Consider the following 115,343-nt stretch of genomic DNA (forward strand, 5'->3'; position numbering starts at 1 on the left):
AAATTAATTGAAGATTAACTTAAAAAACTATCTTGGAGGATTTGAAATGAATATTTTAGGAAAATATGTAACTTTGAGGGCGATTGAAGAAAAAGATTTAGAGTTATTGCACAAATGGGCAAATGATCCCAAAACTCAAGATGCAATGGGGATAATACACTTTCCAAGTTCTATGGACTTTCACAAGAGGTGGTATGATAATCTTAAAAGTGATACACTTAATCAAAGATTAGCAATAGAAGCACCTGAAATTGGACTTATAGGTTTATCAAGTATAATAAACATTGATTGGCGTAATAATCATGCGTGGCATGGAGTTATGCTTGGGGATACAGCTATCAGAGGAAAAGGATATGGTATAGATTCAGTAATGGCTACTATGCGCTATGCTTTTGAGGAAATGCATCTAGAGCGTCTGGATGGTTCGATAATAGAGTATAATGAAAGGTCATATAATTTTTATTGTGGAGAAAAATTAGGATGGAAGAAAGAAGGGTGTAAAAAGAAATATTATTTTAGAAGAGGGAAATATTGGGATCAAATTATTGTTGGAATAACAAGAGAAGATTATTATAATTTAATAGAAAAAACAGGGTATTGGGAAAAGTAATTTATAAAACAGAAAATTTGAGTTGATGGAGATGGCTATGAGTAAAAAACGAGATTACGATAAAGAAATTAAAGATAATTTTGGAAGAAATTATGCATATGATTTTGACATAGATGTTATTCATAAATTTATGATGAAGTCATTTGAATCTTTTTTTGTAGAAGGAAGTTGCCTAGAGTTGGGTTGTTATAAAGGTGATTTTACAAAAAGATTATTAGAAAAGTTTGAAAAAGTTACATGTATAGAAGCATCAAGTGATGCAGTAAAAGAAGCATATTCTAAAGTTGGGGAACGGGTACATATAATAAATTCCAGATTTGAAGAAGTAGAATTAGAACAAAAATTTGATAATATAATATTAACTCATGTTTTAGAACATATAGATAATCCTGTGAATTTACTAAAAAAGGTAAATGATGATTGGCTTTCAGAAAAAGGGAAGTTATTTTTAGTTTGTCCTAATGCGAATGCACCGTCTAGGCAAATTGCTGTTCAAATGGGATTAGTGCCATATAATTCAGCGGTTACTGAAGCTGAAAGACTTCATGGTCATAATATTACTTATACATTTGACACGTTGGAAAAAGATGCAAGAGAAGCAGGGTTAGAAATTAAGTATAGAAATGGAATATTTTTTAAAGCTCTATCTAATTTTCAGTGGGATGAATTGTTAAAGACAGATATAATATCCCCTGAATATTTAGAAGGTTGTTATGAATTAGGACAAAAATATCCTGATTTATGTTCAAGTATTTTTCTATTGTGTCAAAAAAAATAAGATTCTGGTAAACTAATATGAAAAATTAGCTTAATATTTTATAGAATTACTTGTTCTTTGAAAATTATATAAGTTTGTTTAATTTATTGTGTGGCAAACAAGCCTACGGTAAATAGGATTTTTGTAAGCTAATCAAAGATATTAAAAAGTGATAGGCAGCTACAAACCAAGATTTCTTGTCTAAATCATCAATATTCATGCCGGCTACTTCAGCTGGAGTGAAACCATTTAGAATACCGTGAGGTCTAATAAAATTATAGTGAAAGATAAATAACGATATTAAGTTATTGGCTTTTTCAAAAGAATTAAACCCTATCTTAGCTTTATACCAAGCTTTAAAGGTTTTATTGAATGATTCTATTAGATTATTAGTTATTTCGCTAGATATTGGTTTTACAGCAATGTGGTTTGAGCTATTTAATACCTTGGCTGCTTGGTTATATGAAGGTAATCTATCGGTTATAAAATTAGTAGGTGTTACATACTCTTTTGCTTGATTTATTAGTGTAAAAACTGGTTCCTTGCTACGTGATTTAGTTAAATGGAATGCCAAGATAAACCTAGTCTCATAGTCTATTGTAAGCCATAAATAGTAACGTTCACCATTAATGAATACAACTGTTTCGTTGGCATGCCAATCATTTGATTTTAGATCTAAAAGATCTTTAAACTTGTCAGCTTTGCTTTTGAAAAGCGGTGCAAACTTATTGGCCCAATTGGCTATTGTTACGTGAGAAACTTTAATACCTTGCATAACCCAGAGAAATTGAGATATCGCTCTGGTAGATGCGTTGTTGAGAAAGTATAAAGTTAAAGCTGTAAGTATTATATTTAACGAGAATATCATGTCTTTCATGAAAAGTGAGACAGCAATTAACTCGCTAGAGGCTGGATAAATACTAGTATTGTGATATTGAACAATAACATGATTACACTTCTTACATTTATATTTTTGATTAGCATTCTTGTCCAATCCAACCTTATATAATTCATCGGGATGATATTGAGGACATTTTATATTTGTTTTGTTCATTGTTCTTCTCGCCTTTTCTTGGGGGATAACTTAGTATTAGGCAAACTTATTATATTTCCAAGGGGTGAGAAGTACAATGTTCATATAACTTAACAGAACGAATAACAATATAGGGAGGCGCGGTTATGAAAAAGATAATTCAAGTTACACAGTCATCTATGCCAAAGTTTGATGAGTATATAAACGAAATTAAAGATTTATGGGAAAGTAAATGGCTTACTAATATGGGGGTTAAGCATAAAGTTTTGAAATCCCAATTATTGGATTATTTAAAAGTACCAAATATAACCCTATTTACAAATGGCCATCTTGCACTAGAATGTGCTATAGCAGCATTAAATCTCAAAGGGGAAGTTATTACTACTCCATTTACATTTGCATCTACAACTCATGCAATAGTAAGAAATGGATTAAAACCAGTGTTTTGTGATATTAATCCAGATGATTACACTATAGATGTAGATAAGATAGAAAGTTTAATAACAGAAAAAACTACTGCTATTGTTCCTGTGCATGTTTATGGAAATATATGCAATGTTAAAGAAATTGAAAAAATAGCAAAAAAATATAATATAAAGGTGGTTTATGATGCAGCACATGCTTTTGGAATAACAGTAGATGGCATAAGTGCTGCAAATTTTGGGGATGCTTCAACGTTTAGTTTCCATGCTACAAAGGTATTTAATACTATTGAAGGTGGAGCGGTAACTTATAAAGATGAAAATTTAGTTAAAGTGCTTTATGATATAAAGAATTTTGGTATTACAGGACCAGAAAGCGTTGAGTATGTTGGTGGAAATGCTAAAATGAATGAATTTCAAGCAGCTATGGGTATTTGTAATCTTCGTCATGTAGATAAGGAAATAGAAAAGAGAAAAAAAGTAGTAGAAAGATATGTTAAAAGACTAAGCAATATCAAGGGAATTAAACTACCTAAACCTCAAGAAGGAGTAAAGAGTAATTATGCATATTTCCCAGTAGTATTTGATGGATACAAATTAAATCGTGATATGATATTTGAAGAATTAAAAAAGAAAAACATATTTGCACGAAAATATTTCTATCCACTTACTAGTAATTTTCAATGCTATAAGGGAAGAATTTATATTAAAAAAACACCTATTGCTGAGTATATAGCAGATAGGGTTATATGTCTTCCACTTTATGTAGATTTAGATTTAGAAGATGTAGATAGAATTTGTGACATTATTTTGCAGCACTAGTGCGACATGTATATGAAAAATAATGGTAATACTAGGGGGTTAGCCATTTTGCATTATAAGCTAAACACATTATATTTTAGTGCTACAGATACAACTAAGAAAGTAATATCTGGTATAGCAGAAGGACTTTCAGAAGCTATGAACCTAAAGGAAAGCATAAATAGCATTGATTTTACCTTACCAAAGATAAGGGAGAAATCTGTATCTTTTTCAAAGGATGATATTGTTATTGTGGGAGTTCCAGTTTATGCAGGGCGAGTACCTAATGTGCTTTTAAAGTATTTAAATTCTATTAAAGGTAATGGTGCTTTGGCTGTTGCAGTGGGGGTTTATGGAAATAGAAATTATGATGATGCTTTAATAGAGTTAAGGGATATATTAGAACTAGATGGCTTTAGGGTTATTGCAGGGGCTGGATTTATAGGACAACATTCTTTTTCTAAAACCTTGGCTAAGAATAGACCTGATAAAAAGGATATGGACATAGCTAGGGATTTTGCTGATAAAATATATAGTAAAATTGATACTGGAGAAAGTGGACAGGTTCTATTAATCAAAGGACAAAAGCCTTATAGAAATTATTATATGCCCAGGGATGAAAAGGGAGAGCCTATTGATATAAGAAAGGTGAAGCCCAAAACTAAGGATAGTTGTATTGATTGTAAACTTTGTGCTAGTGTTTGTCCCATGGGCTCTGTTAATCTTGAAGATGTGACTAAAGTTAATGGAATTTGTATTAAATGCTGTGCATGCATTAAAAAATGTCCTGTAGAAGCAAAGTATTTTGATGATATTGGATATTTAAAGCACAAAGAAGAATTAGAAATTAAATTCATACATAGAAAAGAACCAGAATTATTTTTGTAAAGGCACAGTGGTCATCTGGGAGATTCAAACCTAGCTATATCAAGGGTTTACTATAGGAAGAACATAAAAAGCATTAATGGCTAATAATAGCTGTTAATGCTTTTTAAATGTCATAAAGTTTATAAAAAACCATAAAGTTATTATAATAAATATCGATAATATTATTAATTTTAATTATATATTGCTAAAATTTTGTGACAGAGGGGATTAAACTTATGAAAAGCTTAAAATGGAAAATAACTACTATTATTCTTACTATTATTATAATAATTTCAATGTCTATGATGTTTATGGGTCTTTTTAAGTCATTTAAGGTTACTAAAAATATTATTAACAAACAATCTGAAGATGCAATAGGTTCAGGTTATAATATGCTTGAAATTTATCTTAAGGAACAGTTTGGTACATTAAGTCTTAATGATGATGGGAAACTTATAGACTCTAATGGTAAGCCAATTGATGGTGACTATGAGTATATTGACGAATTAACAGAAGGTATGGATATTGTCGCTACTGTCTTTGCTAAGTCTGGTGAGGATTATGTGAGAGTTTTGACCACGATTAGAGATGATAAAGGGGAACGGGTTATTGGAACAAAATTGGATGCTGGTGGTAAAGCCTATGAAGAAATCTCAAAGGGTAATGAATACTTTGGAGAAGCTGATATTTTAGGTGAAAAGTATATGACAAAGTATGTACCTATTTTTGGTGATAACAGTGAAGTCATTGGTATTTATTATGTTGGAAAATCTGTAGAATCAATTTTGGATATATATAATAAAGGGGTATTATCTAACATAAAATCAGTAGTTATAATAATTGTTATTGGATTGATTATATCTATTGCAATAAGCTATGGCTTAGGAGCATCAATTACAAAACCTATAGTTGCTTTAACTAATACTATAAAAAAACAGTCAAATTTAGATTTTAAATTTAATGAAAAAGATGAAACATTAAATTATTTGAAAAGGAAAAATGAAATAGGTATAATGGCAAATTCTCTTAAGATTATGGAGGACAATGTAAGAGACTTTGTTATAAAAACTTCAGAAGGTGCTGAAAAGGTAGTGGCAACTTCCCAGGAACTAACAGCAACAGCGGAGCAATCAGCCATAGCTTCTGAAGAGATATCAAGAACTATAGAAAATATAGCTAGTGGAGCAAGTAGCCAAGCTCAAGATACCGGGGAAGCAGCTTTAAGTGTAGAAGAAATGGGTAATTTACTAGAAGAGAATAAAGAATATACAGAGGAATTAAACAACGCTGCAAAGGATATAGAAAAGGAAAAAGAAGAAGGCTTTATTATATTAAAAGATTTGGTATTAAAAACGGGAGAAAGTAATAATGCTTCTAACCAGGTGTATGAAATTATAATAAGTAATAACGAAAGTGCAGAAAAGATTGAAAAGGCAAGTACAATGATTCAATCTATATCAGAACAAACAAATCTACTTGCTTTGAATGCAGCTATTGAAGCAGCAAGGGCAGGTGAGCATGGAAGAGGTTTTGCGGTAGTAGCAGAAGAAATAAGGAAACTTGCTGAAGAATCTAATAATTTTACAGGAGAAATCAAAACTGTAATAGAAGAGTTAAAGTTAAAATCTGAAAATGCAGTAAATAGAATGAAAGAAGTAAAAGGAATAATTGATTCCCAATCTGAAAGTGTAGAAAAAACTGAAGAAAAATTTCATAGAATATCGAATTCTATAGAAATAACTAATAATGTTATAGATAAGCTTAATGAATCATCAGAAAAAATGAATGAAAATAAAGAAAAACTAGTAGAACTAATGCAAAATTTATCGGCAATAGCAGAAGAAAATGCAGCAGGAACTGAGGAAGCTTCAGCAGCTATAGAAGAACAATCAGCAAGTATCGAAGAAATAGCCAATGGTAGTGAAGGATTGGTAAATATTATAGATGAACTACAAGGTATTATCAATAAATTTACAGTATAAATATTCCACGGGGTCAGACTCCGTGGAAATTTTTCAATTAGATTTGGTGACAGACACTTGTGAAAGAATGGAAAAGCATTAATGGCTAAAAATAGCCGTTAATGCTTTTGCTAATTATAAAGTTATTAATAAAAAGTGACGATAAGTAAAATGAATTTAGTTGTCAACATAGTTTAAATAAATGGAACTTTAGTCCACGGGGTCAGACCCCAAGGAAAAAATTTCCTTGGGGTCTGACCCCGTGGTAATTTTTGTAAGGAGTGAGATGATGAGATTAAGTAGAAATATGTCCGCTATGAGGATATTTAATAGTTATTCTAAAAATTTAGCGGCTCAGTCTAAGGCTTATGGTAGTATTAGCTCAGGAACTAAAATACAAACCTATAGAGATGATCCTAATGCTAAGGCTAAGAGTGATAAGCTGAAGTTAGAGATTAGAGGTCTTCAAATGGCCAATAGAAATATTCAAGATAGTGTAAGTCTTATTCAAACCATGGATGGTGGTATGCAAAGTATAAGTGAATCGTTGCAAAGGGCTAGAGAACTAATGGTTCAAGCTGGAGGAGCAACTACGCCAGAAGATAGAGCAGTTATTCAAAAGGAAATAGATCAGAATCTAGAGCATATAACTTATACTGCTAATAATACGGAGATGAATGGTGTAAAGCTGTTAGCTGATAAAAATAATCCAGGTGATACTGTGGACCTACTTATTGGAGCAACAAGTGAGGATGTAATTAAAATGCCAACATACAATTTCACATCTTCAGGATTAGGACTTGTAAGTGCTGACGGTAGTAATAAAATAAGTGTAGAGAGTATAGATGATGGATTAAATCGCTTAGACGTTGCTATTGATAAGCTGAGTTCTGGAAGAGGAAAGTATGGAGCTCTAAGTAATAGAATGGAGTCCACTGGAGATTATACCAGTGAAATAACAGGTAAGGTAGAAGGGGCAGAAGCAGAAATTACTGGAACTGATATTGCACTAGAAATGGTTGAATATGCTAAAAACTCAATTTTAGTGGAGTCAGGTATGGCTATGATGGCTCAAAGCAATGAATTTCCACAGGATATTTTACAAATATTGAGCAATGTATATCCTAATAGGTAGAGAAAAGTAATTTCATGTAGCAAATAAGTAATTTTAAGTAAAAATTAAGTAATTTCATACTAAAAGGTTGAATGGAAGAAAAATATAGTATATAATGCAAATATGTGAAAAAATTAAATAGGCAAAACTGACGAAAGTTAGTGACGCAAAGCTACAGGGGCTAAGCCTAAGGTATGCCAGCCAGTTGCCAAAGAGTAAGTATACTTTTTGTTTTATGCATTGTATAGGTATTATAGAAGTAAAGAATATTTTTGTTTTAACCTTTGTGCAATAAAAAAGCTACTCTTTTTTTGAGTAGCCTTTTTATTTTATAAAATATAAGGAGTTGTAAACAGTTGCTAAGTCTTATGTTTAACAATAGAGTGAATAATATAAAGTTACATAAAATTACATGTAAGCATTATTATTCAATAATTACCATACTATATTTTACTAATAATTAAGATTATGAATTTATTTCTATTTAAAGTAGGGTTAAAGCATAAAAAATAAATAAAAATTCGTATAACTAACAAAAAAAAGAAGGGATTTAAGTATTTATGTCTAATTTATAAACATCAAGTATGTTTTAGTGGAAAATGGAGGTATAAAATGTCACAAAATGAAGTATATGGGTTGTTGAAAAAATCTATGAATGTAACTGTTGAAGCTAATAAGGTTATTGCTAATAATATTGCAAATGTAAATATAAAAAACTATAAGAGATATTATGTTCCTTTTGAACAGGTTATGGAAGAGTCAACAGCTAGTGGTAATTTAAAAACTACAAGTGAAAGACATATAGGCATTGGAAGCAAAGATGTACAAGTTAAAAGAGATGACAGTGCATCGATGCGAGAAGATGGAAACAACGTGGATATTGAAACAGAAATGACAAGTCAAGCTGCTAATACTATGATGTATGAATCTTTAGTTAGATTTGCCAGTGGAAAGCTAAATAGTACAAGTAGAGTTATAAAAGGAGGGAACTAAAAGTGGAGGCATTTAGAGGAATGAGAATTTCAGCTAGTGGTCTTACTGCAGAAAGATTAAGAATGGATACTATCTCTTCTAATATTGTTAATGCAGGAACTACTAGAGGAAAAGATGGGAAACCTTATGTGAGAAAAATTGCTATGTTTCAAGAGAACTTAAAGGAAGCCTACAATAAAAGCAATGGAAAAGTAGAGGACAAGTTAAATGGGGTTAAAGCAGTTGGCATTGTAGATGATGAATCAGAACTTATTAAAGTATATAATCCAAGTCATCCGGATGCGGATGAAGAAGGATTTGTAACTATGCCAAATGTAAATATCTCCAATGAAATGGTGGAATTAATAGCATCAAGTAGAGCTTATGAAGCCAATGTCAATGCAATGAATGCACAAAAAAGTATGTTTTTAAAAACTTTAGAAATAGGTAAATAAAAGATGGGAGTAGTACTTTATGATGAACAATTACATACCAAATGCAACAATTTTTCAAAATGAGCTAAGGGAAATTTATGGGGTAAAAGAAAAGGATACTGAAGAGAATAGCGCTTCAAGTGGCACAGGATTTGCAGCTGTTATAAAGGATGAATTGCGAAAGGTCAACGATCTACAAGTTGAAGCAGATAATAATGTAACAGGATATATTGCAGGCGAAAAAAGTATCCATGAAGTAGTATTAGCTACAGAAGAGGCATCTATGTCCCTAGAGCTTGCTATTCAAATAAGAAATAAGCTAGTTGATGCTTATAAGGAATTTAATAATATGCAAGTATAATGGGGGTAAGGATTAGATGAGTAAGCTATCGGAGCTAATGAAGAAGATAAAAGATAAGTGGAATTCCATGTCGAAAACTAGAAAGATAGCTTTAGTGATAATTTCGGTGGTAACTGTTATAGCAATAGGAACATTACTTTACGTATCACTTAAACCAAAGTATACAGTTTTATTTTCAAATATGGATTCCCAAGATTCAGGAAAGATTATAGCCAATTTAGAGGGCAAAGGAACTAAGTATAAAATAGAAGGAAATTCGATCTTAGTTGAAAAGTCTCAAGTTGATAAACTGAGAATGGAAATGCTATCAGAGGTTCAAATAACAGAAGGAAGCCAAGGCTTTGAACTTTTTGATGAAGGTAGCATAGGAGCTACCGATGAAGAATCAAAAATAATGTATCAAAGAGCACTTTCTGGAGAACTTGAAAGAACTATAAAGGGTTTTGAAGAAGTTGAGGCAGCAAAGGTAAATTTAGTTTTACCAAACAACTCAGCCTTTGTAACTAAGCCAACTCCTGCTAGTGCTTCAGTAACGGTAAAGCTAGTACCAGGAAATGAACTTTCACCAGAGCAAGTTAAAGCTATTGTACACTTAGTAACAGGTAGTGTGGAAAACTTAGATAAGGAAGACGTTACAATAGTATCAGACAATCTAAAGTTATTAACGGAGGGGTTGTTTGATAATGAAAAAGGAACCCAGGCTACTAGTACAGAAAATCAAATTGATTCAACTAAAAAAGTTGAGAAAGAATATGAAAAGAAAATCTTAAATGTATTAGAACCAATATATAAAGATAATGTAAAAGTATCTGTAAATGCACAGCTTAATTTTGACGCTGTAAAGCAGAATAATGTTACATATGATCCAAAGGGATCTGCAGTAGTAAGTGAACATATTATTAAAGACAATAGTAAGAGTACTGAAAATACTTCAGGAAGTACTGTGGATAATAATATGACTAATGAGCAAGATGCAGAAAAAGATACTGAAAAAGCAGGCTATTCGGAAGAAACAAGAAATTATGATAATACTAAGAGTGAAGAAACAGTTGTTAAGGCACCAGGTCAATTGGAGAGAATTACCACATCTGTAGTTGTAAATGGAGATATAGATATTGCAACTAAGAATACTATAAAAAATTTAGTATCTGATGCCATTGGTTTTAATGAGGCACGAGGTGATGGAATTTCAGTTGAAAGTTTAGCCTTTAATGATGATTATAAAACACAAGCTGAAGAAGAAATTAACGCTATGAAGGAAGCAGAAGCAAAATCTAGAAGGATTAAGCTTATTGCTTTAGGAGTAGGAGCAGTTATAGCACTTATACTTATTATTGTATTTGTTCTTATACTTAGAAGTAAGAGAAAAGAAGATGGTGAAGAAGAGGAAGAGGCTATAGAAGGACTAGATGTAGTTATAGGAGATGAAACTTTAGAAACAGTGGCGGATTTATACAAAGATTTAGATTTAGAAGCGGAAACTGAAAGAGAAAAAATCATGAAAGAAGTTAAAAAATATGCAGAAAAGAAACCTGAACAGGTAGCTGATATTATAAAATCATGGATGACTGATGAAGAAGGGAGATAGTAATGGCTAAAACAGAAAAATTTACAGGTATTCAAAAGGCAGCAATATTATTTATCTCTTTGGGACCAGATGCATCTGCAGCAATAATAAAAAGATTAAATGAAAGAGATATACAAAAGATAACCTACGAGATTGCTAATATGTCATCGGTTAAAGCTGAAGATAGACAAGCTATTTTAGATGAATTTATGGAATTAAATAAGGCTAAGGATTATATTCTTGAAGGTGGGGTAGAGTATGCTAGAAGCGTTTTAGCTAAAGCTTTAGGAACTCAAAAGGCCAACGATATTCTAGAGAGAGTTACAGAGTTTTCACAGCAGTTTAGACCTTTTTCTATTGCTAGAAAAGCCGATGCAACTCAGCTTATGAATGTAATTTCAGGAGAACATCCTCAGACTATAGCATTAATACTTTGTCATCTCCAGCCTGATAAAGCGGGGCAGATAATGTCTGCACTTCCATCTGAATTACAGAGTGAAGTTGCTTTTAGAGTTGCTACTATGAGTAATATATATCCGGTGGTAGTGAAGGAAATTGAAGAGGTGTTAAATAGTAAGTTATCTTCAGTGGTTACTAGTGAAAGTACTGTTATAGGAGGAGTTCAATCTTTAGTTAATATACTTAATCAAGTTGATAGGACTACAGAGAAGAACATTACAGAAGGGCTTGAAAGAGAAGATATGGAACTTGCGGATAAAGTTAAGGAATCTATGTTTGTATTTGAGGATATTATTACTATCAATGATGTGGAAATTCAAAGAATTTTACGTGAGGTTGATAATAAGGAACTATGTATGGCTCTAAAGGGTACTTCAGAGCAAGTAATAGAAACTATATCAAGAAACCTTTCAAAACGTGCAGCAGCTACATTGAAGGAAGATATGGAATTCTTAGGACCTGTAAGACTTATGGATGTTGAAAAAGCTCAACAAAAAATTGTTGCTTTAATTAGAAGACTAGATGAAGCTGGAGAAATAACAATTGTAAGAGGTGGAGACGATGCACTCATCTTATAGGGTAATAAAAAGTGTCAATGTATGTGAAAGTGGAACCAAGGCAATAGATACGGACTTTTATATAGAGCCAGCTCCAATAGTAGAGGAGACCATAGAGCTTGAGGATATTAATCCTAAGAGTATGGAGGAGTATCTAAAACTAAAGAAAAAAGGCGAAGAAATAGTTAAAAATGCCCATAAAGAAGCAGAAGTTATTCTTGAAAATGTAAAGGAAAAAGTAGAAGAAATCCTATATGAAGCCAAGGAAGATGGATTTAATAAGGGTTATGAAGAAGGCCATAGTATTGGTTATAAAGAAGGCTATGACAAGGCTTATGATGAAGGTGTAAAAAAAGGTGAAGAAATAATTCAAAATGCAAACTTTATTCTTTATCAATCTAAGGAAGAGTATGATAAATTTCTTAAGTCTAAGGAAATGGGTATTAGAGAAATTATTGTAAATGCCGTGGAAAATATGCTTAAAAAGGAGCTTGAAAGTAAGGAAGCACTAAATGGATTACTTTTCAACATCCTTTCGGAAGAGAAAAATGCCAAGATGATAATTATAAGGGTAGCACCTAACTATTTAGAAGAAATTGAGACAAAAATAGAAGAATTCAAACATAGTATGGGCATCAGAGGAGAAGTAGTGGTTTTACAGGATAATTATTTAGAGTATGGAACCTTAGTTGTTGAAAAGGATGATGGAAAAACCACCTTTACTATTAAGGGTAGCATAGAGAAACTAAAGGAAATTCTCATGGAAGCATAGAGGAAGATGGTATTATGATTAATTTGAATATAGGAGACATTGAAAAAAATATTAGTAAAACAAATTTTAATCATATGGAAGGCGTAGTTAAAAACATAATAGGCCTTACCATTGAAGTAAAAGGAGTTAAGGGTTTTGTAGGGGAAATTTTCAACATATATAATGAGGAAAATAAATCTATAGTCTGTGAAGTGGTAGGTTTTAAAGATGGAAATTTAATTCTTATGCCCCTTGGAAACCTAATAGGTATATCTCCTGGATGTAGAGTAGAGAGGACAGGAAAGCAGTTAAGTATAAAGTGTTCAGATGAACTTTTAGGAAGGGTTTTGGATGGAATTGGAAATCCCTTAGATGAAAAGGAATTAACCCTTTATAAGAATTATCCCTTGGAAGCTATGCCACCAGACCCATTGAAGAGAAGAAGGATTAAAGAAGTCCTTCCTACAGGGGTAAGAGCCATTGATGGATTTCTTACTTGTGGCGAAGGACAAAGGATTGGTATCTTTGCTGGTTCAGGGGTAGGAAAAAGTACTACACTGGGAATGATTGCTAGAGAGGCTAAGGCTGATGTAAATGTAATATCTCTAATAGGAGAAAGGGGCAGAGAGGTTTTAGATTTTATAGAAAAAGATCTAGGACCAGAAGGTTTAAAGAAATCTGTAGTAGTATGTGCTACTTCTGATCAACCAGCCCTTGTTAGGCTAAAGGGCGCATTTACTGCAACAGCTATTGCTGAATACTTTAGAGATAAAGGATTAAAGGTTATTCTTATGATGGACTCTGTGACACGTTTTGCTATGGCGCAAAGGGAAATTGGTCTTGCTATAGGGGAGCCTCCAGCTACTAAAGGATATACTCCTTCAGTTTTTGCAATGTTACCTAAACTTCTTGAGCGTAGCGGCATGTCTGACAAAGGATCTATTACAGCTTTTTACACAGTTCTTGTTGATGGAGATGACTTTAATGAGCCCATTGCAGATGCAGTAAGAGGTATTTTAGATGGACATATTGTATTAAGCCGTGAGTTAGCTACTAAAAATCATTATCCAGCTATTGATGTACTTAAAAGTGTATCTAGACTTATGCCAGAAATTGCAGAGGAAATCCATATAAAGGCTGCCTCACTTGCTAGAGATTTAATGGCCTCTTATAAAGAAGCAGAAGATTTAATAAATCTAGGAGCTTATGTAAAGGGAAGTAATTCTAAAATAGATATGGCCATTGAGTATATAGATAGTATAAATGGATTTTTAACTCAAGAAATAAAAGAAGGTTGCGAAATTGAAGCTAGTAAAGACATGCTTATTAATATGTTTAAATAAAGGTGGTGTAAATTTTGGGACAAACTTATAAATTTAAATTGCAAAGGTTATTGGACTTAAGAGAAAAAGAAGAAGATGGTAAAAAAATAGTTTTTATGGAGGCCCTAAGGGAAAAGAACAGGGTAGAAGAAGAACTTAAAAGTCTAGAGGATAGCTTCCAAAGATACTCTACTGTGAATAATAACATGAGTGTAACTGAAAGAAAAATTCAACATCATTATTTAAATCTATTAAATAGTACTATTGATATTACACAAGAAAAGCTTAAAACTGATGAAGAAAGAGTGAAGCTCACTAGGAAAGAATTAGTTACTGCTCAAGTAAATAAAAAGATTGTAGGCATATTAAAAGATAAGGATCAGGCAGCATTTATAAAAGAAGAAAATCGAATAGAACAAATTCAAAATGATGAATTTGCACTTTATGGATTTATACGTGAGTGTGGGAGGCGATAAATTTGATGGAAATGGCACAATTTAGTGTTGGAAATGACCTGTATAAAGGTAGTAGTACTAGTGATAAAGTTAAAAAATCTGAAGGAAATAAAGGATATTCCAATAAGGAATTTTCAAAGGAACTTAAAAACTACAGTACAGATAATGAAAGCTCTAAAACTAAATCAGTAAATTCTATTAATCAAGAAAAAGTTAAAGAGCCTTCGAAGGATTACATAGTGAGCTCTGAGGAAGTTCATGAAGATGAAAAGCTAAGTACCTCAGAAGATATGCAGTCACTAATAAATCTAATAATAGCTCTTTTGAATAAGGAGGATACTCCTAAGGTTGAAACGGTTTCTTCTGATCTTATCAGTGGAAATGAAGGTAAAGTGGAACTACAACCTTTATTAGACCTTTTAGGAAGTGAAAAAAAGGCAAATGGCCTATTAGAATTATTAAGTCAAGCATCAATTAATAGTGACATGAAAAATAAACTTACAGAGTTATTAACTTTAATTAATGAAGATATTACTGAACTAGACAATAGTAGTGAAAGTCTTATGAAACTATTAACATCAGAGGAAGGTATAGATAATGATGATCTAATAAGTCAACTACAAAAAATAGTTTCAATGAAAGATGCTAATAAAGAAGAGAAGCCTTTAAATATACCTAGAAGAATAGAACTGGAAGCTAATATTATAGAAAAAAGTAGTGTAGTAGCTGGAGTAGAAGATAATGAAGAAAGTAGTAGTAAAGATAGTAAGTTTTCAAAGGAAACAGCTATTTTGAATAAAGTAATTAATGGTGAAGAGAAAGATTCAAAGGTTACAAGAGCTGTTGATTTTATGTCATACTTTGAAAATAGTGTACAAAAATCAGGAGAAGTATCTAGTGAAAAGCCTATAGCTATTACAAAGAGTGATCTTAATAATGATGTGATAAAAGCTCTATCATACATGGATAAAAATGGAGTTAAGGATCTAACTGTAAAGATTTATCCTAAAGAGTTAGGTGAAATATCCATATCCGTAAGTATGGAACAAGGTGTTTTAAAAGCAATGATTAAGGCTACATCAAAGGAAACTGTAGAGATGTTAGCTTTGGGACTTAAGGACATAAATGAAAAGTTAAATGGAAATAACATAAAAATACAATCAGTAGATATAGGACTTTATGAAGAGGATACTACCTATTACGCTCATGGAAATAACCAAGGTAAAGCATTTGAAAATGGTGGACAAGGAAGCAGTGAAAAGGGTAGACATGGGTCAGATGGGAATATGGTCGAAGAGGATGCTATACTTGAAGCTAATGGCAAAACCTCTAATGAGATAGATTTACTAGTTTAGGAGATGAGAAAATGGCAATATCAACTCACAATACAGCCACAACACCAACTAATAATACAGCAACAACATCTTGGATTGAAGGAAATAAAACTAAAAATGGTACACCTATTGTAAAACCAGGGTCAGAACTTGATAAAAATTCCTTCTTTAAAATATTAGCTGCTGAGCTTTCTAATCAGGATCCGACTCAATCACAAGATACTACTGCTTACATCTCACAGTTAGCTCAATTTACAACCCTTGAACAGATGAGTTCATTAAATTCTACAATGACTCTTTCTTCTGCACAAGGATTAACTGGAAAATTTGTAGCTTTAGATGCCTTAGATGCTAATGGAGTACCTCAGTGTGGCGTAGTTAGAGCTGTGTATAAACATAGGGGAGACGTATATGTTACTGTGGAAGGTGTAGATGGAAAATATACAGATTATGAATATAGTCAAGTTACAGATGTTATTGATTCAGGAGATCCAAACATGGACAATTTAACCTTCTCTAATGCAGTAACTTTAATGGGTAAGATTGTTGAAATAGCATTACCACTGGAGCCACCGGTAGAAAAGCCTGATGGAGATGGTAAGGAAGAAGAAAAGCCAGTTGAACCTAAGAGTATTACAGGGAAAGTTCTAGAAGTATATAGGGATGCAGAAGGCATCAAGCTTAAGGTTGAAGTTGAAGTGGATGGAAAAGTGGAAGTTAGAGATTACTTATTTGACTCTGTAATTGGAGTAAAAGGCTAATAAAATATATTAAAAAATAGATAATCGGAGGGATAGTATAATATGTTAAATTCAATGTATTCAGGGATATCAGGGTTAGGAGCTAATCAAAAAAAGTTAGATGTAATAGGAAATAACGTGGCAAACTCAGGAACTACTTCCTTTAAATCATCTTCAGTTACTTTTCAAGATAGTATGTATCAAAGTTATAAAGGAGCTTCAGGCCCAGGATTAAACCTAGGAGGAGTTAACCCTTCTAGAGTCGGTATGGGAGTTTCTATACAAAGTATAGTTACAAACATGGCTCAAGGAAGTTTACAACCAACAGGAAGACCTTATGATGTAGCTGTAGATGGAACAGGATATTTCATAGTAGCTAAAGGGCCAGAAGGTGGGCAAATAAAAGTTAATGCAGATCAAAGTATGACATCTACAACTTTAGAAAGTTTTTATACAAGAGATGGATCTTTTAAAGTAGACACTAAGGGTAATCTTTTAAATTCTAATGGTTATAGGATTATGGGATATGCAATAAGTGATGGGAAAGGTACTTCTCCTGTAGGTGGAGCAGTTAATTATGTAGATGGAGAATCAGCAAGTTTAGATGCAAAGCAAAATGAATTAGTACCTCTTAAAATCCCAGAAGTAGTAAAGAAAGATGGGAAAGAGGTTAGAATTCAAGGTTTTTCTATAGAAAATGATGGGCTTATTAAGGCTGTACTTGCTGATGGTAGTACTACTGTTCTTGGACAAGTTGCCATGGCATCATTTACCAACAATGAAGGCCTTGAACAAAAGGGAAATAATATGTATTCTCCTTCAGCAAACTCAGGGAATCCATTAGCTAGAGTTGGTAAATATTCTAGTGAAGTTAAGCTAGATAGTTATGATGGAGATAGAACTGATAATGGTAAAGCTTATGGACAAATTTTGAATGGATTCTTAGAGATGTCAAATGTTGATTTATCTGCACAATTTACAGATATGATAGTTGCAACTCGTTCTTTCCAGGCTTGCGGTAAAATTATCACCACAGCAGATGAAATATTACAAGAGCTTGTAAATTTAAAAAGATAATTTATTTAAATATGTAAATGTGATTTTCCTTAGGCTAAGACAGTACTTATATTGGTCTTAGCTTAAGTAAATTTACTATATCATAGGAGGTATAGGAGAATATGATAGAGGTTAATCCCTTAAATGGAAATAAATTTATTCTTAATAGTAATCACATTGAAAAAATTGAAGAAATCCCAGAGACAGTAATTACCTTAATCAATGGGAAAAAGTATTTAGTTAAAGAGAGTTCTAAAGAAATAGTTGATAAGGTTATAGAGTTTAGACGAAAATACTGGGCAAATGTACGGTTGGAGGAAAGCAATGAAGAAGAATGATATGTTAACGGTTATAGGTTTTGTGATTGCAATTGCTCTTGTATTTTATGGAATGCTAAGTGGAGGAACATTGAAATTATTCTTTGATATACCATCCTTAGCGATAACAGTAGGAGGGTCCTTTGGTGCACTTTTAATGGCTTACCCAATGAATGAAATAAAAAGATTCATCAAGGTTGCAGCACAAGCTTTCAAAGAAGATGGAACATCTAAAGTAGATAATATTGCATTATTTGTTAATTTATCTAAAAAAGCTAGAAGAGATGGACTACTTTCTTTAGAAGAAGATATACAAGAGATTAATAACGATTTTGTTAAAAAAGGCTTGAATATGATAGTTGATGGTATTGAACCTGAATCTATTAGAGAAATAATGACTTTAGAAATTAGAGAATTAGAAAAAAGACATGAGGATGCAGCATCTATGTTCACAACTTGGGGTGCATATGCTCCAGCAATGGGTATGATTGGAACATTGATTGGACTTATACAAATGCTTGCTAATTTATCGGATGCGGACAACTTAGCATCAGGTATGGGTAAGGCTCTTATTACAACTTTTTATGGCTCTATGCTTGCTAATTTAGTCGTACTTCCTATAGCAGGAAAACTGAATTATAAAACAGCTAATGAAGTAAACCAAATGGAAATGATGATTGAAGGGGTGCTTTCTATACAATCAGGAGTAAACCCAAGGGTAATTGAAGATAAAATGATAGTATATTTATCACCAGAGGATAGAGTAAAGTATTTAAGTAGTGTTAATCAAGGAGAGTAGGTGAATAATTATGGCCAAGAAAGAGATAAAAACTGATGGGTGGTTAGCTACTTATGCAGATACTGTTACTTTGCTATTAACCTTCTTTGTTTTACTTTATTCACTATCAACTATAGACTCACAAAAATTTCAGCAGATAGCTGTAGCCATGCAAAGTGCTTTTAGTGGTAAGGCTGATAGGTCCATACTTGAATTTAATTCAAGTAGTGGGGATGTACCTATAGTTGGAAAGCCACAGCTTACAGTGGAGGACATTCAAGAAAATGAAAACTTGGAAATTTTAGAGGATGTATTAACTTACATTAAGGAAAATGATTTAGAGAATGATGTTCAAATATATGAAGATGAAAAAGGTCTTAATATCCAGATGAAGGATTCCGTGCTTTTTGATACTGGAAAGGCAGAACTAAGGTCAGATAGTAAAAATGTATTAGATAAGGTTAGTGACTTAATTGGAAAGGTAGATAACAAGATTATAATTGAAGGTCATACAGATAATGTACCAATTAACACACCAGCTATGCCAAATAACTGGCATCTATCTTCTGCTAGAGCATTAAGCGTACTGGATTATTTTCTTGGTAGTAAAAAGATTTTAAATCCTCAAAGGTTTTCAGCTCAGGGATGTGGAGAGTATAGACCTATAGCTAAAAATGATACTGATGAAGGTCGAGCTAAAAATAGAAGAGTTAATATTATAGTTGTAACTAATGTAAAGGAGCAGTAAAATGAACAAAAAAAATAGCAAAGGTAATGAGTTAGATAAAGAAAAGGGCGGAAGTTCTAAATTGGTTCTAGTTATAGTAACCGCTATAGTAATATTTGCACTTATAAGTGGAGCTGTATTTGTTGGATATACCGTTGCAACAAAGAATGTAGGTAAAAATAGCAATGGCACTAGTGAAAGTAATGTAGTAGAAAAAGAAGCTGCCTTAAATTTAGACGAGTTCTTAGTAAATTTGAGTGATGAGGGAAAGTCTAAATTTGTAAAAGTGAAAATTTCCTTAGGTTCAGATTTAGAGAATAAGGATTTGCAAGAAGAACTTACAGCAAAGATTCCACAAATAAGAGACTGTATAAATAAGGTATTAAGAGCTAAGAAATCAACGGATTTCAAAACTGAGGGAGATGCTTTATTAAAAGAAGAGATAATCGTAAAGGCAAATGAGCTTTTAAATAGTGGTAAGATAACCAATGTTTACTTCACAGATATAATTGTTCAATAGGTGACCTATGGATAGTCAATTGATTTTAACCTTATTAAAACTTGTAATATTTTTTCCCTTAGTTATAGGATTAATTCTTTGGCTAGGGAAGACAGTTGAGAAATATAGTCACATAAACAGGAAATCTACAATGAGAGTAGTAGAGAGACTAACCATTAGTAAGGATAACTCTCTGCTCATTGTAAAGATAAGAGATAGATTTTATTTAGTAACTTCAGCTCAAGGAAAAATAGAAATTGTAGAAGAAGTTGCAGGGGAAGATTACAAAGAAATTGAAATGATTAAATTGAAGAATAGTAGTGAGTTAAAACAAATTTTTAAAGACAAGTATCTAAAATGGAGAAAGTAAAATATTATTTTAGGAATAAAGGGATAATACATATGAAAAAATTTGATCTAAAAAAGTTTATAAAACCCATAACGCTAATACTACTGGTGTTTTGTGTTATTTCAATTAGTAGTAAAGTAGCTTATGCTACTGGAGATACCATGCCAATTCCAGATATAAATATATCATTTGGTGATGGGGATGCAAAAACTCCTACTGAATATGTGGACAATATAAAATTATTATTAGTACTAACAGTACTTACAATACTTCCATCAATCCTTATAATGACTACAGGATTTATAAGAATTGTAACAGTACTTTCTTTCTTTAAGAGTGCTATAGGAGCTACATCACTGCCAAAACAAATAATTGTTGGTTTGTCCTTATTTTTAACTTTCTTTGTAATGGCACCTACCTTTTCAGAAATTAATGAGAAGGCAGTTCAGCCTTATATGAAGGAAGAAATAACAATGGATGTTGCTATAGATAAAGGGATAAAGCCCATGAGAGAATTTATGTTAAAGCAAACTAGAGTAAAAGATTTAAAGTTGTTTCTTGAAGCTGGAAAGGTAGAGGACGCTGTTAAAGTAGAAAAGGATGCAGATGGTAAGGAAACTTATAATTATGATGATGTTCCACTTTATACAATTGTACCAGCCTTTGTTATAAGTGAGTTAAGAACAGCCTTTGAAATAGGATTTTTGTTATTTATACCATTTATATTGGTGGACATTGTAACTGCTAGTGTTCTTATGTCTATGGGTATGTTTATGTTACCGCCAGCTATGATTTCTCTGCCATTTAAATTACTTTTATTTGTATTAGTAGATGGATGGAATTTGTTAAGTCAATCCTTAATACTAGGATTTTAGAGGGGTGATGTAATATGACACAGACTATGGTGGTTGCAATATTACAGGATATGGTGAAGACAGCTTTAATGGCAGCTGGACCAATACTACTTACAGCTACGGCAGTAGGTCTTTTGATAAGTATATTTCAAGCCACAACTCAAATACAAGAACAAACTTTAACCTTTGTACCTAAGATAATAGCTGTGGCAATAGTGGGAATAATTACTGCCACTTTTATAGGAAACACAGTGATAGGTTTTACTCAAAGAATTTTTTCAATAATTTCTAATATAGGAGCTTAGGTGGGATAACGTTGGTAGATATTTTAATGTTTATAGCTTTTTTAATGGTGTTTATGAGGATAACATCCTTGATTTTTACAGTGCCAACCTTTTTCCCAACAGGAACACCCAATATAGCAAAGATTGGTGTAGGACTTATTATATCCATGATTTTATCTCCTATAGTTAGTACTGAAGCATTACCAGAAATAAGTAATATATTTGTTTTCATAGTGCTTATAGGTAAAGAAGTAGTCATAGGAATATGTCTAGGATATATAGTAAATTTACTGTTTAGTGTTGTACAGATGGCAGGACAAATTATGGATTTTTCCATGGGCTTTTCTATGATGAGCTTATTTGACCCAGTTGCAGGTGAAAACATATCAGTAATGGGAAGGTTGATGTACTGGATTTGTCTTGCTGTATTTATGTTAGTTGATGGACATCTTATTTTAGTGCAGTGTCTTATAGATAGTTTTACTTCAGTTCCTGTAGGGACTGTAACTTTTAATAAAGAGATTTTAGGATATATTATTCAAGTTGTATTTGAATTTTTTACTATTGGGATTAAGATTGCGGTACCAATAATGCTTATAATACTTATGACGGAAATTGTATTGGGCTTAGTATCAAGAGTTATGCCTCAGCTTAATGCTATGATACTAGGAATGCCAATCAAGATTTTTGTTGGACTTGCAACCTTTGTAATTTCTATTCCTTTAATTATGAAAATTATAGCTTCAAATTTTGGTGCTATTAAACATATATTCTCGGAAATATTCACTATGATGCCCTTTATATTAATTTCCGCATCTAATGATAGTGGAGATAAAACGGAAAAACCTACTCCTAAAAAGCTTCAAGATGCTAAGAAAAAAGGTCAAGTAGCTAAAAGTAAGGAATTATCTTCTGCTTTAACTCTTTTAGCAGCTACTTTAGTTATAGCTATCTTAAGTAGCTTTGTGCTAAAGGTATTAAGCTCCAGTATGACAAAGTATCTAGGGAGCTACTTAAATTTTCAATTAAGCCAAGAGAGTTTAGTAGGACTTTTAATAAAGGTATTCATGGATATCTTTAAAATATTTATACCAGTGGCAGTTCCTATTATGGTTATAGGCGTAATTGGATCAATAATTCAAACGGGTTTTATATATACTGGAGATCCATTAAAACCTAAGTTTAGCAAACTAAATCCTATAAGTGGATTTAAAAGAATGTTTTCTATAAGATCCTTAGTGGATTTAGTAAAAAACTTGGGTATTGTTTCTATTGTAGGATATATAGGGTATAAGTTTGTTATAGATAATTACTATAGTCTTTTAAACTTTGGAAATCTTAAAACAGGATCAATACTTACAGAATTGGCTAGCTTAATAATTAATGTTTTTGTTAAAGTTGGTATAGCCTTATTAATAATAGGATGCATAGATTTTTTATATCAGAAATTCCAACATAATAAGGATTTAAAAATGACTAAACAAGAGATAAAGGAAGAATATAAACAACAAGAAGGAGACCCTATAGTTAAGGGGAAAAGAAAACAAAAGCAAAGAGAAATGGCTATGAGAAGAATGATGCAATCAGTACCAGATGCTACTGTTGTAATTACAAACCCAACCCATATTGCGGTGGCTTTGAAATATGAAGAAAATAGTGGAAAAGCACCAATTGTTGTGGCAAAGGGCAGTGAGTATGTGGCGTTAAAGATTAAGGAAAAGGCTATTGAAAATAATGTACCAATTATAGAAAATAAACCATTAGCTAGACTCATGTTCAAAGAAGTGGATTTAGATAAGGAAATTCCCTTTGATATGTATAAAGCAGTGGCAGAAATATTAGTATTAGTTTATAAAATGAAGAAATAACGTAAAAAGGATGATAATTATGCTTAAAGATAAGGGATTTAGTATTAAGAATAACTTAGATATAATAGTAGCATTTGGGGTAATTCTTATTGTACTAATGATAATTATACCATTACCCCCAGGAATACTTGATATTTTCTTTGCCATTAATATTTCAATATCTATAGTTATAATGTTACTTACAATGTTTACTACAAATGTATTGCAACTATCAGTATTCCCAACATTATTACTTGTAACTACCCTATTTAGGTTAGCACTAAATGTATCATCTACTAGACTTATTCTAGGACAAGCAGATGCAGGAAAGATAGTGCAGGCTTTCGGAGAGTTTGTAATTGGTGGTAACTATTTTGTAGGAATAATAATATTTTTAATTATTGTTATTATTCAGTTTTTAGTTATAACTAGTGGTGCTGGAAGAGTATCTGAGGTTTCAGCAAGATTCACCTTAGATGCAATGCCAGGAAAGCAAATGAGTATAGATGCAGATTTAAATGCAGGAATGATTACAGAAGAAGATGCTAGGAAAAAGAGAATAGATCTTCAAAGGGAAGCAGATTTTTATGGAGCTATGGATGGTGCATCTAAATTTGTTAAAGGTGATGCCATAGCAGGTATTATTATTACTATAATAAATATTTTAGGTGGTATTGTTATAGGGGCAGTAATGATGGATATGAGTATAGGCGAGGCTGCTGCTAAGTTTACACAACTCACCATAGGAGATGGACTTGTAAGTCAATTACCTGCACTGTTAATTTCTACAGCTTCGGGTATATTAGTTACTCGTTCAGGAAGCGATGATAACTTTGGAGCACAGGTATCATCACAATTGACAGCATTCCCGGTAGTTATAGCAATTGCATCTCTAGTACTATTTATCCTTGGAATAATTCCAGGGATGCCTACACTAGTATTCTTTGCTCTATCTGCAGCATCTGGAACAAGTGCTTATCTAATGTATAAGGATGAAAAGCAACAAGCTAAGCAGAAGATAGAAATAGAAGAAAAGGAAATTGTAGAGAGTGAGAGTAGAGAGCCAGAAAATGTGATGAATTTAATTTCTGTTGAGCCATTAGAGGTAGAAATAGGCTATGGACTTATTCCTATGGCTGATGAATCCTCAGGAGGAGATTTGTTGCAGAGAATCTCATCAGTGAGAAGACAATGTGCTATAGAGATGGGAATTGTGGTTCAACCTATTAGAATTAGAGACAATCTGCAAATTAGAAATAATGAATATGTAATTAAGATAAGAGGAACAGTGATAGCTAGAGCGGACATAATGCCAAGCATGTTTCTATGTATGAATCCTTCTGGAGAAGATATAAATATCCAAGGAATAAAGACCATAGAGCCTACCTTTGGAATAGAAGCTCTTTGGATAAATAAGGATCAAAGAGAAGATGCAGAGATAAAGGGACTTACTGTGGTAGATCCAACTACAGTTATGGTTACTCATCTTACAGAAACTATTAAAGCTCATTCTTATGAACTTCTTGGACGTCAAGAAACTAAAGTTATTTTAGATTCTGTAAAGGAAAAGTATCCTACTGTGATAGAGGAACTTGTACCAGACCTTATGACCATAGGAGAAATTCAAAAGGTTTTACAAGGACTTTTAAAAGAGAAGGTATCTATAAAAGATATGGTAACTATATTAGAATGTCTTGCTGATAATTCGCGAAATACTAAGGATATTGAAATGCTAACGGAATATGTAAGATTTTCATTAAGTAGAACTATTTGTAATGATCTAGTGGATGAAGAACATAGAATTACTGCAGTAACCATATCTCCAGATATAGAAAAATTAATAGGAAGTAATATTCAAAAATCTATGCAGGGTTCTTTCCCAGCCATAAATCCAGATATTACAACAGAAATATTTAATAGTATTAAGGTAATGTTAGAAAGTACCCACTTTCCAACTAATATACCTATAATTCTAGTTTCTCCAAGAATTAGACCAGCTTTTAGAAAGCTTATAGAAATGGTATTTCCAAGTATTGTAGTATTATCTTTAAATGAAATACCTAATGATGTAGAGATAAGGACTGAAGGAGTTGTATCTATCTAATGATTATAAAGAAATATGTAGCTTCTTCCATGAAGGAAGCATTAAGTAAGATAGGTAAGGAGTTAGGCAAAGATGCTGTGATTATAAGTCAGAGAGCTATAAGAAAGCCTGGTATTAAAGGGTTGTTTTCTCCTAAAGTAGTGGAGATAACCGCAGCTGTTGAATCTAAATCTAATGATTTAAGTTGGGATGATAAAGAAATAAACAGTAAGAGTATTTTACCAGTAGACATAGTGAAAAATGATGAATTGGAGCTAAGACAAGAAGTTGAAACAATGAAGAGTCTTATTAATTCCTATTTTTCTACTCAAAGTAATAATTCTATAAATGAGGAAATTAAATTAGAAGAATTAGATAACAAAAATAAAGAAGAAAGTGAGTTGCAACAAGAAAAGGCTAGTAATAGTGATATTTATTTTAAAGAAGTTAAGGAAAGACTTAGAGAATTAGATATATCTAAAGATATAGTTGAAGAATTATTAGAAACTATAAAAATAAATATACAAGTGTCTTCCATTGATGAAATCATGAATGGAATTAAAGAGGAACTTGGCGCTACTATAAAAATAGATTCTAGTGAAATAAATGGAACCATAGCTTTAGTGGGCCCTACTGGAGTAGGAAAAACTACAACCATAGCAAAGCTAGCAGGGGATCTAGCTCTTGTAAAAAAGAAAAAGGTAGGTTTAATTACTGTAGACACCTATAGAATAGGAGCAGTAGAACAGTTAAAAACCTATGCAGATATTATGAATATTGATTTTAAAGTAGTATTTTCATTAGCTGAAATGGAAGAAGCAATAAACTCAATGAAAGAGTGTGATGTGATCTTATTAGATACTACTGGTAGGAGTAGTAAAAATACTATGCAAGTATTAGAATTGAAGGCTTTTCTAGATAGGGCTAAGGTTGATAATGCTTATTTAGTAGTCAGTGCTACTACTAAGAGTGGTGACATGGACATCATAGCTAATGGATTTTCTAATATAAAATACAAGGGACTGGTACTAACTAAGTTAGACGAGACTTCAACTTATGGTTCCATACTAAATATATGTAGAAGGACTCAGGTTCCTATTAAATTTATCACTGTAGGCCAGAATGTACCAGATGATATAAAGGTACCATTGGAGGATGAGATAATAAAATTGGTGTTAGGGGAAAATAGTATATGTTAGACCAGGCTTCAAGATTAAGACAAATGGTATTTGAAAAGCAAGAGACTATGGAAGAAAGCAATAATAATACTAAAATCTTTACCATAACTTCCGGTAAGGGAGGGGTAGGTAAAAGTAACATGGTAATTAATTTAGCAATTTCTCTTAAAAAATTAGGGAAAAAGGTCTTAGTACTAGATGCAGATTTAGGTATGGGTAATGTAGATGTTTTAATTGGGACTATACCTAGATATACCATTTTTGATATAATATTAAATAATAAATCCGTTAATGAGGTAGTGATAAATGGACCTTTAGGTATAAAAATTTTATGTGGAGGTACAGGACTTTCTAGATTAGATGACTTAAATAGGTTGCAAAGAGAGGTTTTAATTAATAAATTAGGAGAAATAAAAGATTTTGACTATATATTAATTGATACGGGAGCAGGCATAAATAGAACAGTTATGGCTTTTATCGAATGTAGTCATGAAGTTTTTATTGTTACTACTCCGGAACCAACAGCATTAACGGACGCATATAGCTTATTAAAAACAATATGTAATCATAATGTGAAAAATAAAGCGAAAGTTATTGTTAATAAGGTTTTAACTAAGGAAGAAGGAAATAATACTTTTAATAGACTTAGTAGTTCAGCAAATAGATTTTTAGGAGCTAATCTAGTGCATTTAGGAAACATCGCTGAAGATAAAAAATTAGTGCAAGCTGTCAGGATGCAAAGACCTGTGGTATTGTCTTTCCCTAAAAGTGAAGTGAGTGAAAACATTGAAGCTATTGCAAAGGAGTTAGAAGGTATATCATATAGTAAGGGCAATAGTATCCAAGGTATATTTAAAAAAATGCTTAATATTTTTTCATAGGAGGATAGTATGAAAGCTAATAATATGATAGAAATCAATAATAAAATAGAGATTTATACCAAAAATCGTGAATTAGCAAAATCAATAATTCAAGATATTGATGAAGATGGTATATATATAGCTATAGCTACACCTATACTAAATGGCATAAATTATCCCTTAAGTACTGGAGATACAGTTATGTGTAATTATAATGATGGAAAAGGTAATATATATAATTTTCAGGCCAAGGTAAAGGGAAGAAAATTTGATAAAATAGCTTTGATTATTTTGGAAAGAGAAAGTGAATTACAGAAAGTTCAGAGAAGAGACTATGTAAGAATACCCTTTATAAATGTGATGAGATATTCACCAATAGATAAATATAATGAAAGTATCCTTAAAGATATTGAAAACTGTAATTATACGGAAGGACAAACTTTAGATTTAAGTGGTGGAGGTATTAGAATAAAGATAAAGGAAAGTCTTAATTTAGGACAACTAGTCATGTTGAATACTAAGATTAATAACGAAGATATATTAGCGTTAGGTAAAATCGTTCGAGATGAAACACAAAATAAAAATGAATATGTATATGGAGTAAAATTTCAATTTATTGATGATAAGGTAAGGGAAAACATAATACAGTTTATTTTTAAGAACATGAGAAAGTTAATGAAAACGAAGTAGGAGGGAAATGATGTGTCTGTAGCTTGTGATGTAGATGTTAGAGAAGAGATAATTAAAAAAAATATACCTCTTGTAAAGTATATTGCTTCCAAGATTATCGTAGGAAAAAATAAATATGTTGAATATGAAGACTTAATAAGTTATGGAATGATTGGGCTTATGGATGCTATAAATAAGTATGATGACACTAAGGGTATGAAATTTTCCACCTATGCTGCCATAAGAATAAATGGAAGTATTATAGATGAAATACGAAAAAATAGCCCTATATCTAAAAGAGCCATCGATAAGCTTAATAAATATAATAAAGTAGTGGAAGAACTACAAAATAAGCTTTACAGAGAACCAAAAGATATTGAAGTAGCGGAAAGGATGGAAATAAGTTTAAAGGAACTTACAGATATACAGGGTTATGTAAACTATATATCAATGATGTCCTTAGAAACTATTTTATTTGGTGATGATGAGGAAATGTCTTTAATCAACTCCATAGAGGATACTAAAAGTCCATCTCCACAAAAGACTTTGGAAGAAAAAGAAATGCTAGAATACTTGAGGAGAGGACTAGATAATCTAAAGGAAAGAGATAGACTTATACTAAATTTATACTACTTTGAAAAACTTACTTTAAAGCAAATAGGGTCAGTACTAGAAGTATCGGAATCAAGAGTTTGTCAACTTCATAGTAGAGCTATTTTAAGTTTAAGAAAAGAAATTGAGAAACTCCAATATGATATTAAATCATAGAAGATAGGTGAAAATATGTATATTTTATTAATTATTATTGGAGTGGCTTTAATTGCTACAAATATAAGGGCTATAATGAGAGAAGAAAATAACTTTAGTAAAGCTATGATAGATGCAGAATCTAATATAGATGAAGTAGATATGAGAATTGTTGAAATAAGAAGTGAGTTTGCTAAAACAATTACAGAATTACAAAGAGAAATAAATGATTTAAAAAAAGTAAATCATACTGAGTTTATTGAAAAAGGATTATTAGAAAAAATAGATGATTCAGATATAAGTATTAGTAATGATGAGTACATAAATACCTTGGTAGATAAGATTGATTCCTTAGATGATAATATTTTTCTTCAAGTAGAGAACATGGGTGAAGTAATGGATGACTTAAAAGAAGAAGAAAAAGACAGTAATCCTAAGAAAGATATAAAGAGTAATAGCTTAAAAGTAGAAGAGGTAAAAGAGTTATTAGGTGAGGGCTTAAGTGAAGAAAGTATAGCGCAGCGTCTGAATATAGGAAAGGGTGAGGTCTTATTAATAAAGGAATTATATTTAAAATAAAAAAGTTTATCAAAGTTTTAAGTGATAGAAAAATTTTATTTGGTATAGGCATTGGCATAATACTAGGAATATTTTTTAGTATCCCTGCAAAAATAGATTATAAACTTAGTGATGGTGAAATTGAAATAAGAGCAAAAAAATTAGGAATGACCTATCCAGACCAGATTAAAATTGATATAAAGGCGGGTGCAAACAATGATTAGAGGATTGTATACAGTAGCTTCAGGAATAATTACCAGTGAAAAAAATCAAAGTGCTATTATGAATAATATAGCAAATATAAACACTACAGGATATAAATCACAGATTTTGTCCATGAAGAGTTTTGATGAGGTATATATTTCTAATAAAGATGGAAAAAACAATGAAAGAGTAACCATTGGAGCTATGAGTAATGGAGTAGAAATAAATGATCGAACCACTAATTTCTCACAAGGAACTATAAAGGATACAGGAGTAACAACTGATTTTGCCCTTCAGGGAGAAGGATTTTTTGTAGTTCAAAGACAAACCGCTAATGGAGCTACAAATTATTATACAAGAGATGGTCATTTTGCTGTAGACACTTCAGGATATTTAGTGACCTCTAATGGAGACAGGGTACTTAGTAGGAGTGGGAATGGACTAGCACCGATATATATAGGTGAAGGAAGTATTTCTGCAGACAATATTGGGAATATATCTGTAGATGGACGAGAAGCTGGCAGATTAGCTGTAGTTAATTTTCCAAAGGATAACCAAGGTAAATATGAAAATCTAAATGAATTTACATATAATCTTTATGAAGGAGTTAATCCTACCTTTGTTAATAATCCTTATGTAGTTAATAAATCCCTTGAAGGATCTAATGTTAGCGTAGTTCAAGAAACTAGTAACATGATGACTGTTATGAGAAACTTTGAAAGTAATGCAACTATTTTAAAGGTTTTAGATTCTACTTTGGACAAGGCTGTAAACGAAATAGGTAAAGCTAGATAGAATTAATAGAGAAAGAAAAATTTGAGGAGTGAGTTTATGTACGGTATGTTTTACACCAATAGAAGTGCAATGGAGGCACAACAGAATAAATTAGACTTAGTATCAAATAATATAGCAAATTCCGGTACTATTGGATATAAAAAAGTAACATCTACATTCCAAGACCTTTATACCAGTTCATTAGAGAGACTAGGAGTACCATGGTCTAAGAATGCAAATACTGAACTTTATGTTGGTACAGGGGTTAAATCTACTAATGAAGTTAGAATAAAGACTCAAGGAAGCTTAACTAATACAAAGCTATCTACAGATTTAGCCATAGATGGAGAAGGATTCTTTAAAGTATATAAACAAGATGGAAGTGCAGCCTACACTAGAAATGGAAACTTCAAAGTGGATGCTTCAGGAATTTTAGTAGATAATAATGGATATAGATTATCTATAACTGATGCTAATGGTAATGAGATAAATGTGCCAGGGGGTCCAATTAACTTTTCTAAAGATAAGTTTTCTATAGATGCAAATGGGGCTTTATCCTTAGATAATGATGGAAACTCTATAAAAGTTGGAGATATTAAAACTTATAAGACCATAGGTGATACAGATTTTATTTCTGCAGGACAAAGCTTATTTGTTCCAATAGAAGGAGCTACTGTAATGGAGACTACAGAGAGAGAGATTTATCAAGGGTTTACGGAAAACTCTAATGTAGATATGTCTACTGAGATGACTGATATGATTGTAGCCCAAAGAGCTTTTCAATTAAGCTCCTCTGCATTAAAAACTGCAGATGATATGTGGGGAATGATAAATAACTTAAGATAGTAATGGAAATAGAAAAGAATGAAAGACATAGTTTTTCATTCTTTTTTTATATCTTTAAACATATAATATAACATTAACGAAGGATAAACTTTAAATAGGAGGGGTGATATTATGGGGTAGGATATTTATTTGGATGTTTGCTAAGTATATTATTTTGGAAGTTTGATAGACATAGATTAGCAATAAAAGTCAATGAGAAATTTAGTGCTAAAATAAGAAGCAAAGTAGTTTTACAATGGGTATACTTTATACTTATAACTACCATAGGTGTAATTATAAGTCTTATATCTAATAGGGAGATTGTTAATGCTATTGTAGCTTTCTTCGTTATTGAGATAAGCAATAGTGAAAGAAAAACAGTAATTAAAAAATCCACTGAAAAAAAGGAGTTTTATAATACTTTATCCTTAATTAGCAAATCATTGATTTGTGGTTTTTTAGCACCCTTAATTTATATTCTAATCATAGGTAATGGAGGTGGAGTAATATATACATTAATATATTATATCAGTGATGATGAGAGTCTAAAGTTTATCAATAGTATGTTAACTGTGTTAAATATTATTCCTACCCTAATAGGTGGAATGTTCTTATATATTGTCTATATTATTAGAAATAAAACCTTTAAAATTAATTTCAAGGGGGATTTTTAAAAAATCTATTTACTAATCCACTTTTAAACATTTATATTTTTGCTGCATATATTGAATCAGTTAATTTTTACTACATAGAAGATAAGGGGGTACATTATCTAAAAAGTTATGGGGTGTATCAAGGAAAGATTGATGATTTATGTGTTAAGGATTTTTTAACTGTGATATATGGAGTGTGTTTTATTTTCTTTGTTATATTTTGGATTTATATTATTAATAAGGGATCAATTCTCAAATTAGTGGTACAGTAAATAAAAGGAGGCTGTCTTTAGGGAAAGCCTCCTTTGGATTTAAAGAATTACTTAATTTGGTTTATAACCTCTGTAAGAGGTGGAATAACTTGTTTCTTTCTAGAAACTACCTGGTCAATATATGCTGTTCCATTGTTTAATTTAATGTTAAAGGCTCTTGAGAATACTTCTTTGTGTTCACCGCACACAATGAACAAAGAAGAACTTTTAAATATGTCAGTAACCATAAGAATAATTAGGTCAAACTTTCCTTGATTTGCTTTTTCATTCATTACAGTTTTTAAATCATTAATTAGCGGAGTAAATCCATCCATATAAGTAGTTGTTATTTGTCCAACACCTACTTTAAAATTACCCATATTAAAGATTTTAAAATCTTGGTATAAAAGTTCCTTTGAGCTTTTTCCTTCTAATGAAGTTCCAGCTTTAAACATCTCTTGAGCAAATTTTTCTATATCTATACTTGCTATTTCAGCTAATCTCTTTAGTATGATTTCGTCTACAATAGTTGCTGTTGGAGATTTTAATAGTAGAGTATCGGAAATAATAGCGCCACATAATAATCCAGCTACTTTCTTAGATGGTCTAATTCCATTTTCAAAGAAAATATTAGCAACAATGGTAGAAGTACTTCCTACAGGCTCGTTTCTAAAGTATATTGGTTGACCTGTTTGAATATCTCCTATTCTATGGTGGTCGATAATTTCTAGAATATCTGCATCTTCAAGACCGTCTACAGACTGAGTCTTTTCGTTATGATCCACTAAAATTACTTTCTTTCTTTGTTGGGTTATTAAATGATATCTAGAAATGCTTCCAACCACGGAACCATCTTCATCTAAAACTGGATAACTTCTATATCTAGTTTCTAGCATAATATCTTTAATCTCCTCAATGAAGTCACTAGTAGAGAAGGTAATTAAATTATTTTTAGTCATTACGTATTCTATAGGAATACTTTGAGGTATTAGTCTAGCAGCAGTAAAAGAGTCATAAGGAGTAGTGATTATAGTGCATCCTTTTTCTTTAGCTAGGTCAATAATTTTTTCAGAGGGATTTGTATTATTAGTGATTATCATTAATCTAGCATTACAATCTAATACAAATTCTTGAACTAACTCACGGTCTCCACAGATACAAATATCTTCCGCTTCTATTAAATTTCTATCATTTGGTTCCATCATAGAAACTACAACTTTCCCCTTAAGTTCTAAGTTTTCATCTGATAAGTAAACAATTTTAGCGGATAGAGTTTCTAAAATGTTACTTAGACTTGTTTTACTTTTAGCTAAAACGTAATTATCCCAAATGTCTAGATAACTAGCTGCCAGATTTGATACAGATACAATTCCAGCTAATTTTTCATTAGGATATATAACTGGGAGAGTTTTAATGTTTTTTTGCTTCATTATAGACCAAGCCATTTTTAAGGATATGTCTGAAGCAATAGGAGCTACTGTATCTATTTTTAAATCTATAATTTGGGGTTTTACAGTTTGAATAAGCTGTGGTGGCTGAACTCCAAAGTAATCTAGGATAAATTGAGTTTCTCTACTAATTTCTCCTAGTCTAATTGGAATAGCATTGATTCGTTGGGTTTTATTTTTAAACTCTGAATAAGCAATAGCTGCACAAATAGAATCAGAGTCAGGATTTCTATGACCTGTTATGTATACTTTATTTACCATGAATAACCTTCCTTTATAATATCTATTCTTATTTATAATTAGTATTTTAAAGGTTTATTTACCTTATGTAAAGTTAAAGTTTTCATATACTGGTAGGATGGTACATATATTTTAATGATAGATTATTTCTAACTATAAATAAAAAAATGTAAGGGGGAAAAAATGTGAGTGCTAAAGAATATAGAGGGCTATCTACCAATGAAATAGAAGATAGGCTGAAAGAATACGGACTAAATGAGTTACAGAGTAAGAAAAAAGTGTCACCTATAAAAATATTCTTATCACAATTTAATGATTTGATTATTTGGATACTAATGGTGGCAACCGTTATATCGGGTTTTATGGGGGATAAAGCAGACGCTATAACTATTCTAATAATTATAGTAATGAATGGAATTTTAGGTTTTGTACAAGAATATAAAACTGAAAAATCCTTAGAGCAGTTAAAAAAATTATCCTCACCTACTGCTAAGGTAATAAGGGATGGAAAAATTGAAGTTATTAATTCCATATATCTAGTACCAGGAGATTTGGTTATATTAGAAAGTGGGGATAGGATACCTGCTGATAGTATTTTAGTTGAAGGAAATAATCTTATGATGGATGAATCTCTTCTAACTGGTGAATCCGTAGGAGTGCACAAGAATCCAGAGGATAGTGATAATAATATATATATGGGAACTATCGTACTGACAGGTAGGGGAAAAGCAAAGGTATATGGAACTGGAATGAATACGGAAATGGGGAGAATAGCTCATATGCTTCACTCTATAGAAGATGAACCATCTCCATTAAAGGAAAGATTAAATTCCCTTGGAAAAGTACTTGTAGTTCTTTGCTTAACTATATGTGCGGTGGTAACCTTTTTAGGTATTTATAGAGGTGAAAATGTCTATGACATGTTTTTATCTGGGGTTAGTTTAGCCGTTGCTGCTATTCCAGAAGGGCTATCAGCTATAGTAACTGTTGCCCTTGCTTTAGGAGTATCAAGAATGCTTAAGAGAAATGCCCTAGTAAGAAAGTTACCAGCGGTGGAAACTCTAGGATGTACCTCTGTAATATGTAGTGATAAAACAGGAACTTTAACAGAAAATAGAATGACGGTAACAGCACTTCTTCATAATGGAAAAATTCATGATATTGATGAAGACAAAAGTTTTGACCATGATATTTTAAAAAAGATATTTGTATATTGTAATGATTGTAACTATAATTATTCTTCTAATTCCATAGAAAAGGCTTTAATGGGAGACCCAACAGAGACTGCTTTAATAAAAGGCTTCTTTAAAAAGGTTTCTGAAATAGAAGGATTTAATAGTAAAGTAGAGAGGATTTTTGATATCCCCTTTGATTCTACAAGAAAAATGATGACAGTAATTGTGAAGGACGTAACTACCAAGAAGGATGTATGTTATGTTAAAGGAGCTCCAGAGCGAGTACTTGATAGATGTTCACATATATTAGTAAATGGAAGGGTAGAGCCATTAACTATTCCTTATAGAAGAAGTGTAGAAAAGCTTATTGATGATATGTCCTTTAGAGCTCTTAGATGCATTGCAGGTGCATATAAAGAGAATAACTTAATTAAGGGAGATAAGGTGGAAAATGGTTTAATTTTTGTAGGGGTGGCAGGAATTATTGACCCACCAAGAAAAGAAGTAAAAGATGCAGTTTTAAAATGCAGGGTTGCAGGAATAAGACCAGTTATGATTACAGGTGATCACAAAAATACAGCCTTTGCCATAGGAAAAGATCTAAATATATGTAATGAAAGCAAGGAGGTAATTACAGGAGCTGAACTTGATAGAATAAATGATAAAGAACTTGAAAAATCCATAGACGATTATAGAATATTTGCAAGGGTTAGCCCTAAACATAAATTAAGAATAGTAAAAGCTTTTAAAAGTAGGGGTAATATTGTAGCTATGACTGGTGATGGAGTTAATGATGCTCCTGCTATTAAAGAAGCTGACATTGGAATAGCTATGGGAATTTCAGGAACAGATGTAACTAAGGAAGCTGCATCCATGATATTATTAGATGATAACTTTGCTACTATTGTAACTGCAGTAGAAGAAGGTAGAGTTATATATGATAATATTAGAAAATTTATAAGATATCTATTATCTTGTAACTTAGGTGAAGTATTGACTATGTTCTTAGCTTCATTGTTTTACTTAGAAGTACCACTGCTTCCAATTCAAATTTTATTTGTAAATTTAGTTACTGATGGACTTCCAGCTATAGCTCTTGGAGTAGACCCACCAAATAAAAATATAATGTATGAAAAGCCAAGAAAAAAAGGCGAAAGTGTTTTTGCAAGGGGATTAAAAGAAAAGATATTAATTAGAGGTGCATTAATTGGTGTTTGTACAGTTCTTGCATTCTTAGCGGGTAAGTATTATGGATATGGCTTAGGAGTATGTAGAACTTTAGCCCTTGGAACTTTAATTTGCTCACAGTTAATTCACGTATTTGAATGTAGAAGTGAAAAGTATTCTCTCTTTGAAATCAATCCATTTACCAATATGTATCTATTGGGTTCTGTTGTCATTTCAGTGACAGCACTTTTATTAGTAATATATGTTCCTATGTTACAAGGTATATTCCATACCATGTCTATAGGTATTGGACAGTGGGCAATCATTGTATTTTTCTCAGGAATAATATCATTTATTAATAGCATTGCTACTTTTGTAGGAAACAGAACTTAAGAATATTTTAAGTAAAAAATAGCCAGGGTACTTTCTGATATTCTCATCCTTATAATAGACAGTTTTATTATTTAAACTGTCTACCATAAGGGAAGCATATCACTGTAGATACCTTGGCTATTTATATGCTTATAGCTTGTTAAAGTCATATATTTTTGAGAGAATTTAATTGCTTGTACAAATATATCACTGTAATTTTAAGCAGAGCCCAATTACAAAAGATTAGCAAATATTGAGGCACCAATTACTGTGAATAAACCTGCCACTGCTATTGCAAGACCACTCATAGCACCCTCTATTTCTCCAATTTCCATTGCCTTTGCAGTTCCTATGGCATGGGAAGAGGTTCCGATGGCAATTCCCTTAGCAATTGGTTCATGGATATGAAATACCTTACAAATAACTTCAGCAAGGATATTACCAATAATACCAGTTACAATAATGACAGCTACTGTAATTGTAACAATTCCATTTAGCTCTTCTGAAATCCCCATTCCTATAGCTGTGGTAATGGATTTTGGAAGCAAGGTTACATACTGTTCGTGGGTAAACTGAAAAAGCAAAGCGAATAAAAATACACTTATAAGACTGGCTGCTACTCCTGAAAAAATTCCTAGTATAATAGCTTTAAAATTGTTTTTTAATAAATCCAGTTGTTCATATAGAGGGATTGCTAGACATACTGTTGCAGGAGTTAGTAAATAGCTTAAATATTTTGCTCCATTATTGTAACTTTCAAAATCTACTTTAAAAATAACTAAAGATGCCATTACAAAAAGAATTGAAATAAGTAAGGGATTAAAGATCCCATTATTAAATTTCTTTTTTAAAAACAACCCTATTTCATAGCCTAGAATACTGATCACTACTCCGAAAAATGCTGAATTACATAATAAATCCTTCAATTCTTATTCATCCTCTCTAGCTTAATCATAAACTGGGTGACTTTACCTGTTACTATCATTACAATAACTGTGGTTAAAATAGTTATTATAATAACAGGAATCCAAATACTCTTTAGTACGTCCCAAGAAACTAATAAACCAACTGCTGCTGGTATAAACATAAGCGGCATAATTTCTATTAAAAAAGTTCCAGTTTCCTTCACTTGTTCAAGGGAAATTATTTTTGTTTTTAAAATTATAAGCATGAGAATTAAACCATATATACTAGCAGGAATAGGTAATGGAATAATATATTTTAATATTTCTCCAATAAAAGTTACTGCCAAAATAATTCCAAATTGACGAAAATACTTCATATAAACATCCCTTTCTAAATTGGTACTACCAATTTAGAATTGTACATCTTTTTTATAGGTATGTCAAAAAAACACAGGATACAGATAGTATCCTGTGCTAACTAAAAAGTTAAGTTTTCCAATTACGCCCCAGCCAAGGGAGTTTCATTACTTATTTAAATCTTCTATCTTGTCTTACTCTCTGTATCTTCTTTTGACCACCTTCAACAGGAACTAAGTCTCTCTTATTAGTAAGGTTCATAACGTTCATTATGCTTATGTAGTCCTTAACTTTCTTTTTCTTCTTTTTCTTTTTAGAATAATCAGGTTTTAAACCTTGGATTAATAAAGAATGACCTTGAGATACAGGAATGAATTCTGGTTTTTTAAACCATCTCTTTTTCTTATAAACACAAGTTGCTATAGTTCTAGCACTGTCTTGTTTTACTACAATAGTAACAATAATAGTATTTAAAATTCCAAGAAAAGATTTTTCCTCTGTTTTAACAGATAAAGCCCTTCCTTGAACTTGTGTTATTCTATCGCCATATCTATTTATAAAAGCATTAGAATAACTTTGTGATAATTTGTCTTTGAATCCCATATGAATAACTCCTTTACATGAAGAATAAATAACTACGTATAATATCTGACTGTATTCAAGTGTATAATATTACACAATATCATTATTATATAATAATTAAGTTGTTATAACAAGTTTATGTTTAATTTTTAAAAATATATCATGAATTTTTAAAAATTATAATATGAATTTTTATGTTTTTGTTCCAAAAGTCCTTTTACAAGAATATTAATATACTAAATGATTTTATTTGGGAGGACAGTATGAAAAGAGTTTTAAAACCCAGTGAAGTTTTGTACGATTTTGAAATTGTTGAAGATAGAGAAATAGAAGGCGAATTTATATTGCCACAATATAAGGATGCATATAATAAAATAAAAACCTCACTTCTTTTAAATGGTGAAGGCTATAATATTTACTTAGTTGATGAATTTTGCAAGGATAGAGTAAAACATATTATTAGCTATGTAAAACATATATTGACGGGTGGAAAGCCACCAAAGGATATATGTTATGTTATAAAAGGAAATGCAAAGGAGCCTGTTCCTTTGTTTGTTAACAATGGATATGGAAATAAGCTTAAAAAGGTAGTAGACAAAATTCAAGAATTTTATGCAGAAAGTATATTTAAATTTTATAATGGCATAGATAATAAAGAAAAAGAACACCTTATTAGTACTATTAAAGACAGGCGTAGCAAAATAGTGGGAGAATTAATTAAACTTTCTAAAGAGTATGGTTTTGAAATAAAAACTAGTGGGGAGGGATTTACATTTATACCTCTAGTTGACGGAAAAGAAATGACAGAGGATGAATTCGATAATCTTAAGGAAGAGGAAAAACTTGAAATATTAAATAAAGTTGACGAGTTAAAGATAAATGCTAATGATATATTAGAAAAGTTAAGGAATATGAAAAATGATGAAATAAATAGAATTAGAGAGATAATGGATAACTTTTTTAAAGAAGAAATGGAAGAGTTAAATGTAGTAATAGAAGAAGAATTTAATGATGATAGTGAGGCTAAGGCTTATATTCATTACTTAATTACTGAGATTAAGGGCGAACTTGAGGAAAACTATTCTATAAGTTACGAGGATGATGAAGAAGCTATAAGAGACATTATATATAAATATGATGTAAATGTAATTGTTGATAATTCAGATATTGAATATCCACCAGTAATCTTTGAAGAAGATCCTAGTGTATCTAACCTTTTTGGGTCTATAGATTATGAAAATCATAATAATATATATGTATCTACTGTAAAATCCATAAGAGCAGGTAGTTATGTAAGAGCTAATGGGGGATGTCTAATTCTCAGAGCCAGTAGTCTACTTAGTAATTCTCAGTCTTATTATTATTTGAAAAGAGCTATAATATCAGAAAAAGTAGACTTAGATTACAACAGAGGATATATAGAACTATTTACTTTAAGCAGTTTAAAACCAGTACCTATGCCAATTAATACTAAAGTAATAATAATTGGGGATTATGATATTTATGACGCATTGTATAACTATGATAAAGAATTCAGAACAATATTTAAGACGAGGGCTGACTATAGGGGAATATTGAAGGCTGAGAATAAGGTTAAAACTGTACTAATAAAAGAAATAAATAGATTGTCTAAGGAAAATAATATTAAACCTATAACATCTAGTGGCATAAGAGAAATTGCAAAATTTTTATCTAGAAAGGCAGAAAATAAAAATAAGATACATTTTGACCATGATGAATTATCAAACCTTATAATACAAGCTAATTATAAAGCAGCAGAAGAGGTAAGGGAATTTATTGATGGAGATGATATAGAGAACATTGCTTATAGGAAAGAACCTATAGAAAGAGAATATCTAGAGTTATATGATGAAAAAAAATTGTTAATAGATGTTTCAGGAAGCAAGGTGGGACAAATTAACGGGCTTTCTGTCATTGATACGGGATATACAAGTTTTGGTAAACCTGTTAAAATAACCTGTACTTGTTTTAAGGGGGAAGGAAAAATCATTGATGCTCAAAGGGAATCCAACCTAAGTGGTAAAATTCATACTAAGGGAATTAATATTTTAAAAGGATATATTAATAATATCAATGGAGGATATAAAACTCTACCAGTAGATTTCAATCTTAGCTTTGAGCAGTTATATGGAGTTATAGATGGTGATAGTGCATCAGTAGCTGAAGCATTAGCTATAATATCTGCGCTTTGCAAGATTCCAATCAAACAAAATATTTCAATTACTGGATCCATAAATCAATTTGGGCAAGTACAGCCTATAGGTGGTGTAAATGAAAAAATTGAAGGATTTTTTGAAGTGTGTAAAATCATGGATGATACGGAAGGAAAGGGAGTTGTTATTCCTCTATCTAATAAAGATGATTTAGTGCTTTCAAGAGAAGTTGAGAGAGCAATCTTTGAAGGTAAATTTAAAATATATACTATGGAAACTGTAGAAGATGCCATGGAGTTAGTATTTGATGTTGAAGAAATTACTATGGATAATATAATGGAGCTAATAAGTAAGCAGTGTATGGAATATGAGAAGAAATGATAGTAAAGAAAAGGTGGAAATTCCATGAAACCCCCATGAATAGAACAAATAGTTAACTATTTATATAGTTAACTATATCCATATATTAACAGTTATATATATAAAAATTAATATATTAATATATTGAAATAGTGATATAGGTATATAACTAGCTAGTTTTATGGGAATGTATTAGCATATCATATATTTTCAATATTGAGGGAATAAATATACAATAAGTGTAAAGTGGAGAGTATTATGCAACTTTTAAGGTGATGAGTTGTAATAATACCCTCCATTTATATTTAATTAAGTTATTTAAAATAGAGCGATTGCCTTTGGAAGAGCAGTTTAATTATATAGGTTTTGCTCTTCGAAACATCCATTTTAGTTTTATAACTTCAATCAACTACATACCTAATTAATAATTGTATATTAGTATAATTATTCTATATAAAGAATTTTACGAATGTTGCGAAAATTAAAATATAAAGTTTAAAAAACTTTATATTAATAAATTTTGAATGGGGATGGGTATATGAAAAAGAATTTCAACAGCTTAAAGAGTAAACTTATAATTTCGTTGCTAGGAGTATCTATTATCCCTTTAATTTTTATAGCCTTATTGGTTTATAATGAATGTTATAGTTTGCTTAAGGATAACTTAAAGTACTCCACTAGTCAAACACTGGTAGAGGTGAATAGAGGGATAGAAAATTATTTTAATACAGTAGCGAATCAAATAAATTCACTAACACTTAACAGTAAATTTATTGAGTTGGACAATAGTAGTGAAAGCATTAAAGATATAATAAGTCATATGAATAATGTAGAAGTATCAGATTCTAATATTAGTACAGTGTTTTATGGAACAGAGAATGGTGATTTTTATACTTCCCACAAAATTAATCTTCCAGATGGATATAATCATAAGGAGAAGGAATGGTATACTTTAGCTACAGCAAATAAGGACTCCTATATAATTACATCTCCATATACTAGTGCTGAAGATCAAAAAACTACGGTTACACTGGCTAGGACAGTGGTAAAGGATGGACAGGTTGTTGGAGTTGTTGGATTAGATTTATCTTTAGATGTTTTTAGTTCAAGTATATCTAACATAAAAATAGGTGATGAAGGGGTTGTAGTTGTATGTAGTAGTAATGGTGATATTATATCTCATACAGATGAAGGCTTAATAGGTAAAAATTTAATAGAGGTAGATGAGAAACTTAAATCTGTAGTAGATGATAATTCGGGTTTTATAGAATTAAGTAATAATGGAAAAAGAAATTTTGTAGTTTATAATTTGAATTCCTTAGAAAACATAAAATTAGTGGCATTTATACCGGAAATAGAATTATTAAAAGATACTAATGCAGTTAGAAGCTTTTTAATAATAGGGATAATTGTAATAGGAATAGTTGCAATAATTATAAGCATAATTTTAGGAGAAGGCATCGCTAAAAATATGAAAAAGGTTAAGAACGTAATATCTAAAGCTGCCAAAGGAGATTTTACAGGTAAAGTAGAAATTAAGTCCAAAGATGACTTTAAAGAATTAGGAGATTACTTTAACAATATGATGGAATCAATTGCACTGTTAATGAAAAATGTGGACAAGTCATCTCAGGTGGTATTAAAAACTGCAGCTGATTTAGCTATAATGTCTAATGAAACTACTACTGCCCTTTCGCAAACGCATATAGCCATGGATGAAATAGCTTCAGGTGCATCTAATCAAGCTGAAAGTACTATTCAATGTGCAAGCCATATGGAGGATTTAGCCCAAGGAATTGATAATATAGAAAACTCCTCTACAGAAATTGATAGTATATCTAAAGATACAAAGAATTATAGTATTGAAGGAAGTAAAATAGTTTCAGAGCTAATAAACAGTTCAACAAAAATAAAAGATACTTTTGAAGTTGTTGGAAATATAGTGAAAGAAGTAAATGAAAGTATGGATCAAATAAATTTTATATCTAAAACAATTTCTGATATAACAGAACAAACTAATTTATTATCTTTGAATGCATCTATAGAGGCAGCTAGATCTGGCGAGGCAGGTAAGGGGTTTTCGGTAGTAGCTAATGAAATAAGAAGATTAGCAGATCAATCAAAGAGTTCAACTGATAGAATAAATGTTATGATTAAAGCGATAGAAGAAAAATCTATGTTAGCTGTATCTGCTATAAATAACTCTCAACAAGTGGTAGATGAAGAAGGAAAAATGGTAAGTGAAACTTCACAAATTTTTGAAAACATATCTGGAAGTGTACTTGAGTTATCAAGTAAGATAAGTGAAATTAAAAAATCTATTGAGAATATTCAATATGAAAAAATTAATGTAGTAAAAGAAATAGAAAATGTCACATCAATTTCAGAAAGCACTGCTTCAGCCACAGAAGAAATATCAGCTTCTACAGAAGAAATTACTGCTAATATGGATGAAATTTCAAGATATACTCAGAATTTAAATGAATTATCTGAAACTTTAAAATTTGAGATTTCAAAGTTTATAATTGAATAATACATTATATAAAAAAATGTATGAGTGAATTTCACTCATACATTTTCAAATTATATAAAAAATTTAATTTTAGAATAATTATACATTAAATCTAAAGTTTACTACATCTCCATCTTGCATTATATATTCTTTTCCTTCAAGTCTGTAGAATCCTTTTTCTTTAGCTGCAGCTTCAGAACCACATTCAACTAACTTATCAAAGGAAATTACCTCAGCACGGATAAATCCACGTTCAATGTCGGTATGAATTTTACCGGCAGCAGCAGGTGCCTTTGTACCTATTTTAATTGTCCAAGCTCTTACCTCTTGAACACCAGCAGTTAAGTAGCTCATTAGTCCAAGAAGTTTATAACTTGCATGAATTAGTTTATCAAGACCTGATTCTTCAAGACCATACTCTGAAAGTAAGTCTTTCTTTTCTTCATCATCTAATGTAGATAATTCTTCTTCTAATTTAGCACATACTATGATAATTTCAGATTTCTCCTTAGCAGCATAGGCTTCTACTTCTTTTACCATTTCATTTTCTCCGCCACACTCCATTAAGTCTTCTTCACTTACATTGCATGCATATAATACAGGTTTAGAAGTTATTAAGAAAAGAGATTTAACAAATTCTTCTTCTTCATCTGTAAACTCTAAAGTTCTAACTGGCATATTATCTTCTAAATGTTTTTTAATTTTTTCCATAATTGCATATTCAACTTTTGCAGTCTTATCCCCTGAGCGTACTAGTTTTATAGATTTTTCCATTCTTCTTTCTAGCACTTCTAAATCAGAAAAAATTAATTCTAAATTAATAGTTTCAATATCTCTTATAGGTGATACAGATCCTTCTACATGAACAACATTATCATCTTTAAAACATCTAACAGTATGAACAATTGAAGCTACTTCTCTTATATGAGATAAAAACTTGTTTCCAAGTCCTTCACCTTTACTTGCTCCTTTAACTAATCCTGCTATGTCATAGAATTCTATGGCAGTATGTACTTGTTTTTTAGAATTATATAGTTTTTGTAATACATCAAGACGGTTGTCAGGTACACTAACAACTCCTACATTTGGCTCTATAGTACAAAATGGATAGTTAGCAGACTCTGCTCCTGCTTTTGTAATGGCATTAAATAAAGTACTCTTTCCTACGTTAGGTAAACCTACTATTCCTAATTTCATATAATATTCGTCCTTTCTATGTAAACCATGTGGCTTATTACTTAAAAATTTCATTCTTTTAAATTATACTCTACAGAAAAGGGAATTTCAATAATTCTACAAGTTATATAGAGTAATAGAGAAAAAGCCGTAGAAAAATAAGGAACTATATTATATAAATGTAATATATTTGAAATTAGTTGAAAATTCTTTATATATATTTATAAATTTGTTTAAAAAAAGTTTTTCATTTAGGGAATATTTAAAAGGAATTTATGTAAACTTATAGAATTATTTATGGTACAATGATAAGTGTATAAATGGGGTCTATGATTTATATTATATAAATGTAAGACAAAACAAAGGAGAATATATAATGGAATTTAAACACTATTCAGTAATGTTAGAAGAATGCATAGAAATGTTAGATATTAAAGAAGATGGTATATATGTTGATTGCACTTTAGGTGGGGCAGGTCATTCAAAGGAAATTTTAAAGAAACTTTCACCAAAGGGAAGGCTAATAGGAATAGATCAAGACTTAGATGCTCTTAAGGCTGCAAAGGAAAAGCTAAAGGATTTTAATAACGTTACCTATGTACACAATAATTTTTATAATATTAAGGACATATTGGAGTCTTTAGAAATAGAAAAAGTTGATGGTATACTCATGGATTTAGGAGTTTCATCTTATCAATTGGATCAAGGTGAAAGAGGCTTTAGCTATATGAAGGAAGCAGCTTTAGATATGAGGATGAATAGGGAAGAAGCTTTTTCAGCCTATAATGTAGTGAATGAGTATAGTGAGGATGAACTCTTTAGAATTCTTAGAGATTTTGGGGAGGAGAAGTTTTCAAGAAGAATTGCCAGCAGGATAGTAGAAAAAAGAAAAGTAAAACCTGTTGAAACTACCCTTGAACTTGTAAAAATTATAGATGAGTGCATACCTGCCAAGTTTAAAAGGGAAGGTGGACACCCTGCTAAAAGAACATTTCAAGGTATTAGAATAGAAGTAAACAGTGAATTGAGTATTTTAGATAGGGCTATAGGTGATGGCATAGAAGCTTTAAATAAGGATGGAGTTATGGCAATAATTACATTCCATTCTTTAGAAGATAGAATTGTAAAAAATAAGTTTAGAGATTTAGTAGACCCATGTAAGTGTCCTAAGGATCTTCCTATGTGTGTGTGTGGGAAAAAGCCAATAATTAAATTAATTAACAAAAAGCCTATAGAAGCTACTAAGGAAGAACTTGATAATAATTCAAGAAGTAAAAGTGCCAAGTTAAGGGGATGTAAAAAGATTTAGTTCTAAAAACTAGATGGGGGTAGTAAAATGGTAGTAGAAAATAGAAAAAATAGGGTAAGTGGGAATACAGCTTTAGCTTCTCAGGTAAATCCGTTACCTAGAGAAAGGGTAAAAACTCCTACTAAACAAGGCCCAAGTAAAGAAGAATTAAGAACAATTAGGAAGCAAAAGATAGCAAAATTTTTAAAGCTTAATGGAAGTATAGTAGCAGCAGGATTAGTTGGGGCTATTATTGTATCTAGATACAGTGCTATATATAATAATCAAAAGGAAATAATAGTTCTTCAAGAGCAGATACAAACGCTAACAGAAGAGAGTGAAGATTTGAGAATAAAACTACTTAAGTTTAACAATTTTTCCTACATAGAAGAAGTTGCCACTAAAGAATTAAAAATGATTGAACCAAAGAGTACTAATGCAATCTATTGTGATATTAATGCAATTAAAGAGATAGCTACAAGTAGCACTAATGAAGAAAAAGGGGTTAGTTTATTAAGTAAAATTAAAAACTTATTATTTAATTAGTTAGTGAGGTAATTGTAGGTGGCAAAGAAATATTTTGTTGATAAGGTGTTAATGAAAAAAAGAATGATATTAGCTATGCTATTAGCTTTCTTAGTTTTCCTAGGATTAAGTATAAGATTAGGTTATGTTATGTTTGTTGAAGAATCAACCTATAAGTCTTTGGCGAAACAGCAATGGACTAGTGATGTTAGGATAAATGCTAAAAGAGGTAAGATATTAGATAGAAATGGTAATGAGCTAGCAATAAGTGCTAATGTTTATAGAGCGGACTTAGATTTGAACACTTTAAGGAAAGATATAGAAAACAATGGAATGACCATGGAACAAGTTGCAACAACTCTAAGTGGAATAATTGGAGAAGAACAGGCTGATGTATTACATATATTAACTAATCCTCTTCCAAATGGAAGGCCTAGAGGCTCTGCAATATTAAAGAGAAGAATAGAAAAGGATGCAACAGATGCCATAAGAGAGTTTTGTAAAAATAATAACATAAATGGTATAGTAATATCACCTGATACCAAAAGGTATTATCCAAATGGTAATTTTGCTGCCCATATATTAGGTCATACTAATTCAGATGGAGAAGGACTTACAGGGTTAGAACTGTATTATAATAAGTATCTATCTGGAGTTCCAGGGATTAAAGTTGCTGAAATTGACCAAAAGAGTGAGGGATTACCATATACAATCTCAGAATTTACAGAACCTATTGATGGAAGAAACGTAGTTACTACCATTGATGAAAATATACAAAACTTTGCAGAAAAGTTAGCTGAAGAGGCCTTGGCAGATAATGAGGCTAAAGCAGTATCAATTATGGTTATGGATCCTAATACAGGAGAAATATTGGCTTTAGCAAATAAGCCAGATTATGATCCTAATAATCCGTGGGTTGGGGGAACATCAGATGAAGAAATTCAGCAGATGTGGAGAAATAGATTAGTCAGTGATGCCTATGAACCTGGCTCTATTTTTAAGGTAATTACAGCTACGGCAGCTATAGAAAAGGGAATTCTTACAGAGGGAGAAGCTTTTAATTGTGGAGGTTCTCTTAATATTGGAGGAAGAAATATTCACTGTTGGAAGACTTCAGGTCATGGGCCTCAAACCTTTGAAGAAATATTAAAAAATTCTTGTAACGTTGGATTTATGGTTTTAGGAGAAAGATTAGGTGCTGCAAATCTTAACGAATATATTGAAAAGTTTGGGTTAGGACATAAAACCGGAATTGATTTACCTGGTGAATCAGCTGGTATAGTTAAAGCCACAAAAGATATATCTGTAACAGACTTAGCTACTATATCCTTTGGACAAAGCAATACAACTACAGGAGTTCAATTTATGAGAGCTTTCAATGCAATTGCCAATGGTGGATATTTGATAACACCTCATTTAATGAAGGAAATAAATCATTATGATGATAAAAAAGAGCTAGTAGTTGATGAAACCTATAAGATAGAAAAACAACAACGGTTTACTCCAGAGGCTATGACTGAAATGAGGTCTCATTTAGAACAAGTAGTTGGTGCAGGCGGAGGATCAAAGGCTAAAATTGATGGATATAGAATCGCTGGTAAAACTGGTACAGCACAAAAGGTAGACACTGTTAATGGTGGATATGCAAATGGTAAGTATCTATCATCCTTTGCAGGGATGGCTCCTGCTGATAATCCAAAGTATACAGTATTCGTATCTATTGATGAACCAAATCCATCTTGGTACTATGCTGGACAAATTGCTGCCCCAGTTGGACAAAAGTTATTTAATGATTTGTTTAATTATACAGAAATGAAGCCTAATGGAAGCTATATGGAAGTTGATGAAAGTTTAAAAGCGGATGTAATTGTTCCTGAGGCTAGAGGACTATCAGTTGCAGATGCTAAAAAAGTAATAACTGATGCAGGGTTAACTATTAGAGTAGAAGGTAGTGGAGGCACTATAACAGATATAAATCCAAAACCAGGGTTTACTCTTAAGGAAGGTAAAGAAATAATCCTATATGCAGGAGGAAGTAATGGAAGCGCAGATACAGTTATAATTCCTGATTTAAAGGGATTTACAAAGGAAAGTATCATAAAGCTTTTCGATGATTTAGGATTAAAGAGTGAATTTATAGGTGAAGGTCTAGTGGTAGAACAAAGTGTTGCAGGAAACCAAGAAATCAAAAAAGGAACCACGGTAACCTTCCATCTTGGCACCTTAGTAGATTAGATTATCCGGTAGTTACAGGTTGACTTGTGCTACCGGATTTTATATGCTATAAGGTATAAAAATTAAATTTTGGACAATGTTTTAATTAGAAAGAAAAGTATTTTAAGGATGTGAGCAAGATGAAAATAGAAGAGATATTAAAGGGATCAACCTATACAGTATTAAGTGGAGATGAGAGTATAGAAATTAACAATCCTCAATATGATAGTAGAAAGATAAAATGTGGAGATATGTTTTTTGCCATAGGAGGATTTAATGTAGATGGACACAATTTTATATCAAAGGCTATAGAAAATGGTGCTAAAGCTGTAGTGGTTGAAAAAGATGTGACTCTTGTTGAAGGCGTAACATTTATAAAAGTTGAAAGTGGTAGAAGGGCATTAGCTATAGCAGCTTCAAACTTTTATAACAATCCAAGCAAAAAGATGAAAATAATAGGTATAACTGGCACCAATGGTAAGACTACTTCTGCCTTTATGTTAAAGGGAATATTAGAGGCAAAGGGGTATAAAGTTGGGCTAATAGGTACCATAGCTAACTATATAGGGAATAAGGAGATTCATACAGAAAAAACTACTCCAGAATCTTTGGAATTGCAAAAGCTTTTTAAGGATATGGTGGACAGTGATATAGATTATTGTGTTATGGAAGTTTCATCTCACTCTTTAGACTTAGATAGAGTTTATGGGATTGAATTTTCACAAGGGATATTTACAAATCTAACTCAAGATCATTTAGATTTCCATAAAACCTTTGAAAACTACTTCAATGCAAAAAGCAAGTTGTTTAAAATTTGTAAACATTCTGTGGTAAATGTAGATGATAGTTATGGAATTAAGCTTCTTGAAAAAATAAACTCAAGGGTAACAACTTATTCTATTGAAAAAGAAAGTGATTTAAAGGGAACAGACATTAATTTAGAATCTACAGGAATTATATTTAATTTAAAAGAAAATGAAAAAACATATAAAGTTCAGTTGCCTATACCAGGTAGATATAATGTTTATAATGCACTAGGTTGTATTGGAGCTGCCTTAGATGAAGGTATAGATATGGGTACTATTGTTGAAGGTCTTTCTAAGGTTACTGTGCCTGGAAGATGTGAGAACTTAACTTTAGGGATGAACTTAGGTTTTCAAGTAATTAGAGATTATTCTCATACTCCAGATAGCTTAAAAAATATCTTAGAAAATCTTAGAGAACTTACTAAAGGAAAGTTGATTTGTATCTTTGGGTGTGGTGGTGATAGAGATAGAACCAAAAGACCTATCATGGGTGAAATAGGAACAGAACTCAGTGATATAGCCATAATAACCTCTGATAATCCAAGAAGCGAAGATCCTTATATGATATTAGAAGATATTAAAGCTGGGGTTGAGAAATCTAACTATAAACTTATTGAAAATAGAAGAGAAGCCATAAAAACAGCCTTACTCCTCGGGGAAAAAGATGATATTATAGTAATTGCAGGAAAAGGACATGAAACTTACCAAATCCTTAAAAATGAAACTATTCATTTTGATGAAAAGGAAGTTGTATTAGAATTGATAGAGGAGTTGGAGCTTTAGATGGAAACTATAAGGTTAAAGGAAATAGCTGAGGCTATATCCGGAGAAATATTAATTAGTGGAGCTACAGAAGAGTTTTCTAATGTAACCATAGATAGTAGAAATGTCTCTAAGGGAGATATTTTTATAGCAATCAAGGGAGAAAACTTTGATGGTCATAAATTTGTAAAGGGAGCTATAGATAGTGGAGCAAAACTTTGTATAGTACATGAAAAAGAACAATATGAAGCTTTAGATGAAAAAGATTTATCTATAATTTTAGTTAAGGATACTAAGAGGGCTCTTCTTGATTTAGCATCCTACTATATTAGCACTTTAGATATAAAGGTGGTAGGAATTACTGGTTCTACAGGGAAGACATCTACAAAGGATTTAATGGCAGCAGCTCTTAGTAAAAAATATAAGGTGTTTAAAACCCAAGGGAATTTTAATAATGATATTGGCCTTCCTTTGATGATATTTAAATTAGATAAAACTTACCAGGTTGCAATTTTAGAGATGGGTATGAGCGATTTGGGAGAAATTGATACCTTAGCAAAAGTAGCAAAACCATCTATAGGAGTCATAACTAATATAGGTACATCTCACCTAGAAAACTTAAAGACTAGAGAAAATATTTTGAAAGCTAAACTAGAAATAGCAAATAATTTTACAGAAGGAAATGTGTTAATTATAAATGGCGATAATGATATGCTTCACAATTATTACACAGATAAATATAAAATTGTAAAAATTGGTATAGATAGTGATTATAATTTTAAAGGTTGTAGAATAATTATAAATAAGGACAGTATAGAGTTTGGTGTTAAGGAAAATGGTGAGGATGTAAATGCTACTATAAAAGTACCAGTACCAGGAAAACATAATGTGCTTAATTCGTTATTGGCAATAGCTGTAGCTAGAGAGCTTAAGGTTACCTATGAAGAAATCCAAGGCGGAATAGAAAATTTAGAGGCTACATCTATGAGATTGGATGTTGTAAATTTAAATAACTATACTATAATAAATGATGCTTATAATGCAAGTCCAGATTCTATGGAGGCTGCTCTAGAGGTTTTAAAACAATATAATGGAAGGAAAATTGCTGTCCTTGGAACTATGAAGGAACTAGGTGAGGATTCTACTAGAGCTCATGAGCATGTAGGAGCTTATGCAAAGGCAAGTGGCATAGATTTATTATTTACCTTAGGAGAGTTTAATGAGAATTTTAAAAAGGGCTATGGCAGTGAAAATTTTATGGCTTTTAATTCCATGGAGGAGCTAATAGCAGAATTAAAGAAAACTATTAAAAGTGATGATATTTTATTAATAAAGGCATCTAGATCTATGAAATTTGAAAATATAATTAAAGAATTACAAAAGAAAAATATATAGGGAGGGATGGAATATGAATAAGTTAATATATTCTATTTTAGTAGCATTTATAATATCTTTTGCAATAGCACCATTTATAATACCAGGATTACACAAGTTGAAATTTGGCCAAAACATTAGAGAAGATGGACCACAAAGTCATTTAAAAAAACAGGGAACTCCAACCATGGGAGGAATAATATTTATTATTTCTACTTGTATTACTATGATATTAATGGTTAGAAATCCTCATGATGAAGCAATGCTTGCTCTTTATGCCCTTATTGCCTTTGGAGCTATAGGATTTTTAGATGATGGTCTAAAGATAATCAAGAAGAAGAATGAAGGCTTAAAAAGTTATCAAAAAATGTTGCTTTTAGTAATAGTATCTATAGTCTTTGGATATTATGCTAAGGATAAAATAGGAACGGATATTATGATACCTTTCCTAGGTACAGTAACTTGGGATTTAAAAGTGCTATTTATACCTTTTATAGTAGTATACTTTGCAGCAGTAACTAATGCGGTTAATCTTACAGATGGATTAGATGGGCTTTGTAGTTCTATTACCCTTTTAATTATGACTTTCTTTGCTCTTGTAAGTTTTGGCATGGCATATTATACTTTAGCAATTTTCTGTGGAATTCTAGCTGGAGCTATTCTTGGATTCTTAAAGTACAACTCGTATCCAGCACAAATTTTCATGGGAGATGGTGGTTCATTAGCTCTTGGAGGAGCTGTTGCAGCTATTGCTATGATATTAAAGCTAGAGCTTATAGTAATAATTGTAGGTGGAGTTTATTTATTAGAAACTCTTTCAGTAATTATTCAGGTTGCTTCCTTTAAACTTACTGGGAAGAGAGTATTTAAGATGGCACCTCTACATCATCACTTTGAATTAAAGGGATGGCATGAAAGCAAGATAGTAGCAGTATTTTCCATCATAACAGTTATACTATGTTTAATAGGATTCCTTGCACTAACTTATTAAAATGGCGTAGGAGGAATTTAATATGAAAAAACCCAAAATGAAATTGGGAGATGTGGACTTTCTACTTTTTGCTGTAATTATTATGTTAGTTACAGTGGGAGTTGTCATGGTATATAGTGCTAGTTCATATTTTTCAGCCTTTAAATATGATGATGCAGAATTCTTTTTATGGAAACAGCTTCAGTGGGCTGGACTTGGACTTATTGGAATGATGATCACATTAAATATCGATTACCATAAGTATAAAAAGTATACAAGGATTTTAATAATTTTTACATTTATAGCCCTTTGCTTAGTGTTTTTATTTCCACCAGTAAAGGGAGCTCAGCGTTGGATTAGACTTGGACCATTATCATTTCAACCATCGGAGATTGCAAAGTACGTGGTAGTGCTTTTTGTAGCAAAATATATATCAAGCAATCCCCAAAATATAAAAAAGTTTTGGAAGGGCGTAGTGCCTAACCTTTTATTTGCAGGTTTTATAGCAGGAATGATTCTTCTTGAAAAGAATCTTAGTATTGCCACAGTTACCATGGTGGTTAGTCTTATAATGTTATTTGTAGCTGGAACTAAAGTTATTCATATGGGAGGACTAATAGGAACTGTAGGAGTTTTAGGGGCTGTTTTTATTTTAACAGAGGAATATAGACTTAGAAGACTTTTAAGCTTTACTAATCCTTGGAGTGATTCTCAAGGAGATGGATATCAATTGGTACAATCTCTCTTAGCATTAGGTTCTGGAGGACTTATTGGTGTTGGAATAGGTCAATCAAGACAAAAGTGTTTTTATATTCCTGAACCTCATAATGATTTTATATTGTCAGTTATAGGTGAAGAACTAGGTTTTATAGGCTGTGCCTTTATAATTATATTGTTTATACTGTTTCTATGGAGGGGAGTTATTGCAGCATCTAAGGCAAAGGATATGTACGGTTCCCTATTAGCTACAGGAATAACTTCTGTAGTAGTTATTCAAAGCTTAATCAATATTGCTGTTGTTACAGGATCTATGCCAGTAACAGGGGTTCCTTTACCATTCATAAGCTATGGAGGGTCTTCCTTAGTAATTAATATGTTATTTATGGGAATACTTCTTAATATAACTCGGCAGAACAATAAAAAAACTTCATAGAAATAATAGGACTGAAGATGCTTTGTATTCTTCAGTCCTATTATTTTTGGATCTGTAGTCATAGGATAGAATTTTGAACAAATACTCAAGTATACTATTAAATAATAAAAGATAATACATAGAGTCGTAATATTTAATATTTTTGTAATGAATTTGTAATATAAAAATGGTATGATATAAGGTGTATTAATTTACTTTCATGTTCATATATTGTAATTTGGTGGTGAAAATGTGGCAAAAAAAACTAAACAGAGTTATGGTAATTATATAATAGATAATAAAGAAGAGATATTAAAGCGAAAGAAAAAAATAATTAAATTAAAAAAGACCATGTTACTACTTGTAGTAATGATTTCTATTTTAATAACTTTGGCTTTAACTTTACCTACTTTTAATTTATCAGAGATTTTAGTTAGTGGGTTGGTAAATTTATCTGAAGACGGTGTTAAAACAACTACAAAGCTTCAAAAGGGTACCAATATATTCAAGATAAAAACAAAAAAAATAGAAAAAGAGTTAGAGAAAAACCCTTACATATTAGAAGCAACCATTATTAGAAAATACCCTAACAAACTCTCTATTGCTATCAATGAGAGAAAGATTGCTTTCTACACAGAAATATCAGGAGGTTTCTATGTGATTGATGATAAGGGTGTGGTTTTGGAAAAAAAAGAATCTATCGAAGGCATAGAAGCTTTAAGGATTGAAGGAATTGATGAAACATGTTTAAAAATAGGTGAACAGATTAAAAATATAGATGAAGATAAAATAAAGGCAATTTGCAATATTCATAAATTTATAAAAGAAAATAGTTTATTTGAAAAATATAACATAATAAAATTGGAAGTTAATGACTTTGTAGACTTAAAATTATACGTAAATAATTTACACATGAAACTTGGAACTGTTGATAAAGTTAATAGTAAAGTTGCTAGGGGGTTTAGCATAATAGAAAGTGGGACCCTTGGAGAGATGAAGGGATATGTGGATGTAAGTTTTGAAGGCAATCCAGTTATTTATAAGGAAAAATAGATCAAAAGATTAAATAGTAAAAGCATCATAGTTCAAGAAAGATTTTATTGGGAGGTAGGGTAAGTGAAAAGTATTATTTCCAAGCTATGTACCGGACTTATATTTTTAATGTTTGGATTTGTTATAATTACTCAACTTAATACTATAGGGGAGCAAAGTACAGATAAAGTTGAGAGTTCACAAAGTCCAGAAATATTATTAGAAAATGAACAATTAAAAAAACAAAAGGAAGAATTGGAAAAGGCTGTTGAGGAACTAGAGGTGAAGGCGGCTGAATACGAAAAGGAAGCAACAGAAGATACAAAGAATCAAAGGCTCCTTGAAGAGCTAAATAATACTAGACTTAGAGCCGGATTAACTAATGTTGAGGGGCCAGGTATTACAATATATATTGATCCTAAAACTAGTTTATTCACTCCACAAGTAGAAGATGATCCTATACAAGATTATGAGTTACTGTATATCGTTAATGAATTATATGCTGCAGGTGCTGAAGCTGTATCCATAAATGATATAAGACTTATTGGAAACAGCAGTATAAGGATAGCAGGAAATAGTATTAGAATTAATGGTGAAAGAATTTCACAACAGGAGCGTATAGTTATAAAAGCTATAGGAAATAAGACTATATTAGAAGGGGCTATGGGATGGTTCATTCCTAATAGAGTAAAAAGAATCTGTGAGGTTACATCGGAAACAAAGGATAATATTAAAATTAAAAAGGCAAGTATACCAGTAAACTATGAACACATAAAAGAAGTACAAGAAAACTAAAAGTAGGAGTGATGAAATGATTGCATTAATAGGACTTATAATAGGAATTATATTAGGAATAGCTTTCAACATAAATTTTCCACTTAAATTATCACCATATATATCTGTTGCAATATTTGCTTGTATAGACTCCACTTTTGGGGCTATTAGAGCTACCTTAAATAAGGATTTTAGACCAGATATATTTATATCAGGATTCTTTGGAAATGCATTTTTAGCGGCAGGAATGGTTTATCTAGGGGATAAGCTGGGTATACCTGTATATATTGCAGCAATTATAATATTTGGACAGAGGATATTTACAAACTTTGCTGTTATAAGAAGGTTATTGATGGATAGAATAAAAACACATCATTAAGGAGATAATTAAATGCGAGTTAATGAAGCTAATATATTTTTACTTATAGCTACCATTATAATTGGTATTTTAATAGCTATGAATGTAAATTTAGGAGGAAAAACTAAATTTTTAGATGTAGAGCAGTATCAAAAGGCATATGATAGTAGGACAAAGTTACAAAATGAAATAAGTAATTTAGAAGACCAATATGTTGAAATTAATGATAAAATTAATAAATATGAAAGAAGTAGTATATCTGAGGATGAAGTTAGAAAAGAGATGATTGGAGAGATAAACAAAAATAAACTTGCATTAGGGTTGCTTCCAGTGGTGGGAAATGGTGTAAAGATTACTTTAAATGATGCGCCAGAAGCTGCAATTTTAGGGCAAGATGTACCCCTTTATATGTTAATTCATGATTCGGATTTAACAATGGTTGTTAATGATTTAAGAGCTGCAGGAGCAGAGGCAATAGCTATTAATGGATATAGAATAATAGGTTCAACAGCTGGTCTTTGTGCTGGAGCAACCGTAGAGATAGATGGAATAAAAATAATAGCTCCTTTTTATATCACAGCTATTGGAAATCAGGATGTAATAAAAAGTTTTCTTGAAAATCAACAAAATCATCTTAAGAGTTTAAAGGTAAGAAGTTGTTATGTAGATATTGAATCAGTTTATGATGAGAAGTTGCCAGCCTATAATGGAGAGTTAAAAAGCGAGTATCTAAGATTAAAATAAAAAAACTAGAAAAAATTAATAATATTATAATAATATTAAAGGTTTTTTAGATTATATCGAGAATAAAATATATGGGCATATATTTTCCATTATAAGCTAGAGTTTGTATATGAGACGGGAGGAATAAAATTGTCTATTGAAGAAAATTTTATAAAATTGAAGAATGAGTTGCCGGAAAAAGTGACATTGATTTCAGTATCAAAAACTAGATCTATAGCTGAAATACAAAATGTATATGACTTAGGGGAAAGAAATTTTGGAGAAAATAAAGTTCAAGAGTTAATGGAAAAGCAAGAAGTCTTACCTAAGGATATTAGGTGGCACTTAATAGGTCATCTTCAAAGAAATAAGGTTAAATATTTAGTTGGACGAGTTTATTTAATACATTCTTTAGATAGTGTTAGACTTTTACAGGAGATTGAAAAGCAATTTTCAAGTAAGGAACTTATTGCAAATGTATTAATTCAAATTAATATAGGTAGAGAAGAGTCTAAAACTGGGATTATGATGGAAGATTTAGATGAACTTATAAATGCTTGTGAACAGTGTAAAAACGTCAAGGTGAAAGGTATTATGGCTACTATTCCAAAAGGAGATACTGAAAGTTGTAATTACTATTTTACTAAGACTAAAGAAGTATTTGATACCCTGAAAACTAAAAGCTATAAAAATATTACCATGGAGATTTTATCTATGGGAATGAGTGGAGATTATAAAGAAGCTTTAAAAGTAGGATCAAATATGATTCGAATTGGTGAAGGGGTTTTTGGGAAAAGAGATTATAACAAATTAAAGTAGGAGGAAGGTTTATTATGGAATTTTTCAAAGGAATAAGTAGAATGATGGGATTTGATGAAGAAGATGATGAAGAATTATTAGAGAATAGGGAAGAAAACTATGATGAAGGTGAAGAGGAGATTGAAATTGAACCTTTCGTAAGCAAGAAGCAAAATAAAATAGTTAATATTCATACTGCATCATCCTCAAAGGTTGTAATTAGTAAGCCTTCAAATTATGATGAGGGAAAAATTATTGTAGACAATTTAAAGTCTAGAAGAATTGTTATTGTTAACTTAAATGGAGTAGAGCCTAAGGAAGGTCAAAGAATACTTGATTTCCTAATAGGAGCTATTTACGCATTAGAGGGTGGACTTCAACCTGTAGAAAAGGGAGTATTTATATTAACTCCATCTAATATTGAAGTTAGTAATGAATTAAAAAATGAGCTAACAAACAAAGGAATTTTTAGTTCCTTCAAATAAGTCTAGTACTCAAACTTAGTAAAGTATTACGTGGTTAATTTTTTATATATTTGAGTGGTAGAATATAGCTTAAAAAACATGAACAGTATAAAGAGGAATTATAATTAATTTAATAATATATAGTGAATTAGAGGAAAGCTATGGAGAAGAAGACCTTTTTAGATATATTTAAAGACCACGATAAAAATTATATTTCAAGTATATATGAGGATATAGAGCTATGTAAGAACATAGAAATTCCTATATATACAAAGGAGTTTGTGACTCCTGATATCTATATGAATATAAAAAACAGCCAAAGTAAACTTGGAGTTTTTGTTCATGGTACTGGTGTGTTTGCGGATTGCGAGAGAAAGATGTTATGTTTTTCTACTAATACATATGAAACTCTGGACTATGATATTCATGTTGTTAAGATAAAAAATAAATCAAAGTTTAAAGATCTTAAACATAAAGATTATTTAGGCTCTATAATGGCTTTAGGAGTTAAGAGAAGCTTATTTGGAGACTTAGTAGTAAAAGGAGATGCATGCTTTGTTCCAATGACAAGGTCAGTTTCTCAATATGTTCAAGATAATTTAACTACTATTGGAAATTGTCCATGTACCATTGATAGAATAGATACAAGTAGTGAAGATATCCCGAAGATTGAATTTGAAGAAAAGATTATAATGGTTACATCCCTTAGATTAGATAATGTGGTACCTAGTATTTGCAATATGTCTAGGGCTAAGGGCACAGATCTTATAAGTAATAGTTCTGTATTATTAAATTATCTTAAATGTAATAGAAAGGATAAATTAATAGAAATGAAGGATACTATTACCATAAGGGGATTTGGAAAGTATAAAATTAATTCAATTGAAGGAGAAACTAGTAAGGGACGAATTAAATTATTAATAGGTAAATATATTTAATGCGGGGTGAAGGATATGAAGATGACAGCTATGGACATTATGAACAAAGATTTTAAAAAAGCCATGAGAGGATATAACATGGATGAGGTGGATGAATTTTTAGAACAAATTTCTGAGGATTATGAAACTGTATATAAGGAAAATGCTATTTTAAAGGAAAAATTAGATGTTTTTCAAGATAAATTAGATCATTATGCAAAGATGGAAACTACTATTCAAAGCACTTTGTTATTAGCACAAAATGCTGCAGAACAGGCAAAGCAAAGTTCTCAATCAGAAGCTGAACTTATAATTAAAAATGCAAATGAAAGTGCTAAAAGAATTTTAGATAAAGCTCACACTGATGTTTTAAATATCAATGATGAATTCGATAGAACAAAACAGGAATTTGCTAAGTTTAGGAGCAAGTTTAGAAACTTTATAGTTACACAAATGGAAATGTTTGAAGCGCTAGAAAAAGATTTTGATAAAAATTATAATATTTCAACTGTAATGGAAGAGAAGGTGCATGAGCCAGCATTAGAAGTTGCTTCTGAAAAGGATGTAGAAAGCTTTGAATATAATACAGCTGAATTAGAGGATATAAAAAGCTTTTTTGTAGATAAGTAGTATTGAAATTTTATTTACATATATTGTGTAATTTTTGGTAAATATGATTAATGTATAAATAGAGTTCTTTGCGTTAGAGGGAGTTTTTACTCCCACTGAAGGCTATTAATAGAATTCTAAGTATCAATTTATTCATACTTAGAAGTAGTTGTCCTTTAGGGGAAATCATTATCCAGGGACGTAGCAGCTCTTTAATCTCACTTTAGGGTGAGATTTTTTTATCTGCTGAAAGCTATTGACATATCCCGGAACATGTATATTATAATAGATGTAGTTGTACCCAATTAATGTGAAAAATTATACTTGGATATGTATTAACATAATTGGTGACCTAAATTTGTATTAAAGAAAAGTACCTAGAATTATTTGTACCTAGGAAGAAAAGAGGAGATTTTAGCATGAGAATAGGAATTATAGGAGCTATGGAAGAGGAAGTAAGTTCTCTAATAGCTGATATGGAAATAAAGAAAAAAGTTACAAGAGCAATGATGACATTTAATCATGGAACTATTTATGATAAGGATGTTGTAATAGTTAGAAGTGGAATAGGTAAGGTAAATGCAGCAGTTTGCACACAAATTTTAGTTGATGATTTCAATGTGGATGCTGTTATAAACGTTGGTATAGCTGGTGGTATTGGAGAAGATATATATCCAGGAGATGTGGTTATTGCAACAGACTTAGTGGAGCATGATATGGACACGACTAAATTTGGAGATAGACCAGGTCAAGTTCCTAATATGGAAGTCTTTGACTTTAAATGTGATAAGGGATTAGTAGAAAAAGCCCAAAGTGCTTGTGAGGGTATAAAGGATATAAATGTTTTCACTGGTAGAATAGTATCTGGAGATCAATTTATAGCTGATATAGAGAAGATAAGATGGTTAAAAAGTGAGTTTAATGCGCTATCTTGCGAGATGGAAGGAGCAAGTATAGCTCATGCTGCTTATCTTAATAACAGACCTTTTGTTATAATACGATCAATTTCTGACAATGCTAATAATGGAGCACATATGGATTATGAAAAATTCAAAGCAATATCAGTTAAAAATTCAAATACTATATTGCGTTCTATGTTAAAAACTTTATAAGGTGATATTATATGAAAAGAATACTTGCAGAGAAAAATAGTGGAGAAAAAATTACAGTACAGGTTAAGGATGTAATCATAGGTGGAGATGACTTAGTGTTTATATCTGGACCATGTGCAGTGGAAAACTATGATAAAATGATAAAGATAGGAAGAGCGTTGAAGGACCAGGGAGCACATATGATGAGAGCAGGTGCCTTCAAGCCTAGAACATCTCCCTATGATTTTCAAGGTCTCGGTATAGAGGGACTAAAAATACTTAAAGAAGTGGGAAATGAATTTGGCTTACCAGTAGTATCTGAGGTAATGGATGCTAGAGATTTAGAAATTTCTCTTCCTTATGTGGATATGATACAGGTTGGTTCTAGAAATATGTATAATTATACATTTCTTAAGGAATTAGGAAAGCTTAAAGTACCTGTACTTCTAAAAAGAGGAATAAGTGCTACTGTAGCTGAATGGATTTATGCAGCTGAATATGTTTTAAAGGAAGGTAATAATCAAGTAGTGCTTTGTGAAAGAGGAGTAAGAACCTTTGAGACTACCACTAGAAATACCTTGGATTTAAACTCTGTAGCAGTGATTAAGGAAAATTATAGACTTCCTGTTATTGTGGACCCTAGTCATGGAACTGGAAGGCGTGAGTTAGTTGAAGCTATGAGTTTAGCTGCTGTGGCAGCTGGTGCAGATGGATTAATTATAGAAAGTCATGTAAATCCTGATAATTCTGTATCAGATGCAAGACAAACTATTAATGTAGAAAATTTAAAAAAAAATTATAAATAAGTCTAATGCCATTAAAAATATTTTATCCGAGTTAAGATAAGGGGGAGTGGTTTTGACTTTAGGAATAATAATAGTAGTATTAGGTCTAATAATAGATAGAGGAACAAAATGGTGGGCTATAGGTACCTTAAAGGGTTCAGAAGGATTAACTGTAATTAAGGATTTCTTTACTCTTGATTATCTAGAAAACCGTGGAGCTGCCTTTGGAATGCTTCAAAATAAGCAGTGGTTATTTATTGTTATTACTATAGTTGTAGTTATAGGAATGATATTCTATTTATTAAAGTATAAGCCTAAGTTCAAATTAGTATATGTATCTATTGCTATGATAATTGCGGGAGCAATAGGTAATCTTATAGATAGAATAAGTTATAATTATGTAGTGGATTTTATTATGGTTCATTATAGGGACTTGTATTATTTTCCAACCTTTAATGTGGCTGATATGCTAGTTTGTATAGGAACATTTTTTCTATTAATATGTATACTGAAGGATGAGATTTAATGGATTTTAAAAATTACACTATAGAAGAAGAAAATGTAGGGAAGAGACTTGACTTATTTGTAAGCGAAAATGAAGTAGATATGTCTAGATCTTTTGTTCAGGGAATTATTGAAAAACAACAAGTGAAAGTCAATGGACAGATAAAGAAAAGTAATTACAAATTAAGAATAGGAGACCAGGTTCAAGTAGAACTAGCTGAGCCAGTGGAGCTTCAAGTAGAGGCTGAAAATATTCCTTTAGATATAATTTATGAGGACAGTGATGTTATAGTAATAAATAAGCCACAGGATATGGTAGTCCACCCTGCCCCAGGAAATTATACTGGAACCCTTGTTAATGGTCTTCTTCATCATTGTAAGGACTTATCAGGTATAAACGGAGTTATAAGACCTGGTATAGTGCACAGAATTGATAAAGATACTTCAGGGATATTAGTAGTTGCTAAAAATGATAAATCACATAATTCATTAGCTATGCAGCTAAAGGACCACTCCATGAAGAGAACTTACTATGCCATAGTAGAAGGTATAGTAAAGGAGGAAGAGGGTACTGTTAGAACCAATATAGGAAGACATCCTGTAGAGAGAATAAAGATGGCTGTAGTTAAGGATGGGAAAGAAGCTATTACTAATTATAAAGTGCTGGAGCGATTTAAAAGTAATACCTTGGTGGAATGTAGATTAGAAACAGGTAGAACACATCAAATTAGAGTTCATATGGCTCATTTACATCATCCACTAATTGGAGATCAAGTATATGGATATAAAAAACAGAAGTTTAAATTGCGAGGTCAAGCACTTCATGCGAAAAATTTAGGCTTTATACATCCTACCACAGGAGAGTATATGGAATTTGATTCACAACTTCCAGAATATTTTCAGGATATATTAGATAAATTAAGAAAAGAAGTTTAGGGAGGGATTGTTATGGAACTGAAATCAGTACTTATGGACGATAAAGCAATTAAGAGAACTCTGACGAGAATTTCTCATGAAATTATAGAAAAAAACAAAGGTACAGAAAACTTAGTTATATTAGGAATTAAAAGTAGAGGAGTGCCACTAGCTAATAGAATTGCTGAACTGATCAACATGTTTGAAGGTGAAGAGGTAGAAGTAGGTAGTGTAGATATAACTAAATATAGAGACGACCTAAAAAAACCTGAAAACTTAAAGGAACATAATAGTATAGAATTAGGTGTAGACATAACTGGTAAGAGAATAATTCTAGTGGATGATGTTTTATTTACAGGAAGAAGTGTAAGAGCGGCAATAGATGCAATCATAGATAGAGGAAGACCTGAAATGATTCAGCTAGCTGTACTTGTAGATAGAGGTCATAGAGAGCTACCAATAAGAGCTGATTATGTGGGGAAAAACATACCAACTTCAAGAAAAGAGGATATATCTGTTGAACTAGTAGAAAAAGATGGAGTGGACTCTGTAAGTCTATACGAGAATAATTAGGAGAAAAAATTTATGTATAAAATAATTGTAACTACTACCTTTGGTATAGAGGCTATTACAGGCAAGGAGCTAAAGAATTTAGGATATGAAGACTTAAAAATAGAAAATGGAAAGATAACCTTTGAAGGAGATGAAATGGATGTTGCTATCTGTAATATCCATTTAAGAACTGCAGAGAGAGTTTTTCTAGAGATGGCAGAATTTGAAGCTACCTCCTTTGAAGAATTATTTCAAGGAACTAAAAAAGTTGACTGGGGTAGCTTAATACCTATTGATGGTAAGATGCATGTTATAGGAAAATCTGTTAAATCTACTTTACATAGTGTACCTGACTGTCAAGGTATAGTAAAAAAAAGCTGTAGTAGAAAAAATGAAAGAAAAATATGATACTAATTGGTTTAGTGAAGATGGACCAGTATATAAGATAGAAGTTGGAATTCTAAAGGATAAGGTAACCCTTGCAGTAGATACCTCTGGAGTAGGACTTCATAAGAGGGGATATAGGGAAAATGCAGGAATGGCTCCTTTGAAGGAAACCTTAGCAGCAGCCTTAGTTTTGATAGCCAAATTCAATGGAGATGAGCTTTTAATAGACCCATTTTGTGGATCAGGAACTATACCTATAGAAGCTGCACTGATAGCTAAAAATATAGCACCAGGAGTTAATAGACACTTTGTAAGTGAAACTTGGCCTACCTTTGACAAAGAAATTTGGGAGCAGGTACGTGAAGGAGCAAAAAGAAGTGTTAATAAAAAAGACTTCGTTATTCAAGGCTCTGATATAGATGGAAGAGTACTTAGAACTGCAATGGATAATGCTAAAAAAGCAGGTGTAGAGAAGTATGTTAACTTCCAAAGACTTGATATGAAGGATGTAAGAAACAGAAAAAAAGGTGGTATGATAATAACTAATCCACCCTATGGAGAGAGACTTTTAGATGAAGATGAGGTTAAGTATCTCTACAAAACTTTTTCTAATGTCTATGCAGGACTAGAGGATTGGTCTTGCTATGTACTAACATCCTATGATGACTTTCAAAAGGTATTTGGAAAAAAAGCTGATAAAAACAGGAAACTTTATAATGGAAGAATTCAATGCTATTACTATCAATATAATCCGAAGAAATAAATTAAAGACTATCTCAAAAAGTTTTGAGATAGTCTTTGTTTTAAACTTGCTTTAAATCAAGTTTTATAGGATCTACATAGATGGTTTTGTTTGTGGAGTAGGTTACCATACCAGGCTTTCCTTTAGCCATTTTTTTAACATTTCTAATTTCTGTATAGTCTATGGGTACCTTTGTAGAGTTTTTACCCTTGCTATAGAAGGCGGCTAAGGTTGCAGCTTCAAGAAGGGTGGAATCAGGTACTTCTCCAAGGTTTTTAATGATTACATGGGAACCTGGGATATTTTTTATGTGAAGCCAAATATCATTGTTATGAGCAAACTTCAGAGTTAAATAATCATTTTCTAGATTGTTTTTACCTACATATATGTCAATGCCATCGCTAGATATGAAGTGGAGTGGTTTTGAAGGCTTAGTCTTTTTACTTTTCATAGACTTTTTGAAAGCAATGTAGCCAGTTTCCACTAACTCATTTTTTATATCCTCTAAATCTTTATAGTTATCAGCATTTTCAATATTACTAAGTACTGATTGAAGATATTCATCCTCTTCTTCAGCTAATTCTATTTGGATATAAGCATTTTCTTCTGCAGCTTTTAATTTATTGTATTTTTTAAAATACTTTTGAGCATTTTCAGAAGGGGTTTTATTTACATCTAAAGGAATTTTAATATATTCTTCTTCCTCACTATAGTAATTTAATGCTTCAACCTCTTTATCACCCTTTTTGATATTATAAATATTTGCAGTTATAAGCTCTCCATATAAATTATATTTTTGCTTTTCTTCACATTCAATTAAAGTTTTCTTTAGAATGTTTAATTTTTTTTCGACTCTGTCTATGTTATTTATAACTAGCTTTTGCATATCATGACTTTTACTTTGAAGTCTATTTATTTTATCCTTTGCATGATAGAAGCTTTCTAGAAGACTACTAGGAGAAGAATATTCTTCACATTGTCCACCATCATCTAAAATATGCTCTAGCTTTATACAGTGGAAATCTTTTAGTTCATCATTTATGGAATAGCTATAAAGGTCATAATTATTATCTTTGGATTTAGCAAAAAACTCTATTAAGAATTCATAGATTTCCTTTAGGTTATTTTTACTTAAAGGAATATTTCTTTTATTTAGCCTAAAAGAAATCTCTTTAGCTATAGGATTACTTACTCCATCTAAAACTCTAGTAAAGAATTTTTCATTTAGTTCTTCATCTTCATAGAGACTTAAAATTTTTTCTTGAAATGATTCAAAGGTAGTGTTGAATATATCAAGTTTATTACTTTCAGGAGGATATACATATTCAATACCAGGATAGAGTACTCTATAGCTATTTATATCTGGTGTAATATGTTTTATGGAATCCATGATGAGTCCATCTCTTTTTCTTATCAAAGTAATGTTACTGTGTCTACCCATGATTTCAATTATCAGGGTATATATACTGTTAAAGCCTAATTCATCACTACTTTCAAAATCTAAAAGTAGGATTCTGTCGTTATTTAATTGAGTAACATCTTTTAAAACTGCAGTATTTAGATATTTTCTTAAAACCATACAAAATACAGGTGCCTTAAGTGGGCTTTCCTTAGAGTAATCAATAAAGTTTATTCTAGGATAAGAAGCGTTAGCATTTAGAAGTAGTCTAACAGGTTTCCTATTTATTTTAAAGCTCAGTACTATTTCATCCTTTTCAGGTTGGGTTATTTTATCTATTCTACTGCTTATTAGAGTGTTTTTTATTTCATTGGCTAGAGAGCGCAAATATAATCCATCTAGTGCCATATAAATCATCCTTTCATTTAAGCATATATTTTACAGTATATCACTATTATTTTATAAATAAAATACAAAATAAGTTAGGACAAGGATAATTTCCTTAATTGAAGATGATATAATAAAAGTAATATGGCATTTGAGGAGTATTTAAGTTAAAGGAACTGTAGTTGCTTAAGAAGTAATAAGAATGAATTTACATAAAAGTTGAATATATAGAAAAAATTATAAAGGTGGGGTAGATATAAATGGAGTTAAGGGAAAGTATTATTGACTTAAGAAGGGAATTTCATAGATGTGCAGAAGCTGGGTGGTTAGAATTTGAAACCACCATAAAAATAATGGATTACTTGAAAAAACTTGGATATAATCTACAATATGGTAAGGAAATACATAGTAATCCAATGGGTATGGCTGATGAAGAAATACTTACTAATCATAGGATAGAGTGTACTGAAGCAATTAAAAACAAGTCCTATAATGTAGATGAAATTCTACAAGGCTATACTGGTGTAGTAGCAACTATAGATACAGGAGTTCCGGGTCCTACCATGGCTTTTAGATTTGATATAGATGGTCTTAAGGTTGAGGAAGCTAAGGAAAATCATAGACCTTTTAAAGAAGGGTTTTCTTCTAAAAATCCAGGAATATGTCATTGTTGTGGTCACGATGCTCATATAGCTATGGGCCTTCAGCTTGCAAATACTGTTGTAGGGATGAAAGAAAAATTAATAGGAAAAATAAAGCTCATATTTCAACCGGCAGAGGAAGAGGTTAGAGGTGCTAAGTCTATGGTAGAAGCTGGAGTTTTAAAAGATGTAGATTATTTATTTTCTGGTCACATCGGCTTTATTAATAAAAATAATGCCATAGCTGTTAAAGTTAAAAATTTGCTTGCTACTAATAAAGTGGAGGTAGAGTTCTTAGGTAAATCTGCCCATGCAGGTCTTTGCCCAGAAGAGGGAAGAAATGCTCTTTTAGCAGGAGCAAGCTGCATTTTAAATCTTCATAGCCAAGTGCAATTTGGAAAAGGAGTAGGAAGACTTAACGTAGGAACTCTTCATGGAGGAACTGGAAAAAATGTTATAGCAGATAAAGCAGTTTTACAGTTGGAAACAAGGGGCGATACTAACGAAATTAATGATAGAATCATGGATATGGTTTGTCGAGTAGTTAAGGGTGCAGCAATTTCCTACAATGTGGAATATAATATAAGAGTAGTTGGTTCTGCAAGGGCATATAATAGCCCCGATAATGAATTTTCTAAGATAGTAATAAAAAATCTTAGAAGTTTACCTATAGAAATTATTGAAGAATTTTCCTTTGGAGCCTCTGAGGATATAACTTATATGTTAGAAGAGGTGGAAAAGCAAGGGGGAAAGGGAATGTATTTTATAATTCCATCTTCTATTGTGGCACCACATCATAATCCTCATTTTGATTTTAATGAAGAATCACTTATAATAGGTCATGATGCTTATGTATGTATGATAAAAAACTTTTTACAAAAGGATATAATTTAATTAAACTTGAGATAAATTTACTAAATTAAACAAGCTAAGGGATGTGTAGTTTTGAAAGAAGCAATGAAAGAAATTTTGGAAAAATATTATGGATATAAAAGCTTTAGGACAGGTCAACAGCCAGTTATAGAATCTATTTTAAAGGGAGAGGATGCACTTACTATAATGTCTACAGGTAGTGGTAAGTCTATATGTTATCAAGTGCCTGCTTTAATCCTTCAGGGATTAACTATAGTAATTTCACCTTTAATTTCCCTTATGAAGGATCAAGTAGATGCACTTAAGGACATGGGAATACCTTGTAGCTATATTAATAGCTCCTTAAGCAGTAAAGATTTTAAAGAAGTATTAGATGGAATAAAGGAAGAAAAATATAAAATACTTTATATAGCCCCTGAGAGGTTAGATAATATAGAATTTTATAATGTAATTTCTAGGATACCTATTAGCCAAATAGCTATAGATGAGGCCCATTGTGTATCTCAATGGGGGCATGACTTTAGAGCTAGCTATAAAAGAATTGCAGGTTTTATAGAAAGGCTTATGGTGAGACCTATAGTTACAGCATTTACTGCTACAGCTTCCAAAGAAGTAAGACAAGATATAGTAAAACTTCTAAAACTTCAAAGTCCTAAAATATTTATTACTGGCTTTGATAGAGAAAACTTGTCTATAAATATAGTTAAATCTGAGAATAAGAAGAAATATCTTCTTAAATTTATGGAAGACAATAAAGAAAACTCTGGTATTATATATGGAGCTACTAGAAAGGAAGTAGATAATATTTATAGGGAGCTTTCTAGTAAGGGATATAATATAGCTAGATACCATGCGGGCTTATCTGATGAGGAAAGAAAAGAGAATCAAGAAGATTTTATTTATGATAGAGTTAAGATTATGGTGGCAACTAATGCCTTTGGCATGGGAATAGATAAGTCTAATATAAGATATGTGGTTCACTATAATATGCCTAAAAATATAGAAGGTTATTACCAAGAGATTGGAAGAGCTGGTAGAGATGGTGAGAAGAGTCAGTGTATATTATTATTTTCTCCAGGAGATATCCATGTTCAAAAGTATTTAATAGAGATGAGTATAGAAAATCCAGAGAGAAAAAATAATCAGTATAAAGCACTTCAGCAGATGGTGGATTTTGTTTATAGTAATGATTGTTATAGAAAATATATTTTAAATTACTTTGGAGAAAGTTATGAAGATGACTGTAACAATTGTAGTAATTGTTTAAATCAAGGAGAGATAGTTGATAAAACTGTAGATGCTCAAAAGGTACTATCTTGTATATATAGGATGAAACGAAACTATGGTGCAACTATGCTTATAGATGTACTTAGAGGATCAAAAAATAAAAAGGTTACACAGTTTAATTTTCAAGAGCTATCTACCTATGGAATAATGAAGGATTATTCAGGTGAAAATCTAAAAACTTTTATAAACACATTAATTTCTCATGGATATATAAATCAAGTTGAAGGAACTTATCCTGTCCTTGCATTAAACAATAAGTCTATGGAAGTACTTAGAGGTCAGGAAGTAGTTCACTTTAAAGAATTTAAAGTTAAAGTAAATGCAGAGGTAAGAAATGAACTCTTTGATATATTAAGAGAACTTAGATATAACATGGCAAAGGCTGCTGGAATTCCTCCATATATAATTTTTAGTGATGGAACCCTTAGGGAAATGAGTGTTAAGCATCCTACAAATAAGGAGGAGTTTTTAGAGATATCTGGAGTGGGAGAAACTAAGTATAGTAAGTATGGTAAGGAATTTCAAGGTGCTATTATAGAGTATGTTGAAGCTAACAATCTAACTGTTAAGGAAAAGGATAACTCTGATAAAAGCTATGAAGAAGTTAGTGTAACTAAATCAGAAGAAGGTAGAAGTATTAATGAGGAATCAGGGGATTTTTATGTAAATACTGATAAAAAACTATTTGAAAAGTTAGTTTTAGTGCGAAGGGAATTAAGCAGGATAGAAGGTGCTATGGAACAGAATATCATAGCAAAAAATACTCTAAAAGAGATAAGTGGAAGATATCCTAAAACCTTAGAAGAGCTAAAGGATATAGGAGGTATGGGGCCTAAGAAGATAGAAAAATATGGAGTGACTTTAATAGAAGCAGTAAATACATATATAGAAGAAGAAGGAGTAACTCCTACATGGGAAGAAAAAAAGAAAAAAAGATTAGTTATAGATGGAGATGAAAGAAAGAATAAGGAAATAGCTTTAGATATGTTAAATGAAGACTTTGCAATTAAGGATATTGCTGAAGAGATTGAGGTATCAATTTCAACTATACTTGGATACGTTACAGAGTATATAGAGGAGTATGGAAGACCTAAGTTTACTATTCCTTTAAATAAGTTTTTTAACCAAGATGAAGAAAAAATTATCATGGAAGTTTGTGAAAGAGTTGGCTATGATAAGGTCAGTAAGGTAAAGGCAGAGTTACCTAAGACAATTAATTATGAATCTATAAGAGCTGTTATACTTAAGAATTATTTTTAAGAGGAGAATATTATGGAAATTTTAAAATTTATAAAGATGCAGGGAGCAGGAAATAATTTTGTGGTTTTTGAAGATATGGAAGTAAAACACAATGATTTAGGTACTTTAGCTAAAAAGTTATGTGATAGAAATTTTGGCATAGGAGGAGATGGAATATTAGTAGTAAGAAGAAGTAAAATTGCTGATATTCAAATGATAATAATAAATAGTGATGGTTCCTATGCTGGTATGTGTGGAAATGGAATAAGATGCTTTGCAAAATACGTATATGAAAATAACATAGTAAGAAAAAGTGAGTTTACCGTAGAAACAGGAGATGGTATAAAGGTTTGTCATCTGTTCATAGAAGATAATAAGGTAAAAGCTGTTAAGATAAATATGGGAAGAGAAAGTTTTAATCCAAAGTTTATTCCTGCTTTAGGAGAGGAAGAAATTATTAAAAAAGATATCAGTGCCAATGGGAAAAGCTATAATATAACTTCATTATTACTTGGAGTTCCTCATACTGTTTTATTAACTGAAGATGGAGGGTTTAAGGTTGAAGAAGGTGCAGCCATAGAAACCCATGAATTATTTCCACAGGGGACCAATGTTAACTTTTGTAGAGTTGTGAATAGAGGGGAAATAAAGGTTAATACCTGGGAAAGAGGAGCAGGGCCAACCCTTGCCTGTGGAACAGGATGTTGTTCATCGGTGGTGGTTTGTAATAAATTAAATTTAGTAGATAAATCTGTGAAGGTTATGGCTCCAGGAGGTATTTTAACTATAGAAATAACTGATGATGGAATAATGATGACGGGGCCAGCGGAGAATGTATTTAAGGGTGAAATAGCAGTATAAGTGAACGATTAAGGGTTTATATTGAAACAATTTATAAATTTGTTTTAATATAAACCCTTTTTTATTTATTTATAGAATTATATTAGAAATAAATGGTAATAATTATAGTTGTAATAAAAGAAATCTATATTTTAAATATGTTTAAGGAGATAAACTGGTGATCAACAAAATAGATTTAGATTCAATAGCAATAAATACGAAGGCTATGTCTATGCTTTCCAAGGAAGTGTGTGAAGAGTATAGCATTTTACCTTATGACATAAAAAATAATGAGATTTATTTAGCTACCTTTACGGAGCATTCCAATGAAGAAATTAATAGATTAAGATTTATTTTAAAGAAAAAAATTATATTTAACTTATGTACTATAGATCAATTTAAGATTTATTTAGATAAATATTATGAAGAAATTTATAGAAAGCAAATAGTTAAGGGACTTAAAGGTGAAGAGTATCCTAAAAAGGAGCGTGATAAAGAAGTAAAAGGACCCATTATTTCTTTAGTGGATTCGATTTTTAGAGAAGGTATTGAAAAAGGTGCAAGTGATATACATATAGAGTCATGGAAGGATACAATTACTGTAAGATATAGAATAGATGGAGTTTTAAATATTTTTAGTACTTTACCTAAAAATCTTTATGAGGTTATAGCCACAAGAATAAAGGTTATGGCAAATATGGATATTACTAATAAATACACGCCAGAAGATGGAGAGATAAATCTTAAAGTAAAGGAACATATTTATGATTTAAGAATATCTACAATGCCTACTGTTCATGGAGAAAAATTTGTAATAAGAATATTACAAAGAAATGCACCTTTGTTAAATATAAATAAGCTGGGGTTTACATCTAAAGATTATCGAATCTTAAAAAACATATTAAAGTTTAAACAAGGTTTAATTATTATTACAGGTCCTACAGGAAGTGGTAAAACTACTACTTTATATTCTATGATAAATGAGTTGAACGAAGAAACTAGGAATATAGTCACTGTAGAAAAGCCGGTGGAGTGTGAAGTTGAAGGAATTAATCAAGTTTCTATAGGAGATGGTAGTGCTACCTATGGAAATATATTAAAGGCAGTGTTAAGACAGGATCCTGATGTAATAATGGTGGGTGAAATTATAGATAAGGAAACTGCTGAAGTAGCTATAAGAGCATCTTTAACAGGTCACTTAGTTTTAACTACCTTGCATACTAACGATGCTAGCAGTGCAATAAATAGACTAACTAACATGGGGATAGATGTAGATATAATTAAAAGTTCTCTTGTTCTTGTAATTGCTCAAAGATTAACAAGATTAATATGTGAAAAGTGTAAGGTGAAATATAAGTTATCCAAGGAAGAAAAGAAGCTTTTAGCCATGGATAGGGTTGAAGAAGGCTATAGAGGAACTGGATGTATTAAATGTAATAGCACTGGATACAGAGGAAGAACTGTAGCCTATGAGATTATGATTATGGGAAAGAGATTAAAGGAGTCTATGGATAGTGGGGATAGTGATATACTAAGAAACATAGCTATTGAAGATGGAATGATTACTATGAATGAATATTTTAAGGAATTAGTTGTAGAGGGAAGTACTTCTGTGGAAGAGTATTATGGAAATATGCAGGTTTATAACATTGAAAAAGCCTTAGGAGTGGATTATGGAGTATAAGTATAAGGGGATAAATGTAAAGGGAAAAATTGTATCAGGAAAAGCTATAGTAGAAGATCATTTGAGTTTAATGGAAAAATTAGAAGAGGAAGAAATATATTGTATTAAATATAAAGAGTTGCATAAAGAAAATACATATTTGTTTAAAAGAAGGATTTCAGAAAAGAATTTATCTACTTTTTGCAGAAATTTAAAAAATAATTTAAAGGCGGGAATTCCTTTAGTTAATGCTTTGAAACTATTAGAAGAGCATTTAGGGGATAAAAGGTTATGTGAAATTTTAAATAAAGTTATAAACAATATAAAAAGTGGTTTATCTTTTTCAGAAAGCTTAGAGAAGTTTAAAAGTGTATTTCCAGAATTTTTTATAACATTAATTCATTTTGGAGAAGAAAGTGGTAGATTGCAGCAGATTCTAACTTTCATGGAAAAGTACTATATGAAGGAATATAAAAGGCGAAAGAAAATTATTAGCGTAAGTACTTATCCTATAGGATTATTTATATTTGTATTAATTATGGGGTTAGTTGCCATTTACAAGTTAGTACCTGCATTTTTCAATTCTATGGATATAGAAAATATGAAACTCCCTTATATAAGTAGATTTTATTTAGGATTATCTAGAGTTATAAATAGTCTAGGTATACTTGTAGTACCAATAGGCATAGGAATTTTTATTGGCATAAGATTTATATATATTTATCTAAAGGGGAAGGGGATAACCTATAACTTTAAATATAAAAATCTATTAACAAAAAATTTAGAGAAAAATAGATTTTGTTGTAAATTTACTATGGCTCTTTCAATGATGATAGGTAGTGGTATTGATATAAAATCTTCTTTAATTTTACTGAGAAATTGTGAAAATGCCATTTACATTAAGGAGCGGTTAAATAGATGTATAGAAGGGTTAGAAAGGGGTGATAGCCTTTATGAGGGCCTTAAGCTGTGTGATATTTTTTCAAATTATTTTCTATCAACAATATATATAGGAGAAATTAATGGAAGTATTGAAGAGGTGCTGCAATGTTGTAATGAAGTCTTCGAAGAAGAACTTGAAGGGAAATTAGATAGGATCACATCTTTAATAGAGCCGCTACTGATAGTCTTTGTAGGTCTATTTATAGGATCTATCATAATTGCAATTATGATTCCATTGTTTAATATGTACAATACAAAGTTTTAGAAGGTATTAAGGTAGAAAGCTATGAAGAAAAATGGATTTACTCTAATAGAACTAATAGTGGTATTAGGTATATTATCTATATGTTCATTTATAATATATCCTCATTTAAACTCCTATGAGGGAAAGAAGTTAGCCATGGAAATGGAACATGGGGTTAATGGCACAATTGAATTTATAAATAGCTGTAAGATGTATGCAAGAAATAATTATGATAATAGGAAACTCTTTAGATTAGTTATCCAAAGTAGAGAATTAAACCTATACCATGGAACTACAAAAGTACACAGTTATCTATTACCAGATTCACTAAGGATACATATATCTAATGATGCTAGTATAAGTATACCATTAGATATTGACGGAAATACATCTATGGGAAGGTCTATAAATATATATGATTCAGAGGGGCGTAGAGAAGTTATAACCATAAAGGTAGGAACAGATTATGTTAGTAAGCAAAAATAAAGGAATTACACTGTTAGAAACTATAATTAGCATGTTAATCATATCTACTATTCTCATAGGAGCACTTACTTTTTACAGTGTAATGGGAAGATGTGAAGAAGAAGAGCAAAAGGAAATGAAGGCCACTTTTCAGATAGATGCAGTTAAAAAGCTTATTTTATGCAATATGGATTATGGTGATATTAAAGAAGATATAGTTGGAAAAATTAGATTCATAAATACTAGTGATTTATCAGAAGAAGCTATAGGTAGTATAAATATAAAATATATTATAAAGGATGAAGTAAAACAATACCCAATTATAATTTTAACAGGAACTGAAGAAACTGGTAAAGAAATTATAAAAATAGAGGTTTTATATAGGTTTCAAGATGGAAAGGAAATAAATTATGTATTTTACAAGGGTAATTATGAGAAAAGCTAAAGGTGTTACTATATTAGAATTAATAGCGGCTTTAAGCATTTCCTCGTTAATAATTACAGTTATTATTAGCAGTTATAGTATTTGGATGAAAAGTTATAAGGAACGAGTGTATTATTCTAGTGAAATTACAGGGATTTATGAAGCACTTATGTATATAGACAATTATGTTAATTATAGAGGTGAAGGATGTTTTTTTAAAGATGGGGATATAATTATACCTACATCTGTAGGAGAAAGTTATGTTTCTTTAGATGGGAATGAACTTAGGTTTTTTTTCAAGAATAAACATGGAGTAGGCCACACCAATCAGCCTCTGTTATATGATGTGAGAGAATTTAAAGTTAGGCAAAATGGTAAGGTTCTATTCATTAAAATAGTTACGGATAAAGGAATTAGTGGAGAGAGAGCAATTGGTAAAATATAAAATATGGTTAAACATGTGTAGAAAAATTCATAGGGGATGGATATTAACTTATGTGGTAATTGTAGGAATGATTATTTCCCTTACTATATGTTATTCTATGAAATCCTTTATTAATAGAAATTCTTATATTAAAAATTATGTGGAATACAACTTGAAAGAAAATAAGGACCATAGCTATAAGGAGCACTTAATAGCTAGTTTTAATAGTTATGTACTAGAAAATATAGAAACTATAAATGCAGAGACTCCAGAGAAATACTTTGAAAGGAAGGCTGGTGAAAAACTAATCACCTATGATAATAGTTATATAACCTATGATTTAAGCAATAAGTATTTTCAGATCAATGGGTTAAATAGAGTTTATAGGTTCGTTGTGGATATTAATGGTAGTAAAATTAAATATATTCTTAAGGGGAATTTAGTACAGTAGAAGGGAGAGTTATGAAGAAAAGGTGTACAATTGAAATAAGTGAAGAAGAAATAAAGTTTGTAAAAGAAAAAATTAAAGATTTAAAAAAGCATAAGAATTTTTACTGTACATATTGCAGTAAGAAAAATTATAAAGACAGTGATGTTGCAGTTGAGGAAAATTTAAGAAAGCTTAATTTGGACATAATTTTAGAAGGAGAAGAGATATTTGTACATAATGTTTTTGTGCCTAAAGTAAATAAAATTAAACTAGATTTAATTGTTAAAAATCAGGTAATAAAAATTTTTTATGACATAGAAAATATAATCTTTAACTATGAAATTATTAGGAATAAAAGAGGAAAATTAGAGGTAGCCATATACTGCATAAATGTAAAGGATTCACTTTTAATGAATCGAGAATTGTTTTTAGGGGCAAATATAAACTCTGTAATACCTATACAACAGTTATATACAAATAAATACAACAAAAAGATAAAAAATGGAGAATTCACTTTAATAATATATAGAAATAAGTATGTTTATATCATTGAAGTAGAAAATGGAGCTATAAGAGCAAATAGAGTTATAAATGGAAGTAAAGAAAATGTAAATATAGAAATCTTAGCATTTTTGAGAGAGATTAGTGGGGAAGAACATAATAATAAGGGAATTTACATCATTACAGATGAGAAAAAGGAAAAGGTTAAGGTTGCTAATTTATATGAGATGAAAAGGAGTTTTCCTGTAAATTCTTAATTTGTGAAAGGGAGGGAGACAATGAAAGAAGGATATTATCCTCAATGGTATATAGAGAGTTTAAGGTACATCTATAAGAAAAATATAATAAGAACTTTGATATATTTCTCTATATTTTTTATAATTATTTCCATGGGAATATTAGGGAATTATTATAAGAGATTAAATATTGTAGATAAAGCGCAGTATAACAAATACATAGATTTAAATAATAACAGAAAAAGTATTACAACCTTTGCATATAACTACATTTATGAAATAATTTCAAAGGAAGATCTTGAGATAAATTCTATGAATATAGATGACAATAATATAGGATTTAATATAAAGGTTAAAGATAAGGAAGATTATTCAATGTGTATTAAAATTTTAGAAGAAAAGTTTTCAATAGTTGAAGTTTCATCTATTCTTCAAGAGAAGGAAGAGCTATATTTTACAGCTAAGGTAAAGATTGATGGATACTAGAAAATATAAATTAATTAATATTACTATAGTTATAGCAACTATAATACTCTTAATAGCCTATGGTAAAACACAAATAAATTTAAACAATGCTAAAAATCATAGAAATTTAGTTGTAAGTAACCTTGTAGAAGAAAATAAAAAGGAAGAGTTTAAACTTGGAGAATTTTTAAATAGATTAAGAAGTTATAATGATATTTCTTTAAATAACATTGTTGTTTATGACTCTTGGGGTGAAGTAACTATCAAGTGTAAGGGGGATTTTACTACTTTTAAAAATTTACTTAGTGATTTAGGTAAGATGGATGAAATAAAAGAAATTAACTCTTTGGTGGTGGAAGAAGATATTTGCACCTTTATTCTTGTATTCAAAAAAATCTAAAAATTTTGGTATTTTTATGTTGACTATTTATTTATTGTTATGTATAATTAGTGCCAAGGTAAAAGTAAATATTGTCTTATCACGAGCGGTGGAGGGACTGGCCCTTTGAAACCCAGCAACCTGTGTATATATATTGAATCATATATCTTTATATGTGCATCATGGTGCTAAATCCTGCAGCTTTTTTGAGCTGGAAGATAAGAGAATGAATTGGCATGCATGAAGTTTTATGCACTAGAGATTTATTCTCTAGTGCTTTTATTTTTACCCAAAATAATTAAATCTAGATTTAAAGTAAATAGGATATCTACAGTAAAGGACGGTGCTAGAGAATGATAGAGGTATCACATATCAATAAGAGCTTTGAGAGTTTAAAAGTTCTAAAGAATGTATCATTTACCATAGAGGAGGGACAAGTATATGGAATTATAGGTCACAGTGGAGCTGGAAAATCTACCATGTTAAGATGTATAAATGGATTAGAAGGTTATGATGAAGGTAGTTTGAAAGTTATGGGGAAAGAAGTTTCCTCTATGACAGAAAGAGAAATTAGAGAGTTTAGAAAAAATGTTGGAATGATATTTCAAAATTTTAATTTACTTAAAAGATCTAATGTATATAATAACGTGGCATTACCATTACAACTATGGGGATATGATAAAGAGTATATAGAAAAAAAGGTGGAAGAATTGTTAAAAATTGTTGGATTATCCCATAAGATAAAGTCTATGCCTAAAGAATTAAGTGGCGGAGAAAAGCAAAGAGTAGCAATTGCAAGAGCTTTAGCTTTAGAACCTAAAATATTACTCTGTGATGAAGCAACCTCGGCACTAGATCCTAAAACTACAAAGGACATTTTAGAGCTGTTATCTAAAATTAATAAAGAAATGGGGATTACCATAGTAATGGTTACCCATCAGATGGAAGTAGTAAAGTCTATATGCCAGCGAATAGTCCTTGTAGAAGGGGGAGAAGTTAAAGCTGAAGGAAATGTAGATGAACTATTCTTAAGACCAGGATATACCCTAAGAAAATTCTTAGGAGAAGAAGAAGAAATTTTATTTAATAATGGAGTCAACATTAAGATATATTTTCCAGCAAATAAAAGTGAAAATTCATTTATAACTAACATGGCTAGAGATTTGAATGTAAATTTTTCTATTGTGTGGGGCAAGTTAGAAAGATTTAGAGAAAATGTATTGGGATCATTAGTCATAAGAGTTGATGAACAGTGGAAGGAAGTTGTTACTAGTTACTTAGAAAAAAATAAATTCCAATGGGAGGTGTTATAGTTATGACAGCAGAAGCAATTATAGGGATCCTTAGTAGTGCACTAATAGAAACTTTAATAATGGTAGTGATATCTACGATCTTTGCAGTAATTATTGGTATGGTTTTAGCCATAGCTTTAATACTAACAACCAAAGAAGGTCCAATGGAAAATAAATATATATATAAAATATTAGATGGGGTTATAAATACTTTAAGAAGTTTACCTTTCGTAATATTGATGGTGGTAGTAGTTCCTGTTACTAGAGTTATTGTAGGTAAATCCATAGGAACTACAGCGGCCATAGTACCTTTGACTATAGCTACAGCGCCTTTTGTTGCAAGAATTATTGAAACTTCTTTAAAGGAAGTAGATAAAGGAGTTATAGAAGCAGCTCAATCCTTAGGAGCTACTAAGACTCAAATAATATTTAAAATAATGATAAAAGAAGCCTTACCATCTATTGCGTCAGGTCTTACTTTAACTATTATAAGCATTATAGGCTATTCTGCCATGGCTGGATCTATTGGTGGAGGCGGTCTTGGAGCAGCAGCTATAACCTATGGATATAATAGATTTAATACTCCAATTATGATATTTACAGTGGTAGTTTTAATTATATTTGTTCAATTTATTCAAAGCTTAGGAAACTACATATATAAGAAACTAAGCTAGTATTCAAAATTTAAGTTTAGAAATTTTTAATCAAGGAGGAATATATACATGAAAAAATCAGTAAAGAAATTATTAAGTTTAACGTTAACATTAACTTTAGGGGTGACTTTAGTAGGCTGTGGTTCTAAGGGAAAAGCAGGCTCAGAGGCTAAGGGTGAAGATAAGGTTATAGCTATAGGAGTATCTCCAGAGCCTCATAAAGCTATAGTGGAAAATGCTATAAAGCCACTATTGGAGAATCAAGGATATAAAGTAGAAGTAGTAGAGTTTTCAGATTATGTACTACCTAATACTGCCCTTGAAGAAGGTGAAATAGATGCAAACTATTTTCAGCATGTACCTTTTTTAGAAGCTACAGTTAAGGAAAAATCTTATGATCTTTCTTATACAACAAAGGTACACCTAGAACCAATGGGAGTATATTCAGAAAAATTAGATGATATGGGGGATATTAAAGATGGTGCGGAAATAGCAATTCCTAATGATCCATCTAATGGAGCAAGAGCTTTAAAACTTTTAGCTAAAAATGGAGTAATTGAAATTTCAGATGGGGATCTAGTAACTGCAAAAGATATTACTTCAAATCCGAAAAACATTAAGATTACAGAGCTAGATGCAGAACAGTTACCAAGGGTTCTAAAAGATGTAGAATTAGCAGTAATAAATACTAACTATGCTTTAGAGGGGGGACTTAACCCTTTGAAAGATGCTTTAGCAATTGAAGGTACAGATAGTCCATATGCTAATATCATTGCTGTTAGAACTGAAGATAAAGAAAAGGATAAAATAAAAGCTTTAACAAAGGCAGCCACTTCTGAAGAAGTAAGAAAATACATCGAAGATAATTATAAAGGAGCTATTGTTCCTGGGTTTTAAATCTATCAAAATGTATATAATAGATATGAATATATGGATATAATATGTATTTTTAATAATATATTTAAACTTTTATTGCAAGTTTCTTAATATGAAGGTATAATTTGTTTGCAAAGAATACATAGTTTTGATAAAATATCATTGTTAATGTAAATGTAAGTAATTATAATTATTAAATTAGGTAATTAATTTATTACTAAAATTTAGTATGCATATTAATAACTACATAAGGTATTAAAGTGCTTTAAATAGGTTATAATAATTTTATTAACAAAGGCTATTATATATTGGGAGGTTACATTATGATATCAGCTGGAGATTTAAGAAAAGGAACAACTTTTGAAGATGGTGGACAAGTTTACACTGTTGTAGAATTTTTACATGTTAAACCAGGTAAGGGTGCTGCCTTCGTTAGAACTAAATTAAAAAATGCTATAACTGGAGCGGTTACAGAAACAACTTTTAACCCAACTGCTAAATTCCAAGAAGCAGTAATAGAGAGAAAAGAAATGCAGTATCTTTATTCTGATGGAGAGTTATACTACTTCATGGATCAAGAAACTTTCGAGCAAATTCCTTTAAACTACGATAAAGTAGAAGAAGCTATAAAGTTCTTAAAAGAAAACATGTTTGCAATAATTAAATTCTACAAGGGTGAAGCTTTCTCAGTAGAAGCTCCAAACTTCGTTGAATTATTAATTACAAACACTGAACCAGCAGTTAAAGGAAATACTGCAACTAACGTGTTAAAACCAGCTACAGTAGAAACAGGGGCAATAGTTCCAGTTCCTCTATTTGTAAATGAAGGAGACACAATTAGAGTTGATACTAGATCAGGAGAATATATGGAAAGAGTTTAGTCCATATTGAGCTAGCTTTCATAATTGAAGGCTAGTTTTTATTTGATCTATGAATACATATTTAATAGGTTGCAGAGATATATGAAAACATACTGTTTTTAATAAGTGCTTCATATAATGAAATATTATATTTCGTTATATGAAGCACTTATTTTTTGCAAAAAATAAAAAAATAAAAATATTATAGTAATAATTATACATGAAAGGTAATAACAATTAAGTAAGAAAGGGTGAGTTGCATGATTACTAAAGATGTTTTGGATATACTATCTCCTTCTATTAGAAATGAAGTTATAAACTATGACCATGGTGGAAAACTACAAGAAATTAGATTAAAAGTTAACAAACCTCTTATATTTATAAGCAATAATAAGGAGATAAGAACAAGTTATAATACAAAACTAGAGGACATAAAGATAATTATTCAAAAGATAAGTAGCTACTCCATATACGCCTTTGAGGAAGAAATCAAACAAGGATATATAACTATTCAAGGTGGTCACAGAGTTGGAATTTGTGGTACCTGTGTTATAGAAGAAAACTCTCTTAAGACTATAAAACACATATCTTCAATTAATATACGTATTGCTAGAGAGGTAAAGGGATGTAGTGATGGAATCTTACCTTTTATTATTAAAGATAATTCTATATTAAACACTATAATAATATCTCCACCTAAATGTGGGAAAACAACTATATTAAGAGATTTATCAAGGGAGATATCTAATGGATTGTCAAGATATGGGTTAAGTGGCAAAAACGTAGCTATTATTGATGAAAGAAGTGAAATTGGAGCATGTTATAGAGGGGTTCCTCAAATGGATGTAGGCATTAGGACAGATATATTGGATAACTGCCCGAAAAGTCAAGGAATAATCATGGCCATTAGAAGTATGGCTCCTCATCTTATAGTATGTGACGAAATAGGTACCTATAAAGATATGGAGAGTGTTGTGGCAGCATTAAATTCAGGTGTAAATGTAATAACGACTATCCATGGATTTAGTGAAAAGGATCTCTATAATAGACCAGTATTCAAAGAAATTTTAGAAAATAAAGTTTTTCAAAGAGCTGTAATTTTAAGTAATAAGTGTGGCATTGCAACCATAGAATATATATATGATTTTACAAAAGGTGAGAAAGTAAGGGGGTGGTAATAAATGATAAAAGTAATAGGTTTTATTCTCATAGTAGTTTCATCTACTATTTTAGGATTTTCCTATGGAGAAAAATTTAAAAAAAGAGTTAGAGAGTTAAAGGAATTTCAGCGAGGCGTATATGTATTAAAGAATGAAATAAATTTTACCCATGCATTACTTCCAGAGGCTCTTAATAAGGTCTATGAAAAATGTGAAGAACCCATAGCTGGAATTTTTAAGGAAGCGTCAGAATTAATTATTAGCAGCGAAGAATGTGATGTAAATAGTTGTTTTATTCATAGTCTAGATAAAAGAGTGGACAAATTATCCTTAACTAAAGATGATCTAGGCATATTTTTAGATTTTACTAAAAGCCTAGGTGAGATGGATATAGAAGGACATAATGATATGTTTGCACTAACTCTAGAAAATTTGGGAAAAGCAATTAAGAATGCCGAATATAACATTGATAAAAACGTGAAGATGTATAGATACCTAGGGTTTTCCTTCGGTGCCATGATAGGAATTATTTTAATGTAAGGAGGCGTGTGGATTTTGTTAGATATAAGTATAATAGTGAAAATTGGTATAGTTGGAATTGTAATGATAGTTTTAGATAAGGTTTTAGATAGTGGAGGGAAAAAGGAATATGCAGTTATTAGTAATTTAGCAGGAATAGTAATAATACTAATATTAGTGATTAGTTTGGTTTCAAAGCTATTCAATGCAATACAAACTTTATTTTACTTTTAGGAGGAAACTATGGATATTATCAAAATAGTATCCTTTGCACTAATAACTCTTCTTATTGTGATAATGGTAAAAAGGGAAAGACCAGATATTGCACTTTTAATTAGCTTAATAGCAGGCATAATAGTATTTATGTTTTTAGTTAGCAAGCTAACTATAATAGTAAATTTCCTTCAAACCTTATCTAATAAAGCTAATATAGACATAGTGTACTTGGATACAGTATTTAAAATTTTAGGTATTGCATATTTATCATCCTTTTGTAGTGAAATTTGCAGGGATGCTGGTGAGAGTAGTATTGCATCAAAGGTTGAATTTGCTGGTAAAATATTAATTCTTACTCTTGCAATACCAATACTAATGGCTGTAATGCAAACAATATTAAAGATAATGTAGGTGTAAATATGAAGAAAAGTATATTTGTTTTAATAGTTATGATCATATTTTTAATTCCTATAAAAGCTTATGGTAATGATGAAGTAAATATAGATGATGAGCAAATGAGCAAAATAAATGGACTATATGATTATATAAGTAATCTGGATACTGGAACTGAATTACTAAAGGATATGTCGCCTAAGGAATTTGTACAAAGTTATATGAAAGATGGACAAGGCTCCTTAGAAAGAAAAGAAATATTAAAGATGGCTTTGGGATACTTATTTAAAGAAATAGTAGTATCTTTTAAAATAATAGGACAACTTATCATAATAGCTATAGTTTGTGCATTATTAAATAATCTTCAAAATGCCTTTAGCAATGAAAAGTTGTGTAATGTAGCATATTTTGCTTGCTTCTCTGTGATGATTATACTGATTGCTCGAGGATTTTATATAGGAGTGGAATTAACCCAACAGGTTATAAATAGTATAAGTGATTTTATGGTAGCGCTAATGCCGGTGCTTATAATGTTACTGGCAAGTGTAGGAAGTGTAAGTCAAGCTGTGGTAATGGATCCCATTATTATGGGTGTATGCACCTTAGGAACTAAGCTTTATTCTTCTATAATCATACCTATAATTTGTATGAGTTTTGTCCTAGACTTTGTAAATAACATATCTAATGAATATAACGTTAAGAATTTGACTAGTTTACTTAAAAAGTTTGCTCTATGGGTTCAAGGTATTTTTCTAACAATTTTCGTTGGTATTATAACAATTAGGGGAATTGTAGGAAATAGTTTTGATGTGGTGACCACAAAAACAGCTAAATTTGCCATGGACAGTTTTATACCTGTAGTAGGTAAAACTTTGTCTGATGCCTTTGCAACAGTAGCCAGCTACACCTTACTTTTGAAAAACTCAGTTAGTCTATTAGGTGTAGTAATTCTTATATCTATAATTTTACTTCCTATAATAAAGATTTTTGTTATGGGATTCATGTATAAACTAACTTCTGCATTATTACAACCAGTAAGTGATAATAAAGTAACTAATATTATAGATGCTGCAGGAGGATCTTTGATGCTACTTGGTTCTTGCATTATATGTGTCAGTGTAATGTTTTTTATAATGATTGCTATAATAGCTGCTACAGGTAAAGGATTTATTCTAATGTAGATATTAGATTAATTTTTGTTAAAAGTAGGTGATGGAATGATAGAAGCCTTAGGAAAGTGGATAATAACCATATGTGTGGCAATATTTTTTTCTACAGCAGTACAAATGATATTACCAGATAATTCATTAAAAAAGTATTGTAATTTTGTTCTTGGGTTAATTGTTTTTGTAGTTATATTAAGTCCTATTTTAAAAATATTTAATGAGGAGCTACAAGTGAACAAAATAATTGAAGAATCTGCAGACTTAGTATTCAATGATAAAGGTGAGAGAAATTATGAAGAATATAGACAGGCTAATATAAATAGTACATTAGAAAGGTTTAAAAGCAATTTAGAAAAACAATGTGTAGCTGATTTAGAGAAAAATTTTAAGGGAGATCGGTATAGTGCCAAGGTAGATGCAGCTTATGACAATGAAAATAGCATTTTTCTTATTGAAAGAATTGAGATAGGAATTAATGATGGTTCAGTGGAAAGGGTAAAAAAGGTACAAATCGGTGATGAGTCAGTTCAAGTAGACAATCAAGATTCTTCAACAGATAAAAAATCAATGGAGGTTAGAAATTTTATTAGCTCTACTTACGATATAGATGAGGAAAATATATATGTATACAAACTTAATAATAATTAAACATAAATTTTATATAGAAGTTTGGGGGGATAAAAGTGTCAAATAATCTTAAAAAAATATTTGAAGATATTTTTAAGGGAAAAGGAGGTGAGAGCAAACAGCAAGATAAAGATTCTAAAAATACTATAGGAGAAAGTGGTAAAAAGCCAAAGGTGATAAATTCTAATCTATTAACAAATTTAGCCATAGTATTTTTAGTTGGAGTTCTATTATTAATAGTAGGAAGTATGTTTACAAAGGACAATAGTCCAAAGGGAAGTGACAGTGGAACTGCTAATGTAGTGGCAATAGGTGGTGATGAAATACAAAAGAATACAGATACTACATCTTCAGCTGTAGATAAGGCTTATAAGGAGAAGATGCAAGAAGAATTAATTAGTTTATTAGAGAAAATAGAAGGTGTAGGTAAAGTCCATTCTATGATTTATTTCGAAAGTGGACAAGAACAGGTACCAGTATTTAATGAAGAAACTTCAACTAGTGTTACTAGTGAAAAGGACAATGGTGGGGGACAAAGGGAGATAACACAAGAAAATGGTGGGAGTACAGTAGTTATGGAAAATAAGGAAAATCAACAACAACCCTTTATAACAAAAACTTATAATCCTACCATTACAGGTATTTGTGTAGTAGCTGAAGGAGCTGGGGATTCAGTGACAGAATTAAGGATACGTCAAGCTGTAATTAAATTATTTGGTCTTTCAGATGATAAAGTACAGGTATATCCTATGAAAAAGTAGCATATAAATGTGATATAAATAAAAAATTCGGGGGGAACTATAATGAATAAAAAACAAACTATAATTATTTCTTCACTAGTAGTATTAATTTTATTTGCAGGTTATTTAGCGACTCAAGTAAATGGACCACTTTATGTGAGTGATACAAAGGGAAATGATGGAACTACAATTAGTGCATCAACTAATGCAAATTATTTTACAGAAGCAAGATTACAACGTGATAACAATGCCACTAAAACTCTTCAAACTTTAAAGGCTTTATTAGATGATGAAAATACTCCACAAGATCAAAAGGCAGAGGCTGCGGATGAATATAAGAATTTAGCACTTCAATCTGATAAAGAAGTTAAAATTGAATTAGCACTTAAAGCTCAAGGATTTGAAGAAGCCCTTTGTACTTTAGATAAGGAAAAGGCTACAGTGGTAGTTAAACATGAAGGAGAGCTTTCAGACCAACAAGTTAGACAAATTAAAGATGTAGTTATGAGTAAAGCTGATATAAAAGATATAGAAATAAAAGTAGCTGAATAACTAAACATATTTTGTTTTAAAAACAGTAGAGTAAAAATCTGCTGTTTTTAATATGTTTATAGGGTAATATTTATAAAAGTGGGTAATATAAAAATAATGAGTATTTCTATTATAAAATTTGTAAAAGAAATTGTTATCTGATATAATATGAATATTATTAATCACACTGGTAAGGGGGTAGTGAATTATGGAAGAAAATATATTAAATGAAGTTCCTACAGAGGAAGAAGTTGGTATAGTAAGAATATCTGACGAAGTTATTGGTGTAATAGCTAGTCTTGCAGCATCCGAAATAGAAGGTGTTGCAGGTATGAGTGCTGGATTAGTAGAAGATATAAGTAAAAAGCTCACTGGTAAAAAGAATATATCAAAGGGCGTTAAAGTAACTATGGATAACGATTCTGCAGTAATAGATTTACATATGTCCGTGGAGTATGGTATAAAGATACCGGATATGTGCTTAAAGGTGCAGAAAAATGTTAAGAACACTGTTGAAACTATGACAGGTTTAAATGTATCATTAGTTAATATTAACGTGCAGAATATTATATTTCCTAAGATGAACAAAGAAGAGGAAATAGAGTAATTTTAAACACCCTCTAGTGAAGAGGGTGTTTCCATGTGTAAAATTAACTTATCCATGTCATGATGTGGAGTTTAATTTCAATTTTAAAAACATAATATTAATAAGATGATATAAGGAGCTTATACATAAGAAACTCCCGTTTCAGTGGATTTATATAGATAATTCATTTATAAAAAGTTACAAAAAACTTATTAGGAAAAATAACAAACAAGAGATATTTTATGGAGGTATATATATGAATAGAAGAAAAAGTAGAGAGATAGCAACTAGGTTAATATTTGAAATATCAATTAACAAGGAGAGTTATGTAGATATTATTGAAAATTTTCGTGAAAATACAGAGGAAAAAATAGAGGATATAGACTTTGAATATGTAATAAGAGTATTAAAGGGAGTATCTGAAAATGAAGCTCAAATTAATGAAACTATTTCTAAGTATCTAGTAAAATGGAAATTAGAAAGATTACCAAAGATGAACTTAGCTATTCTGAAAATGGCAACTTATGAAATCTTATTTGATGAAGATATTCCAAACAAAGTTACTATTAATGAAGCTATAGAACTTGCAAAGAGGTATGGAGATGATAATGCACCATCATTTATAAATGGGGTGTTAAATAATTTAATTAAAAAGTAGGTGTATTTATGGGAACAAAATTAAGTGGAAAAGACTTGGCAGTTCAACATAAAAGCGAAATTAAAGAATTAATTGCAAGCAGAGTGATAAAAGGGAAAAGACCTCCAAGGCTAGTATCAATAATTGTTGGTGAAGATGGAGGATCTATTTCATATACTCGAGGACAAAAAAAGGTAAGTGAGGAGCTTGGAATATTGTATGAAACAAAAATGTTTTCAGAAAATATTTCTGAAGATAAGCTTATTGATGAAATTAAAGAGTTAAATCAAGATAATTCTGTTGATGGAATAATAATTCAATTACCTCTTCCAAAAGCATTAAATGAAGAAAGAGTTTTAGATGCTGTTGATGTAGAAAAGGATGTAGATGGACTTACAGATTTTAATCTAGGAAAGATGTATAAGGATAAAAAATCTTTCATGCCATGTACAGCTAGGAGTGTTCTTGAACTTATTAAATCTCAAGTAGATATAAAGGGAAAAGAAGCAGTAATAATTGGACGAAGCAACATAGTTGGAAAGCCAGCAGCTTTTTTACTTCTTAAAGAAAATGCTACTATTACTATATGTCATTCAAAAACTATAGATATAGAAAGTGTTTGTAAAAAAGCAGATATTTTAGTTTCTGCCATAGGAAAACCAGGCTTTGTAACTAAAGATTTTGTTAAAGAGGGTGCCATAGTTATAGATGTAGGAACTACTATGGTGGAAGGTAAGGTCAAAGGCGATGTAAACTTTGAAGAAGTAATAGAAGTGGCTAGTTTGGTAACTCCAGTACCTGGTGGAGTAGGCGCTATGACAACAACTATGCTTATGAAGAATACCTGTGAGGCATGGTTAAAAAATGTACAGTAAAATTTTAACAGTGACAGCAGTAAATAGCTATATAAAGAAAGTAATAGATAATGATTTTATCCTTAAAAATTCTAATATCAAAGGAGAATTATCTAATGTAAAAATCCATAGCAGTGGTCATATATACTTTTCATTAAAGGATAGTTTTACAAAGCTTAAATGTGTAATGTTCAAGACAAGAGCCATGAATTTAACATTTATACCTAAGGATGGAATGAATGTAGTAGTATCTGGGAATATATCTATCTATGAGAAAGAAGGAACCTACCAACTTTACTGTAACACTATGGAGGTAGAAGGGGAAGGACAACTCTTTATTGCATTTAATTTATTAAAAGAAAAGTTAGAGAAAGAAGGACTTTTTGATAATAATTTAAAAAAGGCAATTCCATCCATGCCAAGAAGAATAGGAGTAATTACGTCACCTACTGGTGCAGCAGTAAGGGATATAATTAAAGTAGCAACTAGACGAAACCCAAACATTGATATTTTAATATATCCATCCTTAGTTCAAGGGATCAATGCCAGTAGAGATATAGCTGCTGGTATAAAAGCTCTTAATAATATTGAGGATGTAGATGTGATACTTTTAGCTAGAGGTGGTGGCTCAATCGAAGAGTTATGGGCCTTTAACGAGGAAGAGGTAGCTAGGGCTATTAAAGCCTCTAAAATTCCTATTATTACAGGAGTAGGACACGAAACAGATTTTACAATAGCTGACTTTACAGCTGATTTAAGGGCAGCCACTCCTTCCCATGCTGCTGAAATTGCAGTATACAGCTTAGAGGGGTTCAAGGAAAAATTAAATGGATTAAGAGAAGAAATAAAATATGCTATTATTAAAAATATTAATGATAAATTTAATATTCTTAATAATATGCTTAATAAATTATTGTTATATAGCCCTGAGAATTATGTGGTAAATCAATATGATAAGTTAGATAATCTAAAAAGTAAATTAGTGTTTACTATGGAGTTAAGGCTTCAAGAGGAAAGAAATAGATTAAAGGTTATAAGCCATAGATTAATTGGAAATAACCCATTAAACATATTAGAGAAGGGGTATAGCATTATAAAAAGTCCAGAGAATCAGCCTATAGAATCTTTAGAAAAATTGAAAAAGTATGAAGTTGTAGGGATTACTATGAAAGATGGTCATGGACTATTTAAAATAGAACAGGTGGAGGAATAACATGGCTAAGAAAAAAGAAACTTATGAGAGTAAGGTCCTCAAGTTAGAGGAAATATTGCTTGAAATGGAAAATAGAGAAGTTACTTTAGATGAGGCTATTTGTAAATATGAAGAGGGAATGAAGCTTTATAGTGATTTATATAAGACTCTTCAAGAAGCAGAAGGAAAAATAAAGATATTGACAGATAAAGGTGAAGAAGATTTTCATCAGGAAGATTAATTGTATTTTGTGAGGGATTAAATATGAATATTAATATCTATAAGGAAAAAATAGAAAGTTGGATGGAAAACTATTTTAAAACTAAAGATGTTGGTGATAGTTCCGTGTTAGAACCTATAATATATAGCTTAAAGGTTGGGGGTAAAAGAATAAGACCTATTCTTATGATTTGTACTTATAATATGTATAATAATATTATAGATGAAATCCTTCCTTTTGCTGCGTCTATGGAGATGATACACACCTATTCATTAATACACGATGATCTTCCATGTATGGATGATGATGATTTAAGAAGAGGTAAACCAACAAATCATAAGGTTTATGGAGAAGCTATGGCTACCTTAGCTGGAGATAGTTTACTAAATGAGGCTATGAATGTTATGTTTTCACAATGTCTAAGTGGGGAATTGAAAAAAATTAGAGCAGCAGCGATTATTTCAAAGTCATCAGGTATAGATGGTATGATAAAGGGTCAAATTATAGATATAAGAAGTGAAGGTCAAAAAATAAATGAAGAAATTCTTTTAGAGATGCACAAGAATAAAACAGGTCAGCTAATATCAGCTTCTATTATTGCAGGGGCTACAATGGGAGAGGCTCCAGAAAAAGATTTGGAAACTCTTAAATCTTTTGGAGAAAAACTAGGTCTTGCATTCCAAATTAAAGATGATATTTTAGATGTTGAAGGAGATTCGAAATTACTAGGTAAAACTCAAAGTGATGGAGAAAATGATAAAGCGAATTTTATTACCATGTATGGAATTAATAAGTGTAAAGAGTTTTGTAACAATTTAACTCAAGAATGTTATGAGCTTTTAAATAGCATAGAAAGAGATACAAAAGAACTAGAAGATATAACTAAGTTTTTGTTGGAGAGAGAATACTAATCTACTAAAACAAATGATTCTAAGCACATTTAACTTTATCCGATGACTACCAGCTCTAATACTCCCATCTTTTTCAAATCGGGAGTTAAGAGCTGGTACGTCACTGGATAACGATTTCTCCTAAAGGACAACGAATTCTAAATATCAAATTAATTGACACTAAGAATTCTGTTAGTAAGTTTCAAGGAAGCTAAGAAATCTGTTAATAAAAAAAGTAATGTCAATTAATTATAGTTATGCTATAATTAATTTAATGAGGTGGTGCAGTATTCTAGTCAGGTAAGTACTTTTGAGGACGGGGCTAAAAATCCGTTGAAGGGCACATCGATGAAGTTCCTTGTGCTGGCCTGTAACGCCCAGTTGTGGGCTTGTGCTGGGAGTAAGGTTGTGGGGCGACCGCAAAGGCATGCGACATCGACCCTACAATCGTGGAGACCAATGTTTGTGCTTTGGGAGAGATACCCACGGTACGGCACTGGATTAAACCTGCATTGTGGTAAACGAGCTATGTGCAGAGTAGCCTGCCTTGAGTGAGGTGGGTAGAGGTGAGAACAAATCTTGTTACCCCGGCCAGGGTAATGGGGCTATTGCTTGCTAAAACCCATGTTGCAAAAGAGGATAAGAGAGTACCTAACTGTCGAGGAAATCTCCTAGACTGTTCCATGTGAAGCATATTAAGGATTGCAGTGTGGACTAAGTGGTAATCTAGCCCTATAGTTGGAAACACTATAGATAGAGCATTAAAGGGAAACCGTCAAGATGGCGACATCTTGATCACTCTATGGGAAATCCTGCTAGACCTAAGCCGCAAATTTTACTTAGTATGCTACCACCTTTATCTATTTTTGGAGGGTAAAATTGGAAAGCGATAGTAGTAGGCGGAATAAAAAAGCCAAAAACAAAGAATGTAAGAAAAAAAATACAAAAGAAGCATTATGGATAACTAAAATTACAATTTATACTATAATTATTAGTGGAACTGCTTCACTTTTATCAGAATCTACACTTCCAAGGGTTAATGCTTCCTTAGCGTTTACCATATTAGTGTTGATTATTTTTTTAGGCGTAATTTTTGATGTGATAGGTACAGCGGTTACGGCAGCAAATGAAATTCCATTTCATGCCATGGCTGCAAAGAAGATAAAAGAAGCAAAGATAGCAGTGAAGATGATAAGAAATGCAAGTAAGGTTTCAAACTTTTGTAACGACGTGGTAGGAGATGTTTGTGGTATTATAAGTGGAGCTGTAGGTGTAGTAATAGTAGCAAAAATATTGCAACTTTACCCTTATGATTCTGAAATATTAATAGCATCTGGTATTAGTGCAATGATAGCAGGAGCCACTGTTGGTGGAAAAGCAATAGGAAAAAAATTCGCAATTACAAATAGTAATAATATATTATATGCAGTTGCAAAAGTAATATATTTTATAAAACGAGGTTAAGGTAAATGTCAAAGTATTTAGATAGATATGAAGATTTTAATGAAATAAGAAACATGAAAATAAATGAATTAGAAGAATTTGCAGAAGAAATACGTCAATTTCTGATCAGTCAAGTCTCCAAAACGGGAGGACACTTATCATCTAATTTAGGTGTAGTTGAATTGACTATGAGTTTATTTAACGTATTCGATTTTAACAAGGATAAGATAATTTGGGATGTAGGACATCAATCTTATGTTCATAAAATATTAACAGGACGTAAAGAAAAATTTGATACCCTCAGACAATATAAAGGTCTTAGTGGATTTCCCAAAACAGAAGAAAGCAAGTATGATATGTTCAATACAGGACATAGTAGTACATCTATATCGGCAGCGGCAGGGATGGCAAGAGCTAGAGACATAAAAAATGAGAAACATGATGTGGTAGCTGTAATTGGAGATGGAGCCCTTACTGGTGGAATGGCTATGGAGGCTTTAAATGATATAGGATATAATAAAACTAAGATGATAGTAGTATTAAATGATAATCAAATGTCTATTTCACCAAATGTTGGAGGAATATCCACATATCTAAATGATTTAAGGATGGGAAATGCTTATAATAGAGTTAAAAGTGATGTAAATGCTACTTTGGAGAAGATACCAAGGGTAGGAAAAAGCATGATTAATTCTATAAATAAGATGAAGGATTCTGTAAAGCAACTTATGGTTCCTGGAATGCTTTTTGAAAATATGGGATTAAAATATTATGGACCAATAGATGGCCATGATATTAAAGAAATGAGTAAGGTACTAAAAAAAGCTCAACAGGTAGAAGGCCCAGTAATTATTCATGTAATAACTAAAAAAGGTAAAGGCTATGAGTATGCAGAGGAGTTCCCAGATAAATTTCATGGAGTAGGACCTTTTAATTGTGAAAATGGACAGCAACCTTCAAAGGCTAGCAAATCCTATTCAGAAATTTTTGGTGAGACTATGGTAAAATTAGCAGAAAAAAACAGAAAATTAGTAGCTATAACTGCAGCTATGCCAGAGGGAACAGGACTTGAGGGATTTTCTAAGGAATTCCCAAAGAGATTTTTTGACGTAGGTATAGCAGAGCAACATGCGGTAACCATGGCAGCAGGTATGGCATCACAAGGATTAAAGCCTGTATTTGCAGTGTATTCCACTTTTCTTCAAAGAGCCTATGATCAAGTTATTCATGATGTAGCAATACAAAAATTGCCGGTGGTAATTGCTATAGATAGAGCGGGGATTGTAGGTCAAGATGGAGAAACTCACCAAGGGGTATTTGATCTATCTTACTTAACTCACATACCAGATATGACAATAATGAGTCCTAAATGTACTGAAGAGTTAAGGTATATGCTACAGTTTGCAGTTACACAAAACTATCCTATAGCTATAAGATATCCAAGGGGTGGAGACTTATCTAATATTAAACTTTCACCTATGACTTTCTTTAGAAAAGGTAAGTGGGAAGTTTTAGGTAATAAATCTGGAAAAGTGGCAATAATAGCAGTAGGTAAAATGGTTCAAAATGTAATTATTGCTAAAGAAATGTTAAAAGAGAAAAATATAGATTGTACTATAGTAAATAGCTGTTTTGTAAAACCTATAGACAGTGAATTAATAAAAGAACTAGTACAGTCAGGATATGATTTAGTTACTGTAGAAGATAATATGATATCTGGTGGTCTTGGAAGTGAGATATTAGAGTATTTAAATAGGGAAGGGTTACTTAAGAATAATATTTTAACATTAGGATTTAAGGATAAATTTATACAGCATGGAGATGTTAATATATTATATAATCTTAACAAATTAGACCCAGAAGGAATTTGTAGTAGTGTAGAGGAATTTTTAACTAAGGAGTAAGCATGTTAAAGGAAAGAGTTAGATTAGATTTATTAGTAGTAAAAAAGCAATTAGCAATTTCTCGTGAAAAAGCTAGAGAATATATTTTATCTGGAAAAATATATGTCAATGGAAAAGAAGAAAGAAAATGCGGGCTAAAAGTTGAAGAAACTGCTGAAGTTGAAATGCGTGGGGAAGTAATTCCCTATGTAAGTAGAGGTGGACTTAAATTAGAAAAAGCCCTTAAAGATTTTAATATAAATCTTAAAGGGCTTAAATGCTTAGATATAGGAGCATCTACTGGAGGATTTACAGAATGTATGCTTACTAGTGGAGCCATTAAGGTATATGCAATAGATGTAGGTAAAGATCAATTGGCAGACAAACTTAAAGGGGATAAAAGAGTTGTTTCTATGGAAAGCACAAATGTAAGAAATCTTACAATGGAACAAATTGGTGAATCCTGTGATTTTGCATCTATAGATGTATCTTTCATTTCATTAGATAAAGTAATACCTCATGTTATTCCACTTTTGAAGGACGTGGGAGAAGTGGTAGCACTTATAAAACCTCAGTTTGAAGCTGGTAGAGGAAAAGTTTCTAAAAAAGGGGTAGTAAAGGATAGTAAAATCCATGAAGAGGTTATTTTAAATGTAGTAATTTTTTTGAAGGAGAGTCACATTAATATATTAAATTTAACTTATTCAGGCATTAAGGGTCCTAATGGAAATATAGAATATCTGATTAATTTTACTAAAGATTTTAATAGAATTGGAAATTTTAACAGCAATAGTATAGGAAACATTGTAAAAAATGCTCATGAAAAACTTACTGTGGAGGATATATGAAGAGTATAGGTATTAACATCAATTCATCTAAAGATAAGAAGAATACAATACTAAACTATGTTCATGATCTAATAAAGGAAGAATTTCCTGAAAGTGAATTACATATATTTAAAGATGCTGAGGGATTGGAGCTAGAAGAAAACAAAAAATTAGATTTACTTGTTACCTTAGGTGGGGATGGAACTATCTTAAGAGCAGCAAGAAAGATATATAAATATGGAGTACCAATTCTTGGAGTTAATATAGGTCATTTAGGTTTTTTAACTAGTGTAGAACTAACAGAAGTTAGTGAAGCTATTAAAAAACTTAAAAATAATGAATTTAAAATCATGGAAAGAATGATGATAAAGGTTACTATTCCTAAAAAAGATGGTGAAAATGTCCATGTAGCTTTAAATGATATAGTTATAACCAAAGGGATTCTAAGCAGAATGTTGACTTATAATATATTTGTAGATGGAAGCTTTTATAGTAGCTATAAAGCTGATGGTTTAATAGTATCTACCCCTACAGGCTCTACAGCCTATTCTTTATCAGCAGGTGGTCCAATAATCTATCCAACAATGGAGCTAATAAGTTTAACTCCTATTTGTCCTATATCTAATGGAGTAAAGACGATTATTTTAGATCCTCATAACAAGATAAAAATAATATTAAATACTAATGAAGATAACGTATTCTTAACCTGTGATGGGCATTTAGAATTAGAATCAGATAAATACAATGAGATGATAATTGAAACAATTGAAGATAAGTGTAAGATTGTTCAATTTAAGGATTATGATTATTTTAAAATATTAAGAACGAAAATAATTTCAAGATCTATGGATTGTGAGGAGAAAATATATGAAAGAAAATCGCCATAGTATAATATTGGATATAATAAAAAATGAAGATATTGAAACTCAAGAAGATTTAGCTGATAGATTAAGAGCTAAAAATATAAATGTAACTCAGGCAACTGTATCTAGAGATATAAAGGAATTAAACTTAATTAAAACCTTATCTCATACAGGAAGATACAAGTATGCACAAGTAAATACAAATAACAACTCAACTATTAGTGCATTGGCATACATATTTTCAAATACAGCAATATCTGTTGAAAAAGTAGATAAAATTTTGGTTGTTAGAACAATTACAGCATCAGCTCAAGTTGCAGCTGAGGCAATTGACTCTTTTAAATTAGAAGGAATTGCAGGAACAATAGCTGGAGATAATACTATTTTTATCTTGGTAAGGACTGACGAAAAAGCCGAGGAACTTAAATTAGAAATAGAAAAATTAATAAAGTAAATGAGGAATGGTATAAATGCTTTTACAACTTAATATTATGAACTTTGCTCTTATAGAAAAACTATCCATAGATTTTTCTAAGGGATTTAATGTTTTATCAGGAGAAACAGGAGCAGGTAAATCTATATTAATTGATGCTATTAGCTTTGTTCTTGGAGGTAAATTTAATAAGAATTTAATAAGGGTAGGAGAAGATAAAACTGTAGTAGAAGCAGTTTTTTCTATTGAAAATCAAAGAACTAAGGCTATTTTAGAAGAATTAGATATTATTGATGAGGGAATAGTAATACTCAGTAGGGAAAGCTTTCACTCAGGTAAAACCATAGCAAAAGTAAATAATAAAACCTTATTGCTATCTAAAATAAAGCAGGTTAGTGAAACTTTAATTGATATTCATGGTCAACATGAAAACCAAAATTTATTAGATAGTTCAAAGCACATAAATTATGTAGACTCATTTGGACAAGATTTATTGGTGAATAAGCTTGAAGAATATGATAAATTTTATTTAAAATATGGTGAAGTTGAAGAGAAAATAAATAGACTTCAAGGAAACGATGGAGAAAGAGAGAAAAAAATAGATTTTCTAAAGTTTCAAATAGATGAAATTAATAGTATAAAACCTAAAATAGGTGAAGATGAAGAGTTATCAAAGAAATTTAATATGTTATCTAATGGAGAAAAAATCAAAAAGGCGTTAGAAAAAAGTTATATGCTACTTAAAGAGAATGATGAAAGTAGGATTTCTATTATAGATTCCTTAATGTATGTTATTAGAGAACTTAAGTCTATTGAAGCTCATCATGAAGAAGTTAAATCCATAGTAGATTCTCTGGAGGAATCATATTACTTGTTAGAGGACAATACTAGAACCCTTAGTGACTTAAAGGATAATACAGACTATGATATAGGTGAATTGGAATTTATAAATTCTAGAATGTATCAATTATCTGCTTGTAAAAAGAAATATGGACCTACTTTAGAAGATGTGCTAGTGTATAAAAATAATATAGAAGAACAATATTTCGAATTAATAAACAGTGGAGAGATTATAGAAGAACTATTAAAACAAAAGAAAAAGTTATATGAAAAATTAGAAGGAATAGCACAGGAATTACATAATTTAAGATTAGAAATAAGTGAAGTACTAGAAAAAGAAATAAAAAAAGAATTAGATTATGTAGGTCTTGAAAAAAGTAGATTTAAAATAGAGGTAGCATATACAGACAATCTTAATTCTAAAGGTAGAGACAAGATACAGTTTAACATTTCCACTAACCCTGGACAGCCATTACAACCTTTAGAAGAAGTGGTTTCGGGTGGAGAATTATCAAGGATTATGCTAGCACTTAAAACTGTATTTGTAGATAAAGACCAAATTCCATCTGTAATATTTGACGAGGTAGATACTGGAATAAGTGGTAGAATAGCTCAAAGAGTAGGAGAAAAAATGGTGCTTATTTCTGAAGCTCATCAAGTATTTTGTATAACTCATTTACCTCAAATTGCGGCACTAGCAGATGTGAATTATTTAATTGAGAAAAACAGCGATGAAGTAAATACGTTTACACAGGTTAAGAAGCTAAAGGATGATGAAGTGGAACAAGAAGTAGCTAGAATAATTGGTGGTAGCGAAGTTACGGCCATAACTATTGAAAATGCACGAGAGATGATTTCAAAGGCAAAAGAAATAAAAGGTGATTTAAGACGATAAACAGAATTCTTAGATTTTATTATAAATTTTAAAAAATAAAAATTAAAATGTGAATATATACTATAAAAATGTTTAACACTATAAACTAAGTATAACTTTAGTTTATAGTGTTTTATTTTCATGTTCTAAAAAATTCAATTAGGAAATCTTTTTGGGTTTAAAAGAAAAAGAACTCTAACATAAAAATTTCTCATAGGGGAAAATTAAAGTTAAACATTCTTTACAGGAGGTAAAGCATTATGAAAAAATTTAGTAATATTTTATTCTTGATATTTACTACAACCTTCATACTAATATCTATAAATTGCTATACTGATATAATTAATAGATATTTTAATGAAGCAGTGCCTTCAATAAATAATTATTCAAGTGCTATGGACTATAAATTAAATTTTTCAGAAGCTACTAGTCTAAAAAAGGTTAATTATGCTAAAACCTCCGACATAATGGTTTATCCAGGAGGAAAACCTTTAGGAATTAAAATTAATACAAAAGGAGCCCTTGTTATTGCTTTATCAGATATTGAGGTAGATGGTAATAAGGTTCAAAGCCCAGCTGCTATTTCTGGAATAGCTATAGGAGATAGTATTACAAAAATTAATAATGAAACAATAAAAAGTGCCGAAGATATAGCTACTTATGTAAATAGAGCCAAGGGAGAGCAGGTTAAAATTACAGTAAATAGAAAAGGCGAAGAAATGAATTTTGTAGTTAATCCAGTGGTCAGTAAGAAGGATGAAAACTATAAAATTGGATTATGGGTTAGGGATTCTGTGGCAGGTGTGGGAACTTTAACATTTTATCATAAAGAAAGTGGGAAGTTTGGAGCACTAGGACATCCTATAACAGATATGGATACCAATACTATTATGAGTGTTGGGAAAGGTGAAATTGTAGATTCTAATATAGTGTCAGTGAGGAAAGGAGCTAAAGGTAGTCCAGGTGAACTTAGGGGGATTTTTACAGATAGTAATAAGACCTTAGGAATAATTAGATTAAATACACCTGTTGGAGTATTTGGAGAAGGTAATGATAATTTAATATGCAATAATTATAATAAGCCTATGAAGGTAGGATTTAAAGATGAAGTTAAGGTAGGAAAAGCACAAATTCTTACAACTATAGATGGCGAAGAGCCTGAATTATTTGACATAGTAATAGAAAAATTATTAAATCAACAAGAACCAAATGGTAAAAGTATGATAATAAAAGTTACAGATCCATTGTGCATAGAGAAAACAGGTGGGATTATTCAAGGAATGAGTGGAAGTCCAATAATTCAAAATAACAAGATAGTAGGTGCAGTAACACATGTTCTTGTCAATAAGCCTGATACAGGATATGGAATATATATGGATTGGATGATAAATGAAGCAGACATTAGGAAATAAATAAATATTATCAATTACACGTAAAAAATACAAAAGGCTATATAATAATCATAAATAATTAAATAAAAACAATCTATTTATATAAAATTACAATAGGTTGTTTTTATTTGACTCAAAATGATGTTATAATATAAGAAAAGGTTGAATTTTAAAAAAAATTTATTTTTTTTTAGGTAGTAGAAGGAGTTTTATTACTTTTGTCGAAATTATATATCTATGATATGGTAAAAATTACAAAAAGGGGAGTTGTGGAATGGAGCAAAGAAGCATTAATGTGCTAATTGCAGATGATAATAAGGAGTTTTGCAATATTTTAAGTGATTATTTTTTAAGTCAAAAGGACATCAACGTAGTTGGTGTAGCAAAAGATGGAGTAGAGGTTTTAGAACTTATTGAACAAACTAACCCTGATTTAGTAGTTCTAGACATTATAATGCCTCATTTAGATGGATTAGGAGTTCTTGAGAGATTAAATACAATGAATTTAAATCCAATGCCTAGAATAATTATATTATCAGCAGTAGGTCAAGACAAAATAACTCAAAGAGCTATATCTTTAGGAGCTGATTATTATGTAGTTAAGCCTTTTGATATGGATGTATTATCTAATAGAATTAGAGATATGTTTAATAATTCAATTTCAAGTGATACAGTTAGAAAAACACCTGTTACTAATGCAACTAGTTCTTCATCATTAATGATGGATGTTAAACCCAAATCAAATAGTGGATCTATGGATTTAGAATCAGAAATTACTAATATCATTCATGAAATTGGTGTACCAGCTCATATTAAAGGGTATATGTATTTAAGAGAAGCTATAACTTTAGTGGTAAATGATATAGAATTATTGTCAGCAGTAACTAAAGAACTATATCCAGCAATAGCTAAGAAATACAATACTACTGCAAGTAGAGTAGAAAGAGCTATAAGACATGCTATAGAAGTTGCATGGGGTAGAGGACAAGTTGATACTATTAATAAGTTATTTGGATACACTATTCATAATGAAAAGGGTAAACCAACAAATAGTGAATTTATTGCAATGGTAGCGGACAAGCTAAGACTTAAAAATAAGGTATGCTAGAAGTTTAATATTATTAGGGTTATAGTAAAATTTAAGTCGATTAATTATCAAAGCCAAGGCAACAAATTATTTTTACACCAACAATATATAATTAAAAATTATAGACATCTTTTAATTTGAAAAAATTGAAGGTGTCTATTTTATGTATGATAGGTTATTATATATTGTGAGGAGTGGTGATGATGAAACTTTTTGAGAAAACTATTAGTGAAGAATATAAGTTTGAAGGAACAGTAATAAATTTAAAAGTGCAGCAAGTGGAACTTCCTAATGGAAAAGTGGGAAAAAGAGAACTTGTAGAACATCCAGGAGCAGTTGGTATAGTAGCTTATTTGAATTCAGATACTATACTTATTGTGGAACAGTTTAGAAAAGCATTAGATAGAACAATTTTAGAAATACCAGCTGGGAAAATAGAAAAGGGAGAAGATATTAAACTATGTGGTATTAGAGAATTGGAAGAAGAAACTGGATATAAGGCTAAAAAATTTCAGTTCTTAGGTAAAATAGCTACAGCACCTGGATTTTCAGATGAATATATATATTTATATAAGGCTACTGAGTTATATAAAGGTGAAGTTAATAGAGATGATGATGAATTTATAAATGTAAAATCATATAGTATAGATAAAATTAAAGAAATGGTTAAAAGTGGAGAAGTTATAGACGGAAAGACTATTGCAGCTTTAGCATACTTGTAAAAATTGAATAAAATGGAATATTACCCTTAGGTTAGGCATAAATATAAATTAATTCTTAAATAAACTAAGGGGGAATATGTATGACATTAAGAAGCGTAATAGATAGTTTTAATAAACATTTTCATGAAAATATTTGGATGTATTTATTAACAATATTATTTATTGCCACTGGGATGATTCTAGGTCTCTACTGTGTTAAATATATGGGGGATGTGGACAAGAGTACCTTAATTAACTATATAACTGCTTTTGGATCATCATCGACCTTAGATGGATTATCTAATAAAGAAATATTAATGGGTACTTTAAAAAATAATATACCCATTATAATTGGATTTTGGTTCTTGGGATTAACAGTGGTAGGACTTCCAATAATTATTTTGATTAATATTTACAAAGGATTTTCTTTAGGATTTACTTTTAGTTTTTTTATATATGGATTAAAAGAAAAAGGATTACTCTTATCACTTTTAGGTGTTTTACCACAAAATCTTATATATATACCATGTTTAATATTTTTATCAGTACTATCTATTGAATTTTCTATAGGTATAGTAAAAGAAAAATTTACAAAGAAATATTCACCTAATACTGGTTCAGTAAGAAATTATACTATGATGTTTTTAATTGTTACAGGAGTTATGTTCATTGGATTTTTATTTGAGTCTTTTATAACGCCTATACTTATAAATTTTGCACTAAAGGGGCTAGGGGCATAAAAGTATGAAAGATGACATTAAAAAGTTCTTAATTATATATGCAGAGTGCTTTATAATTATATTTGTTATGGGGGGAGTATTGCCTAATATATTAGACTATGTACTGAGTTATTTTTATAAACCTGGAATTTATGAAAATAGTATTTTAGTTGGCAATGAACTAATAAAACCTTTAGAAATATTATATAATTATATTCATATATTTAATTCCATATTGAGATAAAGGAAAAATATAGATAAAAAAATTCAACTAATAAATTGACATATTTCAATAATAATGTACTATTATATTATGTGCCATTGCTAAAAAAGATGGAAGTTTAGCAGTGACACATAATTTATTTTATTTAGTTATATATTTTGAAACAACTGTGGTAAAATATAATATATCAGTGACTAAGAAGAAAGGAAGTATATCATGGATAGAAAAGTAGTTTTAGTTGTGCTTGATAGTGTTGGTATTGGAGAACTTCCAGATGCAGAGCTTTATGGAGATAAAGGTAGTAATACTTTAGGTAATATAGCAAAACATGTTAAAGGTTTTTCTATTCCAAACTTAGAAGCATTAGGAATTGGTTCCATAGAAGGCGTGGAAAACCTTATTAAGTGTGAAAATCCAGAAGGAATTTATGGAAGATGTAGTGAACTTTCAAAAGGAAAGGATACAATTACAGGACATTGGGAAATGGCAGGAGTTATTTTAGAAACACCTCTTCAAACTTATCCTAATGGTTTTCCAAGAGAAATTATGGATGAATTTGAAGCTAAGATAGGAAGAAATACTTTAGGGAATGTAGTTGCTTCTGGTACAGCCATCATTGAGGAATTAGGGGAAGAACATATAAGAACTGGATACCCTATAATCTACACTTCTGCAGATAGTGTATTCCAAATTGCAGCTAACGAAGATGTAATACCTTTAGAAGAATTATATAATATGTGCAAAATTGCAAGAGAAATGTTAGTTGGAGATAAGATGGTAGGTAGAGTAATTGCCAGACCCTTTAAAGGTATGAAAAAAGGTGAGTTTGTAAGAACAGCTAATAGACATGATTATGCATTAGAGCCTTTTAATAAGACTGCTCTTGAGTATGTCAGTGAAGCTGGCTTACCTATGGCAGCTGTAGGTAAGATTAAAGATATATTTACAGGAAAAGGTGTTACAGAATCAGTATCTATAAAGGACAATATGGATGGGGTTGATAAAACTTTACAAATGATGAAGTCTCATTCTAATGGATTTATATTTACAAACTTAGTAGATTTTGATATGAAATTTGGACATAGAAATGATGTAGAAGGATATGCTAAGGCTTTAGAAGAATTTGATGATAGATTACCAGAAATTAAAGAAGCTTTGGGAGATAATGATGTATTAATCATTACTGCAGATCATGGATGTGATCCAACTACAGAAGGTACAGATCATTCCAGAGAATATGTGCCTGTACTTGTATATGGAAGAAATCTTAAGGAAGATATAAATCTTGGAACTAGAAATGGATTCTGCGATATAGGTAAAACTATATTAGATTTACTTGATATTGAAAATGATTTAGTAGGCAAAAGCTTCAAAGATTTAATTGTATAGCTAGTAATCTAGGGTTAAAAGTGTTTTAGATAATATAAAAATATAAAGATAATAAGAATAATAAAAATTTTAATACACAAATTACAATATATAAATTCCTTAAAGGTAATAATATATTGTAATTTGTTGTTAATATTATTTATTTAACTAACTAGTCAAACAAATAATATTAAGAGAAATTAATAAGCTGATAACATAGAGTATAACTAAATAAAATTATATAACTGTGAAGAAGAGGAGAAATTATAATGGATATTAAATTAATTAATGAGAGTGTAGAATACATAAAGGCTAAATTAAGCTTCCAACCAGAAATAGGTATTATCTTAGGCTCTGGTCTTGGTGATATGGCTGACAAAGTTGAAGATAGGGTGGTAGTAAAGTATTCAGAAGTACCTAATCTTCCGGTATCTACAGTACAAGGTCATGCAGGACAATTTGTATGCGGAACTTTAGAAGGTAAAAAGGTTATTATGATGCAAGGTAGATTTCATTATTACGAAGGCCATCCTATGAGCGTATTAGCACTTCCAATTCATATTATGAAATACTTGGGTGTGAAGTCTTTAATAGTAACTAATGCTTGTGGTGGTGTTAATACTAGCTTTGTACCAGGTGATTTAATGATGATTACAGATCATATAAACTTTGCAGGTACAAATCCACTTATAGGTAAAAATGAAGAAGAAATAGGAGCAAGATTCCCAGATATGTCTACAGCTTATGATAGAGAATATTTAAAACTAGCAAAAGAAGTTGGAGCATCTCTTAATATAGAATTGAAAGAAGGAGTTTATATGATGTTTACAGGTCCAGTATATGAAACTCCAGCAGAGGTAAGAATGGCAAGAATACTAGGTGCTGATGCAGTTGGAATGTCAACAGTTCCTGAAGTTATTGCAGCTAATCATTGTGGTCTTAGAATACTAGGAATTTCATGCATAACTAACATGGCAGCTGGAATCTTAGACCAGCCATTAAATCATGAAGAAGTAATAGAAACTTCTGCTAAAGTAAAATCAAAATTTGTTTCTTTAGTGAAAGGAATAGTTAGAGAATTATAATAGTGGACCATTACAAACAAAATTAAATATAAAGGTATAGAGCGGGGTGTGATTTATGAGAATGTATGATTTGATTCTAAAAAAGAGAAATGGTGGAGAGCTTTCTACAGAGGAAATAAATTATTTTGTAGAGAGCTATACAAAGGGAGAAATTCCAGATTATCAAGTATCAGCTCTTTTAATGGCTATATATTTTCAAAAGATGAATAAGAGAGAAACTTCAGACTTAACAATGGCAATGGTACATTCTGGAGATATGTTAGATTTAAGTGAAATTCAAGGCGTTAAGGTAGATAAGCACAGCACAGGTGGGGTAGGAGATACTACGACTTTAGTGCTTACACCTATGGTAGCAGCATTGGGAATACCAGTTGCCAAGATGTCAGGTAGAGGCCTAGGGCATACTGGAGGAACCATAGATAAGTTGGAAGCTTTCAAAGGTTTTTCAGTGGAGATGCCAACAGAAAAATTCATTAATAATGTTAACACTATTAAAATTGCTGTGGGAGGACAGACTGGAGACTTAGCACCGGCTGATAAGAAGTTATATGCCTTAAGAGATGTTACAGCAACCGTTGATAATGTTTCTTTAATTGCATCTAGCATTATGAGCAAAAAAATAGCTTCAGGAGCTGATGCTATAGTTTTAGATGTTAAGGTTGGAGACGGAGCTTTCATGAAAAATACAGAATCTGCTAAGGAATTGGCTACAGAAATGGTTTCTATAGGAAAACATATTGGGCGTAATACTATGGCAGTAATTTCTGATATGGACCAACCATTAGGTTTAGCTATAGGTAATGCTTTAGAAGTAGAAGAAGCCATAAATACATTAAAGGGAAATGGTCCTGAGGACTTACTAAAGCTATCTTTAGTTTTAGGAAGTCGTATGGTAATGTTAGCAGGAAAAGCAAGTACTGCTGAGGAAGCTGAAGCTATGTTAAAAGAGACTATAACTTCAGGAGCAGCTATAGAAAAACTTAAAGAATTTGTTAAAGCTCAAGGTGGAGATATAGACTGTATCGATAATACAAATTTATTACCTAAAGCTAAGTATGTAGTACCGGTAATTGCAGAAAATAATGGAGTGGTTAAAAAAATCCATGCTGAAAACTTAGGAATAGTTGCAATGGAACTTGGAGCAGGAAGAGCCACTAAAGAAAGTAAAATAGATTTAGCAGTGGGAATAGTTTTAAATAAAAAACGTGGTGATAAAGTAGAAAAGGGTGACACCATAGCATATATTCATAGTAATAATGAAAGCCTTATTGAAAAAGCTAATGAGGGTATCTTAAAAAACTATGAAATAGTTGAAGGCTATAAAAACGATATACCACTAATCCATGAAGTAATTAGTTAGTATATATTAATATAAAATGAAGCTATATAAAATAATTTTTATTTATTTTATATAGCTTCATTTTATTTTTAAAGTAATATATGCACCTTGAGGATATAAATTCTATATTAGGGAACTCTAAATAGGAAGAAACTTTAGAAAATAAAATTTCTAAATTTCTAGGATAATTTTTAAGATTGAGGTAAAAATAACCTCATAATAATTGTTTTGGAGGTCGGTTATGAAAAAGAATAAATTTGTTTTAACTTTATTATTATCCGTACTACTTTCATTGCAGGCTATAATCCTTCCAACAGCCTTTGCTGATGATGAAATAAAAAATGAGCCTGCAGATAATGTAATAGGGTTTGAGCCACAGGCAAAATCTGTAATACTATTAGAGCCTAATTCAGGTAAAATTATTTATGAAAAAAACGCAGATGAACAGTTTGCACCTGCTTCGGTTACTAAGATAATGACTATGCTACTTGCTATGGAAGCTTTAGACGATGGAAGAATAACTCTTCAAGATAAAATAGTTTGTAGTGAAAAGGTTAAATCCATGGGCGGTAGTAGTATGATATTGGACACAGGAGAAGTAAGAACTGTGGAAGAAATTCTAAAAGGTATAGCTATAGCATCAGGAAATGATGCAGCAGTTGCAATGGCAGAATTTTTAGAAGGCAGTGAAGAATCTTTTGCAGTAAAAATGAATGAAAGAGCTAAGGAACTTGGAATGACTAATACTCACTTTGAAAATGCTACAGGCCTTAGTGCTTCAGGACATTTAAGTACTGCTAGAGATATTTCCATAATGTCTAGAGAGCTTTTAAAACACCCAAACATATTAAAATATTCATCTATATATATGGAAACTATATCAGAAGGTAGAAAAACACCAATTGAATTAGTTAATCATAATAAGTTGGTGAGATTTTACAAAGGGTGTGATGGACTAAAAACAGGATTTACACAAGAAGCTATGTATTGTATATCTGCTACATCAATTAGAGACAATGTAAGGATGCTTGCAGTAATAATGGGAGCACCTACATATAAACAAAGAAATGCAGATGCAAGTAAGCTTATGGATTTTGGATTTTCTAAATACCAAAGTAAAACTATAGTAGCTAAAGATGTAGATGTGCAACAAATCCCATTAAATAAAAAAGGTGATTCTTTCTTTATAGCAAAAGCAAAAGATGATTTAAAAGTAACCATAGAAAAAGGCACTGAGGAAGAATTAACAAAGAAAGTAAATATTAATCCTGAACTGAAAAAAATAAATGCTGGTGATGTTGTTGGATATTGTGAAGTTTATAATGGAGATGAATTACTAGGAAAAGTAGAATTATATAGTGATAGGGAAGTAAAACAATCTCAGTTCTTTAAAAATATTAAAGATATATTTTCAAATATATTTGATCATTCAATATAAGTATATTTAATCTTTAAATATTAATAATATAGAATAAAAAATAAATATCTGTAAAAAAAATATATAAAGGTTAATTTAAAATTCAGTTTAATGCTATGGTTATCAGTTACAATATACAACCCCAAATGTATAATGCTGATATAAAAATCACTCTAAGATTTTTAGGGTGATTTTTTATTTTTAAATGAACTACAGTAATTTTTGATTCCAAAATAATAATTGTCATAATTGAAAGATATGGTTTTTACTATTGTAAATTTAACTAAATTTAGAGTATAATTTAAAATGAGTGTTTTCATGCTAAAATATATATTGAAGTTTTTAGTATGCAGATAAATTTGTTGTAAGGAAGGTGAAATCATGGCATTAACAATTAAAACTTCAAACTTTGAGGGGCCCTTTGACCTTTTATTACACTTAATAAAAAAGAACCAAATGGATATATATAATATAAGTATTTTAGATATAACAAATCAATATATAGGATATCTAAATGAAATGAAGGAATTGGATTTAGATATTGCCTCAGAATTTATTGTTATGGCTACTACATTAATTGAATTAAAATCTAAGGTATTACTTCCTAAAAATAAGGAACCAGAGATTGAAGAGGTTGATGATACACAAGAGCTTATAGATAAATTAGTTCAATATAAAAAATTTAAAAATATAGCTGAATTTTTGGGCAAGAGACAAATGAATACAGGCATTATATTTACTAAAAGGCCTGAAATAATTGAAGATACCAGAGAAAAAAAACAAGATGCCAAAGAGCTACTTAAGGGCATAACAATGATGGATTTATATAATATGTATATTGAACTTATGGAAATATATAAAAATAAGATGAATGAAACCTTCAACATTGAAGACAGAGTACAGGTTGAGTTATTTAAAATAGAAGATAAGATGGATTACTTAAAAGACGTATTAGTGCATAGTAAAAATACTACCTTCACAAGTATAATAAAGGAGAGCAAAAGTAAAACGGAAATCATTGTAACCTTCTTAGCCTTGTTAGAGTTAATAAAGCTTAAGGATGTAAGAGTAGTTCAACATGGTAACTTTGGTGAAATATATTTAGAAGGAGTGATGGGAGATGAATGAACATACTAATTTAAATCATGAAGATATAGAAGTTAATGATAAAATCTTAAGTAGAGTAAATAAAGAAGATGGAAGTATAGATATTGATCCTAGAAATAAAATAGAACAGGTTCTTCAAGAATCAGAACATCAGTTAAATTATCTTATAGACGAATCTAAATATGAAAGATATTTTTCTATAATAGAGTCTTTATTATATGTAACTGGAGACCCATTGGAAGTAGACACTATAGCAAGTATTTTAGAATGTTCAGTAGAATTTGCTACAGAACTTTTAAAGGTTTTAGAAAAGGTATATGAAAGAGATGAGTCTAGGGGGATAAAACTAATATGTATCAATAAGGCCTATCAACTTGGTACAAAACCTATAAATAGTGATTATCTTCAAATGCTGTTGAAGACCAATATAAGACAATCCTTATCTAGGGCTGCTCTTGAAACCCTATCCATAATTGCTTATAAACAACCAATAACTAGAATAGAAATTGAAGACATAAGAGGAGTTAAAAGTGATAGAGCTATTAGTACTTTAGTAGAAAAAGGACTTATAAAGGAATCAGGAAAGAAAAGTGTTATAGGAAGACCAAATCTTTATGCTACTACTGACGAATTCTTAAAGCATTTTGATTTTACATCTTTAGGAGAGTTACCATCTTTAGATAATTTTATTGAAGATGAAGAGCTAGTAGAATTAGAGGAAAAGGATATTGAAGAAAAGAAGTTCTAATAATATTATGGCTATATTTAAAATAAAATCTAAATCTTAAATAAACATTGAGGATGTACTTATAGTATTAAAGTACACCTCAACATTATAAAAAGATTAATGAATTATTTTAAGATAGCCTTTTTTCTTAGAGTTAATCGCAAGGGTCGCATGGGTTATAGACTTCAGAATAATTATCACCATTGGCTTTATCTTTGTTAAATAGCCCAGAAATCATATCAATGGCCTGAGGCATTGCATCGATTATCTTATCGTATGGATTATACTCAGTCACGGAAAGAAATCTTATGGTATTTTTGTGTACTACTAAGAACCCAACTGGTTTTAAGGAGATTCCAGCACCAGATCCACCAGCAAAAGGATGCCTGTTAGAGGAATCTAAGTTAGTATCCTTAAATTCACTTCCACCAGAGGCAAAACCAAAGGATACCTTTGAAATTGGAATGATTGTGGTACCATCAGGTGCACTTACAGGATTACCGATAACTGTATCCACATCAATCATATTTTTAATATTTTCCATAGTCGACTTCATTAAATTTTCTATTGGATGACCGTCCATCTAAAATTCCTCCTTTAAATTCACTTTATCAAAGGAAGAAGTTTTTCGTACTTTGATAAGGTGATAAAAAATTACAATAACCATGTATATAATTTTTGCTATATTTATAAAAATTATACTAGTACTTTCAAATTTAAAGAAATTTTCATTATATTTAATATTGATAGTAGGAGTAAAATTTTTAACTTTAAAAAATAGATTTAAAATTGTTGAAATAAATGCTGTAATTTGATATAAAAAGCCGTAAGTAATAGCGTTTATAGCAGCATCTTCTATAGAGTAATCCATTCTAAATTTAGTGCGTATAGTAAATTTAAATTTAGAATTAATAAAGAGTTCTATTACTCCTTTTAAATCTTTAAATTTTAATTTTGAAATTTTTTCTTCATTATGAGTTTTTACATAATCACTCCGTTTGTTTTTATTTTTAGCCTTAGTTTTTTTAGTTTTTGATGGAATTATCACTTTATTATATATTTTTAAGGTAAAAATTTCATTAGCATATATAAGTGTTATTTTTATTGGAATAGGAAATAATAAGACCAGTGTAACTATGGCTAAAATCCATAAAAAATATTTCATTAGTATACTAAACCTCCATAGTTTTATATCTGCAATTCTATCCAACTATGATTTATATATTCATGGTAAATAAAAAAATAAAACTATTTGAGAATAAGTCACAAATTTAAGTTGGGAGTGTAAAAAGATGAAAAGAAGAGTATGTTGTTTTCTATTAATATTTTTATTTATTATAGTGAGTATTCCTATGAAAAACGTAGATGCAGCTCCAATAAGAGTAGATGCAGTATCTGCCATAGCTATAGATTCAGCTACTGGAACTATTTTATTTGATCAAAATGCCCATAAAGTTATACCTATGGCAAGTACAACAAAGATAATAACTGCTCTGGTTACTTTACAGTATGGAGATATAGATAGAGTTGTGGAAATATCTAAAAATGCAGCATCTATAAGAGGCTCTAAAGTAGGATATAAGGCTGGAGATAAGGTAACCATAAGAGAACTTTTATATGGTCTTATGCTCAAGTCAGGTAACGACTGTGCCATTGCTATTGCTGAAGGAACTAGTGGAACTGTAGAAAAGTTCTGTGAAGTCATGAATGAATTTGCAGTATCAATAGGTTTGTTAGATAGTCATTTTGAATCACCTCATGGTCTAGATAGTAACTCCCATTACTCTTCAGCCTATGATTTAGCTATAGCAACTAAAAAAGCTAAGGAGATTGAAGAATTTAATAAAATTGTGTCTACTAAATTAATCTCGGGAGAAGAAGGAATAGAATTTACAAAACAATTTAATAATATAAACAAACTTTTATATTCAGAGCCTAATTGTACTGGAGTTAAGACTGGATATACAGGACAGGCTGGAAAATGTCTTGTTAGTTCCTTTAAGCTAGAAAAAAATGAAATAATTGTAGTAACATTAAATTGTGTTCCGAGATGGAAAGAAAGTCAGAGAATTTATGAATATGTAAAAGATAATTATGAATATAAAAAAGTTATAGAAGCTGGTGAAGTTATAGGAGATATAAAAGTTAAAGGAAAAGACAAGGGAATACCATTAGTTGCTGAAGAAGATTTAATTTTCCCTGTTAGAAATGAAGAAAAAATAGTCAAAGATATTGTTCTACCTAATTATGAGTTAACTACACCAATTAGAACTACAGATGATATAGGAATGCTTACCATAACCAATGAATTAAACTCTAAATATGCAATAACCCTTCATCCCAAAGAAGATATTGAAAAAATTGGAATATGGGATTATATTAAATATATGATGAATAAAGATGAATAGAATAAATAATATAAACCAAGGTAGAAAACCTTGGTTTTTTTCATGGAAACAGTAGCAAATAACTTATTGTGAAATATTCTGATAATATAGTAATTTTGGAGGCACAGGTAATGGGCTATGAACCATATAACTGTATAGATTGTGGAAGTGAATACTGTCCATGTCATTTAGCTGAGTCAGGAAATTGCATTCTTTGTTCTCACTTAGATGGCAAAGACTTTTGTGATTGCGTAAATTGGAATGGAGTGTGTATATATCAGGAATTTATGCAAAACAATTTTAAGGCAAAGGAAGGAAGGAAACATCAAAGATTTCAAATTATAGATAAAGAACTAATAAATGAAAATCTTATGATATTAAAGATTAAAGTTACTCAAAAACTAGCTAGCGAATTAGTTGGTCCTGGTTCCTTTGTATTTATTAGAAAAGAGGATTGTGAACAAGCCTTTGATACTCCCATTTGTGTTATGGATAGTGATACGGGAAATGATGTTATTACCTTGGCTATTGAATTAAAGGGACTTAAAACAAAGATACTTAAAGATGTAAATATTAATGAATATGTTTTAATTAAAGGTCCTTTTTGGAATGGGATTTTAGGACTTAATTCAGTGAATACCATTAAAAGAAATCATTGTGTTTTAGTATGTAGAGGTATAGGTCAAGCACCGATGGTACCTGTTATGGAGAAATTATACAATAATGAAAATACAATTACAGTAATTCTTGATGAAGGAACTTTAGATACAATATTTATAGAAAAGGAATTGAAAAAATATGCTACAGAAATAATTAAAACCAATACACTGCTTATGGGTGGAATTCTTGATTGTAAGTGTAGAAAGATTTTAGAAGGAATTTTAACTAAGGGTAATGTTGCTTTAGTTCATTGTGATAGTGCAGATGTGCTTAGTCATCAAATCATGAAAATAGTAGAAGCTTATGATAAGAATATTGAATTTTCTTGTTCCAATAATGCAAAAATGTGTTGTGGGGAAGGAGTTTGTGGTTGCTGTACAATTATGAATGATGATGAAAAATTGAGAAGACTGTGTAAGATGCAAACCAGTCCTAAATATATATTTGAAGGGAGAAGATTGTATTGAAGATAGTTATAATAGGGGGAGGCTGGTCTGGTTGTGCAGCTGCAATATCTGCACGTAAAGCCGGAGCTGAAGTTGAAATATTTGAAAAAACAGATTTATTACTAGGACTTGGAAATGTTGGCGGAATTATGAGGAATAATGGAAGGTATACCGCAGCAGAGGAGCTTATAGCTCTAGGAGCTGGAGATTTAATCAACATAACTGATGCTAATACACTCCACAAAAATATAGATTTTCCAGGGCATGAGCATGCATGGCTTTATAATGTAAATAGAATAGAGCCAGCAGTAAGAAGACACATTGAAAAAATGGGAATAAAAATTAGATTTGTAAGCCGTGTAGTAGATGTAAACATGGAAGGAATTGGTATAAAGGGGGTTTATCTTAGTAATGGTGAATATATAGAAGCAGATGCATTTGTAGAAACTACTGGTTCTACAGGACCTATGGGAAATTGTTTACGATATGGAAATGGTTGTTCTATGTGTATTTTAAGATGCCCAGCCTTTGGACCAAGAGTAAGTATTAGTTATAGAGCAGGTATAGAAGATATAAAAGGTGAAAGACAGGAAGATGTATTTGGTGCTTTCAGTGGATCATGCAAGTTGGAGAAGGATAGTTTATCAGAGAAAATAGTAAACCAGTTAGATGAAACAGGAGTAGTAGTATTAAAGGTTCCACCAGAAGATATAAATACGGATAAGTTAAAGCAAAAGGTTTGTCAGCAATATGCACTAAAGGAATTTGCGGAAAATATAGTACTTTTAGATACTGGTCATGCTAAGTTAATGACTTCTTATTATCCCTTAGATAAACTTAGAAAAATTGAAGGTCTTGAAGAGGCAAAATTTGTAGATCCATATGCAGGTGGTAAAGGAAACTCCATTAGATATTTATCAGTTGCACCAAGAAGTAATCAGATGAAAGTTGTAGGACTTGATAATTTATTCTGCGCTGGAGAAAAAAGTGGGCTTTTTGTAGGACATACAGAAGCCATAACAACTGGTTCATTAGCAGGACATAATGCTGTTAGAAATGAGCTTGGAATGCCACTTTTAACCCTTCCAAGAAATTTAGCTACTGGAGACATTATAGCTTATGCTAATGAAAAGGTTCAAACTACAGAAGGTAGAAGAAATAGATATACCTTTGCAGGAGCTGAGTACTTTAAGAGAATGAAGGATAATGGACTTTATATTTTAGAGTCAGAAGAAATTCAAAAAAAGGTGAGGAAGTTAGAGTTAGATAATATTTTCAATCAAAAATTAGTATAGAATATATGATATTTATTATATAAATTTATTTAACAGAAACCATCAAGATATATGATTTAGTATATCCTGATGGTTTTATTTGAAATTTTACATATAAAACTAGATAAATATTTATATAGGAAACTATTTAACTATTTAAATAGTTGTTTTATTCATGCGGATTTGAAGGAATTCAGATTATAGGTGATGTGATTAATGGGGGTATATAAAGGTGCAATTTGAAAGATTTTAACAAATATGATATAATGGTAAAGAATGAAATATGTAAGAAAGGTTAAAGAGGTAAGAACAGCAAACAATTTTAATAGATACAAGGAATTAATAGGAAAATTAGACAATTTAGAAGTAAGAATATGGTATAATAAACGTGATAAAAACATTATTAATGAAATAGATAAATCATTATCAATAAAAGAACAAGCAAAGCAAGCTCACTTTTTAAGAAATAAGTATAGAGCACAAGCTAGAAAGCTAATGGCAGATAGAATGTTGGCAGAAAAATTAAGTATTAATAATACTAATCTACCTTTTGAGTATTATGAAAATAAATATTTAAATCAAGGATATAATGATAATGAACTCTATGAAAAGATAATAGCAGCATCTACAAGGACAAATAAAATGGTAAACGTAGCATTAGGAATTGCTTAGTGATTCTAAAAGTGCTACTATCATATTTTCAAGATGAATTTTTAAATTAGCTAAATTAAAAATGTTTTAATTATAAAATATATTTATATAATTTACCAAAAGTGAAATTAAGGGCAGTAGACTGAAGAAAGTCTTACTAGCCTTATTTTTATTTCATTTAAATTTAGTAGAAAATTGTTTATGGAAATAATAGAAAATTTAGAAAAATATGTTGACCATGCGGTGTGAGTTAGGTACCATAATATTGTAATAATAATTTTAAATGGAGGGTTACAAAATGGAGCAACAATATTTATATACTGATAGGCTTTTACTGCGTAAGTTTACAATAGATGACCATGAGGATTTATATGAATATTTATCTAATTCCAAAGTTGTAAAATATGAACCTTATGATACATATACATAATTTATCTTTGTAAATAATGTATTATTTTCACGTTGACATTGATATATATAGCTTATAAAGAGAATATAGGAGATGAAAAAATGAAAAAAGTATTGTTGATTATAATGTGTTTAGGTGTTGCCGTTACTTCCATGGTAGGATGTAATAAGTCTATTAAAAACTCTAACAAAGATGAAAGCAATAGAACTCAAATTGAGGAACCAGTAGAAGATAATAATGTAAACATAGATATAAGAGATACTGCGATACAAGTTCAAAGTTCACAAGTAGAAAGTGGAGAATTAGAAGGAGAAAAAGTATTTGCAGTAGGAGTTGTATCTTCAATAAATTCTTTAGGGGAGAATATAGACAAAGCTAATTTCATAATCACACAAAATGAAGGAGAAGAGGCCAAGTCTTATGTAGTTACATGGGAATTAGGAAAACTTAATTTTAAAAGTTTAAAAATATCAGACGGAGATGTAGTTAGGATTTATGGGGTATTAGAAGGGAAAAATGAAAAAGGTATGCCAATAATTAAATCTTCTCTCATAGATTTGGCAATGTAGTGTATGCAAAATAGCAAGAAATTAATTCTTGCTATTTTTATTTTTATAAAAGAAATAGATATTAATAGTAAGCATATGTTGTTACTAATTGTTAATAAGTAAATAATTTGTTAATGTACTTTTTCCTTTTAATGAAGATATTTACATAG

The 115,343-nt window shown here is 30.7% G+C and carries 119 protein-coding genes, 2 pseudogenes and 2 riboswitches (1 of these 123 cut by a window edge); of the genes and pseudogenes, 112 read left to right on the forward strand and 9 right to left on the reverse strand.

The features are described from left to right. The 3 genes in view from IO99_RS01155 to IO99_RS01165 are tightly spaced (at most 37 nt apart) and all read left to right on the forward strand, a layout consistent with a single transcriptional unit that may run on beyond the window. On the forward strand, window positions 1-18 hold the final stretch of the coding sequence (locus tag IO99_RS01155; RefSeq protein WP_035129221.1) for a glycoside hydrolase family protein. 942 nt of this gene lie to the left of the window's left edge; the window shows 18 of its 960 coding nt (coding positions 943-960); its start codon lies off the left edge, out of view; its stop codon occupies window positions 16-18. A 28-nt stretch (window positions 19-46) separates the two neighbouring features. Then, the gene (locus IO99_RS01160) at window positions 47-610 is read left to right on the forward strand and encodes a GNAT family N-acetyltransferase (protein WP_035129222.1); all 564 of its coding nucleotides are present in this window, start codon (window positions 47-49) and stop codon (window positions 608-610) included. Between the two features lie 37 nt (window positions 611-647). Further along, entirely contained in the window at window positions 648-1,388 is a 741-nt protein-coding gene (locus tag IO99_RS01165) for a class I SAM-dependent methyltransferase (protein WP_035129223.1), read from the forward strand. Window positions 1,389-1,491: 103 nt separating this feature from the next. Here IO99_RS01165 and IO99_RS01170 read toward each other — a convergent pair whose 3' ends face one another. After that, window positions 1,492-2,421, reverse strand: coding sequence for an IS6 family transposase (locus IO99_RS01170; protein ID WP_051823813.1), 930 nt, complete (start codon window positions 2,419-2,421; stop codon window positions 1,492-1,494). Between the two features lie 125 nt (window positions 2,422-2,546). Here IO99_RS01170 and IO99_RS01175 point away from each other — a divergent pair, with 125 nt between their 5' ends. The 32 genes from IO99_RS01175 (at window position 2,547) to IO99_RS01330 (ending at window position 31,800) form a co-directional block, all read left to right on the forward strand. Beyond that, a complete protein-coding gene (locus IO99_RS01175) occupies window positions 2,547-3,644 on the forward strand; it encodes a DegT/DnrJ/EryC1/StrS family aminotransferase (RefSeq protein WP_035129224.1) in 1,098 nt (365 codons plus the stop codon). Between the two features lie 12 nt (window positions 3,645-3,656). Continuing rightward, complete coding sequence (locus IO99_RS01180) at window positions 3,657-4,511, forward strand: EFR1 family ferrodoxin (protein ID WP_051823815.1); 855 nt, start codon at window positions 3,657-3,659, stop codon at window positions 4,509-4,511. A 215-nt stretch (window positions 4,512-4,726) separates the two neighbouring features. After that, entirely contained in the window at window positions 4,727-6,472 is a 1,746-nt protein-coding gene (locus IO99_RS01185) for a methyl-accepting chemotaxis protein (protein WP_051823817.1), read from the forward strand. Window positions 6,473-6,740: 268 nt separating this feature from the next. Further along, window positions 6,741-7,586 carry a flagellin N-terminal helical domain-containing protein gene (locus tag IO99_RS01190; RefSeq protein ID WP_035129225.1) on the forward strand — a complete coding sequence of 282 codons (846 nt, stop codon included), beginning with the start codon at window positions 6,741-6,743 and terminating at the stop codon, window positions 7,584-7,586. Between the two features lie 110 nt (window positions 7,587-7,696). After that, window positions 7,697-7,778: riboswitch (cyclic di-GMP riboswitch) on the forward strand. A 399-nt stretch (window positions 7,779-8,177) separates the two neighbouring features. After that, window positions 8,178-8,558 (forward strand): flagellar basal body rod protein FlgB, encoded by a 381-nt coding sequence (flgB, locus tag IO99_RS01195; protein WP_035129226.1) that lies wholly within the window; start codon window positions 8,178-8,180, stop codon window positions 8,556-8,558. A gap of 2 nt (window positions 8,559-8,560) precedes the next feature. Then, window positions 8,561-8,992: a flagellar basal body rod protein FlgC gene (gene flgC, locus IO99_RS01200; RefSeq protein ID WP_084178021.1), complete on the forward strand. Its 432-nt coding sequence runs from the start codon at window positions 8,561-8,563 to the stop codon at window positions 8,990-8,992. Between the two features lie 19 nt (window positions 8,993-9,011). Continuing rightward, window positions 9,012-9,332 (forward strand): flagellar hook-basal body complex protein FliE, encoded by a 321-nt coding sequence (gene fliE, locus IO99_RS01205; protein ID WP_035129227.1) that lies wholly within the window; start codon window positions 9,012-9,014, stop codon window positions 9,330-9,332. Window positions 9,333-9,348: 16 nt separating this feature from the next. Beyond that, the gene (gene fliF / locus IO99_RS01210; protein WP_035129228.1) at window positions 9,349-10,920 is read left to right on the forward strand and encodes a flagellar basal-body MS-ring/collar protein FliF; all 1,572 of its coding nucleotides are present in this window, start codon (window positions 9,349-9,351) and stop codon (window positions 10,918-10,920) included. Window positions 10,921-10,922: 2 nt separating this feature from the next. Further along, entirely contained in the window at window positions 10,923-11,936 is a 1,014-nt protein-coding gene (gene fliG, locus IO99_RS01215) for a flagellar motor switch protein FliG (protein ID WP_035129231.1), read from the forward strand. Then, window positions 11,920-12,687, forward strand: a complete 768-nt coding sequence (locus IO99_RS01220) for a FliH/SctL family protein (RefSeq protein ID WP_035129238.1) — start codon at window positions 11,920-11,922, stop codon at window positions 12,685-12,687. Before fliG ends, IO99_RS01220 begins: the two co-directional genes overlap by 17 nt. Before the next feature lie 14 nt (window positions 12,688-12,701). Beyond that, window positions 12,702-14,009 (forward strand): flagellar protein export ATPase FliI, encoded by a 1,308-nt coding sequence (gene fliI / locus IO99_RS01225; RefSeq protein ID WP_035129239.1) that lies wholly within the window; start codon window positions 12,702-12,704, stop codon window positions 14,007-14,009. Between the two features lie 14 nt (window positions 14,010-14,023). Beyond that, window positions 14,024-14,464, forward strand: coding sequence for a flagellar export protein FliJ (fliJ, locus tag IO99_RS01230; RefSeq protein WP_035129240.1), 441 nt, complete (start codon window positions 14,024-14,026; stop codon window positions 14,462-14,464). Between the two features lie 5 nt (window positions 14,465-14,469). After that, on the forward strand, window positions 14,470-15,798 hold the full coding sequence (locus IO99_RS01235; RefSeq protein ID WP_242844064.1) for a flagellar hook-length control protein FliK: 1,329 nt from the start codon (window positions 14,470-14,472) through the stop codon (window positions 15,796-15,798). Between the two features lie 11 nt (window positions 15,799-15,809). Next, the gene (locus tag IO99_RS01240) at window positions 15,810-16,538 is read left to right on the forward strand and encodes a flagellar hook capping FlgD N-terminal domain-containing protein (protein WP_084178022.1); all 729 of its coding nucleotides are present in this window, start codon (window positions 15,810-15,812) and stop codon (window positions 16,536-16,538) included. Window positions 16,539-16,580: 42 nt separating this feature from the next. Then, window positions 16,581-17,594, forward strand: coding sequence for a flagellar hook-basal body complex protein (locus tag IO99_RS01245; RefSeq protein WP_035129242.1), 1,014 nt, complete (start codon window positions 16,581-16,583; stop codon window positions 17,592-17,594). A gap of 101 nt (window positions 17,595-17,695) precedes the next feature. Continuing rightward, window positions 17,696-17,911: a flagellar FlbD family protein gene (locus tag IO99_RS01250; RefSeq protein WP_035129243.1), complete on the forward strand. Its 216-nt coding sequence runs from the start codon at window positions 17,696-17,698 to the stop codon at window positions 17,909-17,911. Further along, window positions 17,898-18,689, forward strand: a complete 792-nt coding sequence (locus tag IO99_RS01255; RefSeq protein WP_035129245.1) for a motility protein A — start codon at window positions 17,898-17,900, stop codon at window positions 18,687-18,689. Before IO99_RS01250 ends, IO99_RS01255 begins: the two co-directional genes overlap by 14 nt. A gap of 10 nt (window positions 18,690-18,699) precedes the next feature. Further along, window positions 18,700-19,416: an OmpA family protein gene (locus tag IO99_RS01260; RefSeq protein WP_035129248.1), complete on the forward strand. Its 717-nt coding sequence runs from the start codon at window positions 18,700-18,702 to the stop codon at window positions 19,414-19,416. 1 nt (window position 19,417) lies between these two features. Further along, window positions 19,418-19,915 (forward strand): flagellar basal body-associated FliL family protein, encoded by a 498-nt coding sequence (locus tag IO99_RS01265; RefSeq protein ID WP_035129249.1) that lies wholly within the window; start codon window positions 19,418-19,420, stop codon window positions 19,913-19,915. A gap of 7 nt (window positions 19,916-19,922) precedes the next feature. Then, entirely contained in the window at window positions 19,923-20,264 is a 342-nt protein-coding gene (locus IO99_RS19575) for a flagellar biosynthetic protein FliO (protein ID WP_035129250.1), read from the forward strand. Window positions 20,265-20,296: 32 nt separating this feature from the next. Continuing rightward, the gene (gene fliP / locus IO99_RS01275) at window positions 20,297-21,118 is read left to right on the forward strand and encodes a flagellar type III secretion system pore protein FliP (protein WP_035129251.1); all 822 of its coding nucleotides are present in this window, start codon (window positions 20,297-20,299) and stop codon (window positions 21,116-21,118) included. Window positions 21,119-21,132: 14 nt separating this feature from the next. Continuing rightward, window positions 21,133-21,402, forward strand: coding sequence for a flagellar biosynthetic protein FliQ (locus IO99_RS01280; protein WP_035129252.1), 270 nt, complete (start codon window positions 21,133-21,135; stop codon window positions 21,400-21,402). Between the two features lie 11 nt (window positions 21,403-21,413). Continuing rightward, a complete protein-coding gene (locus IO99_RS01285; protein ID WP_242844062.1) occupies window positions 21,414-23,249 on the forward strand; it encodes a fused FliR family export protein/FlhB family type III secretion system protein in 1,836 nt (611 codons plus the stop codon). A gap of 19 nt (window positions 23,250-23,268) precedes the next feature. Beyond that, entirely contained in the window at window positions 23,269-25,332 is a 2,064-nt protein-coding gene (flhA, locus tag IO99_RS01290) for a flagellar biosynthesis protein FlhA (protein WP_156964263.1), read from the forward strand. Next, complete coding sequence (gene flhF / locus IO99_RS01295; protein ID WP_035129260.1) at window positions 25,332-26,510, forward strand: flagellar biosynthesis GTPase FlhF; 1,179 nt, start codon at window positions 25,332-25,334, stop codon at window positions 26,508-26,510. Before flhA ends, flhF begins: the two co-directional genes overlap by 1 nt. After that, complete coding sequence (locus tag IO99_RS01300) at window positions 26,504-27,370, forward strand: MinD/ParA family protein (RefSeq protein ID WP_035129262.1); 867 nt, start codon at window positions 26,504-26,506, stop codon at window positions 27,368-27,370. Before flhF ends, IO99_RS01300 begins: the two co-directional genes overlap by 7 nt. A 9-nt stretch (window positions 27,371-27,379) precedes the next feature. Next, entirely contained in the window at window positions 27,380-28,039 is a 660-nt protein-coding gene (locus tag IO99_RS01305; protein WP_035129264.1) for a flagellar brake protein, read from the forward strand. A 12-nt stretch (window positions 28,040-28,051) separates the two neighbouring features. Next, complete coding sequence (locus tag IO99_RS01310) at window positions 28,052-28,786, forward strand: sigma-70 family RNA polymerase sigma factor (RefSeq protein WP_035129266.1); 735 nt, start codon at window positions 28,052-28,054, stop codon at window positions 28,784-28,786. 15 nt (window positions 28,787-28,801) lie between these two features. Further along, a complete protein-coding gene (locus IO99_RS01315) occupies window positions 28,802-29,344 on the forward strand; it encodes a hypothetical protein (protein WP_035129267.1) in 543 nt (180 codons plus the stop codon). A gap of 195 nt (window positions 29,345-29,539) precedes the next feature. Beyond that, complete coding sequence (locus IO99_RS01320) at window positions 29,540-30,322, forward strand: flagellar hook-basal body complex protein (protein ID WP_035129269.1); 783 nt, start codon at window positions 29,540-29,542, stop codon at window positions 30,320-30,322. A gap of 36 nt (window positions 30,323-30,358) precedes the next feature. Continuing rightward, window positions 30,359-31,147, forward strand: coding sequence for a flagellar hook-basal body complex protein (locus IO99_RS01325; protein ID WP_035129270.1), 789 nt, complete (start codon window positions 30,359-30,361; stop codon window positions 31,145-31,147). Between the two features lie 137 nt (window positions 31,148-31,284). Next, entirely contained in the window at window positions 31,285-31,800 is a 516-nt protein-coding gene (locus IO99_RS01330) for a hypothetical protein (RefSeq protein WP_035129271.1), read from the forward strand. A gap of 298 nt (window positions 31,801-32,098) precedes the next feature. Here the strand turns inward: IO99_RS01330 and IO99_RS01335 are convergent, their stop codons facing one another. Beyond that, on the reverse strand, window positions 32,099-33,739 hold the full coding sequence (locus IO99_RS01335) for a putative manganese-dependent inorganic diphosphatase (protein WP_035129272.1): 1,641 nt from the start codon (window positions 33,737-33,739) through the stop codon (window positions 32,099-32,101). Between the two features lie 164 nt (window positions 33,740-33,903). Between IO99_RS01335 and IO99_RS01340 the strand changes: the two genes are divergently transcribed. Beyond that, a complete protein-coding gene (locus tag IO99_RS01340) occupies window positions 33,904-36,453 on the forward strand; it encodes a calcium-translocating P-type ATPase, PMCA-type (protein WP_035129273.1) in 2,550 nt (849 codons plus the stop codon). A gap of 212 nt (window positions 36,454-36,665) precedes the next feature. Here IO99_RS01340 and IO99_RS01345 read toward each other — a convergent pair whose 3' ends face one another. The 3 genes from IO99_RS01345 to IO99_RS01355 all read right to left on the reverse strand — a co-directional run bounded on the left by IO99_RS01345 (window position 36,666) and on the right by IO99_RS01355 (window position 38,297). Then, window positions 36,666-37,358: an LrgB family protein gene (locus IO99_RS01345; protein ID WP_035129275.1), complete on the reverse strand. Its 693-nt coding sequence runs from the start codon at window positions 37,356-37,358 to the stop codon at window positions 36,666-36,668. Beyond that, complete coding sequence (locus IO99_RS01350; protein ID WP_035129277.1) at window positions 37,355-37,714, reverse strand: CidA/LrgA family protein; 360 nt, start codon at window positions 37,712-37,714, stop codon at window positions 37,355-37,357. The genes IO99_RS01345 and IO99_RS01350 overlap by 4 nt, the downstream gene beginning before the upstream one ends. 151 nt (window positions 37,715-37,865) lie before the next feature. Further along, complete coding sequence (locus IO99_RS01355; protein WP_035129279.1) at window positions 37,866-38,297, reverse strand: hypothetical protein; 432 nt, start codon at window positions 38,295-38,297, stop codon at window positions 37,866-37,868. 242 nt (window positions 38,298-38,539) lie between these two features. Here IO99_RS01355 and IO99_RS01360 point away from each other — a divergent pair, with 242 nt between their 5' ends. Then, window positions 38,540-40,831 carry an AAA family ATPase gene (locus tag IO99_RS01360; RefSeq protein ID WP_035129281.1) on the forward strand — a complete coding sequence of 764 codons (2,292 nt, stop codon included), beginning with the start codon at window positions 38,540-38,542 and terminating at the stop codon, window positions 40,829-40,831. Window positions 40,832-41,348: 517 nt separating this feature from the next. After that, window positions 41,349-43,343 (forward strand): methyl-accepting chemotaxis protein, encoded by a 1,995-nt coding sequence (locus IO99_RS01365; RefSeq protein WP_035129282.1) that lies wholly within the window; start codon window positions 41,349-41,351, stop codon window positions 43,341-43,343. Between the two features lie 78 nt (window positions 43,344-43,421). On the opposite strand, the gene ychF is transcribed toward IO99_RS01365, so the two are convergent. Continuing rightward, complete coding sequence (ychF, locus tag IO99_RS01370; protein WP_035129283.1) at window positions 43,422-44,519, reverse strand: redox-regulated ATPase YchF; 1,098 nt, start codon at window positions 44,517-44,519, stop codon at window positions 43,422-43,424. A gap of 355 nt (window positions 44,520-44,874) precedes the next feature. Between ychF and rsmH the strand changes: the two genes are divergently transcribed. From rsmH to IO99_RS01475, 21 genes and pseudogenes are all read left to right on the forward strand, one after another. Next, window positions 44,875-45,807: a 16S rRNA (cytosine(1402)-N(4))-methyltransferase RsmH gene (gene rsmH, locus IO99_RS01375; protein WP_035129284.1), complete on the forward strand. Its 933-nt coding sequence runs from the start codon at window positions 44,875-44,877 to the stop codon at window positions 45,805-45,807. Window positions 45,808-45,834: 27 nt separating this feature from the next. Further along, window positions 45,835-46,332 (forward strand): FtsB family cell division protein, encoded by a 498-nt coding sequence (locus tag IO99_RS01380; RefSeq protein ID WP_035129285.1) that lies wholly within the window; start codon window positions 45,835-45,837, stop codon window positions 46,330-46,332. An 18-nt stretch (window positions 46,333-46,350) separates the two neighbouring features. Beyond that, window positions 46,351-48,546: a stage V sporulation protein D gene (locus tag IO99_RS01385; RefSeq protein WP_035129287.1), complete on the forward strand. Its 2,196-nt coding sequence runs from the start codon at window positions 46,351-46,353 to the stop codon at window positions 48,544-48,546. 119 nt (window positions 48,547-48,665) lie between these two features. Beyond that, window positions 48,666-50,114 (forward strand): UDP-N-acetylmuramoyl-L-alanyl-D-glutamate--2,6-diaminopimelate ligase, encoded by a 1,449-nt coding sequence (locus IO99_RS01390; RefSeq protein ID WP_035129289.1) that lies wholly within the window; start codon window positions 48,666-48,668, stop codon window positions 50,112-50,114. Continuing rightward, entirely contained in the window at window positions 50,115-51,488 is a 1,374-nt protein-coding gene (locus IO99_RS01395; RefSeq protein WP_035129291.1) for a UDP-N-acetylmuramoyl-tripeptide--D-alanyl-D-alanine ligase, read from the forward strand. Between the two features lie 13 nt (window positions 51,489-51,501). Continuing rightward, entirely contained in the window at window positions 51,502-52,458 is a 957-nt protein-coding gene (gene mraY, locus IO99_RS01400; RefSeq protein WP_035129292.1) for a phospho-N-acetylmuramoyl-pentapeptide-transferase, read from the forward strand. A gap of 22 nt (window positions 52,459-52,480) precedes the next feature. Next, entirely contained in the window at window positions 52,481-53,590 is a 1,110-nt protein-coding gene (gene spoVE, locus IO99_RS01405) for a stage V sporulation protein E (protein WP_035129299.1), read from the forward strand. A 231-nt stretch (window positions 53,591-53,821) separates the two neighbouring features. Then, window positions 53,822-54,622, forward strand: a complete 801-nt coding sequence (locus IO99_RS01410; RefSeq protein WP_035129300.1) for a cell division protein FtsQ/DivIB — start codon at window positions 53,822-53,824, stop codon at window positions 54,620-54,622. A 63-nt stretch (window positions 54,623-54,685) separates the two neighbouring features. Continuing rightward, window positions 54,686-55,396: a DUF881 domain-containing protein gene (locus tag IO99_RS01415; protein ID WP_035129302.1), complete on the forward strand. Its 711-nt coding sequence runs from the start codon at window positions 54,686-54,688 to the stop codon at window positions 55,394-55,396. A gap of 16 nt (window positions 55,397-55,412) precedes the next feature. Next, window positions 55,413-55,754 carry a small basic family protein gene (locus tag IO99_RS01420; protein WP_035129303.1) on the forward strand — a complete coding sequence of 114 codons (342 nt, stop codon included), beginning with the start codon at window positions 55,413-55,415 and terminating at the stop codon, window positions 55,752-55,754. A gap of 12 nt (window positions 55,755-55,766) precedes the next feature. Next, window positions 55,767-56,477 carry a DUF881 domain-containing protein gene (locus tag IO99_RS01425; protein WP_035129304.1) on the forward strand — a complete coding sequence of 237 codons (711 nt, stop codon included), beginning with the start codon at window positions 55,767-55,769 and terminating at the stop codon, window positions 56,475-56,477. A 129-nt stretch (window positions 56,478-56,606) separates the two neighbouring features. Beyond that, window positions 56,607-57,275 carry a YggS family pyridoxal phosphate-dependent enzyme gene (locus IO99_RS01430; protein WP_035129305.1) on the forward strand — a complete coding sequence of 223 codons (669 nt, stop codon included), beginning with the start codon at window positions 56,607-56,609 and terminating at the stop codon, window positions 57,273-57,275. A 14-nt stretch (window positions 57,276-57,289) separates the two neighbouring features. Beyond that, window positions 57,290-57,739, forward strand: a complete 450-nt coding sequence (locus tag IO99_RS01435) for a cell division protein SepF (protein ID WP_035129307.1) — start codon at window positions 57,290-57,292, stop codon at window positions 57,737-57,739. Window positions 57,740-57,879: 140 nt separating this feature from the next. Further along, a complete protein-coding gene (locus IO99_RS01440) occupies window positions 57,880-58,656 on the forward strand; it encodes a YlmH family RNA-binding protein (RefSeq protein WP_035129308.1) in 777 nt (258 codons plus the stop codon). Between the two features lie 15 nt (window positions 58,657-58,671). Beyond that, window positions 58,672-59,265, forward strand: a complete 594-nt coding sequence (locus IO99_RS01445) for a DivIVA domain-containing protein (protein ID WP_035129309.1) — start codon at window positions 58,672-58,674, stop codon at window positions 59,263-59,265. Window positions 59,266-59,663: 398 nt separating this feature from the next. Next, a complete protein-coding gene (locus IO99_RS01450) occupies window positions 59,664-60,356 on the forward strand; it encodes a 5'-methylthioadenosine/adenosylhomocysteine nucleosidase (protein ID WP_035129310.1) in 693 nt (230 codons plus the stop codon). Between the two features lie 11 nt (window positions 60,357-60,367). Further along, window positions 60,368-61,181 (forward strand): annotated as a pseudogene (aroF, locus tag IO99_RS01455) (3-deoxy-7-phosphoheptulonate synthase). A 12-nt stretch (window positions 61,182-61,193) separates the two neighbouring features. After that, window positions 61,194-61,646: a signal peptidase II gene (gene lspA, locus IO99_RS01460; protein ID WP_035129312.1), complete on the forward strand. Its 453-nt coding sequence runs from the start codon at window positions 61,194-61,196 to the stop codon at window positions 61,644-61,646. Next, the gene (locus IO99_RS01465) at window positions 61,646-62,560 is read left to right on the forward strand and encodes an RluA family pseudouridine synthase (protein WP_035129313.1); all 915 of its coding nucleotides are present in this window, start codon (window positions 61,646-61,648) and stop codon (window positions 62,558-62,560) included. The genes lspA and IO99_RS01465 overlap by 1 nt, the downstream gene beginning before the upstream one ends. A 12-nt stretch (window positions 62,561-62,572) precedes the next feature. Further along, a complete protein-coding gene (gene pyrR, locus IO99_RS01470; protein ID WP_035129314.1) occupies window positions 62,573-63,112 on the forward strand; it encodes a bifunctional pyr operon transcriptional regulator/uracil phosphoribosyltransferase PyrR in 540 nt (179 codons plus the stop codon). 12 nt (window positions 63,113-63,124) lie between these two features. Further along, window positions 63,125-64,241, forward strand: a pseudogene (locus IO99_RS01475) (THUMP domain-containing class I SAM-dependent RNA methyltransferase). Window positions 64,242-64,281: 40 nt separating this feature from the next. Here IO99_RS01475 and IO99_RS01480 read toward each other — a convergent pair. Then, the gene (locus tag IO99_RS01480; protein ID WP_035129315.1) at window positions 64,282-66,027 is read right to left on the reverse strand and encodes an Rqc2 family fibronectin-binding protein; all 1,746 of its coding nucleotides are present in this window, start codon (window positions 66,025-66,027) and stop codon (window positions 64,282-64,284) included. A gap of 239 nt (window positions 66,028-66,266) precedes the next feature. Between IO99_RS01480 and IO99_RS01485 the strand changes: the two genes are divergently transcribed. The 47 genes from IO99_RS01485 (at window position 66,267) to scpB (ending at window position 108,819) form a co-directional block, all read left to right on the forward strand. Beyond that, window positions 66,267-67,541 carry an amidohydrolase gene (locus IO99_RS01485; RefSeq protein ID WP_051823818.1) on the forward strand — a complete coding sequence of 425 codons (1,275 nt, stop codon included), beginning with the start codon at window positions 66,267-66,269 and terminating at the stop codon, window positions 67,539-67,541. A 51-nt stretch (window positions 67,542-67,592) separates the two neighbouring features. After that, a complete protein-coding gene (gene recQ, locus IO99_RS01490) occupies window positions 67,593-70,067 on the forward strand; it encodes a DNA helicase RecQ (protein ID WP_423219402.1) in 2,475 nt (824 codons plus the stop codon). 12 nt (window positions 70,068-70,079) lie between these two features. Then, a complete protein-coding gene (gene dapF / locus IO99_RS01495) occupies window positions 70,080-70,907 on the forward strand; it encodes a diaminopimelate epimerase (RefSeq protein ID WP_035129316.1) in 828 nt (275 codons plus the stop codon). Between the two features lie 157 nt (window positions 70,908-71,064). Next, a complete protein-coding gene (locus tag IO99_RS01500) occupies window positions 71,065-72,570 on the forward strand; it encodes a GspE/PulE family protein (protein WP_051823820.1) in 1,506 nt (501 codons plus the stop codon). Further along, window positions 72,560-73,756 carry a type II secretion system F family protein gene (locus IO99_RS01505; RefSeq protein ID WP_035129322.1) on the forward strand — a complete coding sequence of 399 codons (1,197 nt, stop codon included), beginning with the start codon at window positions 72,560-72,562 and terminating at the stop codon, window positions 73,754-73,756. The genes IO99_RS01500 and IO99_RS01505 overlap by 11 nt, the downstream gene beginning before the upstream one ends. 21 nt (window positions 73,757-73,777) lie before the next feature. Next, window positions 73,778-74,221: a type II secretion system protein gene (locus IO99_RS01510; protein ID WP_035129324.1), complete on the forward strand. Its 444-nt coding sequence runs from the start codon at window positions 73,778-73,780 to the stop codon at window positions 74,219-74,221. Beyond that, window positions 74,202-74,645 carry a type IV pilus modification PilV family protein gene (locus IO99_RS01515; protein WP_035129326.1) on the forward strand — a complete coding sequence of 148 codons (444 nt, stop codon included), beginning with the start codon at window positions 74,202-74,204 and terminating at the stop codon, window positions 74,643-74,645. The genes IO99_RS01510 and IO99_RS01515 overlap by 20 nt, the downstream gene beginning before the upstream one ends. After that, the gene (locus tag IO99_RS01520; protein ID WP_035129327.1) at window positions 74,611-75,069 is read left to right on the forward strand and encodes a hypothetical protein; all 459 of its coding nucleotides are present in this window, start codon (window positions 74,611-74,613) and stop codon (window positions 75,067-75,069) included. The genes IO99_RS01515 and IO99_RS01520 overlap by 35 nt, the downstream gene beginning before the upstream one ends. Continuing rightward, on the forward strand, window positions 75,056-75,499 hold the full coding sequence (locus tag IO99_RS01525) for a hypothetical protein (RefSeq protein WP_035129329.1): 444 nt from the start codon (window positions 75,056-75,058) through the stop codon (window positions 75,497-75,499). The genes IO99_RS01520 and IO99_RS01525 overlap by 14 nt, the downstream gene beginning before the upstream one ends. An 11-nt stretch (window positions 75,500-75,510) precedes the next feature. Then, a complete protein-coding gene (locus IO99_RS01530) occupies window positions 75,511-76,236 on the forward strand; it encodes a hypothetical protein (RefSeq protein WP_035129330.1) in 726 nt (241 codons plus the stop codon). Window positions 76,237-76,257: 21 nt separating this feature from the next. After that, a complete protein-coding gene (locus tag IO99_RS01535; protein WP_035129331.1) occupies window positions 76,258-76,701 on the forward strand; it encodes a hypothetical protein in 444 nt (147 codons plus the stop codon). Then, the gene (locus tag IO99_RS01540; protein ID WP_035129332.1) at window positions 76,691-77,080 is read left to right on the forward strand and encodes a hypothetical protein; all 390 of its coding nucleotides are present in this window, start codon (window positions 76,691-76,693) and stop codon (window positions 77,078-77,080) included. The genes IO99_RS01535 and IO99_RS01540 overlap by 11 nt, the downstream gene beginning before the upstream one ends. A 73-nt stretch (window positions 77,081-77,153) precedes the next feature. Next, window positions 77,154-77,284, forward strand: a riboswitch (SAM riboswitch). 128 nt (window positions 77,285-77,412) lie between these two features. Further along, window positions 77,413-78,372 carry a methionine ABC transporter ATP-binding protein gene (locus tag IO99_RS01545; protein WP_035129342.1) on the forward strand — a complete coding sequence of 320 codons (960 nt, stop codon included), beginning with the start codon at window positions 77,413-77,415 and terminating at the stop codon, window positions 78,370-78,372. A gap of 2 nt (window positions 78,373-78,374) precedes the next feature. Next, window positions 78,375-79,025: a methionine ABC transporter permease gene (locus IO99_RS01550; RefSeq protein WP_035129344.1), complete on the forward strand. Its 651-nt coding sequence runs from the start codon at window positions 78,375-78,377 to the stop codon at window positions 79,023-79,025. Between the two features lie 48 nt (window positions 79,026-79,073). After that, window positions 79,074-79,901, forward strand: a complete 828-nt coding sequence (locus IO99_RS01555) for a MetQ/NlpA family ABC transporter substrate-binding protein (RefSeq protein WP_035129346.1) — start codon at window positions 79,074-79,076, stop codon at window positions 79,899-79,901. 302 nt (window positions 79,902-80,203) lie between these two features. Next, on the forward strand, window positions 80,204-80,761 hold the full coding sequence (gene efp / locus IO99_RS01560; RefSeq protein WP_035129348.1) for an elongation factor P: 558 nt from the start codon (window positions 80,204-80,206) through the stop codon (window positions 80,759-80,761). Between the two features lie 239 nt (window positions 80,762-81,000). Then, complete coding sequence (spoIIIAA, locus tag IO99_RS01565; RefSeq protein ID WP_035129350.1) at window positions 81,001-81,918, forward strand: stage III sporulation protein AA; 918 nt, start codon at window positions 81,001-81,003, stop codon at window positions 81,916-81,918. Between the two features lie 3 nt (window positions 81,919-81,921). Then, the gene (gene spoIIIAB, locus IO99_RS01570; protein ID WP_035129352.1) at window positions 81,922-82,440 is read left to right on the forward strand and encodes a stage III sporulation protein SpoIIIAB; all 519 of its coding nucleotides are present in this window, start codon (window positions 81,922-81,924) and stop codon (window positions 82,438-82,440) included. A 15-nt stretch (window positions 82,441-82,455) separates the two neighbouring features. Further along, window positions 82,456-82,653: a stage III sporulation protein AC gene (gene spoIIIAC / locus IO99_RS01575; RefSeq protein ID WP_035129354.1), complete on the forward strand. Its 198-nt coding sequence runs from the start codon at window positions 82,456-82,458 to the stop codon at window positions 82,651-82,653. A 9-nt stretch (window positions 82,654-82,662) separates the two neighbouring features. Then, the gene (gene spoIIIAD, locus IO99_RS01580) at window positions 82,663-83,046 is read left to right on the forward strand and encodes a stage III sporulation protein AD (RefSeq protein WP_035129356.1); all 384 of its coding nucleotides are present in this window, start codon (window positions 82,663-82,665) and stop codon (window positions 83,044-83,046) included. Window positions 83,047-83,054: 8 nt separating this feature from the next. After that, window positions 83,055-84,209 carry a stage III sporulation protein AE gene (gene spoIIIAE, locus IO99_RS01585; protein WP_035129358.1) on the forward strand — a complete coding sequence of 385 codons (1,155 nt, stop codon included), beginning with the start codon at window positions 83,055-83,057 and terminating at the stop codon, window positions 84,207-84,209. A gap of 36 nt (window positions 84,210-84,245) precedes the next feature. After that, complete coding sequence (spoIIIAF, locus tag IO99_RS01590) at window positions 84,246-84,842, forward strand: stage III sporulation protein AF (RefSeq protein WP_035129360.1); 597 nt, start codon at window positions 84,246-84,248, stop codon at window positions 84,840-84,842. 35 nt (window positions 84,843-84,877) lie between these two features. Continuing rightward, window positions 84,878-85,582 (forward strand): stage III sporulation protein AG, encoded by a 705-nt coding sequence (spoIIIAG, locus tag IO99_RS01595; protein WP_051823823.1) that lies wholly within the window; start codon window positions 84,878-84,880, stop codon window positions 85,580-85,582. Between the two features lie 42 nt (window positions 85,583-85,624). Beyond that, entirely contained in the window at window positions 85,625-86,113 is a 489-nt protein-coding gene (locus IO99_RS01600) for a SpoIIIAH-like family protein (protein WP_035129361.1), read from the forward strand. Between the two features lie 187 nt (window positions 86,114-86,300). After that, complete coding sequence (locus IO99_RS01605) at window positions 86,301-86,699, forward strand: Asp23/Gls24 family envelope stress response protein (RefSeq protein ID WP_035129363.1); 399 nt, start codon at window positions 86,301-86,303, stop codon at window positions 86,697-86,699. Window positions 86,700-86,934: 235 nt separating this feature from the next. Then, window positions 86,935-87,336: a transcription antitermination factor NusB gene (gene nusB / locus IO99_RS01610; protein WP_035129365.1), complete on the forward strand. Its 402-nt coding sequence runs from the start codon at window positions 86,935-86,937 to the stop codon at window positions 87,334-87,336. Window positions 87,337-87,344: 8 nt separating this feature from the next. Further along, window positions 87,345-88,190: a bifunctional 5,10-methylenetetrahydrofolate dehydrogenase/5,10-methenyltetrahydrofolate cyclohydrolase gene (locus IO99_RS01615; RefSeq protein WP_035129366.1), complete on the forward strand. Its 846-nt coding sequence runs from the start codon at window positions 87,345-87,347 to the stop codon at window positions 88,188-88,190. Beyond that, the gene (gene xseA, locus IO99_RS01620; protein WP_035129368.1) at window positions 88,180-89,382 is read left to right on the forward strand and encodes an exodeoxyribonuclease VII large subunit; all 1,203 of its coding nucleotides are present in this window, start codon (window positions 88,180-88,182) and stop codon (window positions 89,380-89,382) included. Before IO99_RS01615 ends, xseA begins: the two co-directional genes overlap by 11 nt. 1 nt (window position 89,383) lies before the next feature. Further along, window positions 89,384-89,602 carry an exodeoxyribonuclease VII small subunit gene (gene xseB / locus IO99_RS01625; RefSeq protein ID WP_035129370.1) on the forward strand — a complete coding sequence of 73 codons (219 nt, stop codon included), beginning with the start codon at window positions 89,384-89,386 and terminating at the stop codon, window positions 89,600-89,602. A 23-nt stretch (window positions 89,603-89,625) separates the two neighbouring features. Beyond that, the gene (locus IO99_RS01630) at window positions 89,626-90,492 is read left to right on the forward strand and encodes a polyprenyl synthetase family protein (protein WP_035129372.1); all 867 of its coding nucleotides are present in this window, start codon (window positions 89,626-89,628) and stop codon (window positions 90,490-90,492) included. A gap of 858 nt (window positions 90,493-91,350) precedes the next feature. After that, on the forward strand, window positions 91,351-91,935 hold the full coding sequence (locus IO99_RS01640; protein ID WP_035129375.1) for a membrane protein: 585 nt from the start codon (window positions 91,351-91,353) through the stop codon (window positions 91,933-91,935). Window positions 91,936-91,940: 5 nt separating this feature from the next. Further along, the gene (gene dxs / locus IO99_RS01645; RefSeq protein ID WP_035129376.1) at window positions 91,941-93,818 is read left to right on the forward strand and encodes a 1-deoxy-D-xylulose-5-phosphate synthase; all 1,878 of its coding nucleotides are present in this window, start codon (window positions 91,941-91,943) and stop codon (window positions 93,816-93,818) included. Between the two features lie 2 nt (window positions 93,819-93,820). Next, complete coding sequence (locus IO99_RS01650; RefSeq protein WP_035129378.1) at window positions 93,821-94,645, forward strand: TlyA family RNA methyltransferase; 825 nt, start codon at window positions 93,821-93,823, stop codon at window positions 94,643-94,645. Further along, on the forward strand, window positions 94,642-95,511 hold the full coding sequence (locus IO99_RS01655; RefSeq protein WP_035129380.1) for an NAD(+)/NADH kinase: 870 nt from the start codon (window positions 94,642-94,644) through the stop codon (window positions 95,509-95,511). The genes IO99_RS01650 and IO99_RS01655 overlap by 4 nt, the downstream gene beginning before the upstream one ends. After that, window positions 95,492-95,941 carry an arginine repressor gene (locus IO99_RS01660; protein WP_035129382.1) on the forward strand — a complete coding sequence of 150 codons (450 nt, stop codon included), beginning with the start codon at window positions 95,492-95,494 and terminating at the stop codon, window positions 95,939-95,941. Before IO99_RS01655 ends, IO99_RS01660 begins: the two co-directional genes overlap by 20 nt. 16 nt (window positions 95,942-95,957) lie before the next feature. Next, entirely contained in the window at window positions 95,958-97,655 is a 1,698-nt protein-coding gene (gene recN / locus IO99_RS01665) for a DNA repair protein RecN (RefSeq protein ID WP_035129383.1), read from the forward strand. 236 nt (window positions 97,656-97,891) lie between these two features. Further along, the gene (gene spoIVB / locus IO99_RS01670; RefSeq protein ID WP_423219410.1) at window positions 97,892-99,046 is read left to right on the forward strand and encodes a SpoIVB peptidase; all 1,155 of its coding nucleotides are present in this window, start codon (window positions 97,892-97,894) and stop codon (window positions 99,044-99,046) included. 253 nt (window positions 99,047-99,299) lie between these two features. Beyond that, window positions 99,300-100,133, forward strand: coding sequence for a sporulation transcription factor Spo0A (gene spo0A / locus IO99_RS01675; RefSeq protein ID WP_035129387.1), 834 nt, complete (start codon window positions 99,300-99,302; stop codon window positions 100,131-100,133). Window positions 100,134-100,315: 182 nt separating this feature from the next. Beyond that, a complete protein-coding gene (locus IO99_RS01680; protein WP_035129389.1) occupies window positions 100,316-100,834 on the forward strand; it encodes an NUDIX hydrolase in 519 nt (172 codons plus the stop codon). A gap of 80 nt (window positions 100,835-100,914) precedes the next feature. Beyond that, entirely contained in the window at window positions 100,915-101,553 is a 639-nt protein-coding gene (gene spoIIM, locus IO99_RS01685) for a stage II sporulation protein M (RefSeq protein ID WP_035129391.1), read from the forward strand. Between the two features lie 4 nt (window positions 101,554-101,557). Next, a complete protein-coding gene (locus tag IO99_RS01690; RefSeq protein WP_035129393.1) occupies window positions 101,558-101,776 on the forward strand; it encodes a hypothetical protein in 219 nt (72 codons plus the stop codon). Between the two features lie 195 nt (window positions 101,777-101,971). Next, the gene (locus tag IO99_RS01695; RefSeq protein WP_035129394.1) at window positions 101,972-103,144 is read left to right on the forward strand and encodes a phosphopentomutase; all 1,173 of its coding nucleotides are present in this window, start codon (window positions 101,972-101,974) and stop codon (window positions 103,142-103,144) included. Window positions 103,145-103,392: 248 nt separating this feature from the next. Then, on the forward strand, window positions 103,393-104,208 hold the full coding sequence (locus IO99_RS01700; RefSeq protein ID WP_035129396.1) for a purine-nucleoside phosphorylase: 816 nt from the start codon (window positions 103,393-103,395) through the stop codon (window positions 104,206-104,208). A gap of 55 nt (window positions 104,209-104,263) precedes the next feature. Continuing rightward, window positions 104,264-105,568 (forward strand): pyrimidine-nucleoside phosphorylase, encoded by a 1,305-nt coding sequence (locus IO99_RS01705; RefSeq protein ID WP_035129397.1) that lies wholly within the window; start codon window positions 104,264-104,266, stop codon window positions 105,566-105,568. Window positions 105,569-105,788: 220 nt separating this feature from the next. Then, complete coding sequence (locus tag IO99_RS01710; protein ID WP_035129399.1) at window positions 105,789-106,985, forward strand: D-alanyl-D-alanine carboxypeptidase family protein; 1,197 nt, start codon at window positions 105,789-105,791, stop codon at window positions 106,983-106,985. A gap of 360 nt (window positions 106,986-107,345) precedes the next feature. Then, window positions 107,346-108,092 carry a segregation/condensation protein A gene (locus IO99_RS01715; protein ID WP_035129401.1) on the forward strand — a complete coding sequence of 249 codons (747 nt, stop codon included), beginning with the start codon at window positions 107,346-107,348 and terminating at the stop codon, window positions 108,090-108,092. Next, window positions 108,085-108,819: an SMC-Scp complex subunit ScpB gene (scpB, locus tag IO99_RS01720; protein WP_084178023.1), complete on the forward strand. Its 735-nt coding sequence runs from the start codon at window positions 108,085-108,087 to the stop codon at window positions 108,817-108,819. The genes IO99_RS01715 and scpB overlap by 8 nt, the downstream gene beginning before the upstream one ends. A gap of 133 nt (window positions 108,820-108,952) precedes the next feature. Here scpB and ytfJ read toward each other — a convergent pair whose 3' ends face one another. Both ytfJ and IO99_RS18215 read right to left on the reverse strand, forming a co-directional pair. Further along, window positions 108,953-109,381 carry a GerW family sporulation protein gene (gene ytfJ / locus IO99_RS01725; RefSeq protein WP_035129403.1) on the reverse strand — a complete coding sequence of 143 codons (429 nt, stop codon included), beginning with the start codon at window positions 109,379-109,381 and terminating at the stop codon, window positions 108,953-108,955. Further along, window positions 109,382-109,963, reverse strand: coding sequence for a DUF2953 domain-containing protein (locus IO99_RS18215; RefSeq protein WP_051823825.1), 582 nt, complete (start codon window positions 109,961-109,963; stop codon window positions 109,382-109,384). Window positions 109,964-110,090: 127 nt separating this feature from the next. On the opposite strand from IO99_RS18215, the gene IO99_RS01735 reads away from it, so the two are divergent. From IO99_RS01735 to IO99_RS01755, 6 genes are all read left to right on the forward strand, one after another. Next, complete coding sequence (locus IO99_RS01735; RefSeq protein WP_035129405.1) at window positions 110,091-111,206, forward strand: D-alanyl-D-alanine carboxypeptidase family protein; 1,116 nt, start codon at window positions 110,091-110,093, stop codon at window positions 111,204-111,206. Window positions 111,207-111,316: 110 nt separating this feature from the next. Continuing rightward, on the forward strand, window positions 111,317-112,312 hold the full coding sequence (locus tag IO99_RS01740; RefSeq protein WP_035129406.1) for a sulfide/dihydroorotate dehydrogenase-like FAD/NAD-binding protein: 996 nt from the start codon (window positions 111,317-111,319) through the stop codon (window positions 112,310-112,312). Beyond that, window positions 112,309-113,586 (forward strand): FAD-dependent oxidoreductase, encoded by a 1,278-nt coding sequence (locus IO99_RS01745; RefSeq protein WP_035129408.1) that lies wholly within the window; start codon window positions 112,309-112,311, stop codon window positions 113,584-113,586. The genes IO99_RS01740 and IO99_RS01745 overlap by 4 nt, the downstream gene beginning before the upstream one ends. 255 nt (window positions 113,587-113,841) lie before the next feature. Then, on the forward strand, window positions 113,842-114,237 hold the full coding sequence (locus IO99_RS01750; RefSeq protein ID WP_035129410.1) for a hypothetical protein: 396 nt from the start codon (window positions 113,842-113,844) through the stop codon (window positions 114,235-114,237). Window positions 114,238-114,514: 277 nt separating this feature from the next. After that, window positions 114,515-114,646, forward strand: a complete 132-nt coding sequence (locus IO99_RS19235; RefSeq protein WP_198028539.1) for a GNAT family N-acetyltransferase — start codon at window positions 114,515-114,517, stop codon at window positions 114,644-114,646. A gap of 80 nt (window positions 114,647-114,726) precedes the next feature. Beyond that, on the forward strand, window positions 114,727-115,194 hold the full coding sequence (locus IO99_RS01755) for a hypothetical protein (protein ID WP_035129412.1): 468 nt from the start codon (window positions 114,727-114,729) through the stop codon (window positions 115,192-115,194). Window positions 115,195-115,343: the final 149 nt, after the last annotated feature.

This window comes from Clostridium sulfidigenes (assembly GCF_000732635.1).
Taxonomy (GTDB): domain Bacteria; phylum Bacillota; class Clostridia; order Clostridiales; family Clostridiaceae; genus Clostridium_J; species Clostridium_J sulfidigenes.

Coding starts and splice junctions, on each gene's coding strand:
- IO99_RS01510 (WP_035129324.1), top strand. CDS start 73,778: ATGAAGAAAAATGGATTTACTCTAATAGAACTAATAGTGGTATTAGGT.
- spoIIIAB (WP_035129352.1), top strand. CDS start 81,922: ATGATAAAAGTAATAGGTTTTATTCTCATAGTAGTTTCATCTACTATT.
- IO99_RS01245 (WP_035129242.1), top strand. CDS start 16,581: ATGTTAAATTCAATGTATTCAGGGATATCAGGGTTAGGAGCTAATCAA.
- IO99_RS01175 (WP_035129224.1), top strand. CDS start 2,547: ATGAAAAAGATAATTCAAGTTACACAGTCATCTATGCCAAAGTTTGAT.
- IO99_RS01325 (WP_035129270.1), top strand. CDS start 30,359: ATGTACGGTATGTTTTACACCAATAGAAGTGCAATGGAGGCACAACAG.
- IO99_RS01630 (WP_035129372.1), top strand. CDS start 89,626: ATGAATATTAATATCTATAAGGAAAAAATAGAAAGTTGGATGGAAAAC.
- xseA (WP_035129368.1), top strand. CDS start 88,180: ATGTACAGTAAAATTTTAACAGTGACAGCAGTAAATAGCTATATAAAG.
- IO99_RS01160 (WP_035129222.1), top strand. CDS start 47: ATGAATATTTTAGGAAAATATGTAACTTTGAGGGCGATTGAAGAAAAA.
- IO99_RS01170 (WP_051823813.1), bottom strand. CDS start 2,421: ATGAACAAAACAAATATAAAATGTCCTCAATATCATCCCGATGAATTA.
- IO99_RS01700 (WP_035129396.1), top strand. CDS start 103,393: ATGGATATTAAATTAATTAATGAGAGTGTAGAATACATAAAGGCTAAA.
- IO99_RS01280 (WP_035129252.1), top strand. CDS start 21,133: ATGACACAGACTATGGTGGTTGCAATATTACAGGATATGGTGAAGACA.
- IO99_RS01260 (WP_035129248.1), top strand. CDS start 18,700: ATGGCCAAGAAAGAGATAAAAACTGATGGGTGGTTAGCTACTTATGCA.
- fliE (WP_035129227.1), top strand. CDS start 9,012: ATGATGAACAATTACATACCAAATGCAACAATTTTTCAAAATGAGCTA.
- IO99_RS01335 (WP_035129272.1), bottom strand. CDS start 33,739: ATGGTAAATAAAGTATACATAACAGGTCATAGAAATCCTGACTCTGAT.
- xseB (WP_035129370.1), top strand. CDS start 89,384: ATGGCTAAGAAAAAAGAAACTTATGAGAGTAAGGTCCTCAAGTTAGAG.
- IO99_RS01435 (WP_035129307.1), top strand. CDS start 57,290: ATGGAATTTTTCAAAGGAATAAGTAGAATGATGGGATTTGATGAAGAA.
- IO99_RS01320 (WP_035129269.1), top strand. CDS start 29,540: ATGATTAGAGGATTGTATACAGTAGCTTCAGGAATAATTACCAGTGAA.
- IO99_RS01605 (WP_035129363.1), top strand. CDS start 86,301: ATGGAAGAAAATATATTAAATGAAGTTCCTACAGAGGAAGAAGTTGGT.
- IO99_RS01265 (WP_035129249.1), top strand. CDS start 19,418: ATGAACAAAAAAAATAGCAAAGGTAATGAGTTAGATAAAGAAAAGGGC.
- IO99_RS01735 (WP_035129405.1), top strand. CDS start 110,091: ATGAAAAGAAGAGTATGTTGTTTTCTATTAATATTTTTATTTATTATA.
- IO99_RS01390 (WP_035129289.1), top strand. CDS start 48,666: ATGAAAATAGAAGAGATATTAAAGGGATCAACCTATACAGTATTAAGT.
- IO99_RS01505 (WP_035129322.1), top strand. CDS start 72,560: ATGGAGTATAAGTATAAGGGGATAAATGTAAAGGGAAAAATTGTATCA.
- IO99_RS01600 (WP_035129361.1), top strand. CDS start 85,625: ATGAATAAAAAACAAACTATAATTATTTCTTCACTAGTAGTATTAATT.
- IO99_RS01680 (WP_035129389.1), top strand. CDS start 100,316: ATGAAACTTTTTGAGAAAACTATTAGTGAAGAATATAAGTTTGAAGGA.
- IO99_RS01660 (WP_035129382.1), top strand. CDS start 95,492: ATGAAAGAAAATCGCCATAGTATAATATTGGATATAATAAAAAATGAA.
- IO99_RS01515 (WP_035129326.1), top strand. CDS start 74,202: ATGTTAGTAAGCAAAAATAAAGGAATTACACTGTTAGAAACTATAATT.
- IO99_RS01755 (WP_035129412.1), top strand. CDS start 114,727: ATGAAAAAAGTATTGTTGATTATAATGTGTTTAGGTGTTGCCGTTACT.
- IO99_RS01750 (WP_035129410.1), top strand. CDS start 113,842: ATGAAATATGTAAGAAAGGTTAAAGAGGTAAGAACAGCAAACAATTTT.
- IO99_RS01180 (WP_051823815.1), top strand. CDS start 3,657: ATGAAAAATAATGGTAATACTAGGGGGTTAGCCATTTTGCATTATAAG.
- IO99_RS01315 (WP_035129267.1), top strand. CDS start 28,802: ATGTATATTTTATTAATTATTATTGGAGTGGCTTTAATTGCTACAAAT.
- spoIIIAA (WP_035129350.1), top strand. CDS start 81,001: ATGATTACTAAAGATGTTTTGGATATACTATCTCCTTCTATTAGAAAT.
- IO99_RS01445 (WP_035129309.1), top strand. CDS start 58,672: ATGAAGATGACAGCTATGGACATTATGAACAAAGATTTTAAAAAAGCC.
- IO99_RS01255 (WP_035129245.1), top strand. CDS start 17,898: ATGAAGAAGAATGATATGTTAACGGTTATAGGTTTTGTGATTGCAATT.
- IO99_RS01705 (WP_035129397.1), top strand. CDS start 104,264: ATGAGAATGTATGATTTGATTCTAAAAAAGAGAAATGGTGGAGAGCTT.
- IO99_RS01520 (WP_035129327.1), top strand. CDS start 74,611: ATGTATTTTACAAGGGTAATTATGAGAAAAGCTAAAGGTGTTACTATA.
- IO99_RS01530 (WP_035129330.1), top strand. CDS start 75,511: ATGAAGAAAAGGTGTACAATTGAAATAAGTGAAGAAGAAATAAAGTTT.
- fliI (WP_035129239.1), top strand. CDS start 12,702: ATGATTAATTTGAATATAGGAGACATTGAAAAAAATATTAGTAAAACA.
- IO99_RS01365 (WP_035129282.1), top strand. CDS start 41,349: ATGAAAAAGAATTTCAACAGCTTAAAGAGTAAACTTATAATTTCGTTG.
- rsmH (WP_035129284.1), top strand. CDS start 44,875: ATGGAATTTAAACACTATTCAGTAATGTTAGAAGAATGCATAGAAATG.
- fliP (WP_035129251.1), top strand. CDS start 20,297: ATGAAAAAATTTGATCTAAAAAAGTTTATAAAACCCATAACGCTAATA.
- pyrR (WP_035129314.1), top strand. CDS start 62,573: ATGGAACTGAAATCAGTACTTATGGACGATAAAGCAATTAAGAGAACT.
- mraY (WP_035129292.1), top strand. CDS start 51,502: ATGAATAAGTTAATATATTCTATTTTAGTAGCATTTATAATATCTTTT.
- flhF (WP_035129260.1), top strand. CDS start 25,332: ATGATTATAAAGAAATATGTAGCTTCTTCCATGAAGGAAGCATTAAGT.
- IO99_RS01360 (WP_035129281.1), top strand. CDS start 38,540: ATGAAAAGAGTTTTAAAACCCAGTGAAGTTTTGTACGATTTTGAAATT.
- IO99_RS01650 (WP_035129378.1), top strand. CDS start 93,821: ATGTTAAAGGAAAGAGTTAGATTAGATTTATTAGTAGTAAAAAAGCAA.
- efp (WP_035129348.1), top strand. CDS start 80,204: ATGATATCAGCTGGAGATTTAAGAAAAGGAACAACTTTTGAAGATGGT.
- dxs (WP_035129376.1), top strand. CDS start 91,941: ATGTCAAAGTATTTAGATAGATATGAAGATTTTAATGAAATAAGAAAC.
- dapF (WP_035129316.1), top strand. CDS start 70,080: ATGGAAATTTTAAAATTTATAAAGATGCAGGGAGCAGGAAATAATTTT.
- IO99_RS01740 (WP_035129406.1), top strand. CDS start 111,317: ATGGGCTATGAACCATATAACTGTATAGATTGTGGAAGTGAATACTGT.
- spoIIIAD (WP_035129356.1), top strand. CDS start 82,663: ATGGATATTATCAAAATAGTATCCTTTGCACTAATAACTCTTCTTATT.
- spo0A (WP_035129387.1), top strand. CDS start 99,300: ATGGAGCAAAGAAGCATTAATGTGCTAATTGCAGATGATAATAAGGAG.
- IO99_RS01535 (WP_035129331.1), top strand. CDS start 76,258: ATGAAAGAAGGATATTATCCTCAATGGTATATAGAGAGTTTAAGGTAC.
- IO99_RS01355 (WP_035129279.1), bottom strand. CDS start 38,297: ATGGGATTCAAAGACAAATTATCACAAAGTTATTCTAATGCTTTTATA.
- spoIIIAF (WP_035129360.1), top strand. CDS start 84,246: ATGATAGAAGCCTTAGGAAAGTGGATAATAACCATATGTGTGGCAATA.
- IO99_RS01420 (WP_035129303.1), top strand. CDS start 55,413: ATGATTGCATTAATAGGACTTATAATAGGAATTATATTAGGAATAGCT.
- IO99_RS01555 (WP_035129346.1), top strand. CDS start 79,074: ATGAAAAAATCAGTAAAGAAATTATTAAGTTTAACGTTAACATTAACT.
- IO99_RS01715 (WP_035129401.1), top strand. CDS start 107,346: ATGGCATTAACAATTAAAACTTCAAACTTTGAGGGGCCCTTTGACCTT.
- IO99_RS01300 (WP_035129262.1), top strand. CDS start 26,504: ATGTTAGACCAGGCTTCAAGATTAAGACAAATGGTATTTGAAAAGCAA.
- flgB (WP_035129226.1), top strand. CDS start 8,178: ATGTCACAAAATGAAGTATATGGGTTGTTGAAAAAATCTATGAATGTA.
- IO99_RS01440 (WP_035129308.1), top strand. CDS start 57,880: ATGGAGAAGAAGACCTTTTTAGATATATTTAAAGACCACGATAAAAAT.
- IO99_RS01710 (WP_035129399.1), top strand. CDS start 105,789: ATGAAAAAGAATAAATTTGTTTTAACTTTATTATTATCCGTACTACTT.
- IO99_RS19235 (WP_198028539.1), top strand. CDS start 114,515: ATGGAGCAACAATATTTATATACTGATAGGCTTTTACTGCGTAAGTTT.
- spoIIIAE (WP_035129358.1), top strand. CDS start 83,055: ATGAAGAAAAGTATATTTGTTTTAATAGTTATGATCATATTTTTAATT.
- IO99_RS01480 (WP_035129315.1), bottom strand. CDS start 66,027: ATGGCACTAGATGGATTATATTTGCGCTCTCTAGCCAATGAAATAAAA.
- IO99_RS01305 (WP_035129264.1), top strand. CDS start 27,380: ATGAAAGCTAATAATATGATAGAAATCAATAATAAAATAGAGATTTAT.
- IO99_RS01655 (WP_035129380.1), top strand. CDS start 94,642: ATGAAGAGTATAGGTATTAACATCAATTCATCTAAAGATAAGAAGAAT.
- fliG (WP_035129231.1), top strand. CDS start 10,923: ATGGCTAAAACAGAAAAATTTACAGGTATTCAAAAGGCAGCAATATTA.
- spoVE (WP_035129299.1), top strand. CDS start 52,481: ATGAAAAAACCCAAAATGAAATTGGGAGATGTGGACTTTCTACTTTTT.
- IO99_RS01615 (WP_035129366.1), top strand. CDS start 87,345: ATGGGAACAAAATTAAGTGGAAAAGACTTGGCAGTTCAACATAAAAGC.
- IO99_RS01190 (WP_035129225.1), top strand. CDS start 6,741: ATGAGATTAAGTAGAAATATGTCCGCTATGAGGATATTTAATAGTTAT.
- IO99_RS01350 (WP_035129277.1), bottom strand. CDS start 37,714: ATGAAGTATTTTCGTCAATTTGGAATTATTTTGGCAGTAACTTTTATT.
- nusB (WP_035129365.1), top strand. CDS start 86,935: ATGAATAGAAGAAAAAGTAGAGAGATAGCAACTAGGTTAATATTTGAA.
- scpB (WP_084178023.1), top strand. CDS start 108,085: ATGAATGAACATACTAATTTAAATCATGAAGATATAGAAGTTAATGAT.
- recN (WP_035129383.1), top strand. CDS start 95,958: ATGCTTTTACAACTTAATATTATGAACTTTGCTCTTATAGAAAAACTA.
- IO99_RS01220 (WP_035129238.1), top strand. CDS start 11,920: ATGCACTCATCTTATAGGGTAATAAAAAGTGTCAATGTATGTGAAAGT.
- IO99_RS01250 (WP_035129243.1), top strand. CDS start 17,696: ATGATAGAGGTTAATCCCTTAAATGGAAATAAATTTATTCTTAATAGT.
- IO99_RS01695 (WP_035129394.1), top strand. CDS start 101,972: ATGGATAGAAAAGTAGTTTTAGTTGTGCTTGATAGTGTTGGTATTGGA.
- IO99_RS01395 (WP_035129291.1), top strand. CDS start 50,115: ATGGAAACTATAAGGTTAAAGGAAATAGCTGAGGCTATATCCGGAGAA.
- IO99_RS01185 (WP_051823817.1), top strand. CDS start 4,727: ATGAAAAGCTTAAAATGGAAAATAACTACTATTATTCTTACTATTATT.
- flhA (WP_156964263.1), top strand. CDS start 23,269: ATGCTTAAAGATAAGGGATTTAGTATTAAGAATAACTTAGATATAATA.
- IO99_RS01240 (WP_084178022.1), top strand. CDS start 15,810: ATGGCAATATCAACTCACAATACAGCCACAACACCAACTAATAATACA.
- IO99_RS01545 (WP_035129342.1), top strand. CDS start 77,413: ATGATAGAGGTATCACATATCAATAAGAGCTTTGAGAGTTTAAAAGTT.
- IO99_RS19575 (WP_035129250.1), top strand. CDS start 19,923: ATGGATAGTCAATTGATTTTAACCTTATTAAAACTTGTAATATTTTTT.
- IO99_RS01690 (WP_035129393.1), top strand. CDS start 101,558: ATGAAAGATGACATTAAAAAGTTCTTAATTATATATGCAGAGTGCTTT.
- IO99_RS18215 (WP_051823825.1), bottom strand. CDS start 109,963: ATGAAATATTTTTTATGGATTTTAGCCATAGTTACACTGGTCTTATTA.
- fliF (WP_035129228.1), top strand. CDS start 9,349: ATGAGTAAGCTATCGGAGCTAATGAAGAAGATAAAAGATAAGTGGAAT.
- spoIIM (WP_035129391.1), top strand. CDS start 100,915: ATGACATTAAGAAGCGTAATAGATAGTTTTAATAAACATTTTCATGAA.
- IO99_RS01425 (WP_035129304.1), top strand. CDS start 55,767: ATGCGAGTTAATGAAGCTAATATATTTTTACTTATAGCTACCATTATA.
- IO99_RS01380 (WP_035129285.1), top strand. CDS start 45,835: ATGGTAGTAGAAAATAGAAAAAATAGGGTAAGTGGGAATACAGCTTTA.
- IO99_RS01540 (WP_035129332.1), top strand. CDS start 76,691: ATGGATACTAGAAAATATAAATTAATTAATATTACTATAGTTATAGCA.
- IO99_RS01235 (WP_242844064.1), top strand. CDS start 14,470: ATGGAAATGGCACAATTTAGTGTTGGAAATGACCTGTATAAAGGTAGT.
- IO99_RS01165 (WP_035129223.1), top strand. CDS start 648: ATGAGTAAAAAACGAGATTACGATAAAGAAATTAAAGATAATTTTGGA.
- IO99_RS01485 (WP_051823818.1), top strand. CDS start 66,267: ATGGAGTTAAGGGAAAGTATTATTGACTTAAGAAGGGAATTTCATAGA.
- IO99_RS01450 (WP_035129310.1), top strand. CDS start 59,664: ATGAGAATAGGAATTATAGGAGCTATGGAAGAGGAAGTAAGTTCTCTA.
- IO99_RS01550 (WP_035129344.1), top strand. CDS start 78,375: ATGACAGCAGAAGCAATTATAGGGATCCTTAGTAGTGCACTAATAGAA.
- ychF (WP_035129283.1), bottom strand. CDS start 44,519: ATGAAATTAGGAATAGTAGGTTTACCTAACGTAGGAAAGAGTACTTTA.
- ytfJ (WP_035129403.1), bottom strand. CDS start 109,381: ATGGACGGTCATCCAATAGAAAATTTAATGAAGTCGACTATGGAAAAT.
- IO99_RS01465 (WP_035129313.1), top strand. CDS start 61,646: ATGGATTTTAAAAATTACACTATAGAAGAAGAAAATGTAGGGAAGAGA.